106 protein-coding genes and 8 pseudogenes (2 of these 114 cut by a window edge) are annotated in these 112,595 nt (G+C 68.1%); 42 read left to right on the top strand and 72 right to left on the bottom strand.

What is annotated here, in order from left to right:
• The 3 genes in view from CFB35_RS29665 to CFB35_RS29675 are tightly spaced (at most 28 nt apart) and all read left to right on the top strand, a layout consistent with a single transcriptional unit that may run on beyond the window.
• A protein-coding gene (locus CFB35_RS29665) for a xanthine dehydrogenase family protein subunit M (RefSeq protein WP_089466022.1) crosses the window boundary here: on the top strand, positions 1-590 show its 3' portion. Its footprint begins 265 nt before the window's first position; only the last 590 of its 855 coding nucleotides appear in the window; its start codon lies off the left edge, out of view; it ends in the stop codon at positions 588-590.
• Positions 571-3,393 carry a molybdopterin cofactor-binding domain-containing protein gene (locus tag CFB35_RS29670; protein WP_089465949.1) on the top strand — a complete coding sequence of 941 codons (2,823 nt, stop codon included), beginning with the start codon at positions 571-573 and terminating at the stop codon, positions 3,391-3,393. The genes CFB35_RS29665 and CFB35_RS29670 overlap by 20 nt, the downstream gene beginning before the upstream one ends.
• A 28-nt stretch (positions 3,394-3,421) precedes the next feature.
• Positions 3,422-4,699, top strand: coding sequence for an MFS transporter (locus CFB35_RS29675; protein WP_089465950.1), 1,278 nt, complete (start codon positions 3,422-3,424; stop codon positions 4,697-4,699).
• Between the two features lie 15 nt (positions 4,700-4,714).
• On the opposite strand, the gene CFB35_RS29680 is transcribed toward CFB35_RS29675, so the two are convergent.
• From CFB35_RS29680 to CFB35_RS29700, 4 genes are all read right to left on the bottom strand, one after another.
• Complete coding sequence (locus tag CFB35_RS29680; protein WP_060009129.1) at positions 4,715-6,280, bottom strand: methyl-accepting chemotaxis protein; 1,566 nt, start codon at positions 6,278-6,280, stop codon at positions 4,715-4,717.
• A 312-nt stretch (positions 6,281-6,592) separates the two neighbouring features.
• Complete coding sequence (locus tag CFB35_RS29690) at positions 6,593-7,438, bottom strand: MBL fold metallo-hydrolase (RefSeq protein WP_089466023.1); 846 nt, start codon at positions 7,436-7,438, stop codon at positions 6,593-6,595.
• Between the two features lie 18 nt (positions 7,439-7,456).
• Complete coding sequence (locus CFB35_RS29695; RefSeq protein ID WP_059579280.1) at positions 7,457-7,783, bottom strand: hypothetical protein; 327 nt, start codon at positions 7,781-7,783, stop codon at positions 7,457-7,459.
• Positions 7,776-8,306, bottom strand: coding sequence for a hypothetical protein (locus tag CFB35_RS29700; protein WP_059579283.1), 531 nt, complete (start codon positions 8,304-8,306; stop codon positions 7,776-7,778). Before CFB35_RS29700 ends, CFB35_RS29695 begins: the two co-directional genes overlap by 8 nt.
• Before the next feature lie 169 nt (positions 8,307-8,475).
• Between CFB35_RS29700 and CFB35_RS29705 the strand changes: the two genes are divergently transcribed.
• The 3 genes from CFB35_RS29705 to CFB35_RS29715 are packed head-to-tail and all read left to right on the top strand — an operon-like array spanning position 8,476 to position 10,728.
• The gene (locus CFB35_RS29705; protein WP_059579623.1) at positions 8,476-9,369 is read left to right on the top strand and encodes a LysR substrate-binding domain-containing protein; all 894 of its coding nucleotides are present in this window, start codon (positions 8,476-8,478) and stop codon (positions 9,367-9,369) included.
• Between the two features lie 49 nt (positions 9,370-9,418).
• A complete protein-coding gene (locus CFB35_RS29710) occupies positions 9,419-10,366 on the top strand; it encodes an alpha/beta hydrolase (protein ID WP_089465951.1) in 948 nt (315 codons plus the stop codon).
• Complete coding sequence (locus CFB35_RS29715; protein WP_089465952.1) at positions 10,363-10,728, top strand: hypothetical protein; 366 nt, start codon at positions 10,363-10,365, stop codon at positions 10,726-10,728. The genes CFB35_RS29710 and CFB35_RS29715 overlap by 4 nt, the downstream gene beginning before the upstream one ends.
• A 48-nt stretch (positions 10,729-10,776) precedes the next feature.
• Here CFB35_RS29715 and CFB35_RS35505 read toward each other — a convergent pair.
• Positions 10,777-10,854: pseudogene (locus CFB35_RS35505) on the bottom strand (transcriptional regulator); the annotation flags it as partial.
• Here CFB35_RS35505 and CFB35_RS29720 point away from each other — a divergent pair.
• Positions 10,843-10,983, top strand: a pseudogene (locus tag CFB35_RS29720) (NADPH-dependent FMN reductase); the annotation flags it as partial. The pseudogenes CFB35_RS35505 and CFB35_RS29720 sit on opposite strands and share 12 nt — an antisense overlap.
• Before the next feature lie 505 nt (positions 10,984-11,488).
• Here the strand turns inward: CFB35_RS29720 and CFB35_RS29725 are convergent.
• Entirely contained in the window at positions 11,489-12,175 is a 687-nt protein-coding gene (locus tag CFB35_RS29725) for a TetR/AcrR family transcriptional regulator (protein ID WP_089465953.1), read from the bottom strand.
• A 52-nt stretch (positions 12,176-12,227) separates the two neighbouring features.
• Between CFB35_RS29725 and shc the strand changes: the two genes are divergently transcribed.
• Entirely contained in the window at positions 12,228-14,288 is a 2,061-nt protein-coding gene (gene shc / locus CFB35_RS29730; protein ID WP_089465954.1) for a squalene--hopene cyclase, read from the top strand.
• Positions 14,289-14,374: 86 nt separating this feature from the next.
• On the opposite strand, the gene CFB35_RS29735 is transcribed toward shc, so the two are convergent.
• Positions 14,375-15,289 (bottom strand): LysR substrate-binding domain-containing protein, encoded by a 915-nt coding sequence (locus tag CFB35_RS29735; RefSeq protein ID WP_059579298.1) that lies wholly within the window; start codon positions 15,287-15,289, stop codon positions 14,375-14,377.
• Between the two features lie 149 nt (positions 15,290-15,438).
• Between CFB35_RS29735 and CFB35_RS29740 the strand changes: the two genes are divergently transcribed.
• From CFB35_RS29740 to CFB35_RS29760, 5 genes are all read left to right on the top strand, one after another.
• Positions 15,439-16,563 (top strand): FAD-binding oxidoreductase, encoded by a 1,125-nt coding sequence (locus CFB35_RS29740; protein WP_089465955.1) that lies wholly within the window; start codon positions 15,439-15,441, stop codon positions 16,561-16,563.
• On the top strand, positions 16,556-16,855 hold the full coding sequence (locus CFB35_RS29745) for a (2Fe-2S)-binding protein (RefSeq protein ID WP_089465956.1): 300 nt from the start codon (positions 16,556-16,558) through the stop codon (positions 16,853-16,855). Before CFB35_RS29740 ends, CFB35_RS29745 begins: the two co-directional genes overlap by 8 nt.
• Entirely contained in the window at positions 16,852-18,288 is a 1,437-nt protein-coding gene (locus CFB35_RS29750) for an NAD(P)/FAD-dependent oxidoreductase (RefSeq protein ID WP_089465957.1), read from the top strand. The genes CFB35_RS29745 and CFB35_RS29750 overlap by 4 nt, the downstream gene beginning before the upstream one ends.
• Before the next feature lie 40 nt (positions 18,289-18,328).
• Positions 18,329-19,111 carry an ABC transporter substrate-binding protein gene (locus CFB35_RS29755; protein ID WP_059638980.1) on the top strand — a complete coding sequence of 261 codons (783 nt, stop codon included), beginning with the start codon at positions 18,329-18,331 and terminating at the stop codon, positions 19,109-19,111.
• Between the two features lie 112 nt (positions 19,112-19,223).
• Complete coding sequence (locus CFB35_RS29760; protein WP_089465958.1) at positions 19,224-20,135, top strand: LysR family transcriptional regulator; 912 nt, start codon at positions 19,224-19,226, stop codon at positions 20,133-20,135.
• A gap of 123 nt (positions 20,136-20,258) precedes the next feature.
• Here the strand turns inward: CFB35_RS29760 and CFB35_RS29765 are convergent, their stop codons facing one another.
• Positions 20,259-21,278 (bottom strand): aldo/keto reductase, encoded by a 1,020-nt coding sequence (locus CFB35_RS29765; RefSeq protein ID WP_089465959.1) that lies wholly within the window; start codon positions 21,276-21,278, stop codon positions 20,259-20,261.
• Between the two features lie 298 nt (positions 21,279-21,576).
• Between CFB35_RS29765 and CFB35_RS35645 the strand changes: the two are divergent.
• Positions 21,577-21,741, top strand: a pseudogene (locus CFB35_RS35645) (DUF4148 domain-containing protein); the annotation flags it as partial.
• A gap of 177 nt (positions 21,742-21,918) precedes the next feature.
• Here CFB35_RS35645 and CFB35_RS29775 read toward each other — a convergent pair.
• The 4 genes from CFB35_RS29775 to CFB35_RS29790 form a co-directional block, all read right to left on the bottom strand.
• Positions 21,919-22,821 carry a LysR substrate-binding domain-containing protein gene (locus CFB35_RS29775; protein ID WP_060009163.1) on the bottom strand — a complete coding sequence of 301 codons (903 nt, stop codon included), beginning with the start codon at positions 22,819-22,821 and terminating at the stop codon, positions 21,919-21,921.
• A 149-nt stretch (positions 22,822-22,970) separates the two neighbouring features.
• Positions 22,971-24,140 (bottom strand): class C beta-lactamase, encoded by a 1,170-nt coding sequence (gene ampC, locus CFB35_RS29780; RefSeq protein WP_089465960.1) that lies wholly within the window; start codon positions 24,138-24,140, stop codon positions 22,971-22,973.
• A 393-nt stretch (positions 24,141-24,533) separates the two neighbouring features.
• Positions 24,534-25,346 (bottom strand): alpha/beta fold hydrolase, encoded by an 813-nt coding sequence (locus CFB35_RS29785; protein WP_089465961.1) that lies wholly within the window; start codon positions 25,344-25,346, stop codon positions 24,534-24,536.
• A 70-nt stretch (positions 25,347-25,416) separates the two neighbouring features.
• Positions 25,417-25,902: a hypothetical protein gene (locus CFB35_RS29790; RefSeq protein ID WP_089466024.1), complete on the bottom strand. Its 486-nt coding sequence runs from the start codon at positions 25,900-25,902 to the stop codon at positions 25,417-25,419.
• Between the two features lie 406 nt (positions 25,903-26,308).
• Between CFB35_RS29790 and CFB35_RS35525 the strand changes: the two genes are divergently transcribed.
• Complete coding sequence (locus CFB35_RS35525; protein ID WP_006767081.1) at positions 26,309-26,443, top strand: hypothetical protein; 135 nt, start codon at positions 26,309-26,311, stop codon at positions 26,441-26,443.
• A 170-nt stretch (positions 26,444-26,613) separates the two neighbouring features.
• Here CFB35_RS35525 and CFB35_RS29800 read toward each other — a convergent pair whose 3' ends face one another.
• The 3 genes and pseudogenes from CFB35_RS29800 to CFB35_RS29805 form a co-directional block, all read right to left on the bottom strand.
• Positions 26,614-27,801 carry a beta-propeller fold lactonase family protein gene (locus CFB35_RS29800; protein WP_089465962.1) on the bottom strand — a complete coding sequence of 396 codons (1,188 nt, stop codon included), beginning with the start codon at positions 27,799-27,801 and terminating at the stop codon, positions 26,614-26,616.
• Positions 27,802-27,928: 127 nt separating this feature from the next.
• A pseudogene (locus tag CFB35_RS34725) lies at positions 27,929-28,096 on the bottom strand (microcystinase MlrC family protease); the annotation flags it as partial.
• Positions 28,097-28,178: 82 nt separating this feature from the next.
• Positions 28,179-28,556 (bottom strand): sugar ABC transporter ATPase, encoded by a 378-nt coding sequence (locus tag CFB35_RS29805; RefSeq protein WP_089465963.1) that lies wholly within the window; start codon positions 28,554-28,556, stop codon positions 28,179-28,181.
• Positions 28,557-28,835: 279 nt separating this feature from the next.
• Here CFB35_RS29805 and CFB35_RS29810 point away from each other — a divergent pair, with 279 nt between their 5' ends.
• The gene (locus CFB35_RS29810; protein ID WP_089465964.1) at positions 28,836-29,816 is read left to right on the top strand and encodes a helix-turn-helix domain-containing GNAT family N-acetyltransferase; all 981 of its coding nucleotides are present in this window, start codon (positions 28,836-28,838) and stop codon (positions 29,814-29,816) included.
• 283 nt (positions 29,817-30,099) lie between these two features.
• Here CFB35_RS29810 and CFB35_RS29815 read toward each other — a convergent pair whose 3' ends face one another.
• The 12 genes from CFB35_RS29815 to CFB35_RS29870 all read right to left on the bottom strand — a co-directional run bounded on the left by CFB35_RS29815 (position 30,100) and on the right by CFB35_RS29870 (position 42,244).
• Positions 30,100-30,651 (bottom strand): DNA-binding protein, encoded by a 552-nt coding sequence (locus tag CFB35_RS29815; RefSeq protein WP_373453026.1) that lies wholly within the window; start codon positions 30,649-30,651, stop codon positions 30,100-30,102.
• Between the two features lie 44 nt (positions 30,652-30,695).
• Positions 30,696-31,943 (bottom strand): MFS transporter, encoded by a 1,248-nt coding sequence (locus CFB35_RS29820; RefSeq protein WP_089465965.1) that lies wholly within the window; start codon positions 31,941-31,943, stop codon positions 30,696-30,698.
• 299 nt (positions 31,944-32,242) lie between these two features.
• On the bottom strand, positions 32,243-32,572 hold the full coding sequence (locus CFB35_RS29825; RefSeq protein ID WP_059579344.1) for an H-NS family nucleoid-associated regulatory protein: 330 nt from the start codon (positions 32,570-32,572) through the stop codon (positions 32,243-32,245).
• Positions 32,573-32,882: 310 nt separating this feature from the next.
• A complete protein-coding gene (locus CFB35_RS29830; protein ID WP_089465966.1) occupies positions 32,883-34,232 on the bottom strand; it encodes a reverse transcriptase family protein in 1,350 nt (449 codons plus the stop codon).
• Positions 34,233-34,504: 272 nt separating this feature from the next.
• Complete coding sequence (gene hutC, locus CFB35_RS29835) at positions 34,505-35,260, bottom strand: histidine utilization repressor (protein WP_089465967.1); 756 nt, start codon at positions 35,258-35,260, stop codon at positions 34,505-34,507.
• A gap of 50 nt (positions 35,261-35,310) precedes the next feature.
• Positions 35,311-36,804, bottom strand: coding sequence for a histidine ammonia-lyase (gene hutH / locus CFB35_RS29840; protein ID WP_089465968.1), 1,494 nt, complete (start codon positions 36,802-36,804; stop codon positions 35,311-35,313).
• A 7-nt stretch (positions 36,805-36,811) separates the two neighbouring features.
• Positions 36,812-37,603, bottom strand: coding sequence for an ABC transporter ATP-binding protein (locus tag CFB35_RS29845; RefSeq protein ID WP_059579354.1), 792 nt, complete (start codon positions 37,601-37,603; stop codon positions 36,812-36,814).
• Positions 37,604-37,631: 28 nt separating this feature from the next.
• Positions 37,632-38,378: an ABC transporter permease gene (locus CFB35_RS29850; RefSeq protein WP_089465969.1), complete on the bottom strand. Its 747-nt coding sequence runs from the start codon at positions 38,376-38,378 to the stop codon at positions 37,632-37,634.
• 12 nt (positions 38,379-38,390) lie between these two features.
• The gene (locus tag CFB35_RS29855) at positions 38,391-39,113 is read right to left on the bottom strand and encodes an ABC transporter permease (RefSeq protein ID WP_059638966.1); all 723 of its coding nucleotides are present in this window, start codon (positions 39,111-39,113) and stop codon (positions 38,391-38,393) included.
• 92 nt (positions 39,114-39,205) lie between these two features.
• Positions 39,206-40,066 carry a transporter substrate-binding domain-containing protein gene (locus tag CFB35_RS29860; RefSeq protein WP_059638965.1) on the bottom strand — a complete coding sequence of 287 codons (861 nt, stop codon included), beginning with the start codon at positions 40,064-40,066 and terminating at the stop codon, positions 39,206-39,208.
• 492 nt (positions 40,067-40,558) lie between these two features.
• A complete protein-coding gene (locus CFB35_RS29865) occupies positions 40,559-41,524 on the bottom strand; it encodes an SDR family oxidoreductase (protein ID WP_089465970.1) in 966 nt (321 codons plus the stop codon).
• A gap of 306 nt (positions 41,525-41,830) precedes the next feature.
• On the bottom strand, positions 41,831-42,244 hold the full coding sequence (locus CFB35_RS29870; RefSeq protein ID WP_059241206.1) for a DoxX family protein: 414 nt from the start codon (positions 42,242-42,244) through the stop codon (positions 41,831-41,833).
• 381 nt (positions 42,245-42,625) lie between these two features.
• Here CFB35_RS29870 and CFB35_RS35160 point away from each other — a divergent pair, with 381 nt between their 5' ends.
• The gene (locus CFB35_RS35160; protein WP_179231813.1) at positions 42,626-42,772 is read left to right on the top strand and encodes a hypothetical protein; all 147 of its coding nucleotides are present in this window, start codon (positions 42,626-42,628) and stop codon (positions 42,770-42,772) included.
• 195 nt (positions 42,773-42,967) lie between these two features.
• Here CFB35_RS35160 and CFB35_RS29875 read toward each other — a convergent pair whose 3' ends face one another.
• Genes CFB35_RS29875 through rbsK form a run of 3 tightly spaced genes read right to left on the bottom strand, consistent with a single transcriptional unit; the run spans position 42,968 to position 46,265 of the window.
• Entirely contained in the window at positions 42,968-43,915 is a 948-nt protein-coding gene (locus CFB35_RS29875; RefSeq protein ID WP_059638963.1) for a dihydrodipicolinate synthase family protein, read from the bottom strand.
• 43 nt (positions 43,916-43,958) lie between these two features.
• Positions 43,959-45,278: an MFS transporter gene (locus CFB35_RS29880; RefSeq protein ID WP_089466025.1), complete on the bottom strand. Its 1,320-nt coding sequence runs from the start codon at positions 45,276-45,278 to the stop codon at positions 43,959-43,961.
• Positions 45,279-45,338: 60 nt separating this feature from the next.
• Positions 45,339-46,265 (bottom strand): ribokinase, encoded by a 927-nt coding sequence (gene rbsK, locus CFB35_RS29885; RefSeq protein WP_089465971.1) that lies wholly within the window; start codon positions 46,263-46,265, stop codon positions 45,339-45,341.
• A gap of 242 nt (positions 46,266-46,507) precedes the next feature.
• On the opposite strand from rbsK, the gene CFB35_RS29890 reads away from it, so the two are divergent.
• On the top strand, positions 46,508-47,572 hold the full coding sequence (locus CFB35_RS29890) for a LacI family DNA-binding transcriptional regulator (protein ID WP_089465972.1): 1,065 nt from the start codon (positions 46,508-46,510) through the stop codon (positions 47,570-47,572).
• Positions 47,573-47,586: 14 nt separating this feature from the next.
• On the opposite strand, the pseudogene CFB35_RS29895 reads toward CFB35_RS29890, so the two are convergent.
• The 3 genes and pseudogenes from CFB35_RS29895 to CFB35_RS29905 all read right to left on the bottom strand — a co-directional run.
• Positions 47,587-47,787 (bottom strand): annotated as a pseudogene (locus CFB35_RS29895) (hypothetical protein); the annotation flags it as partial.
• A gap of 11 nt (positions 47,788-47,798) precedes the next feature.
• Positions 47,799-48,923: a Fic family protein gene (locus tag CFB35_RS29900; RefSeq protein WP_089465973.1), complete on the bottom strand. Its 1,125-nt coding sequence runs from the start codon at positions 48,921-48,923 to the stop codon at positions 47,799-47,801.
• Positions 48,924-49,013: 90 nt separating this feature from the next.
• Positions 49,014-49,931, bottom strand: a complete 918-nt coding sequence (locus CFB35_RS29905; RefSeq protein WP_089465974.1) for a LysR family transcriptional regulator — start codon at positions 49,929-49,931, stop codon at positions 49,014-49,016.
• 129 nt (positions 49,932-50,060) lie between these two features.
• Between CFB35_RS29905 and CFB35_RS29910 the strand changes: the two genes are divergently transcribed.
• Together CFB35_RS29910 and wrbA are read left to right on the top strand one after the other, a co-directional pair.
• Positions 50,061-50,786 (top strand): pirin family protein, encoded by a 726-nt coding sequence (locus CFB35_RS29910; RefSeq protein WP_059579385.1) that lies wholly within the window; start codon positions 50,061-50,063, stop codon positions 50,784-50,786.
• A gap of 62 nt (positions 50,787-50,848) precedes the next feature.
• Positions 50,849-51,451 carry an NAD(P)H:quinone oxidoreductase gene (wrbA, locus tag CFB35_RS29915; protein ID WP_059579387.1) on the top strand — a complete coding sequence of 201 codons (603 nt, stop codon included), beginning with the start codon at positions 50,849-50,851 and terminating at the stop codon, positions 51,449-51,451.
• A gap of 90 nt (positions 51,452-51,541) precedes the next feature.
• On the opposite strand, the gene CFB35_RS29920 is transcribed toward wrbA, so the two are convergent.
• From CFB35_RS29920 to CFB35_RS29945, 6 genes are all read right to left on the bottom strand, one after another.
• Positions 51,542-51,838 (bottom strand): hypothetical protein, encoded by a 297-nt coding sequence (locus CFB35_RS29920; protein ID WP_059579389.1) that lies wholly within the window; start codon positions 51,836-51,838, stop codon positions 51,542-51,544.
• 225 nt (positions 51,839-52,063) lie between these two features.
• Positions 52,064-52,798 carry an LrgB family protein gene (locus CFB35_RS29925; protein WP_089465975.1) on the bottom strand — a complete coding sequence of 245 codons (735 nt, stop codon included), beginning with the start codon at positions 52,796-52,798 and terminating at the stop codon, positions 52,064-52,066.
• Positions 52,795-53,166 carry a CidA/LrgA family protein gene (locus tag CFB35_RS29930; protein WP_060967232.1) on the bottom strand — a complete coding sequence of 124 codons (372 nt, stop codon included), beginning with the start codon at positions 53,164-53,166 and terminating at the stop codon, positions 52,795-52,797. Before CFB35_RS29930 ends, CFB35_RS29925 begins: the two co-directional genes overlap by 4 nt.
• 256 nt (positions 53,167-53,422) lie before the next feature.
• Positions 53,423-54,457 (bottom strand): alpha/beta hydrolase, encoded by a 1,035-nt coding sequence (locus CFB35_RS29935; RefSeq protein ID WP_089465976.1) that lies wholly within the window; start codon positions 54,455-54,457, stop codon positions 53,423-53,425.
• A 57-nt stretch (positions 54,458-54,514) separates the two neighbouring features.
• A complete protein-coding gene (locus CFB35_RS29940) occupies positions 54,515-54,940 on the bottom strand; it encodes an organic hydroperoxide resistance protein (RefSeq protein ID WP_059579400.1) in 426 nt (141 codons plus the stop codon).
• Between the two features lie 224 nt (positions 54,941-55,164).
• Positions 55,165-55,731 carry a TetR/AcrR family transcriptional regulator gene (locus tag CFB35_RS29945; protein ID WP_059579403.1) on the bottom strand — a complete coding sequence of 189 codons (567 nt, stop codon included), beginning with the start codon at positions 55,729-55,731 and terminating at the stop codon, positions 55,165-55,167.
• 284 nt (positions 55,732-56,015) lie between these two features.
• Between CFB35_RS29945 and CFB35_RS29950 the strand changes: the two genes are divergently transcribed.
• Positions 56,016-57,869, top strand: coding sequence for an ABC transporter ATP-binding protein (locus CFB35_RS29950; RefSeq protein ID WP_089465977.1), 1,854 nt, complete (start codon positions 56,016-56,018; stop codon positions 57,867-57,869).
• Between the two features lie 87 nt (positions 57,870-57,956).
• Here CFB35_RS29950 and CFB35_RS29955 read toward each other — a convergent pair whose 3' ends face one another.
• The 10 genes and pseudogenes from CFB35_RS29955 to CFB35_RS30000 all read right to left on the bottom strand — a co-directional run bounded on the left by CFB35_RS29955 (position 57,957) and on the right by CFB35_RS30000 (position 65,856).
• Positions 57,957-59,306, bottom strand: a complete 1,350-nt coding sequence (locus CFB35_RS29955) for an FAD-dependent oxidoreductase (RefSeq protein ID WP_089465978.1) — start codon at positions 59,304-59,306, stop codon at positions 57,957-57,959.
• Positions 59,307-59,365: 59 nt separating this feature from the next.
• A pseudogene (locus CFB35_RS35530) lies at positions 59,366-59,461 on the bottom strand (alpha/beta hydrolase); the annotation flags it as partial.
• Positions 59,462-59,477: 16 nt separating this feature from the next.
• The gene (locus CFB35_RS29965) at positions 59,478-60,485 is read right to left on the bottom strand and encodes a zinc-binding alcohol dehydrogenase family protein (RefSeq protein ID WP_059579634.1); all 1,008 of its coding nucleotides are present in this window, start codon (positions 60,483-60,485) and stop codon (positions 59,478-59,480) included.
• A gap of 32 nt (positions 60,486-60,517) precedes the next feature.
• Positions 60,518-61,372 carry an alpha/beta fold hydrolase gene (locus tag CFB35_RS29970; protein WP_059579412.1) on the bottom strand — a complete coding sequence of 285 codons (855 nt, stop codon included), beginning with the start codon at positions 61,370-61,372 and terminating at the stop codon, positions 60,518-60,520.
• Positions 61,373-61,417: 45 nt separating this feature from the next.
• Entirely contained in the window at positions 61,418-62,137 is a 720-nt protein-coding gene (locus CFB35_RS29975; RefSeq protein ID WP_059579415.1) for a hypothetical protein, read from the bottom strand.
• Positions 62,134-63,180 carry an alcohol dehydrogenase catalytic domain-containing protein gene (locus CFB35_RS29980; protein WP_059579417.1) on the bottom strand — a complete coding sequence of 349 codons (1,047 nt, stop codon included), beginning with the start codon at positions 63,178-63,180 and terminating at the stop codon, positions 62,134-62,136. Before CFB35_RS29980 ends, CFB35_RS29975 begins: the two co-directional genes overlap by 4 nt.
• A gap of 10 nt (positions 63,181-63,190) precedes the next feature.
• Complete coding sequence (locus tag CFB35_RS29985) at positions 63,191-63,910, bottom strand: hypothetical protein (RefSeq protein ID WP_059579419.1); 720 nt, start codon at positions 63,908-63,910, stop codon at positions 63,191-63,193.
• A 54-nt stretch (positions 63,911-63,964) separates the two neighbouring features.
• Positions 63,965-64,819 carry an alpha/beta fold hydrolase gene (locus CFB35_RS29990; protein WP_089465979.1) on the bottom strand — a complete coding sequence of 285 codons (855 nt, stop codon included), beginning with the start codon at positions 64,817-64,819 and terminating at the stop codon, positions 63,965-63,967.
• A gap of 104 nt (positions 64,820-64,923) precedes the next feature.
• Positions 64,924-65,250: a response regulator transcription factor gene (locus tag CFB35_RS29995; protein WP_230951164.1), complete on the bottom strand. Its 327-nt coding sequence runs from the start codon at positions 65,248-65,250 to the stop codon at positions 64,924-64,926.
• 180 nt (positions 65,251-65,430) lie between these two features.
• The gene (locus tag CFB35_RS30000) at positions 65,431-65,856 is read right to left on the bottom strand and encodes a DUF3331 domain-containing protein (protein ID WP_059579427.1); all 426 of its coding nucleotides are present in this window, start codon (positions 65,854-65,856) and stop codon (positions 65,431-65,433) included.
• A 256-nt stretch (positions 65,857-66,112) separates the two neighbouring features.
• Between CFB35_RS30000 and CFB35_RS30005 the strand changes: the two genes are divergently transcribed.
• Positions 66,113-67,462, top strand: coding sequence for a sensor histidine kinase (locus CFB35_RS30005; RefSeq protein ID WP_179231814.1), 1,350 nt, complete (start codon positions 66,113-66,115; stop codon positions 67,460-67,462).
• Positions 67,463-67,480: 18 nt separating this feature from the next.
• Here the strand turns inward: CFB35_RS30005 and CFB35_RS30010 are convergent, their stop codons facing one another.
• The 3 genes and pseudogenes from CFB35_RS30010 to CFB35_RS34735 all read right to left on the bottom strand — a co-directional run.
• Positions 67,481-68,116, bottom strand: coding sequence for a response regulator transcription factor (locus tag CFB35_RS30010; protein WP_089465981.1), 636 nt, complete (start codon positions 68,114-68,116; stop codon positions 67,481-67,483).
• A 481-nt stretch (positions 68,117-68,597) separates the two neighbouring features.
• Complete coding sequence (locus CFB35_RS30015; protein WP_060310008.1) at positions 68,598-69,551, bottom strand: GlxA family transcriptional regulator; 954 nt, start codon at positions 69,549-69,551, stop codon at positions 68,598-68,600.
• Positions 69,552-69,756: 205 nt separating this feature from the next.
• A pseudogene (locus tag CFB35_RS34735) lies at positions 69,757-69,849 on the bottom strand (aldehyde dehydrogenase family protein); the annotation flags it as partial.
• A gap of 14 nt (positions 69,850-69,863) precedes the next feature.
• On the opposite strand from CFB35_RS34735, the gene CFB35_RS30020 reads away from it, so the two are divergent.
• From CFB35_RS30020 to CFB35_RS35735, 3 genes and pseudogenes are all read left to right on the top strand, one after another.
• Positions 69,864-70,040 (top strand): LuxR C-terminal-related transcriptional regulator, encoded by a 177-nt coding sequence (locus tag CFB35_RS30020; RefSeq protein WP_185723038.1) that lies wholly within the window; start codon positions 69,864-69,866, stop codon positions 70,038-70,040.
• A 147-nt stretch (positions 70,041-70,187) separates the two neighbouring features.
• Positions 70,188-71,360: a porin gene (locus CFB35_RS30025; RefSeq protein WP_089465982.1), complete on the top strand. Its 1,173-nt coding sequence runs from the start codon at positions 70,188-70,190 to the stop codon at positions 71,358-71,360.
• 21 nt (positions 71,361-71,381) lie between these two features.
• A pseudogene (locus tag CFB35_RS35735) lies at positions 71,382-71,546 on the top strand (glutathione S-transferase); the annotation flags it as partial.
• Positions 71,547-71,639: 93 nt separating this feature from the next.
• Here the strand turns inward: CFB35_RS35735 and CFB35_RS30035 are convergent.
• Together CFB35_RS30035 and CFB35_RS30040 are read right to left on the bottom strand one after the other, a co-directional pair.
• A complete protein-coding gene (locus tag CFB35_RS30035; protein ID WP_089465983.1) occupies positions 71,640-72,104 on the bottom strand; it encodes a sodium:proline symporter in 465 nt (154 codons plus the stop codon).
• A gap of 61 nt (positions 72,105-72,165) precedes the next feature.
• Positions 72,166-72,828, bottom strand: a complete 663-nt coding sequence (locus CFB35_RS30040; RefSeq protein ID WP_059579449.1) for a hypothetical protein — start codon at positions 72,826-72,828, stop codon at positions 72,166-72,168.
• A gap of 397 nt (positions 72,829-73,225) precedes the next feature.
• Between CFB35_RS30040 and CFB35_RS30045 the strand changes: the two genes are divergently transcribed.
• The gene (locus tag CFB35_RS30045) at positions 73,226-73,828 is read left to right on the top strand and encodes a hypothetical protein (RefSeq protein ID WP_059608779.1); all 603 of its coding nucleotides are present in this window, start codon (positions 73,226-73,228) and stop codon (positions 73,826-73,828) included.
• 45 nt (positions 73,829-73,873) lie between these two features.
• Here the strand turns inward: CFB35_RS30045 and CFB35_RS30050 are convergent, their stop codons facing one another.
• Positions 73,874-74,836 (bottom strand): LysR substrate-binding domain-containing protein, encoded by a 963-nt coding sequence (locus CFB35_RS30050; protein WP_089465984.1) that lies wholly within the window; start codon positions 74,834-74,836, stop codon positions 73,874-73,876.
• Positions 74,837-74,893: 57 nt separating this feature from the next.
• Between CFB35_RS30050 and CFB35_RS30055 the strand changes: the two genes are divergently transcribed.
• The 3 genes from CFB35_RS30055 (at position 74,894) to CFB35_RS30065 (ending at position 77,979) form a co-directional block, all read left to right on the top strand.
• Positions 74,894-75,793, top strand: coding sequence for a DMT family transporter (locus CFB35_RS30055; protein ID WP_089466026.1), 900 nt, complete (start codon positions 74,894-74,896; stop codon positions 75,791-75,793).
• A 641-nt stretch (positions 75,794-76,434) separates the two neighbouring features.
• The gene (locus tag CFB35_RS30060; RefSeq protein WP_059579457.1) at positions 76,435-77,589 is read left to right on the top strand and encodes a branched-chain amino acid ABC transporter substrate-binding protein; all 1,155 of its coding nucleotides are present in this window, start codon (positions 76,435-76,437) and stop codon (positions 77,587-77,589) included.
• Positions 77,590-77,676: 87 nt separating this feature from the next.
• Positions 77,677-77,979, top strand: coding sequence for a hypothetical protein (locus CFB35_RS30065; protein WP_059579460.1), 303 nt, complete (start codon positions 77,677-77,679; stop codon positions 77,977-77,979).
• 91 nt (positions 77,980-78,070) lie between these two features.
• On the opposite strand, the gene CFB35_RS30070 is transcribed toward CFB35_RS30065, so the two are convergent.
• Positions 78,071-81,118, bottom strand: coding sequence for an FAD-binding and (Fe-S)-binding domain-containing protein (locus tag CFB35_RS30070; RefSeq protein ID WP_089465985.1), 3,048 nt, complete (start codon positions 81,116-81,118; stop codon positions 78,071-78,073).
• A 153-nt stretch (positions 81,119-81,271) separates the two neighbouring features.
• On the opposite strand from CFB35_RS30070, the gene CFB35_RS30075 reads away from it, so the two are divergent.
• Positions 81,272-82,162, top strand: coding sequence for a LysR substrate-binding domain-containing protein (locus CFB35_RS30075; protein WP_060310015.1), 891 nt, complete (start codon positions 81,272-81,274; stop codon positions 82,160-82,162).
• Between the two features lie 20 nt (positions 82,163-82,182).
• Here the strand turns inward: CFB35_RS30075 and CFB35_RS30080 are convergent, their stop codons facing one another.
• Positions 82,183-83,034 carry a LysR substrate-binding domain-containing protein gene (locus tag CFB35_RS30080; RefSeq protein ID WP_089465986.1) on the bottom strand — a complete coding sequence of 284 codons (852 nt, stop codon included), beginning with the start codon at positions 83,032-83,034 and terminating at the stop codon, positions 82,183-82,185.
• A gap of 111 nt (positions 83,035-83,145) precedes the next feature.
• Here CFB35_RS30080 and CFB35_RS30085 point away from each other — a divergent pair, with 111 nt between their 5' ends.
• Complete coding sequence (locus CFB35_RS30085) at positions 83,146-83,793, top strand: LysE family translocator (protein WP_089466027.1); 648 nt, start codon at positions 83,146-83,148, stop codon at positions 83,791-83,793.
• Between the two features lie 60 nt (positions 83,794-83,853).
• On the opposite strand, the gene sfnG is transcribed toward CFB35_RS30085, so the two are convergent.
• Entirely contained in the window at positions 83,854-84,957 is a 1,104-nt protein-coding gene (sfnG, locus tag CFB35_RS30090) for a dimethylsulfone monooxygenase SfnG (RefSeq protein ID WP_089465987.1), read from the bottom strand.
• A gap of 37 nt (positions 84,958-84,994) precedes the next feature.
• A complete protein-coding gene (gene msuE, locus CFB35_RS30095; RefSeq protein WP_089465988.1) occupies positions 84,995-85,555 on the bottom strand; it encodes an FMN reductase in 561 nt (186 codons plus the stop codon).
• A gap of 453 nt (positions 85,556-86,008) precedes the next feature.
• Here msuE and CFB35_RS30110 point away from each other — a divergent pair, with 453 nt between their 5' ends.
• Both CFB35_RS30110 and dhaL read left to right on the top strand, forming a co-directional pair.
• Positions 86,009-87,136 (top strand): sigma-54-dependent Fis family transcriptional regulator, encoded by a 1,128-nt coding sequence (locus CFB35_RS30110; protein ID WP_089465990.1) that lies wholly within the window; start codon positions 86,009-86,011, stop codon positions 87,134-87,136.
• A 244-nt stretch (positions 87,137-87,380) separates the two neighbouring features.
• Positions 87,381-89,081: a dihydroxyacetone kinase subunit DhaL gene (gene dhaL / locus CFB35_RS30115; RefSeq protein ID WP_059579476.1), complete on the top strand. Its 1,701-nt coding sequence runs from the start codon at positions 87,381-87,383 to the stop codon at positions 89,079-89,081.
• 19 nt (positions 89,082-89,100) lie between these two features.
• Here dhaL and CFB35_RS30120 read toward each other — a convergent pair whose 3' ends face one another.
• Positions 89,101-89,388, bottom strand: coding sequence for a DUF1330 domain-containing protein (locus tag CFB35_RS30120; RefSeq protein ID WP_059579480.1), 288 nt, complete (start codon positions 89,386-89,388; stop codon positions 89,101-89,103).
• A gap of 262 nt (positions 89,389-89,650) precedes the next feature.
• On the opposite strand from CFB35_RS30120, the gene CFB35_RS30125 reads away from it, so the two are divergent.
• Together CFB35_RS30125 and CFB35_RS30130 are read left to right on the top strand one after the other, a co-directional pair.
• The gene (locus tag CFB35_RS30125) at positions 89,651-91,036 is read left to right on the top strand and encodes an MFS transporter (protein WP_059579482.1); all 1,386 of its coding nucleotides are present in this window, start codon (positions 89,651-89,653) and stop codon (positions 91,034-91,036) included.
• 296 nt (positions 91,037-91,332) lie between these two features.
• Positions 91,333-92,265 carry an MBL fold metallo-hydrolase gene (locus CFB35_RS30130; protein ID WP_059579484.1) on the top strand — a complete coding sequence of 311 codons (933 nt, stop codon included), beginning with the start codon at positions 91,333-91,335 and terminating at the stop codon, positions 92,263-92,265.
• Between the two features lie 153 nt (positions 92,266-92,418).
• Here the strand turns inward: CFB35_RS30130 and CFB35_RS30135 are convergent, their stop codons facing one another.
• The 8 genes from CFB35_RS30135 to CFB35_RS30170 form a co-directional block, all read right to left on the bottom strand.
• On the bottom strand, positions 92,419-93,813 hold the full coding sequence (locus CFB35_RS30135; RefSeq protein WP_059579489.1) for an aspartate aminotransferase family protein: 1,395 nt from the start codon (positions 93,811-93,813) through the stop codon (positions 92,419-92,421).
• A 20-nt stretch (positions 93,814-93,833) separates the two neighbouring features.
• A complete protein-coding gene (locus CFB35_RS30140) occupies positions 93,834-95,312 on the bottom strand; it encodes an NAD-dependent succinate-semialdehyde dehydrogenase (RefSeq protein ID WP_059579492.1) in 1,479 nt (492 codons plus the stop codon).
• Positions 95,313-95,433: 121 nt separating this feature from the next.
• Positions 95,434-95,904: an Lrp/AsnC family transcriptional regulator gene (locus tag CFB35_RS30145; RefSeq protein ID WP_059579495.1), complete on the bottom strand. Its 471-nt coding sequence runs from the start codon at positions 95,902-95,904 to the stop codon at positions 95,434-95,436.
• 13 nt (positions 95,905-95,917) lie between these two features.
• Positions 95,918-96,943 carry a N(2)-acetyl-L-2,4-diaminobutanoate deacetylase DoeB gene (gene doeB / locus CFB35_RS30150; RefSeq protein WP_059579499.1) on the bottom strand — a complete coding sequence of 342 codons (1,026 nt, stop codon included), beginning with the start codon at positions 96,941-96,943 and terminating at the stop codon, positions 95,918-95,920.
• 4 nt (positions 96,944-96,947) lie between these two features.
• Positions 96,948-98,156, bottom strand: coding sequence for an ectoine hydrolase DoeA (gene doeA, locus CFB35_RS30155; protein WP_059579502.1), 1,209 nt, complete (start codon positions 98,154-98,156; stop codon positions 96,948-96,950).
• Between the two features lie 10 nt (positions 98,157-98,166).
• Positions 98,167-99,171: a cyclodeaminase gene (locus CFB35_RS30160; RefSeq protein WP_059579503.1), complete on the bottom strand. Its 1,005-nt coding sequence runs from the start codon at positions 99,169-99,171 to the stop codon at positions 98,167-98,169.
• 1 nt (position 99,172) lies between these two features.
• A complete protein-coding gene (eutB, locus tag CFB35_RS30165) occupies positions 99,173-100,144 on the bottom strand; it encodes a hydroxyectoine utilization dehydratase EutB (protein WP_059579506.1) in 972 nt (323 codons plus the stop codon).
• Between the two features lie 107 nt (positions 100,145-100,251).
• Positions 100,252-101,664, bottom strand: a complete 1,413-nt coding sequence (locus CFB35_RS30170) for a PLP-dependent aminotransferase family protein (protein ID WP_059579509.1) — start codon at positions 101,662-101,664, stop codon at positions 100,252-100,254.
• A gap of 415 nt (positions 101,665-102,079) precedes the next feature.
• On the opposite strand from CFB35_RS30170, the gene CFB35_RS30175 reads away from it, so the two are divergent.
• From CFB35_RS30175 to CFB35_RS30200, 6 genes are all read left to right on the top strand, one after another.
• A complete protein-coding gene (locus CFB35_RS30175; RefSeq protein WP_059579512.1) occupies positions 102,080-102,559 on the top strand; it encodes a MarR family winged helix-turn-helix transcriptional regulator in 480 nt (159 codons plus the stop codon).
• Complete coding sequence (locus CFB35_RS30180; protein ID WP_059579515.1) at positions 102,556-104,679, top strand: FUSC family protein; 2,124 nt, start codon at positions 102,556-102,558, stop codon at positions 104,677-104,679. The genes CFB35_RS30175 and CFB35_RS30180 overlap by 4 nt, the downstream gene beginning before the upstream one ends.
• A 34-nt stretch (positions 104,680-104,713) precedes the next feature.
• Positions 104,714-104,926, top strand: a complete 213-nt coding sequence (locus CFB35_RS30185) for a DUF1656 domain-containing protein (protein WP_006481008.1) — start codon at positions 104,714-104,716, stop codon at positions 104,924-104,926.
• A gap of 1 nt (position 104,927) precedes the next feature.
• Positions 104,928-105,878, top strand: a complete 951-nt coding sequence (locus tag CFB35_RS30190; protein ID WP_089465991.1) for an HlyD family secretion protein — start codon at positions 104,928-104,930, stop codon at positions 105,876-105,878.
• Positions 105,875-107,362 carry an efflux transporter outer membrane subunit gene (locus CFB35_RS30195; protein WP_059579520.1) on the top strand — a complete coding sequence of 496 codons (1,488 nt, stop codon included), beginning with the start codon at positions 105,875-105,877 and terminating at the stop codon, positions 107,360-107,362. The genes CFB35_RS30190 and CFB35_RS30195 overlap by 4 nt, the downstream gene beginning before the upstream one ends.
• A 184-nt stretch (positions 107,363-107,546) precedes the next feature.
• Positions 107,547-107,972: a molybdopterin-binding protein gene (locus CFB35_RS30200; protein WP_059579522.1), complete on the top strand. Its 426-nt coding sequence runs from the start codon at positions 107,547-107,549 to the stop codon at positions 107,970-107,972.
• Positions 107,973-108,215: 243 nt separating this feature from the next.
• Here the strand turns inward: CFB35_RS30200 and CFB35_RS30205 are convergent, their stop codons facing one another.
• Entirely contained in the window at positions 108,216-109,277 is a 1,062-nt protein-coding gene (locus CFB35_RS30205; RefSeq protein WP_059579523.1) for a DMT family transporter, read from the bottom strand.
• 480 nt (positions 109,278-109,757) lie between these two features.
• Positions 109,758-110,435, bottom strand: a complete 678-nt coding sequence (locus tag CFB35_RS30210; RefSeq protein WP_059579526.1) for a ProQ/FinO family protein — start codon at positions 110,433-110,435, stop codon at positions 109,758-109,760.
• 621 nt (positions 110,436-111,056) lie between these two features.
• Here CFB35_RS30210 and CFB35_RS30215 point away from each other — a divergent pair.
• Positions 111,057-111,641: a DUF2889 domain-containing protein gene (locus CFB35_RS30215; RefSeq protein ID WP_059898153.1), complete on the top strand. Its 585-nt coding sequence runs from the start codon at positions 111,057-111,059 to the stop codon at positions 111,639-111,641.
• Between the two features lie 107 nt (positions 111,642-111,748).
• Here CFB35_RS30215 and CFB35_RS30220 read toward each other — a convergent pair whose 3' ends face one another.
• Together CFB35_RS30220 and CFB35_RS30225 are read right to left on the bottom strand one after the other, a co-directional pair.
• Positions 111,749-112,240 (bottom strand): flavodoxin family protein, encoded by a 492-nt coding sequence (locus CFB35_RS30220; protein ID WP_059579532.1) that lies wholly within the window; start codon positions 112,238-112,240, stop codon positions 111,749-111,751.
• Positions 112,241-112,429: 189 nt separating this feature from the next.
• Positions 112,430-112,595 carry the final stretch of a TetR/AcrR family transcriptional regulator gene (locus CFB35_RS30225; RefSeq protein WP_059579536.1) on the bottom strand. Its footprint extends 488 nt past the window's final position, so the window shows 166 of its 654 coding nt (coding positions 489-654); its start codon lies beyond the right edge, outside the window; it ends in the stop codon at positions 112,430-112,432.

A 112,595-nucleotide genomic window follows, 5' to 3' on the forward strand; every position in this document is an offset into this window, starting at 1 on the left:
CCACCATCGGGCCGCGGCAGATTCGGGTGCAGGGAACGATCGGCGGAAACGTGTGCCACGCGTCGCCGGTCGCGGACGGCATCCCCGCGCTGCTCGCGCTCGACGCGCACGTCGAACTGGCGAGCGTGCGCGGCGTGCGGTGCTTGCCGTTGGCCGAATTCCTGCTCGGCAACCGCGTGGTCGCGCGCGATGCGGACGAACTGCTGGTTGCCGTGCTGTTCGTACAACCGCCCGTGCACGATCGCACGTCGTTCATCAAATACACGAATCGCGACGGCCCGGCGATCGCCGTCGTATCGGCTGCCGCGCGGCTGCGCGTCGATGCCGCCGGCACGATAGCGGCAGCGGCCGTCGCCGTGGGCGGCGCATCCGGCGTCGCGCGCCGGATGCGGGCGCTCGAGGCCGCGCTGGCCGGCCGCCGGTGCGACGACCTGGCCGACACGATCGCAGCGGCGCCGCTCGCGGAGCTGACGCCGGTCGACGACTGCCGCGCGACGGCAGTGCATCGCCTTCATCTCGCGCGGCTGGCCGTGTCGCGCGCCTTCACATGCTGCATCGAGGAGAACGCCCGTGGCCCACTCCCCGCCTGACCCGCTTGCCGACGTACGCGATACGACAGCGGACGACAGCGCTCCGGCTCGCCCCGAGCCGGACTGGTTCGAACTCAACGGTACGCGGCGCGGCCTGCCGGCAGACCGCGCGCAGCGGCTGATCGACCACCTGCGCGCGGACCTGCGCCAGTTCGGCACCAAGGAAGGGTGCCGCCAGGGCGATTGCGGCAGTTGCACGGTGATCGTCGACGGCGAGGCGCGCTACGCGTGCCTGATTCCCGTCGCGCAGGTCGCGGGGCGCCGCATCGTCACGGTCGAAGGCCTGGCCGACGGCACGCGGTGCGGCAGCCGCCTGCAGGACGCGTTGCTCGCCCATCAGGCGGTGCAATGCGGTTTTTGCACGCCGGGCATGCTCACCGCGGCGGCGGCCGCGATCGACGCCGGCGAAGTCACCGACCGTGCGAGCGCGCGGGCCGCGATCGACGGCGTGCTGTGCCGCTGCACGGGTTACCAGAAGATCGTCGATGCCGTGACCGAGGTCGGCTGCGGGGCGGCCGCGCGCGGCCGGACGCCCGCGCCGGCCGAAGGGCCGTCCGTCGGCGTCCCGCTCACGCGCCTCGACGGCCCCGGGAAAGTCGACGGCAGCCAGCGCTTCGGCGCGGATGCGTATCCGGCCGACAGCCTGTTCCTGCGCGCCGTGCGTTGTCCGCATCACCGCGCGCGTTTCACGTTCGGCGACCTCGCCGCATTCGTCGACGCGCATCCGGGCGTGCATCGCGTCCTCACGCACGCCGACGTGCCCGGCCTCAACGTGCACGGCGTCGCGACCCCGTATGCGGACCAGCCCGTGCTGGCGGAGCACGAGGCGCGCCACCATCTCGAAGCGGTCGCGCTGGTGGTCGGCGAGCGCGCGGCGATCGCCGCGCTCGACCTCGATCGCTTTCCGGTGCGGTGGGAACCGCTGCAGCCGGTTCTCGCGGTCGACGATGCGAGGCGTGACGACAGCCCGCAACTGCACGCCGATCGCCCCGGCAACGTGCTGATCGAGGGGCTCGTGCGCCGCGGCGATGCCGAGCGCGCGTTACGGGACGCCCGCCACGTCGTCACGGCCACGTTCGCATCGAGTTTCGTCGAGCATGCGTATCTCGAACCGGAGGCCGGCTGGGCGAGACGCGTGGGCGACACCGTCGAGATTCATTCGTCGACGCAAGCGCCGCATCCGCATCGCGCCGATCTCGCGCGCATTCTCGCGATCCCGCCCGAACAGGTGCGCGTCGTCGCGACGGCGGTCGGCGGCGGCTTCGGCGGCAAGCTGGACATGACGGTCCAGCCGCTGCTCGCGATCGCGGCGTGGCATCTCGGGCGGCCCGTCGCGATGGTGTTCTCGCGCGAGGAATCGATGGCCACGTCGACCAAGCGCCATCCGGCGCGCATCACGTCCAGCATGGCGGCCGATGCCGACGGCCGGCTGCGCGCGGTGACGTTCGACGGCGACTACAACACCGGCGCGTTCGCGTCGTGGGGAACGGCCGTCGCGAACCGCGTGCCCGTGCATGCCGGGGGGCCGTACGTGATTCCCCACTACACGGCGCGCTCGCGCACGATTCATACCCACGTCACGCCGGCCGGCGCCTTTCGCGGCTTCGGCGTGCCGCAGACGACGATGTCGCAGGAACAGCTGATCGACGAGCTCGCGTTCGCGACCGGCATCGATCCGCTCGAATTCCGCGCGATGAACGCGCTGCGGCCCGGCGACGCGCTGCCGACGGGCCAGGTGCTCGACGACAGCGTGGGGCTCGTCGCGTGCCTCGATGCGCTGCGCCCCGCGTGGCGCGACGCACACGCGCGGCTCGCGACGCTCAATGCGGCGTCGCCGGGGCATCTGCGCCACGGCGTGGGCGTGGCCGCCTTCTTCTACGGCTGCGGCAACACCGCGTTGCCGAACCCGTCGACCGTGCGCTTCGGCATCCGGCCCGACGGCACGATCGTCCTGCACCAGGGCGCGGTGGACGCCGGCCAGGGCGCGAACACCGTCATTCCGCAAATCGCCGCCGACGCACTCGGCGTGCCGGTCGACCGCCTGCACTTCGTCGGGCCGGACACCGCACTGTCGCCGGATTGCGGCCGCACGTCGGCGTCGCGCCAGACCCTCGTCACCGGTCGCGCCGCCTTTCTCGCCGGCACGATGCTGCGCCGCCGGCTGCTCGCGTTCGCCGGCGCGGCTTCCGATGCGCGCATTTCGGCCGATGCGTGCGGCATCGCCGTCGACGGCCGTCCGCTCGATCTGCGTGCGCTGCCGGTCGACGCGCACGGCTACGCGATCGCGGCCGAGGAAAGCTTCGATCCGCCCACCACGTCGCTCGATGCGGCGGGGCAAGGCACGCCGTACGCGACCTACGCGTTCGGCGCGCAAATGGCGGAAGTCGCGGTTGATTGCGACAGCGGGCGCGTGCGCGTGGTGAAGGTCGTGGCCGCGCACGACGTCGGCAGGATGGTGAATCCGACACTGCTCGAAGGCCAGATCGAAGGCGCGGTCGCGCAAGGCATCGGCATGGCGCTGATGGAGAAGTACCGCCCCGGCGAGGGCAACAATCTGCACGACTACGTGATTCCGACGGTGCACGACATGCCCGACGTGCAGTCGATCTTCATCGAGGCGCCGACGGCTATCGGCCCGTACGGCGCGAAAGGCATCGGCGAGCCGGCGCTGGTTCCGACGGCGGCGGCCATCCTGAATGCGATTCATCATGCAACCGGCGTGCGCATCCGCGAAGCCCCCGCCACGCCGGACGTCGTGCTGCGCGCGCTCGCCGCCCGCACCTCGGTTGCCGCGCTTCGATAGCGGCGTTCCTACCTGGCGAACAAGAACGATGACGACAACGAGACAAGCCGATCAAGCATCGCTGGGCGCCGCACGGCGCTCGTCCTGGTACGCGGAACTCGATCCGGCCGGCAAGCGCGCCTTCAAGGCCGCATTCGCCGGCTGGGCGACCGATGCGTTCGATTTCATGGTGTTCAGTTTCGTGCTGGCCTCGCTGATCGACCTGTGGGGTCTCGATCGCGGCAAGGCCGGGCTGTTGAGCACCGTGACGCTGATCTTCTCGTCGGTGGGCGGGTGGATCGCCGGCATCCTCGCGGACCGCTACGGGCGCGTCAAGGTATTGCAAGGCACGATCCTGTGGTTCTCGGTCTGCACGCTCGCGATCGGCTTCGCGCAGGACTTCGAACAGATTTTCGTGCTGCGCGCGCTGCAAGGACTCGGCTTCGGCGGCGAATGGGCGGTGGGCGCCGTGCTGATCGGCGAGACCGTCGCACCGGCCCATCGCGGCAAGGCGGTCGGCCTCGTGCAGAGCGGCTGGGCCGTCGGCTGGGGCTGCGCGGCGGTGCTCTACGGCATCGCGTTCTCGGTGCTGCCCGAGTCGCTCGCGTGGCGCAGCCTGTTCTGGGTCGGCATCGTGCCGGCGCTGCTCGTGCTGTATGTGCGCAAGCACGTGGCGGAGCCGGAAGCGTTCGTGCAGGCCGACGCCGCGCGCCGGCAAGGCGCGGGCCAGCCGTCGGTGTGGACGATCTTCTCGCGTTCGCACGCGCGCCGCACCGTGCTGGCCGCGCTGCTGTGCACCGGCATCCAGGGTGGTTTCTATGCGATGTCCACGTGGCTGCCGGCCTTCCTGAAGATCGAGCGGCACCTGTCCGTGCTCGACACCGGCGCGTACCTGTTCGTGATCGTCGTCGGGTCGTTCTGCGGCTATGTCGTCGGCGCGTATCTGTCCGACTGGTGGGGGCGCCGACGCAACTTCATGCTGTTCTCGGTGCTGTCGCTCGCGTCGGTGTGCCTGTACCTGACGCTTCCGCTTTCGAATGCGCAGATGCTGTGGCTTGGCTTTCCGCTGGGCTTCTCGTCCTGCGGGATCTTCAGCGGGGTCGGCGCATACCTGACGGAACTGTATCCGTCGACCGTACGCGGCAATGCGCAGAGCTTCACGTACAACTTCGGCCGCGGCATCGGCGCGCTGTTTCCGAGCCTCGTCGGCGTGCTGAGCCATTCGCTGGGGCTCGCGTCCGCGATCGCGATCTTCGCCGGCGCGGCCTATGGCGTGGTGCTGCTGGCGGTGCTGCTGCTGCCGGAGACGAAGGCCCGGTCGCTTTGAGTCCCGGGCGGCCCGTCACGCGAGCGCCGCTTCGCGCAGACGGAACTGCGCGACCGCCGCGCTCAGCCGCGCGCCCTGTTCGTCGAGCGACAGCGCCGCGGCCGCCGCCTCCTCGACCAGCGCGGCATTGCGCTGCATCGTCTGCTCCATCTGGATCACCGCGGCGTTCACCTGTTCGATGCCCGACGACTGCTCGTCGAATGCCTGGCTGGTTTCGCCCATGATCGCGTTGACGCGCTCGACCGCCGCGACGAGCTCGGCCATCGCCGAGCCGGCCAGCGCGACGAGGCCGCTGCCGTCTTCGACGCGTCGCGCGGAATGGCCGATCAGCTCGCGAATTTCCTTCGCCGCGGCGGCACAGCGCTGCGCGAGCCCGCGCACCTCGGTCGCGACGACCGCGAACCCGCGCCCCTGCTCGCCCGCGCGCGCGGCTTCGACGGCGGCGTTCAACGCGAGAATGTTCGTCTGAAACGCAATGCTCTCGATCACGCCGACGATGCCGGAGATGCGCGTGGAGCTCTGCGAGATTTCGGACATCGTCTCGACGACGCGCTGCATCGCTTCGCCGCCGCGCGACGCGATGCCGGCCGCGCCCTCGACGTACGTGCGCGCATCGCGCGCGTTGTCCGCGTTCTGGCGCACGGCCGCCGTCAGTTGCTCGACGCTCGCGGCCGCCTGCTGCAGCGATACGGCCTGCTGCTCGGTGCGCGCGGACAGGTCGACGTTGCCGCTCGCGATCGTGCGCACGTCGCCGACGATCGTCTCGGTGCTCGCGCGCACCTGGCTCACGGTATCGACGAGGCCGTCCTGCATCCGCTTCAGCGCGTTCAGCAGATACGCCATCTCGTTCTCGCCCGGCACGACGACCGCGCCGGTCAGGTCGCCTTTCGAGATTTTCTCGAACTGATCGACCGCGAGGTTGATCGGCTCGATGATCGCTTTCGCAAGCACGCGCTGCGCAACGAAGCCGACGACGAGCGCCAGCACCGCGACCACGCCCATCCCCCACACGATTCGGTGGAAATTGACGCCGGCCGCATCGTAGCGCGCCTTCTGGCGCGTGACCTGGAACGATTCGAGCGCGTCGATCGCCGCCTGGTAGGCCGCGAACAGCGCGGGCGGCGCGGTGCGCTGCGTGTCGAGAAAGTTGAATGCGTCGTCGCCGTCGAGCTGCGACAGCGCCTTCAGGAACACGCGGTCGAGCAGTGCGCGACGATGGGTCTGCAGCGTGTCGAACAGCGCCTGTTCGCCGGCGTCGCGCGCGTGCAGACGCGCGTACGCGTCCAGTTCGTCGTTGCTCTGCCTGAGCAGCGTGTGGAGCTGCGCGACTTCGGCCTTCGCGGGCTGGCCGGCGCTGATGATCTGCGCAACGTCGCTCATGCGTTCGCGCAGCACGAGCATGCGCTCGGAGCTGGTCTTCAGGTGCAGCAGCGACGCGGTATCGTCGCGATACATCGCCTCGAGCGAGCCGTTGCCCATGTAGAGGGCCGCGATGCAGGCGCCGACCACCAGCACGAGCAGCACGGTATAGCCGGCGATGGTCGCGAGGAGGCCACCACGGATAGTGAGTTGTTTTCGCATGACGTTCCCTTGAGCCGGCCCGGCACGGCCAGCGGCGGAGGTGAATTCCGGAACACGAACGACGCGCGCCATCGCGCAATGCGCGGCGCGGGGCTGCGAACACGTTAACGGCGCGGGAAACGGGCGGCTTTTATCCGCACGCGACGCGAATCTGGACGATTGCGACAGAGAGAGGCGGAAGCAGCGCGGCTACCGGCCGTCGCCGGACCTCGAACGAATCTCGTCGACCGACGCGTCGCGCGGGTGCGCGGCGGTCCGCCAAACGTTTTCCCACGCGTCCTTCACCATCGCCCGCCGGTCGCCGGCATCGCGTCACGCGTCGGTCTCGTAAAACAGGCCGTATTCGCCGTTCGTTCTCCTGATTCGCGCGAACCCCGCTTCTCCCAAATGCATGCCGGCGATCAGCAGCCGTTCCGAGCTGACCCGGTCGAGCAGCCGCGAACGCGTCGCCACCGCCTGCGACGCATCGTGGTCGAACGCAATCGACACGTCCGGCCGCTTGATCTGGATGTGCGGAAAATGCACGATATCGCCCCACACGAGCAGGCCCTGATCGCCGGATTCGAGCACGTATCCGGTATGTCCGTCGGTATGCCCCGGCAGCGGTAGGGCCGCGATCCCCGGCAGCACCTCGCCTGCATCGAAGACCCGAAGCGCGTCGCCGTAAGCGTCGAATACCTGACGCGCGATCCGGAAATTGCCGCGGGCGCGCTCGCTGGCGCGGCTCAGGTTGCCATCGTCCCGCCAGAATTCGACCTCGCGCCGATGCGCGACCAGCTCCGCATTCGGAAACGCAACCTGTCCGGCCCCATTCACGAGCCCGCCGACGTGATCGGGATGGGCGTGCGTGAGCAGGACGCTGTCGATCGCGGCAGGATCGATACCGGCGAGCCGCAAATTGTCCTTCAGGCGGCCGCCCCATTGTTTGATGCCGCCAGCCCCTGCGTCGACGAGAATCGTGCGGCCCGCGCCGCGCACCACGTAGCAATTGATATGCACGGCGGACGGCTGCTGCTGGCCGGCCGCACGCTGCATCCCGGCAGCATCGGCCACGTCGATATTCGACAGGACATCGAGGCTGGCCGTGAGGTAGCCGTCGCTGATCGCGGTGATCGTGAAATCCCCGACACGCCGGCCGGGAAACGTCATGTTGGACACCATGCTTCTCCGGAGTGGCTAGTTTCGGGCGTGAAGGTTCGGCTCGGCATGACCGAAACAACGGATGCGTGCCGTCAGGCCCGTGCGGCGCACGACGGCGCGATCCAGCGCCTCCATGAATGCATGCATGACCGCGGGCGAGCGAAGCGACGCCTCGCGATACCGGATTTCCGCGAAAACGGGATGCCCGCATCCGTGCCGAACCGCCACGTAGATGACGTGGACGTTCCGCGGCTCTGCCTGAAGAACATCCGTACAGAGTTCGATGCAGTCGCCGGAAAGTTCGTCAAGGCGTGCGTCAGGCGGCATGCGCCGTGCATCGATATGGAAAGTCACGTTAGGCATCGCGGGCCCCTTTTGCGAGTTGCTCCGTGATCGGCGCGTACAGGTCGAGGCCGGCCGGCACGTTCCCGGCGACAGGGGCATCGCTCCGCGGCAGGACCGCGAGCCAGCGGCGCGCCGGATACCGCTCCAGCGCCACGGCCTGCATGGCCAGCGGCTTCAGGCCCAATCCGATCAACGGGTCGGGTCCGCTGGCGCTCAGCGCGAGCAGTTCGTCGGCATTGACCGCCGGCGCACGACCGATATCGCTGTAGAGATTGCGGTGCCAGTCGGTGATGTGTTGCTGCCAGCGCGCGAAATTGCCGCCGCCTTTGCGCCGATACTCATCGCCGGTCAGCACGCCGAGACCATCGATCGTGTGAACGGCCAGATAAACGGGGCAGCCGGCGCCGATCGCCTTGAAACGCTGCGACGTGTGAAAGCCGCTGACCGAGATGAGGGCCGGCAGCTTTTCGAGGCTGTAGAAGTCGTTCCATTCGGCTTCGCCGGCAGGGTCGGCGAAGGTGCATTCCACGGTGTAGATCATCGGATTGTCCTGTGTGACGGATCGGCATCCTGCGCTTCGAATACGGGATATTCAGTGCAGTGACGTAATGCTAATCTGCTGTTTTCCGCGTAGATATCGACTTAAAGTCAGCCTTCAGTGATATTTGATCAAGCTGACGGTCGAACGCGCTCCGACCGGCGAGACTCCGATGCGACGCAAGATCCCGAGCAATTCCGCGCTCCTGGCCTTCGAGGCGGCGGCCCGACACGGCAGCTTCGCCCGCGCCGCCGACGAGCTGGCGCGCACCGAAGGCGCCGTCAGTCGCCAGATCGGCCGGCTGGAGGCATTCCTCGGCGTGACGCTGTTCGAACGCATCGGCAACCGGGTGCGGCTCGCGCCCAACGGCACGCGATACGCGGTACAGGTGCGCGAGATTCTGGATCGGCTCGAACGGGACAGCCTGTATCTGATGGGGCAGCCCGTCGAAGGCGCGAGCATCGACATCGCCGCGATTCCGACCTTCGCGACCCGCTGGCTGATCCCGCGGCTCAAGCGCTTTCAGGATCGCCATCCGAACGTCACCGTGCATATCGCCGAACGGATGGAGCCCTTCCTCCTGGCCGGCAGCGGATTCGACGCGGCCATTCATTTCGAACATCCGGCCTGGGCCGGCATGCATCTGCATCCGCTGCTGGAAGAGGTGCTGGTGCCCGTCTGCAGTCCGGCGCTTCTCGAAGGCGTCGGCGCGCACCCGTCGCTGGATGCGCTGCCGCGCCTTCACCGGCGGCAGAATCCCGACGCGTGGCAAATCTATGCGCAGGAGACCGGCATCGAGCTGACCAATTCGGCGGTCGGCCCGCGATACGATCTCCATTCGATGCTGATCGAGGCCGCGCTGGCCGGGCTGGGCGTCGCCCTGGTGCCGCGCCTTTACGTCGGGGCCGACCTTGAGCAAGGGCGGCTGGTCGCGCCCTGGCCCGACGGCAACGCGATTACCAAGCACTTCTGCCTCGTGCTGCCCGAGCCGATCGAATTGAGCGCGGCGCCGGTGCGGGCGTTTGCGGAGTGGGTGCTGGGCGAGGCGCGAGGGTTGGTGCGTTGATGCCGCGCCCGACGTTCATCGCGACACGGATCAGGAAAGCTCTTTACGGATGATGCAGACCGATATCGAAGCCCCGGGGCCCGCCGGCCCGCTGCGCGGCACGCTGTTGTCTCCTGCGACGGGCGATGTTCCGGTGGTGCTGATCGTGCCGGGATCGGGCCCGACTGACCGGAACGGCAACAATCCCTACGGCATTCGGGCATCGACCTACCGTTTGCTTGCCGAAGGATTGCTCGATCGAGGCATCGCGTCGGTTCGCATCGACAAGCGCGGCATGTACGGTAGCGCTTCGGCGATCGCGGATGCGGACGACGTCACGATCGACGACTACGCAGCAGACGTCCGCGCGTGGGTGGCCGCCATCCGGACGCGGACCGGTGCGCGCCGCGTATGGGTGCTCGGGCATAGCGAGGGAGGATGGGTCGCGTTGTTGGCGGCGCGGCAGACCGCCGATATTTGCGGTCTGATCCTCGTGTCAACACCGGGACGGCCGCTCGGACAGGTATTGGCGCAGCAGCTGCAGTCGAACCCTGCGAATGCCGGTGTACTGAGCAACGCGATGTCGATACTCGAATCGCTCGAAGCCGGGAAGACGGTCGACGCGGCCGACATCGGTCCCGCTCTGATGCCGTTGTTCAGGCCGCAGGTTCAGCGGTTCCTGATGAGCGAATTGGCCATCGATCCGGCCGCCCTTCTCACTGGCTATACGAAGCCGGTGCTGATCGTGCAGGGCGCGCGGGATATTCAGGTTGACGTGCAGGATGCGCAGCGGTTGAAGGACGCGAATCCACGCGCCCGGCTGACAATTGTCGCGAATGCCAATCACGTGCTCAAAACCGTCCACGCGGACGCGCGGGACGAAAACCTTGCCGCGTACTCGGATCCGGATCTTCCTTTGGCAAGCGGTGTCGTGGAAGCCATTTCGGCATTCGTTCGGGAGTCGAATGGCGGCGGCCTGGGTCATCCTGCGCTTTCGCAACGGAAAAACGCGCGATGACGCACCTGATTCGATTCCGGGTTCGGCCTGTTTATCACGGTAGCGATCTGCTGGTCGAAATACTCGATGACCACCGCGCAGCCGACTTTCCGGATATCGCCGCGATCCTCCGGGATGCGCTGCATGCCGTCCGGCTCGCGCATCCGGACGGCCTCGACGACCCGCACGTCGCCTTGTCGCAGGACCGCTATTTCAGCTATTGGACGTATGATCGCGGCGACTATGAAATCGACGACGATATCTGGGGCTGGTGTGCCACCGCGCCGGTGAACAACCGGGTCATCGTCGCGGACATCGAGCGGGCGCTGCTGGCGACCGGAAAATTCATCAAGGAACCCGTGGATTTCAGCAAGTTTGCGTGACGCAAAGCGATCGCATCCGCCGGTACTTCGAACCGCCGCTCCCCTCCGCTAATCCAGATAGGGCTCCAACACACCCGCGATCCAGTCCATGAAAGCCCGCACGCGCGGCGAAAGATTGCGCCGATGGCGCAGACGCCGGCCGATGCGTCGCCTGAAGAAATGTCGCCGGGCGATCTCGAAACGGCCCGCCGCTATGGCGCACGCGTCGCGACGATCGCCGCGCAGTTGCGGGCCGGCCAATCACGCGGCGACTGACGTTCCGACGTGCGTGCGGGGCGCCACCCGCCGACGCCCCGCATTGTGTCTGGCCGACTCTGCTTGCGCGTCTCGATGCGGCGAGCGCGTTGCCGCCCGCCTATCCCGGCTGGATGATCGCGCGTCAGGCGGCGGGCAGGCTGCTCCGGCCGTTCACGCGCGCCGCGTCGAAATGGGACCGGCGGTGTCACCTCATCGGCGGTTCGACGCGGGCGGTGGCGAAGCTGCTCGTGTCGAACCGGGCGGGCGTGCGACGTGTGCCTACATCCGATAAGCCGGCTTCTTGTACAGCGTCCCGGAACGCGGGTCGATATCCGGACGATAGACTTCTTCCCTCCACCGGTCCGACGGAATTTCGTCGAAACCGATTGAAACGGATTCCTCACCCTATCCGCGTATCACCATCACGTCGCGCGTGATGCGCGCCCGCCAGACGCTGCTTCCGTTCCCCGGCTTTCCCGCGCCAGGCTTCTCCGAATTCGACGAGCGATTCCCGCGTCGCGCATCACTTCGGAAACACGCCCTTGCTCATCGCATCGAGCTGTCGAACGATCTCCGCGCGCAATTCGGCCGACAGCTCGACGCTGTCGAGCAGTTCGGAAATCCACAACCCGTCGGCGGCGAGCCGGCAGATCATCAGCGTCGCGGCCCGCTCGAGCGGCACCGGGTCGGGCCGCGTCCATTCGCGCATCGGCACCGACCAGCGCGCGCGTGTGTCCTGCTCGGTGATCATCGACGCGACCAGCACGCGCAGCACGTCGATACTCGCAGCCGGATTGGCGGCATCGAGCACCGCGTGCAGATACGCGCGCGCCGCCGCGCCGTCGCCGCGGGAATCGGCCGCCATCCGCGCGGCCAGTTGCGCGCCGAACCGTTCGGTCGCCTGCCCGAACAGCGCATCCAGCAGCCCCTGCTTGTTCGCGAAGTGATATTGCAGCGCGCCTTTCGTCACGCCGGCACGCTCGGCCACCGCATCGAGGGTCAATGCGGCCACGCCGTGATGCGTCGCGATCTCCGACGCGGCCGCCAGCAATTGCGCGCGCACCTGGTCTGGCGCTTTTTTTCTCCGCACGCCCGCAACAGCGGTAGCCGGCGGCGCCGACGATCCTACAGGCGCGCGTGCACCGGGCGTTCCAGCCGGTTCGACAGGCGCGGACACGCCGCGCGGCGTGGGTTCGAGGCGTTTTTTCATGACGCGGATGGTAGCACCGCCCGTCTCGATATAAACATTCCGTCTGGATGGTATGATCCGCCGCATGAACAATACCGCCCCCTCTCCCTGGTCCGCGCTCGACACGGCCATCGCGCGCGGACGCGACGCACTCGTGCGTCTTCAGCAGCCCGACGGCAGCTGGTGTTTCGAACTCGAATCCGACGCGACGATCACCGCGGAATACATCCTGATGATGCATTTCATGGACAAGATCGACGACGTGCGCCAGGAGAAGATGGCGCGCTACCTGCGCGCGAACCAGCGGCTCGACACGCATGGCGCATGGGATCTGTACGTCGACGGCGCGCCGGACGTGTCGTGCAGCGTGAAGGCGTACTTCGCGCTGAAGGCGGCCGGCGACAGCGAACGGGCGCCGCACATGATCCGCGCGCGCGACGCGATCCTGAAGCTCGGCGGCGCGGCGCGCGCGAACGTGTTCACGCGCATCCTGCTCGCGACGTTCGGCCAGGTGCCGTGGCGGGCGACGCCGTTCATGCCGGTCGAGTTCGTGCTGTTCCCGAAGTGGGTGCCGATCTCGATGTACAAGGTCGCGTACTGGGCGCGCACGACGATGGTGCCGCTGCTGGTGCTGTGCTCGCTGAAGGCGCGTGCGCGCAATCCGCGCAACGTGTCGATCCGCGAGCTGTTCGTCACGCCGCCGGAGCAAGAGCGCCAGTACTTCCCGCCCGCGCGCGGCATGCGCCGGTTGTTCCTCGCGCTCGACCGCGCCGTCCGCCCTATCGAGCCACTGCTGCCGAAACGCTTGCGGCAGCGCGCGATCCGGCACGCGGAAGCGTGGTGCGCGCAACGGATGAACGGCGAGGACGGGCTCGGCGGCATCTTCCCGCCGATCGTCTACAGCTACCAAATGATGCAGGTGCTCGGCTACCCGGACGATCATCCGCTGCGGCGCGACTGCGAGAACGCGCTGGAGAAGCTGCTGGTCACGCGGCCGGACGGCAGCATGTATTGCCAGCCGTGCCTGTCGCCGGTGTGGGACACCGCGTGGAGCACGATGGCGCTCGAACAGGCGCGCGGCGTCGCGGCGCCGGAAGCCGGCGAGTCGGCCGGCGCGCTGCGCGAGCTCGATGCACGCATCGCTCGCGCGTACGACTGGCTGGCCGGGCGGCAGGTGAACGACCTGCGCGGCGACTGGATCGAGAACGCACCGGCCGGCGTCGAACCGGGCGGCTGGGCGTTCCAGTACGCGAACCCGTACTACCCGGACATCGACGATACGGCGGTCGTCACCGCGATGCTCGATCGCCGCGGCCGCACGCATCGCCACGCGGACGGCACGAATCCGTACGCGTCGCGCGTCGCGCGCGCGCTCGACTGGATGCGCGGGCTGCAATCGCGCAACGGCGGCTTCGCGGCGTTCGACGCCGACTGCGACCGCATGTATCTGAACGCGATCCCGTTCGCCGATCACGGCGCGCTGCTCGATCCGCCCACGGAAGACGTGTCGGGCCGCGTGCTGCTGTGCTTCGGCGTGACGAAGCGCGCGGCAGACCGCGCGTCGCTCGCGCGCTGCATCGACTACGTGAAGCGCACGCAACAACCCGACGGCAGCTGGTGGGGCCGCTGGGGCACGAACTACCTGTACGGCACGTGGAGCGTGCTGGCCGGCCTCGCGCTCGCCGGCGAGGACAAGTCACAGCCCTATATCGCGCGCGCGCTCGACTGGCTGCGCGCGCGACAGCATGCGGACGGCGGCTGGGGCGAGACGAACGACAGCTACGTCGACCCGACACTGGCCGGCACGAATGGCGACGAGAGCACGTCGAACTGCACCGCGTGGGCGCTGCTCGCGCAGATGGCGTTCGGCGACTGCGAATCCGATTCGGTGCGGCGCGGCATCGCGTATCTGCTGTCGGTGCAGCAGGAAGACGGCTTCTGGTGGCACCGCTCGCACAATGCGCCGGGCTTTCCGCGCATTTTCTATCTGAAGTATCACGGCTATACCGCGTACTTCCCGCTGTGGGCACTCGCGCGTTATCGGCGGCTGGCCGGCGCGAAGGATGCGGGCGCAACCATGTCGTCCGCGTCCGGCGCGCCCGCCCCACGCGCAACGGACAGCGCGCTCGCCTGAGCCGGAACCCCGGCCGACACGGCAACACGCCGGCACGCCCGCCGGCGTCCGGCGTGCTCGACACACGTTTCGTCCCCCTTCCCCGCTCACGCGTCGCGCGGCGTCCGCATCCGCGCGAACGCGTCGCGCAAATCCGCGCAGAACGCATCGCCGATCATCGACAGCGGCTGCGACGCGGACGTCACCAGGTAGAAGTGATCGGGCACGGCCGGCTCGAACGGCTTGACGGCCACGCGCTCGCCCGCATACGCGGCCGTCACCGGATCGATCAGCGCGACGCCCGCGCCGTTCGCGACGAACGCGACGATCGTCCGTGACAGTTGCGCCTCGATCGACAGCACGCGCGCCACGCCGGCTTCCACGAAAACGCGGTCGATCGCGCTGCGCGCCTCGAAACTCGGCGGAAACGAGATGAACGGTTCGCCGCGCAGATCGGCCGGCCGCACGACGCGCTTGCGCGCGAGCCGGTGCCCGCGCGGCACGATGCAGCGCATCGCGCTTTCCGCGAGCCGCTCTCCGCGCACGGCCGGATGCGGAACGGGCTCGGCGATCAGCCCGACATCGCACTGCCCCGACGCGACCTTGTCGACGACGGTCGACGCACTGTGCGCGAGCAGCGTGATGTCGACGCCCGGATGCGCGTGCGAAAACCGCGTGACGAGCTCCGGCAGCAGGTCGAGCGCGACGGCGGGCGAGCCGGCCACGCGCAGCGTGCCGCGCCGCATCGCGCGGATCTGCTCGGCGGCCTGCGCGACGCGATCGAGGCCGACGAACGCGCGCTCGACTTCCTCGTACAGCACGCGCGCCTGCGCGGTCGGCGTGAAGCGGCCCTGCTGCCGCTCGAACAGCACGAAGCCGATCCGCGCCTCGAGATCGGCGATCAGCCGGCTCACGGCCGGCTGCGAGATATGGAGCTCGCGCGCCGCGCGCGTGACGGTATGACGCTGCATCACCGCACGAAACGCTTCGATCTGGCGAATCCTGAGCGAGGGCGTGGTCATAACACTGGATTATGGATCGTTGATCAAGCTGTATTGGACAGCCCATTTTGCCTGTCCGAACATCGGTTCCGCAACGTACCGAAAGCAAGGAGACGCGCCGCCATGGGATATAACACGCAACCGCCTCACCCGCGACACGGGAGCCGCGCATGACCGCGCGCCGCTTCGACGTCGTCGTGGCCGGCGGCGGCCTCGTCGGCATGGCCATCGCGTGGGGCCTCGCGCGTCTCGGCCAACGCGTCGCGGTGTGCGACGGCGACGACATCGCGTTTCGCGCGGCGCGCGGCAATTTCGGGCTCGTGTGGGTGCAGGGCAAAGGCGGCCGCTGCCTGCCGTATGCGCGCTGGTCACGCGAATCGTCCGAGCGCTGGCATGCGTTCGCCGCGCAGTTGCAGCGCGAAACGGGCGTGGACTGCGCGTTCGAACGCCCGGGCGGCATCGAGCTGTTCGAACATCGCACGGAACTGGACAGCGCGACCGACCTGCTCGAATCGCTGCGCCGGCAGGAAGCCGCGCTGTCGTACGAAGTGCTCGATCCGGCGGCGCTGCGCCGTCTCGTTCCCGCGGCATCGCCGTCGCTCGCGGGCGCGCTCTGGTCGCCGAACGACGGTCACGCGAATCCGCTCACCACGCTGCGCGCGATGCTGCAGGCGTTCCAGCAGTGCGGCGGCATCTATCTGCCGCGCAGCGAAGTCGCCGAAATCCGCCCGCGCGCCGGGCGCTTCGAGATCGACACGCGCGACGCGCGGCTCGAAAGCGGGCGCGTGGTGCTCGCGGCCGGCCTCGACAACGCGCGGCTCGCGCCGATGGTCGACCTGCGCGCGCCGATCTCGCCGTTGCGCGGCCAGATCATGGTCACCGAGCGCGTCGCGCCGTTTCTCGACTATCCGACGCTCGTCGTCCGGCAGACCTCGGAAGGGTCGGTGTTGCTCGGCGACTCCGCCGAAGACGTCGGCTTCGACGACGGCCAGACGCGCCCGGCGATGGTCGACATCGCGCGCCGCGCCCGCACCGCGTTCCCGGCGCTGGCCCATGCGCGCATCGTGCGCGCGTGGGGTGCGCTGCGCATCATGACGCCCGACGGCTTGCCCGTCTACGAAGCGTCGGCCACGTATCCCGGCGCATTCATCGCGATCTGCCACAGCGGCGTGACGCTCGCGGCGGCCCACGCCGATCTCGTCGCGCCGTGGATCGCCGGCGGCGCCGCGCCGGCCGACCTGTCCGCCTTTACCACCGCGCGCTTCGCCGCGCCCACGGAAGCCCGGCATGTTTGAATCCCTCATTCCCCCCGCCGCGATGCTCGACCACGTGCGCATCCATATCGACGGCACGCCGCACGACGTGCCCGCACACGACAGCGTCGCGGCCGCGATGCTCGCCGCCGGTTCGGCCGCGTGCCGCACGAGCGCCGTGAGCGGCGCGCCGCGCGGCCCGTTCTGCATGATGGGCGTGTGCTTCGACTGCCTCGTCGAAATCGATGGCGTGCCGAATGTGCAAGGCTGCATGACGCTCGTCGCCGACGGCATGCAGGTGCGCACGATGCACGGCAAGGCGAGGTTCGCATGACGCGCCGCCAGTGCGATCTGCTGATCGTCGGCGCCGGGCCGGCCGGAATGGCGGCGGCGATTGCCGCGCGCGCGGCCGGCTTGTCGGTGGTCGTCGCGGACGAGGGCCGCGCGCCTGGCGGCCAGATCTACCGCAACGTGGCCGATGCGCCGGCGCCGCTCGCGCAATGGCTCGGCGCCGACTACACGGCCGGCCGCCCGCTCGTGGACGGCCTGCTTGCCAGCGGCGCGCATTACCTACCGCGCAGCGTCGTGTGGCAAATCGCGTTCGAGCCGGAACCCGTCGCGATGCTCACGCAAGGCGGCCCGTCGCGCGGCACGCTCGATATCGGCGCGCGCGCGGTGCTGATCGCGACCGGCGCGCAGGAGCGGCCGTGGCCGGTACCCGGCTGGACGTTGCCCGGCGTGATGGGCGTCGGCGCCGCGCAGACGCTGCTGAAAGCGTCGGGGCTCGCGCCGTCGACGGACGCCGTGCTCGCGGGCAGCGGCCCGCTTTTGTGGCTGTTCGCCACGCAATTGCTGAATGCCGGCCGGCGCGTGCGCGCGCTGGTCGATACGACACCGCGCGATGCGTGGCGCCGCGCGCTCCCGCATGCGCTGCCGGCACTGCGCGGCGCCGACTATCTGCTCAAGGGCTGGCGCATGCTGCGCGCGGTGCGCCACGCCGGAATTCCCGTCTATCGCGGCGCGACCGACGTCCGCATCGACGGCGACGAGCGCGCCGAACGCATCCGCTTTCGCGGCGCGCACGGCGTCGCGCAAGCGCTCGACACGTCGCTCGTGCTGCTGCATCAGGGCGTCGTTCCGTCGACGCAGCTCGCGCGCTCGCTCGGCTGTGCGCATGAATGGGACGAGTCGTCGGCATGCTGGCGGCCGCGGTGCGACGCGCGCGGCCGCAGCAGCGTACCGCACGTGTGGATCGCGGGCGACGGCGCCGGCATCGGCGGCGCGCGGGCGGCGGCACTGGCCGGCGAAATATCAGCGCTCGACATCGCCGTGCAACTCGGTGCGCTCGATGCGCAACGGCAGGCCGCACGCGAACGCCCGGCGTTGCACGCATTGCGCCGCCACCTCGCGGTGCGCCCGCTGCTCGATGCGCTGTACACGCCGCCCGCCGCGCTGCGCCGCCCCGACGACGACACGATCGTGTGCCGCTGCGAGGAAGTCACGGCCGGCGAGATCCGCCAGCTCGCGGCGCTCGGCTGCCAGGGGCCGAACCAGATGAAGGGGTTCACGCGCTGCGGGATGGGCCCGTGCCAGGGGCGCTGGTGCGGCACGACGGTCGGCGAGCTGATCGCCGACGTGCAGCAACGCGGCGTCGGCGACGTCGGGCACTACCGGATCCGCGCGCCGATCAAGCCCGTCACCGTCGGCGAGATGGCCGACGCCCTCGAACTGTCGAACGATTTTCAGCGCGGCGAATTCCCGAGCTGACGCGCATGCCCACTCTTCCCCACACGAACGGAGCCTGACCATGAAGACGCGCATCACGATTCTCCTTGCCGCCGCCGCGATGGCCGTCGCGTCGCCGGCATCGGCGAAGGAATGGACGACCATCCGCATCGGCGTCGATCCGACCTACCCGCCGTTCGAATCGACCGCGACCGACGGCAGCGTGAAGGGCTTCGACATCGATCTCGGCAACGCGCTGTGCGCGAAGCTGAAGGCGAAATGCGTGTGGGTGTCGAGCAGTTTCGACGGGCTGATTCCGGGGCTGCAAGCGCGCAAGTTCGACGTGATCCTGTCGTCGATGGCCGCGACCGAACAGCGGCGCCGGCAGATCGACTTCACCGACCGCCTGTACCGCAACCAGACGCGGCTGATCGCGCGTACCGGGTCGGGGCTGCTGCCGGACGCGGCGAAGCTCGCCGGCAAGCGCGTCGCGGTCGAGCAGGGCACGGTGCAGGAAACCTATGCGCGCGAGAAATGGGCGGCCGCGAAGGTCGAGGTGGTGCCGTATCCGAGCTACGACCAGGCGTACGCGGATCTCGTCACCGGGCGCGTCGACGGCGTGCTGATGGATGCGGTGCAAGGCCAGCTCGGATTCCTGGCGACGCCGCGCGGCAAGGGCTTCTCGTTCGCGGGCGGCGTGGTGTACGACGCGAAGATCATGGGCAACGGCGATGCGGCCGGCGTGCGCAAGGCCGACACCGACCTGCGCGACGCGCTGAACCGCGCGATCGCTGAGATTCGCGGCGACGGCACCTATGACACGATCCAGTCGAAGTATTTCGACTTCGACATGTACGGGAATTGACGACACGCGTGCGCGCGCCGCGTCGTGCGCAGGCAAGTGGATCCGGTCCGGATTGCATGAACAAGTTCCTTTAGGACACAATCTTCCAATCTTGAGTCCGATAAGGTCTGACATGCTCGACATCCCCCAGCTTCAATATTTCATCGCGGTCGCGGAAGAGGAACACGTCGGCCGCGCCGCCGAGCGCCTGCACATCTCGCAATCACCGCTCAGCCGCCAGATCGCGCAGCTCGAGGAAAAGCTCGGCCTCACGCTGTTCGAACGCAGCCAGCAGCGCATTCGTCTGACGCGCGACGGGCGCACGTTTCTCGGCGAAACGCGCGCGTTCCTGCGCCATGCGAACCGGCTCGAATCGCTCGCGCGCCGGCTCGGTCGCGGCGACGAAGGCGGCCTCTGCATCGGCTACCTCGAAACGGCCACGCACTCGGGCGTGCTACCGCGCGCGTTGAAAACGCTGCGCGCCGGGCGCCCGTCCGTTCACATCGCTTTGTACAACTATCAATCGGCCGCGCAGCTCGAAGGCTTGCGCGAGCGCAGCCTCGACATCGCGCTCGTCACCGAGCCGCCCGCGCCGGACGATCCCGAACTCGATTCGACGAAGGTGCTGGACGATCCGATGCTGCTCGCGATGCCCGACGGGCATCCGCTCGCGAAGAAGAAGACGCTCGTCGCCGACGATCTCGCCGCGCAGGCGTGGATCGGCGTCACGCAGCAGGACAGCGCGCCGCGTCACGGCGCGTTCGTCGCGGCCTGTGCGAAGGCCGGCTTTTCGCCGGACATTTCGGTGGAAGCGACCGAGCCGCTCGCCGCGCTCGGCCTCGTCGCGGCCGGGCTCGGCGTGACGATGATCCAGCAGAGCCTGCGTCACCAGGTGCCGGAAGGCGTCGTGCTGCGCGAGCTGCCGTGGTTCAGCTACCGCACGCCGCTGTGGGCCGCATGGCACAAGGTCAATCTGCGGCCGCTGGTCGGAATCTTCCGCGAGATCCTGACCGGCGAGGAAGTCGTCGAGACAGCGGCGAAATAAATGCGCGAACGCGCGGGGCGTCGTTGCATCACGGCGCCTTACGCGCCTGTCGCGAGTGTGGCGATCGCTTCGCGACTCTGACTGTCCTCGCGCCTCGCGGCTTCCGCTTCCGATCATCGCCTTTCAGGATCGACGATCGGCCGGCAGCGGCGCATTGGCCGCGATCAGACCTTGTTCGCGCATCTCGCGCCAGAAGTCGGCCGGAATCGCCGCGTTCAGCGCCGCCTGGTCTTCCGCGATCCGCTCCGGACGGCTCGCGCCCGGGATCACCGCGACGGTGGCCGGATGCGACATCGAGAACTGCAGCGCGGCGGCCTTGATCGGCACGTCGTAGCGCGCGGCGATCGCCTTGATCCGCTCCACCTTCGCGAGGATTTCCGGCGAAGCCTTCTGGTATTCGAAGTGCGTGCCGCCCGCGAGCACGCCCGAGCTGTACGGGCCGCCGACGACGATCCCGACGCCGCGCGCGGCCGCCGCCGGCATCACGCGCTGCAGCGCGCGCTCGTGATCGAGCAGCGTGTAGCGGCCGGCCAGCAGCATGCCGTCCGGTTGCGGCTCGGCGAGGTCGAGCACCAGCTCGATCGGTTCGACGCGGTTCACGCCGAGGCCCCATGCGTTGATCACGCCTTCTTCGCGCAGCTTGCTCAGCACGCGGAATGCGCCCTTGCGCGCCACTTCGAATTGCGCGAGCCATTCGTCGCCGTAGAAGTCCTGCGCGATGTCGTGCACCCACACGATATCGAGGCGGTCGGTGCGCAGGCGTTTCAAGCTGTCCTCGATCGAGCGCAGCGTCGCGTCGGCCGAGTAGTCGTTGACGATGCGGTTCGGCCTGCCGTGTTCGAACAGGCCGCCCTTTTCGCCGAGATCGCGCGCCGACACGTCTTCGATTTCGTCGAGAATCACGCGGCCGACCTTCGTGCTCAGCACGTATTCGTCGCGCGGATGGTTCGCCAGCGCGTCGCCGAGGCGGATTTCCGCGAGGCCGGCGCCGTAGAACGGGGCTGAATCGAAATAGCGGATGCCGTGTTGCCACGCGGCTTCGACGGTGGCCGCGGCTTCCGCGTCGGGGATGTTGCGGAACATGTTGCCGAGCGGGGCGGTACCGAAACCGAGGATCTTGTGGCCGGGCAGCGCGAGACTCATGATTTTCTCCAGGGAACGAGGGGAAAGCGGGTTCAGTCTAGGGAAGCGGGTTAAGTCTGTCCAAGACGGAATTCGACACAGTTGAGTCCCGCAAGGTCTGATAGGCCGATTCGCGGCGCGTTTCGATAGCGAGCCGCGGCGCCTGTTCGGGCGAGACGCCCGGCCGGCAACGCTGTCGACCGAATTCACGTTCGATTCGTGACTCGGGATCAAAAATGATTTAGCCCGACAGTCGTTTTTCCGCGACGCCGCCGTACCTATATTGGCTGCACACGCAACGACATCGACGTCGTCGACGTTGGTTGCGGTTCACTCGACCAGACAGGTACCCATGATGAAAACGCTCGTTACTTCCACGCTTGCCGCACTGATCCTTTCCGCACCGGCGCTGTCGTTCGCGCAACCGGCCGACCACCCGCTGACCCGCGCCGAAGTCAAGGCCGAGATGGCGCGCCTCGCGGCCGAGGATTCGCTCGCGCAGGCACGCACCGATGAAATGCTGAGCCAGGTCAGGCTGATGAGCGCGCTGGGAGAGTAGGCGCGCGGTTCGGGTTCGACCGATGCGCGAAGGGCGACGGGTTCGATGTCATTCGAACCCGTCGCCCTGTTCACTGCATGGCCGGTGACGTGCCGTGCCGGTTCAGTCGATGTCGCCGCCTGCCTTCAATTGCGCGCCCACATAGTCGAGAAAGCTGACGATGCGCGACGACAGCGTCGCATTGCGATAGAACACCGCGTGAATCGGCTGGCGGAACTCGACCGTGTCGTCGACGAGCAGTTCGACGAGGCTGCCGTCGCGGCGATGCGTGCCCGTCATGTAGTCGGCGAGGCACACGATGCCCGCGCCAGCGAGCGCGAGCGTCAACAGCGTCTCGCCGCTCGACGCCTGCAGCGCCGGATGAATGCGGTACACGCTACCGTCCGCGGCGCGCAGCGGCCATTGGTTCAGCGTTTCAGGCTGCACGAAACCGAGCAGCGTATGGTTCGCGAGATCGGCGACGCTCGCCGGCACGCCGGCTTTCTCCAGATAGGCCGGGCTCGCCAGAATTCGCAGCCGGCTGCTGCCGAGCCGGCGCGCATGCAGCGTCGAATCGCGCAGCTCGCCGATCCGGATCGCGACGTCGGTGCGCTGTTCGAGCAGGTCGATGATTTCATCGCTCGTATGGAGTTCGACCGCGATCGCCGGATACGCTTCGCGAAAGCCCGGCATCATCGGCGCGATCACGTGCTGCATGAACGGCATCGCCGCATTGATCCGCAACCGCCCGGCCGGTGCCTCGCGCTGGCTGACGATCTGTTCCTCGGCGAATTCGACCGACGCGATGATCTCGCGCACGTAGTCGAGAAAGAGCTTGCCCTCCTCGGTCAGTTCGAGGCGGCGCGTCGTGCGGCGAATCAGCGTGGTGTCGAGTTTTTCCTCGAGGCGCCGCAGGATCCGGCTCATCACCGAGGTCGGCTGGTGCAGTTTGTCGGCCGCCCCCGTCAACGAACCGGTATCGGCGATGGTCACGAACGCGAGCATCTCGTCGAGGGTCGTCTTCATGGTCGGCACTCGTCAGCGGTATCAGGGACCGTCACGATAGTGCCCACGCACCCGTTTGATAAGCGGGCGCACGCGCGAATGACAGTTGATTTCGATTCAATAATTCCCGCCGAATAGTGTCCGGACAATCGGCGTGGAGCGGGAGGCGGCTACCGCCCGTCGCCGAGCGACCCGAGGATCCGGTAGGCAACCTTCACGCGGTCCTCGATCGGCACGTTCCCGTTCGCGAGCATCACGATCGCGATCCGCTTCGCGGGAACGAACGCGACGTACGTGCTGAAGCCGGCGGTCGAGCCGGTCTTGTTGATCCACGTCGCGGCGCTCGGGGCGAGCGGCGGCTGGATCGCGCTGGCCGGCACCGCATCGAACAGCATCTTCGGCGCATTGCCCGCGAGCAGCGTCGGCAGCGCGACCGGGTACCGATACTGTTCCCAGATCAGATCCTGCGTCAGCGGCCCCGCGCGGAAATAGCCGGTGTGCGTGCGTTCGATCGCGCGCTGCAGGCGCGGCGCGGTCTGGATCATTCCCATGTTCGCCTGCACGAAACGCAGCAGGTCGGCCGCCGTGGTCCGCACGCCGTACGCCGGCTGCCACAGCATGCCCTCCGTCATCCGCACGGGCTTGCCGTCCTTCGTGTAGCCCTGCGCATAGTCGGCCATCCGCGCGGCCGGCACGTCGATGTACGTGTGCGTCATCCCGAGCGCCGGGAAGAGCCGCTGCTCCATCAGCGTCGCGAAATCCTGGTGCATCGCCTTCGCGGTGAGCCAGCCGAGCATGCCGATCGAGACGTTCGAATACTTGCGGTGCGTGCCCGGCGCATACTCGGGCCGCCATGCGCGGAGATAGCGGATCAGGCCCGCGTCGTCGCGAATGCCGTCCGGCACCTGCAGCGGCGTTCCGCCGGGCGTGTGCGTGCCGAGCTGAAGCAGCGTCACGACGCCGAACGGCTTGCCTTGCAGCTCGGGCAGATACCTGGCCGCGGGGTCCGCGAGCGACAGTTCGCCGCCCTCCTGCGCGTCCGCGGCGAGCGTCGCGGTCAGCGTCTTGCTGACCGAGCCGATCTCGAACAGCGTGTCGCCGGTCACCGGCTTGCCGGTCTGCTTCGACATCACGCCGTAGTCGAACACGTAGGGCTTGCCGTCGGCGACGACGCCGACCGCCATGCCGGAAATCGCGTACTGCTTCATCAGCGGCGCGATATGGCGGGTGACGGTGTCATGGAGGTCGTCCTGCGTGACGGCGGCCGCGCGACCAGCGGTGGCGGTCGCGCATGCGGCGACGAACAGGGTCGCGGCGAAGCGTGTCGCGTTGAATCGCATGAGTGCGGTTCCTTTCGATTTCCGATGGTTGCATGAGCAACGGATACGGCGGCGCCGCGCATAGAGGGCGGCGCCGCCGGCCTGTCGAAGCAGGACTATCCGCTATCGCCCAGCCGCCAACAATCGACGATATGTTGCGCGAGGCGAAAGAAAAACTTATGAGGTACGGCGAATGGCACCGCGTCAAAAAATCGACGAAAAAGAGATAAGCCTCGTCAGATCCACGCGCGCTGGCCTGCCGCGCAATTGATTCACCCGCCCGGATTGAAAGTCGAACTCGACCTGCGGGCCGACCTGCCCAAGTGGCACATCATGCAGCGCGTGCCGCGGATCCAGCCGACAGCTTGATGGTCAGAACGCGCCCGGCAGCGGGCCGCGCGCCGCGCCTGCAGATCACCCCGGCAGCCGGTCGAGAAACGCGAGCATCGCCGCATTGAACCGCGCGGGCCGCTGCAGCGGCGCGAAATGGCTCACGCCGGGCAGGATCGTCAGCGTCGCGCCCGGGATCGTGTGCGCCAAGTACGCCGCATGCTCGGGCCGGATGAATTCGTCGTGCTCGCCCTGCACGATCGCAACCGGCACGGCGATCGCCGCGAGATCCTGCGCGGTGTAATCCGGTTGCGTGCGCATCATTTCGCTGACGGCGGCGACGAACGCGTCGAACTGATCCGGTGTCGCGGACAATCGCACATAGTCCTTGCGATGCCGCGCGAAACAGCGGTCGATCAGCGGGCTCGGCGCCATCTCCTTCGTGCCGCCCGGATCCATGTTGCACGCGAAGAAGAACACGCCGGCGGCGCGTTCCGGTGCGCGAGCGGCCAGCACGAGCGCGATGCATGCGCCGTCGCTCCAGCCGACGAAGCGTGCACGGTCGACGTGCAGCGCGTCGAGGACGGCCAGCACGTCCGATGCCATGCGTTCGTACGAATAGGGGCCGTCGTCGCGCGTGCTGCGGCCGTGGCCGCGGCTGTCGATCACGATCGCGCGGTAGCCGGCCGCGAGCAGCGCCGGCACCTGGTTGCCCCAGTTGCCGCCGTGGCCGAGGCCGCCGTGCAGCAGCACGACCGCCGGCCCCTGGCCGTACGACGCGTGCCAGATGCGCGCGCCGTCGTGGTCGAGCCATCCTTCGGCATCGGCGGCCGGCAGCGGCGGGCCGCCGTGCGCGTCGAAGCGGACGAGTTCGTCGTCGTCGAGTTCCGCATTCATCGTTCAGCCGTCCTTGAGAAGGAGACGCGCTTGCGATTGTAATGCGTGCGGCCGATGCCGCCGTGGCCGCTCAGGCCTGCGTCGACACCAGCCCGCCCGCCTGCGAGCCGCCGGATTTCGCGAGCGCCGCGGCAAGTTGCGCGATCGCCGTCGCGAGCGCGGCCGAGATCGTGCTGGCTTCCGCGCTCAGCGACTGCTGTTCGACGGCCGCGGACGGGTCGTCCTTCGCCCGCTGCGCCGCGGCGGCCATCTGCCGCTCCAATGTCGCGAGTTGCTTCTGCAGCCGCTCGATCAGCGCCTTCAACTGGGCGACCGCCGGGTCTTCCGACGATGCACCGGCCGCGCCGGGCGTTTCGCCGGCGGCGCCGGTGGCATCCTTCGTCGCGGCGGTGCTCGACGTGTCACTCGCTGCGGCGGAACCTGTCGCGCCCGTTGCGCCCGTCGTACTCGCGGCATCCGTCGCGCCGCCGGTCAACGATCTCGCGGCGGGCGGGTTCGCGGTCATGGCGCTGTCCGCGAGCGGGGATCGCGCGGTCGTGGAGAAATCGATCTGCATCGTGTCGGTCCGTGTGTCGGTTGACGAAGTGACATGGCGGAAATCGCCTTCCAGTTCGTTTACGGCATTCGTCACACGAAACTTGAATATCGGGGGTCGGGTGGATTACTGCACGATGACCGAAATTGATCGCGAAAGGGCCAGATTCGCGGCATGGCGGCGCTGGTAAAATCGCCGCTTCGCCGGCTGGAGACGCACGTCGGACGCCTCGTTCGGGGCCGATCGCGCGATGCCGCCGGCTTCGACTCCGGCCTGTCGAGGCGCGGCATGCAACGTCTGCCGACGACGCCCTCGCGGCTTCCCGGGTCGCCTTTTCCGTCCGCCTGCACGTGTGCCCCGCTCACCGCCCGAGCGGCGAACACCGTGCGGCACGCATTCACCTCATCACGCATTCGAGGAACACACGATGGCCCGCATCGGCGCCTTCTGCATCACGACGTGGCTCGCCGCCGCGATTCTCTACTTCGGCCAGCACTCGGTCGCGATGATCGTGCTCAGCGGTGTCGTGGTATTCGGCGGGTTCGATCTGCTGCGTCCGTAACGGCACGGCCGTACCGTCCGGTGCAAGCGCATCGGGCGCTTCTTTCCGCACGCATCCTCGCATGCGCGTCGCCGGTTCGCCCGCTCCTTCATCCGTTGAAGGAGCGCGTGCCGTTCACGGCCGAACGGCCCGCTCAGGTTCCGTCGCCACGAGCCGTGAACAAAGCCCGTTCAGCGCGGCAGCGTCCTCAACGAAGACGGCCCGCCCGTCAGCGCGATCCGCTTGCCCGTATCGCGCAGCTTGCCGCCTTCGACCGCATACAGCGCAAGCTGCCGTTCAACGTTGAACTGCACGATCACGTGCCGGCTGTCGGCGGTAAACACGATGCCCTGCGCGGCTTCGCCGCCCGGCACCTCGCTCACCTTCACGGCCTGCCCGTCGCGGATCTCGAACAGCAGCACCTTGCCGAGCTTGCGGCGGCCGGGGTTGTCGGCCGTCAGGTTCGAGCCGTTCATCGCCTGCACGGCGATCCACCTCCCGTTCGGCGAAATCGCGACGCCTTCCGGCAGCGACGGCACCGTCAGGTACTGCACCGTGCGAAACGGCACGCGCGACACGTCGATCAGCGCGACCGAATCGGCGTCGCCCGCGAGCGTGCCGGTGTAACCGGGCAGCCCGGCGAGCCCGACGTTGCTGACGACGGCCCAGCGGTTGTCGCTCGACACGTCGATCGTGTAAGGCGCGACGCCCGTGCTCAGCCGCGTGCCGCTGTCGGTCACCTTGCCGTCGTCGACGTTCAGCACCGCGATGCCCTGCTCGTCGCGCAGCGACACGAGCGCATGCTTGCCGTCGTGCGTGAAGCTGATTCCGGCCAGCCGCTTCTTGCCGATTTTCAGGGTGCCGTCGAGCGTCACCTGCGTGCCGTCGATGCGCAGGATCGACACGCTGCCGTCGACGTTGGCGACGAGCGCGAGCCGGCCCGAGCGGTCGATCGCAATCCCTTGCGGATGCGTGCCGAGCTCGACGCGCGTGATCGCGGGCGGCGCGGTGTCGAGATTCACGACTTGCAGGAACGTGTCGAACACGAGCTGCTTCGCGGCCGTGTCGTAGCGCGTCGGCGCGCCGACCAGCGCGAGCTTCGCGTCCGGCGTGATCGCGACGGCCTGCGGCGGCCCCTGGATGCCGTTCTCGACATCGATCTGCGCCGCGACCTTCGGCGGGAACGTGCTCGCGTCGAGCAGCGTCAGCGTGTCGGCGGGCGGGGACGGCAGAAAGGTGTCGCGGCCCTCGACACGCTGGTACTTGCCGTCGTTGCCGGACACGATCCAGTCGGCGGCGTGCGCGGCGACGGCCGTCGTGGCGAGGGTCAGCGCGGCGAGCAGGCGCGCGCCGCGCGGGCGGAAAGGATTCGAATGCATGGCGGTCGGTTCTCCGGATCGGTTGCGGACGCACTGAATTGCCCGACCCTGCTGCCCGACGGGCCGGCGCTATCGGATGATGCCCGAAAGCACGCGCGCCCGGCGTCTCGTTCCCGGTTCCGTTCCGTCAATCCGTGCGTCGCGTGCCCGACGGCCACTCGACGATGTCGTCGTGCGGATACACCGGCCGCGCGAGCCGCTCGTAGCGGAACGGCCCGAAGTCCGAGCCGATCACGCCGCGGCTGTCGCATTCGAGCAGCGCGGACGAAATCGGCACGAACACCGGCCGGCAATGCCCGTCGCGCGAAACGGTTCGCGCCGCACGCTGATCGGGAACCCCATGCCCGCGGCGCGGCGGCGTACCGGGGCGGCACGCGTCAGCGCGGCGGCGTGCGGATTTTCCCGTCGACCTTCAACGTGCGCCGGTCGCGCGCGACCTCGTATTCGACCGTCTGCGCGGGCGCAACCGCGCCATAGGATCGGCCGTTGACGTAGACGACGCCGTCGTGCAACTCGACCCGGTCGCCGTTGACCGTCGCGGCGGCGCTGTCGCCCTGCAATACCGCGCCCGAACAACCGGCCGTCGAAAAGCTGCGGACCGACGCGTCCGCCATCGCGGCGTTTCCGCCGCCCCGATCCGCCGCATGCGCGGCGCTGCACGGCGGCGCGTCCATCGCGCCGGCGGCATGAAGCGGCGCCGCGCCGATGCCACTGCCGGCAAGCAACGCGATCGTCATCGGCAACAGCTTGTTCATCGTGATCTCCGTGGTCCGCGGTCGTCGATCGGGGGTCGGTCGACGCTCCGGCTCGCAAGTCGGCCCGCTCCGCCAGTATGCGGCCACTTCCGCACGCCGGGCCATCGGCTTCGGTACCCCGCCGTGCCGCGCTGGTCCTCGCGCGTCGATCCGCCTGACCGCCGGGCCGCACGGCGGCGGCGCCTGCGAAACAACCGATCCGCGTGAAAAATCCGCCTTGCACAAGTTGCGACTCGCAACTATTGTTGATTGCGATCCGCAACTTTCCGGGGACAAAGCATGGACCTCATCGACGTGCCGGCCAAGCCGCGCGACGCGACCATCCTCGAGCTGCGCGACTTCTCGCGCAAGCTGGTGCGCGAGCTCGGCTTCATGCGTGCGACGCTGGCCGACAGCGACTGGGCGCCGTCGGCCGTGCACGCGATCCTCGAGATCGGGATGACGCCCGGCATCAACGCGAAGGATCTCGGCGCGATCCTCCGGCTCGACAAGTCGAACACGAGCCGGCAACTCGCGCGGCTCGAAGCGGCCGGGGTCGTGGAGCGGCGCGTGTCGAGCGAGGACGCGCGCGCGATCGAGCTGTACCTGACCGCCGAAGGCAAGAAACTCCGCAAACGAATCGACACGTTCGCGACCGATCAAGTGTCGAACGCGCTGCGCCGGATGATGCCGGCCGACCAGCAGGCGCTGCTGCGTTCGCTCGCGCTGTACGCCGATGCGCTCGCCCAGGACAATGCGGCCAGGGCGCCCGTTGCACCCGCCGAGGCGCCGTCGATTCGCGACGGCTATCAGCCGGGCTGCATCGGCGACATCGCGAGCCTGCATGCGCGCTTCTACGCGGAACACTGGGGTTTCGGCGCCTTCTTCGAACAGCGCGTGGCGACCGAGCTGGCCGCCTTCGCGGGCGCGCTGCCTGCCGACGGCAAGGCGCTGTGGCTGTGCCAGGAAGACGGGCGCACGCTCGCGTCGCTCGCGATCGACGGCGACCCGGTGACGGGCGTCGCGCACCTGCGCTGGTTCATCGTCAGCGACGCGTTGCGCGGCTCGGGCATCGGGCGCCGGTTGATGACGCTCGCGATGCAATTCGTCGACGCACACCGGTTTCGCGAGACGTACCTGTGGACGTTCAAGGGGCTCGATGCCGCGCGCCATCTGTACGAGTCGTTCGGCTTCGTGCTGACGAGCGAATCCGCGGGCACGCAGTGGGGGACGGAGGTGGTCGAGCAGCGCTTCAGCCGGCCGGGGCCGGCGGGCGGCTGAGGTTCAATGGACCGTCGTCGATCCGGCGGGCTTCATGACGCCCGCTACAGAACGGGGACACGACACGGCGAACGCACGCGGTCCATCGGCGTATCCATCCGACGAGGCGTCGAGCAACGTGACGCTGCTGTAAGCCGATGCCGGCCGGGATTCGCCAATCGGAACCGGCTGTCGGCGCGGTGAAGACAGCGCATCGAACGGAGGGCGACGGAGCTGAACCGTGGCTGCGGCGGTTCGAGCCGACGTACGTAGCCGCAGACGGTCGCCGAATGGATCGATCGCCCTATCGCAGCGCGTGCTCCGCCGCGAACGCATCGTCGATGAACCGGATCACGTCGTCGAGCGACGACGTGCACGTGGCGTCCGGGGCAAGCGACCGAAACGCGCCATCCGGCCCGAAGCAGACGAGCGGCTTGCGCCAGCGCTGCGCGAGCGCGATCTCCTCGGCCGTCCCGTGCCCGCCCGGCAGCGCGACGATCAGGTCACTGCTCAGCACGTTCACATAGTTGCGATTGATCGCGTCCGGCGCGGCGCCCGGTTCGCGCCGCGGCAGCGGCGTGAGGATCGGAATGTCGACGAACGGATGCGGATAGCCGTCGAGCGGCACGAAGCCCGCGACCGGATCGGCCCGTGTCGGCAGGATGCCGATCGATCGGCCGGCCCGACCGGGCACGCCGGCGAACGCGCGCGCGACCGCCAGCATCACGCCCTGCCCGCCGCCCGTCAGCAGGTTGAACCCGGCCTGCGCGAGCCACGCGCCGAGCGGTTCCGAAAACGCGAGCCACGGCTCCTTGCCCGAGCCCATCACGCCGATCGTCCTGTTGTTCCGTTGCATCGTGGTTTCCGGTGAAATCGTGGCGGCATGCGCGCGTCCCGCGCTCATTCGAGCTCGACGCCCTTGAGCTCGGGAATCAGGAACACCGTCGCGACCATGTCGAGCACGTAGAGGCCGGCGAGCAGCGCGATGGCCGTCTGGAACGAGTAGTGCGCGGCGAGCGCGCCGACCGCGACCGGGCCGAAGCCGCCGACCGCGCGGCCGATGTTCCACAGCACGTTCTGCGCGGTCGCGCGTGCGGCCGTCGGATAGCCTTCCGACATCAGCGTCCCGTAGCCGCCGACCATCCCGTTGACGAACATCCCCATCAGCGCGCCGGCCCACAGCATCGCCGTCGGGTCCGACAGCCGCGCATACGCGATGACCGTCACGACCGAGCCGAGCTGGTACAGCAGGAACGTCGGCTTGCGACCGATGCGGTCGGCCAGTTGGCCGAACACCCAGACGCCGATCATCATCCCGACGACGGTCGCCGCCGTCCACACGCCCGATTTCGTCAGCGAGAAACCCATCTGCTTCGACAGGAAGGTCGGCAGCCAGATCATGATTCCGTAGTAGCCGAAATTCTGGACCGAACACAGGATCGCAATGCCGACGCTCGTGCGCGCGGTGCGGCCGTCGGCGACGAGCATGCGGAACGCGTTGGACTTCGGCTGCGTCGCGCGCCGCGCGAACGCTTGCGGCTCGTGCAGCGTGTTGCGCATCACCCAGGCGAGCAGCGCGGGCAGCACGCCGACCGCGAACATGCCGCGCCACCCGATGTGGAGCAGCAGCAACGGCGTCACGAGCGCGGCCAGCAGCACGCCGGCCTGCCAGCCGAGCGCGACGTAGCACGACACGCGGGCGCGCTTGGCTGCAGGCCACGCTTCGGCCGCGAGCGCCATGCCGATCCCGAACTCGCCGCCGAGGCCGATGCCCGCGATGGTGCGATAGACGAGCAGATCCTGGAAGCCGCGCGCGAATGCGCACAGGCCGGTGAAGATCGCGAACAGCAGGATCGTCCAGGTCAGCACGCGCACGCGCCCGTAGCGATCGCTCAGCGCGCCGAACACGATGCCGCCCGCGACCGCGCCGACCAGCGTCCATGTAACCAGCGCGCCGCCCTGCCCGGGCGTCAGGTGCAGCGCCGCCGTGATCGCCGGCAGCATGAAGCCGAGGATCAGCAGGTCGAAGCCGTCCATCGCATAGCCGATCGCCGATCCGGCCAGCGCCTTCCACGCGTATGCGCCGACCTGCTCCACGCCCGGGGCCGACGGCCCGCCGAGCGTCGAAGATTTCATGTTTGCCGCCATGGTGTCCTGTCACGAATGTCCGGCGACATTCTAAGGCCTGTGCCCGCGAACGACGCGGGCGGATGCGCACCGGCCCGCGCTGGCCGGACGGCTGGCGGGAAACGACGGACCACGGCGGCAACGAACGGGGAAGGAAAAAGGAAGGGGAAAGGGAAAACGTCGATCCGGTGCGGCGGCGAGGCCGGCGATGCGCGATCAGGCCGGACACCGGATGAAAGGCGGCAGGCGGGCGGAATATCGCCGTCCGGCCCGCCTGCGCGAACCGGACGACGCCGGATGGCCCGGCGGCGCGGCGGGCTTCAGCCCTGATCGTCGCCCGGCCACCAGGTTTTGGCTCCGCGGTCGACGGCAAGCGTTTCGAGATCCTTGCCTTCGAGCCATTTCGGCCGCGGGCCGCGCCCCGACCATGAGCGGCCGGTCGTCGGATCGTAGTACTTCGCGGGCGCCTTGCGCTTGCGCTGGACGATGTAGCCGAGCGCGCTCAGCACTTCCTGCTGCGAAATCCCCAGCAGCTCGACCTGTTCCTTGAAGGCCGCGAGCGCGGCTTGCTTCTCCTTCTGCTTCGCCTCCGACAGCTTGATGTTCAGGTCCCGAAGTTGTGCTTCGAGTTCCTGCAGGGCCTGGGTCATGTATTCATCCTCTTTGGGCATGTTTTTGCAAAAAGCTCCGATGGCCGAACCTACCACGAAGTTCCGCCGATCGGGGCTGTCAAATAGGTGAATCGTCCACCTGAGCCGGCATGATTTGCGCGATGAGCACGAAACGACGTCGTGCGTCACTGACAGGCAGCACCGGCCGGCAACGGGCGGCGCGCCGCGAGTGGACGGCGGCCGCAAGTGATTCGCCGCACCTGTCACGGGCGCGGCATGGCGCGAATGATAGCAGTGCGCGGGATCGTGTTGCAGAAGTCGCGGGCCGCGGCCGATGCGAGCCGGCGGTTCAGCAGTCTTCGCCGCCGGCCTCCCATGCGATCCGGTCGAACAGCGCGCGCAGCTTCGCGCCGCGCGCCGCGTTCAGCGCGCTCGCATGCGCGACGCGCCCGGCCAGATGCGCGCGGAAATCCGGATGCGCGTCGCGATTCTGCGACGCCGGGCCGTGCCGGATGCAATTGGTCAGGATGGCCTTCAGGCGATCGAACGCGTCGCGCGCCAGGTTCGGATGACGGTTGACCACCACGCCGGCCAGTTGCTGCCGCGTGCCGCGCCGCATCACGCGGGTCTTGCGCAGTTGCAGCGCGAAGCCTTCCTCGAGTGCGATCGCGGCGACCCGGATCTGCAGCCGCTCGACGTCGCGCGCGAGCGCGCCGCCGCCGGAAAACGCGAGATCGTCCGCATAGCGCGTATAGGTCGCATCGAGCGAACGCGCGAGCGCGGCGAGCCGCATGTCGAGCCGGAACGCGCAGAGGTTGGCGAGCGCCGGCGACGTCGGCGCACCCTGCGGCAGATGCCGTTCGCGATAGCGCTGGCGGCAGATCCAGTCGAACCGGTCGCGCAGGTCCGGCGCGAGCAGCCGCGCCGACGGCACGCGATTGGTGCACAGCCCGGTGAGCGTCCGCGCGACTTCGGCCGGATACCCGAGCGTCACGAACAGCGCGTGAACGCGCGCCGCGCGCACCGATACGAAGAAATCCGCGAGATCGAAGCGCACGACGACATCGCGATCCGCATGCGGCGCCGCGAACGACACGATCCCGTGCCCCTTGCGAAATCCGTGTACCGCGCCGTGCGGCGCAACGCGATCGAGCAGCGCGTGCAGGATGCGGCGCTGCGCTTCGCGCAGCCGCCCCTTCGGGATTTCGACGAGCCGGCACCCGCCGCTGCGCTTGTCGACCGCGACGTACGTGTAGTGATGCAGCGGCGTGGCGCTGCCGCGCGCGTCGACGCGCCAGTGATCGGACAGCCAGTCGAGTTCCGGCACGCTCACGCCGAGCCAGCCGGCGAGATCGCCGGGCGTCGGCCAGTGCGGCACGTCGCAGCCGGCGAGCGGCGCCGGCAGCGGCCGCTGCACCAGCGGCCGCCGCACGATGCGGATCACCGCTGGCCGACGGTCGCCATACCAGGCACGCACGAACGCGGGCGCCTCGGCCAGCACCGCCGCGAGCGCGTCGGTGTCGGTATCGGCCCACTCCGCGCCGAAGCGAACGAGCGCGAGGCCCGCGCATTCGTGCGCCCACGGCGGGGCTTCGCCGAGCACGGCGGCCATCCGCGCGACGACGCCGTCGCGCTCGGGCGAACCGGCGAGCATCGCCTCGGCAATCGTTCGGGTGGTGTCGCGCAGGGATGAGTGCATGGACGCAGAGGGGCGGGACGACGAGTCAACGTGACTGGTGCTGCGAGGGGTCATGTTGCGCGACGCGCAACGGATTCCCTTGCGGCGCATCGGCGTCTCGATCCGATCCACGGGGTAGCCCCGTAGTCCTGGAACATCGGCTGCCTGTTCCGGGCGTGTGCTTGACCCGCCGCCCCGCGTCGCGACTTTAATGGGCGGCGACGCCAGGTGTCAAATCGAGCCGGACGACGCACGATGCGCGGTGACGTCGCGACGCGATCGCCCCCGCTTCCCTACATGTTGCCGGCCAGATGAAACCGCGACGCCGGATGCCACAGCCTCACGGACGTGGCGACCTGCTCGCCGACCCACGTGCGGCGTCGCAGCAGCAGACACGGTTCACCGATTTCCATCACGAGATGCCGCCGCACCTGCGCATTGGGCTTCTCCGCGTAGATCTGGAACTCCGCGCGCTGGATCGGCGCCAGTCGCACCATGTAGTGATTCGGCGTCTCGAGCGTGAAGTCCTGCTCCAGATACGCGGGAAACAAGGCCGGATTGACGTAGCGATCCTCGAACTGGATCGGTTCGTCCTCCTCGTAATGCACGATACGCGAATGAAACACGGGCCCGGCGCGCAGCCCGAGCGCCTCGATCGCGTCCGGATCGACGCTGCGCTCGATCAGCAGCACGCGCGCACTGTGCCGATGGCCGCGCTCGGCAATTTCGTCCGCGATGTTGCGGATTTCCAGCACCGTCGACTCGTAATGCCGGCGCTCGACGAACGTGCCGGCCCCCTGGATGCGCGTCAGCACGCGCTCGGCCGTCAGTTCGCGCAGCGCGCGCGACACCGTCATCCGCGCCACGCCGAATTCCTTGACCAGTTCGGCCTCGGTCGGGATCGCGCCGCCGGGCTTCCAGTCGCCCTTCGCGATCCGCTCCACGACGTAGCGCTTGATCTGCTGATAGGCCGGCAATGCCCGCGCCGGCACGGTGTCGGCCGATGCCGACGCCTGCCGTGCGGAAAGTCTGCGTTCCGTTTCGCTCATGCGCCCTCGCCCGAATGAATGTGGGGTGATCGGCCCGTCGTTGGCCGTCGTCACTGCAACGAAGGCGGCACACCCGCGACGATGCCGGCCGCGATCGCGATATCGTCCGCGAGCGGGCGGTCGTCGCGATACGCCGGCACGCGTTCGCGCACATGCCGCCACAGCGCGTCGGTCGATGCGGCCCGCGCCGTTTCGCCCGGCTGCAGATCGTACGCCTGCGCGGCCGCAAGCAGTTCGATCGCGAGCACGCGCGTCGTATTCTCGATGATGTCGAGCGCCTTCAGCGCGGCCGGCGTCGCATGACACAGGTGATCTTCCTGCAGCCCCGACGTGATGCCGCCGTCGAGGCTCGCCGGCGCGGCAAGCCGCTGGTTCTGCGCGACCAGCGCGACCGCCGTGTACTGCGCGATCATGAACCCCGAACAACTGCCGCCCGGCGCGGCAAGAAACGCCGGCAGCCCGCTGACGAGCGGATTCACGAGCCGGTCGAGACGCCGCTCGGCGATCGCCGCGACCTGCGCCATCGCCGCCGCGAGGCTGTCCATCGCGAGCGCGATGCCCGCGCCGACCGCATGCGCCTGCGAATGTACGGCCGGCGCCTCGCGCGTGCCGGCCACGATCGGATTGTCGGTGACGGACGCGAGTTCGCGATCGACCACCTCGGCCGTGACGTCGAACACGTCGCGCGCCGCGCCATGCACGTGCGGAATCGTGCGCAGGCTGAGCGGATCCTGCGTATGCCGGCCGCTCGCCGCGGCAAGCATGCCGCTGTCCGCCAGCAGCGCACGCAGGCGGGCGCCGACCTGGCCGATACCGGGCGAAATCCGCAGCGCGAGCGAAGCCGGATCGAAGGCGGCGAGTTGCCCGCCGAGGTTCTCGAAACTCGTCGCCGCGATCCAGTCGGCCCAGTCGAGCAACCGTTCGGCGCGAGCCAGCGCGAGCGCCGCCAGCCCCGTGACGCACGGCGTGCCGTTGACGAGGCTCAGCCCTTCCTTCGCGCCGAGCACGAGCGGTTCGCGGCCGATGCGCCGCAGCGCGTCGGCGCCGCGCAGGCGTTCGCCGCGATGGCGCGCATGGCCGTGCCCGACGCAGACGAGCGCGACGTGCGCCATGTGGGTCAGGTACCCAACCGAGCCGTGCGCCGGCACTTCGGGCAGGCAATCGTGCTCGAGCAGCGCGACGAGCTGGTCGACGACGTCGGCACGCACGCCCGAATGCCCGTGCGCATAGTTGTTGATCGCGGCCGCGATGATCGCGCGCGTTTCGGCCGCGCCGAGCGGCATGCCGACGCCCACCGCGTGACTCATCAGGATGTTGTGCGACAGCATGCTCTGCTGCGCGGGCGACACGATCACGTCGCACAGCGCGCCGACGCCGGTATTGACGCCGTACGCGCGAATCCCGCGCGCGACGATCTCGTCGACGAGTTCGCGGGCGGCCGCGACACGCGCGCGCGTCTCGTCGGCCAACGCCAGCGGCTCGCCGGCCGCCACGGCCGCGACCTGTCGCCAGTCGAGCGGCTGCGCCGCACGGAATACGGTCATGGCAGCCTCAGTTCGTCGTGCGGTCGTGGTGGCTCGACACGAATTGCCGGAAGCGCTCGGAGGTCTGGCCGCCGAAGACTTCGTCGGGCGTCCCGTCCGCGTCGACCTCGCCCTGATGCAGGAACATCACGCGATTCGACACGTGGCGCGCAAAGCCCATTTCATGCGTGACGACCAGCATCGTGCGCCCCTCCTCCGCCAGCGAGCGCATCACGCGCAGCACCTCGCCCACCAGTTCCGGGTCGAGCGCCGACGTCGGTTCGTCGAACAGCATCACCTTCGGATGCATCGCCAGCGCGCGGGCAATCGCGACACGCTGCTGCTGGCCGCCGGACAGATGCGCGGGATAGTAGCCGCGCTTGTCCGCGAGGCCGACGCGCGCGAGCAGCGCCTCGGCCTCCTCCACCGCTTCCGCGCGACTGCGCTTCTGCACGCGCAGCGGTCCCTCGACGAGGTTGTCGAGCACCGTCATGTGCGACCACAGGTTGAAGTTCTGGAACACCATCCCGAGCTGCGAGCGGATCCGGTCGACCTGGCGCCGGTCGCTCGGATGCAGCTTGCCGTCGCGCGCACGCTTCATCGCCAGCTCCTCGCCCGCGAGCGCGACGGAGCCGTCGTCGGGTGTCTCGAGCAGGTTCAGGCAACGCAGGAACGTGCTCTTGCCCGACCCGCTCGCACCGAGGATCGAGATGACGTCACCCTCGTGCGCGTCGAGCGAAATGCCCTTCAGCACATGGTGATCGCCGAACGACTTGTGGATGTTTCTGACCGACAGCGCGACGGGGGCGGCGGTGTTCATCGGATTCTCCTGGAAAGAATGGGCGCGCTCAGGACGCGACGCGCCGGGCATTGCGGGTCGCCGCGGCTGGCGCACCGGACGGCTTCGGCGCACGCAGGTGCCCCGAGAGCCGCCATTCGAGCGCGCCGAGCAAGCGCACGACGATGAAGTTCAGGCCCAGATAGATCACGGCCGCGCAGACGAACACCTCGGTCGTCCGGTAGGTCTGCTGAATGATCTGCTGCGCGACGCCCGTCACTTCCCACACGGTGACGAGGCTCGCCAGCGCGGTCGACTTGACGAGCAGCACGGCTTCGGTCGAATACGCGGGCAGACACTGGCGCAGCGCGATCGGGCCGATCACGCGCCGCAGCAGCGCGAAACCCGACAGGCCGATCGAATAGCCGGCCTCGATCTGCCCGACCGGTACGGCCATCAACCCGCCGCGCAGGATTTCGGCCGTGTAGCCTGCCGTGCACAGCGCGAGCGACAGCACCGCGCAGACGTACGGCTCGCGCAGCAGCGGCCACATGAAGCTCTCGCGAATCACGCCGAACTGGCCGAGCCCGTAATACACGAGGAACATCTGGATCAGCAGCGGCGAGCCGCGAAACACGAGGATATAGGCCCGCGCGAAGCGGTTCGGCAGCCAGCGCGGCGACACGCGCATCGTGACGATCACGAGCGACAGCAGGCCGCCGAGCACGAGCGATGCGAAGAACATGCCGAGCGTGGTCGGCACGGCCGCCAGCAACTGGCGCAGCGTGTCGACGAGAAAAGCGAAATCGATGGACATGCCCGTTCTCCGTCAGTTGCGCGCGAAATTGCGGCGGAACGACCGGCCGACGATCGCCTCGGCCCGGTTGAACACGCGGTTCGACAAGCCCGTCATCAGCAGATACAGCGCACCGCCCGCGACGAAGAACACGAAGTACTGGTGAGTCGAATTGGCGGCGATCTGGCTCGTGCGGAGCAACTCGGCAAGCCCGGTGACCGAGATCAGTGCGGAATCCTTCAGGCTCAGTTGCCACACGTTGCCGATACCGGGCAGCGCGAAGCGAAGCACCTGCGGAACCAGGATGCGCCGCAGCACCATGCTACGCGGCATGCCGATCGAACGCGCCGCTTCGAGCTCGCCTTTCGACACCGCGAGCACCGCCGCGCGATAGACCTCGGCCTGATAGGCGCCCGAGATCATCCCGACCGCGAGCGCGCCGATCACGAACGGCGGCACGCCGATGAAGCCTTCCGCGCCGAACCACTGGCCGACGGCCGTCACGAGCGTCGAGCCGCCGAAGTAGAACAGATAGATGACGAGCAATTCGGGCACGCCGCGAAATACCGTCGTATACAGATCGCCGAGCAGGCGGGCGGTGCGGTAGCGCGACAGCTTCGCCGCCGCGATCGCCGCGCCGATCACGGCGCCGACCGCCAGCGCGGCGAGCGTCAGCGCGACCGTCATCAGTGCGGCGAGCAGCAGCACACCGCCCCAGCCTTCGGTGCCGAAGCCGAGCATTTCAAGAATCGCCATGCGTGCCTCCCGGCATGTGTTGAGTGAATCCGCTGGATGCGTGCCGCCGCGCGCCGTTCGACGAACTTACGCGACGGCGGCCGTACACGCGCTTACGGGGTGACGTCGGTCTTGAACCACTTGTCGGCGAGTTTCTTCACGGTGCCGTCCGCGAGCGCCGCGCCGATCGCCGTATCGAACTTCGTCTTCAGGTCGGCATCCTGCTTGCGGAACGCGAGCCCTTCGCCCGGCCCCCAGATCGGCCCGCCGAGCTTCGGCCCCGCGAGCACGATCGATGCGTTGTCCTTCTTCGCGTTGTTCGCCGCGTAGTACGTGACGTCGTCGAACGAGGCGTCGATGCGCCCGGCGACCAGATCGAGATCGCGTTCGGGCGACGTCTTGTACACGCGAATCGACGCAATGTCCTTGAAGCTGTCGTTGATGAATTTCGTGTAGACGGTGCCCGACTGGATACCGATCGTCTTGCCCTTCAACTGCTTGCGCAGCGTGTCGACGGTAGGCTTGTCCGCGTTGGCGTCGCCCGTCAGCTTGACGATCGGCGCGCCGGGCGCGGCCTTCGGCAGGATCTTCGTATCGGTGACGGCGAACGTCGCCGGCGTCGCCGCGTACGGACGCGAGAACAGCAGGATCTTTTCGCGCTCCGGCGTGATGGAAATCGCATCCATCAGGACATCGAACTTGCCGGCCTGCAGGCCCGGAATCATCCCGTCCCAGTCCTGCGCGACCATGTTGCACTGCACCTTGATCCGCTCGCACACGTTGGCGAGCAGTTCCGGTTCGAAACCGCCCAGCTTGCCGCCCGGCAGCGTGAGGTTCCACGGTGCGTAGCCGCCTTCGAGCGCGACCGTCACCGTCTTCCATTCCTTCGCCTGCACCGGTGCCGCGAGCGTGGCCGCCGCAGCCGCGATGACGCCGATCGTCCTGATTGCCCACTTGATGCGCTTGCCGTTCACGAGATTCTCCTTGCGTTGAAGTTCGCCATCCCTTCGGTGCAGCGAGCCGCCTCAGGAATTTGTCTATACAAGCATGCAAGAAGAAAAACAGCGAGACAAGCAGTGATCAATAAAAACGCGGGAAACGCGGGAAATCCCCTAATTTCAGGGCTCTGGCGTGCATCGTCGCGGGGAATTCCGGCACATGTTTGGTGCAATTCGAGCGAGCGAATCTCAAGGATGACTAGACAAATCCTGAATTCGATCGCGAGTGCGCTCAGACGTGAAACACGTCTGAGGATTCGGGCTCGTACGTGCCTGCGCGTTGCCGGATGCGTTGGCGACGCGCAATACGGCATCTGCATCGGGGTCGGGCAATCCGCCATCGCCAGCGGCGCGGGTGCTGCGTTCGTGCGATGAATATCGGGCGGCAAGTCGCCCGACTGACGCCCGGGAAGCGCGGCTGTACGCTTCGCGGCGGATTGGTACCGCGAGCCGCGAAGGACGCCGATCCTACCGCGCCTGCGGCGCGTCGCGCAGCACGGTCCGCAACGCCGTATCGAACGGCGTCGCGTAATCGATTCCGAGCGCGCGCACGCGCGCCGCATCGAGATGGCAGTCGTACGGGCGCGGCGTTGCGTCGGTCGGCTGCGTGATCGGCGCGAGCGACGCGTCGATGCCAAGCGCGGCCGCGATTCGCCGCGCGATGTCGTACTTCGTCATCGGCTCCTCGCTCGACCAATGGCGGATGCCCGTGACGGATTTCCCCGCGAGATGGCGCAGCGTCAGGTCGCGGATGACCTGCGCGACGTCGGGCGTCCAGGTCGGATAACGGATCGCCCATGCGTCCATGCCGACCGCGTGCGCGCCCGGTCGCGCGGACGCGACGACGGCCGGCACGAGGCTCGTGACGGCCGATTCGCTCCAGTCGGCGATCGGGCCGAAGAGCAACGGCAGGCGCAGCACGCACGACAGCGGCGAGGCCGCGAGGAGCGCGGCCTCGCCTTCCAGTTTGGTGCGACCGTAGATGTTCAGCGGGTTGGGAGTGGCGTCCTCGCCGTACGGGGCGGCGTTGCCGTCGAACACGTAGTCGGTCGAGATGCCGAGCGTCCATGCGCCGAATCGCGCGGCGAGCGCGCCGATGCGGGCCGGCGCCGCGACGTTGATGGCACGGGCCGCGGCCGGGTCGCGTTCGCAGACGTCGGGGCGGCGTTCGGCGGCGCAAATGACGACGGCAGCGGGCCGGCACGTTTCGAACAGGCGCTCGAGAGCCGGCTCGTCGAGGACGTCGAGTTCGGCGATGTTTTCCGGCGGCAATGCGAGCAGTTTTGCGCCGGCGCCTTGCGGGTGCCGGATGGTCGCGAGCAGCGTCAGCGACGGTTCGCGGAACAAGGACGCGGCAACCGCGCGGCCGAGCAGGCCGGACGCGCCGATGACGAGGACGGTGGGACGGTCGATCGGTGAAATCTGGTTTGGCATGGGTGGCGCTCGATCACGGAAACGAATGGATTATCGGGCCTATTGGACAGTATGAACGGCTCGCATCCGGTCGGAACACGATCGCCCGCTTCTTCGCCTCTTTCTTCATCCATTTCCCGCCGGCCAACGGCTGCGTGATCCGCGATGCGGATTCTGGCCGCGAGCGCATGCGCTGCCCGCGGTGCCTGGGCACGACTCCGGTTCCGTCGTCGGCACGCGCGCCGCCCCTGCGTCGCCCGCAAAAACGAAGCCCGGCACGCTTGCACGTACCGGGCTTGTGATACCGAACGGAAACTTCGTCCTGCCTTACTTCCGGTCGACCGAATACCGGCCCGGCCCGCTCAACGCGAGCAACAGCAACCCGCCGATGATGCTCACGTTCTTGTAGAAGTTGATCATCGCCATGTACTGCTCCATCCCCTGCAGCGCCCAGTAGCGATGGCCGATCAGCGCGGTCGCGAGCGTATAGGCGGCGAATGCCAGCGCGAGCGGACGCGTATAGAAGCCGATCGCGATCAGCACGCCGCCCACCAGTTCGACCGCCACCGCGATCGCGGCCGCGAGTTCGGGCGCCGGATTCCCCGTCGACGCCATGTACGCGACCGTGCCCGAAAAGCCGTTCAGCTTCTGCCAGCCGAACAGCACGAACAGGATCATCATCAGCACGCGAGCCGCCAGCAGCAGCTCGTCCTTCTTCGACTCCAGTGAAACGTAACGCATGGCAATCACCCTTGAATTGACGGTTTGATGCATCCGCTGCCGCTGCGCGTCGAATCGGCGCGCGATGCCGGCAACGGACCACTCTTCGCGCAGTCGCGCGGCAAGCCAGGTGGCCCGCCGCCGAAGAATCCATCCGGTGACGCCGCGACTGACGGCGCGCCGGATCGGTTCTGGCGAAGCACGGGTGCAGTCTACTGTCCCACGAAAATTCATCAATCCGTCGAAACACGATTCGCTGTCTCGAAATAGTGGACAATCGCGGGAGAGCGGCCCATCCGGTGACGGCCGGCCAGTGCGGATGGCGGACGATTCGCTCCAGTCCCCAGCCTTGCCAACTGATACCGGCAAGGAAGAACACCTCTCGCCGAGCGATACATTCGCTTGCTGCTTGGCCTGTTCAATCCCGAGAACGGGATAATCGACGTGCAGACGACCGCACTGGCCGACGATCTGAAGCGTGTCGCGCAGCAGCAGTCGAATCTGTCCGACTATGCCGCGCAACTGACCCGGCAGTTCGTGACGTCGTGAATGACTGCGAATGGCAGCCGCATCGCGAAGCGGCAGGCATTGCCGCCAGCGACGGGAAGGGAATCGCGATGATGGCGCCGCGACTGCGACGCCTCGCGCAAGACGGGTCGTTCGGGCACGCAGCGGATGTGCCGCATGCACGGCGCGGCATGCGATGCGATCACGCGCCGCGCTGCTGGCGGCGCGCGTCCTGCGTTATGACGCCGCGATCCGCCGGCGGAAATGTTCGGTGCCGGCCACGATCTTGTCGAGTACCGCGTCGAGCGCCCAGAAGCGTTCGCGCACGTCGTAGTCGATCGCACGGCATTTGATCGACCCGAACGTGCCGATCCGCTGGTGATAGAGCTTCGCGAGCGCCGGGTAGCCCAGCGCCTCCGATACCGCCGAGACGACCAGGAACGTCGAGAGTTCGTCGGCCAGCGCCGGATTCGATTCGCCTTGCGTGCGCAGCCACTGGTAGAGATCGGGATGGAAGTTCGTGAACACGCCGTTGAAACCGGCCGACCCGGCCTTCATCGCGTCCCACGCGATCGCGGCGTTCGCGTTCAGGATTTTCAGCGGCGACCCCGCGGCCAGCGCGACGCGCCGCTTCACCGTCGCGAGATCGCAGCTCACGTCCTTGAGCATCACGAATCGGCCCGTATCGATGCACGCGCGCAACTCGTCATCCGACAGAAGCCGCCGATAAGGCGCCGGACATTCGTACAGGCCGAGCGGAAGATCCGACGGCAGCCGCGCGAGCAGCCGGCGCAGATGGTCGAGCAACGCGGCGCTGCCCTTGCGTTGCGGATCGAGCCGGTTGGTCACGAGCACGACACCCTGCGCGCCCGATTCGGCCGCCGCGCACAGTTCGGCGACCTGCGCGTCGAGGTCGTCGCTGATGTGGCCCGACGCGACGACCGGCACGCGCCCGGCCACGCGATCGACCACGAAACGCGCGAGCGCCGCGCGTTCGGCCAGGCTCAGGAACTGCATCTCGCTCGATTGCGCGACCGCGAACAACGCATCCGAGCCGTGCGCCAGATACCATTCGATGAGCCGCTCGAGCCCGGCGTAGTCGATCGCGCCGGCGTCGTCGAACGGCGTCAGCATCACCGGCACGATCCCCTCGATCGTCACGTTCGATTGCTGCGGGTAGTGCATCTGTTTCTCCTTGCTTCAATGAATGCGGATGCCGGCTGCAAGCTCAAGCCGGCAATGGTCCGGGCGCGGCGTTCGCGGCCTGTTCGGGAATCGGCTTGCGCACCAGCAGCAGGTACGCCATCGCGCCGGCGAACGCGATCGCCGCCGCGGTGAGCAGCGCGGGCACGAACGACCACTTCTGCGCGATGATGCCGGTCAGGATCGGGGCCAGCGCGCCGCCGATGAAGCCGCCGAAATTCTGGATCGCGCCGAGCGACGCGATGCGGCTCGGCGGCGCGGCCGCCGTCGCGAGCGCCCACGAACACGCCGACGCCGCGTTGGCGAGAAAGATCACCACCGAAATGCATGCGAGCGCAACCGTATTGCTCTGCACGAGCGCGGCCGGAATCGTGAACGCGACCATCCCGAGCATCGCGGCCACCACCGCGTTGCGCCGGCTCACGACCGGCGACCGGCTGCGGCGCGTGACGAGATCCGACAGCCAGCCGGCGACCAGCGAACCGACGAACCCGCACAGGAACGGCACCGACGCGGCAAACCCCGTACGGATCAGGCTCATGTGCCGCTCCATCGTCAGGTAGCCCGGCAGCCAGGTCAGGTAGACCCAGTTCAGGTATACGGAGCCGAAGAAACCGATCAACATCCCCCACGTCGTGCCGTGCGAGAACAGGCTGCGCCATTCGACGAAGGTCAGTTTCGGCGCGGCGACCGCGCTCTGTGCATCGGCATCGAGATAACCGCGTTCGGCGGCGGACAGTTGCGCGCGCACCGGATCGCGATACAGCGCGAACCACACGACGGCGACGACGAGACCGAGCGCGCCGGTCACGATGAACGCCCAGCGCCAGTGAAACGATGCAACGAGCACCGACAGCAGCAACGGCGCAAGCGCGGTACCGAGCGGCGACGCGGCATTGAAAATGCCCGTCGGCGTGCCGCGCGCACGCAGCGGAAACCAGTTGCTCACCACGCGCGCGGCCGACGGGAATTGCGGCGCCTCGCCGATGCCGAGCACGATGCGCGCGACGATGAACCAGCCGAAGGTGGATACGATGCCGCCCGCCGCCTGCGCGAACGACCAGACGATCAGCCCGATGCCGAGCAGCCGGCGCGGGCCGATGCGGTCGACCAGCCCGCCGACCGGAAACTGGCACAGCGCATAGCTCCACGAGAAGGCCGACAGCAGCAGCCCCATCTGCGCGAGCGACAGGCCGAGATCGCCGCGGATCGCGGAACTCGCGACGGCCAGCGTGCCGCGATCGAGATAGTTGACGATCCCGCTCGCCATCAACAGCGCGAGCGCGATGCGTTGACCGCGCCGAATCCGTTGCGGCGCGTGCGGAACAGCTTGGTTGTCGTTCATGTCGAGTGTCTCCATGTCACTGGTAGGGGCCGGGTTCGGCCGTTCCGTCGCATGCGGAATTCAGGTCTCCAGACGGTCGACTTCGTCGCGCGTCGGAATCGATGTCTGCGCGCCGCGGCGCGTGACGCTGATCGCGGCCGCACGCTGGCCGAAGCCGATCGCGTCGTCCATCGATGCGCCGCCGGCCCGCGCGACCGCGAACCCGCCGACGAACGTGTCGCCGGCCGCGGTCGTGTCGACGGCCGCCACCGCGAGCGCACGATGGCGGCCGCTCCCTGCGCTGCCGCGCCAGCAGACACCGCGCGCGCCGAGCGTGACCAACACGTTGCCGACGCCCTTCGCGCGCAGCGCATCGGCGGCGCGCACGGCCGACGCGTCGTCGCCGACGGCGATGCCGGTCAGCGACTCGGCCTCGGTTTCGTTGACGACGAGATAGTCGACCCGCGCCAGCAACGCATCGAAGAGCGGCTGCGCGGGCGCCGGATTGAGCAGCACCGGCGTGTGGCGCGCGCTTGCGCACGCAATCGCGCGCGCCACGCTGGCGACCGGCACTTCGAGCTGGCACACGAGCAACGCGGCGGCGGCGATCGCGTCGCACGCCGCGTCGATCCGGTCGGCATCGACGCACGCATTCGCGCCGGGCACGACGACGATGCTGTTCGCGCCGCCGTCGTCGACGGTGATCGTCGCCACGCCGGTCGCCGTGTCGGCGATCCGGTGCAAGTGCGTCACGTCGATGCGCTCCGCCGCCAGCGCCCCGTGCAGGCGCGCACCGAACGCGTCGTCGCCGACGCAGCCGATCATCGCGACCGATCCGCCCAAGCGCGCGGCCGCCACCGCCTGGTTCGCGCCCTTGCCGCCGTGAACGGTCTCGAACGTCGTGCCGAGCAGCGTCTCGCCCGGCACCGGCAGGCGCGGCGCGCGCGTGACGAGATCGATGTTGACGCTGCCGACGACGGCGATACGTGGTGTCCGTCGGCCGCTCATTGCTGAATGTAATCGCTTACATTTGCGGTCGACAAAATGACCGGGATGGTCATCGTCTCGGAAAATTTCGCCATACGGATCGAACAAGTGTCTGACATAATAGGGAAGCAGCAGTACGATAGCGCTTACATTCTCGCAGGGTTGGTCGGGAATGCAAGCGGCAGCATCACGAATCGAGGGTAAACAATGACGCTTTTGACGGCACACGGCAGCGGCACGGCCGCCCTGCCCGGAGACGGCCGATGAGCACGCCCCGCGCACGCCGCGGCAGCGGCCGCTCGGTGCTCGGCGACGTCGCGAAACTGGCCGGCGTGTCGACCGCGACCGTCTCGCGCGTGTACAACGATCCGGGCAAGGTGTCGGCCGACGTGCAACAGCGCGTGCGCGACGCGGCGCTCGCACTCAACTGGATCCCGAACGCCGCCGGCCGCGCGCTGGCGTCCACGCGCACCCACATCACGGGCGCGATCATCCCGACCCTCGACGACCAGGTGTTCGCGTCGCAGGTTGCCGGCATGCAGACGGTCATGGCCGAGCACGGCATCACGCTGTTCCTCGGCTGCTCGAACTACGACCCCGCGCAGGCGCTCGAGCAGGTGCGCGCGATGCTGTCGCGCGGCGTGGAAGCCGTGTCGCTGGTTGGCGAAGCATATCCGCCGGAACTGTTCGAACTCCTTGCGATGCATCGCGTGCCGTACGTCGTCACGTACGCGTACCGCGACGACAGCCCGCACTGCTGCATCGGCTTCGACAACCGCGCGGCATTCGCGCGGCTCACCACGCATCTGCTCGACCTCGGCCATCGCGATTTCGCGATCATCATGCAGCCGTCGACGGACAACGACCGCGTGCAGGCCCGCCTGCGCGGCATTCACGACACGCTGGCCGCGCACGGGCTCGCGGTGCGCCCCATGCATCAGCACGAAGGCGCGGCAACGATCGCGTTCGGGCGGGCGAGCCTGCGCGCCATTGCCGGCAGCGAGGCGGCGACGCGGCCGACGGCTGTGATCTGCGGCAACGACGCGCTCGCGCTCGGCGCGTTGCTCGAGGCGCAGGCGCTCGGCATCGACGTGCCCGGGCAGTTGTCGATCACCGGATTCGACGACGTCGCGCTCGCGCGCGAGATCCAGCCGCCGCTGACGACGATGTGGGTGGATACCGACGCGATCGGGCGCCAGGCCGCGCGTGCATTGCTCGACGCGCTCGAGAACGGCGCGACGGGGCCCGGCCATGCGGTCCAGCCCGAGCTGCGCATACGAGAATCCGCGGCGGCGGCGGCGCGTGCGGCGCGCCGAAGCAAGAAATAGCGGGCAGCGCCGGCTTACTGCATCACGTCGATCGGCAGCGTCTTGTCGAGATTGTCGTGCCACGCGGTGATCGTCTTCGGCACGGTTTTCTTCCACGCCGGCACGTTCGAGTAGTAATGCATCCGGACGTTTTTCTTCGCGTCGAACACCAGCAGCCCGATCCACAGATCGGTGCCGCGGCGCATCACGATCGCCGCGTTCGTCGTCGCGATGCCGCCCGGCAACGTCAACCGTCGAACGGCACCAGTTCGTAACTCGTGCTCCGGCCGCCGGACGCCGAGCGACGCAGCATGCGCTGCTCGACGAGCTCCGTGATATCGCGCAGCGCCGTGTCTTGCGAGCATTTCGCGATGGCGGCCCACTTGGTGGTCGTCAGCTTGCCTTCGAAGCCGTCGAGCAGGCGATTCATGACCTTGACCTGGCGTTCGTTCATCGCGACGCCCGCGCATCGCTGCCAGAAGCGCGCCTTGATCAGCACCGCATCGAGCGTCGTGTGCGCGTGATCGATGGCCCGGCCCAGCGTGTTCAGAAACCACGCGAGCCACTCCGTGACGTCGAGCGAGCCGCGCTGCGTGCGCTCCAGCACGTCGTAATACGCGTTGCGCTCGCGCTGGATCTGCGCGGACAGGCTGTAGAAACGCTGCGGGCTTCGATCGGCGCGCGCCAGAACCAGATCCCCGAGCGCGCGCGCGATACGACCGTTGCCGTCGTCGAACGGGTGGAGCGTGACGAACCACAGGTGGGCCAGGCCGGCCCGGATCAGCAACGGCTCGGCCGGCGGCGCATTGAGCCACGCGAGAAAGCGCCCGATCTCGTGCGGCAGGCGTGCGGCCGGCGGCGCCTCGAAATGCACGCGCTGCCGACCGATCGGCCCGGAGACCACCTGCATCGGCCCGCTCGCATCCGAGCGCCAGCCGCCGACCGTGATCCGCGACAGCCCGGAATAGCCGGTCGGAAACAGCGCGGCATGCCACCCGAACAGCCGCGCTTCGGTGACCGGTGCGGCCGAATGAGTCGTCGCATCCAGCACCATGTCGACGACGCCTTCGACGTGGCGATCGACCGGCGCGAGCGCGCCGATGTCGACGCCGAGCCGGCGCGCAATCGACGACCGCACCGATGCGACATTCAGGTTCTCGCCCTCGATCGCGCTGGTCTTGACGACGTCCTCCGTCAGCGCGGCCAGGCTCGCCTCGTCGCGCAACGTCAGGCCGACGTCCGCCAGTCGGCCGACCAGCATGCCTTGCGCACGGCTGACGTCGGCGAGCGGCGCGGCGAGGGCCGGAAGGTCGAAGCGCCATGCCGGCCAGTCGGCCGATTCCCAGATAAAGGTGTAATCTCCGCTCATCATGCGGAGATTATCCACCCATTCGCCGCACGACTCAACAATCTCCGCAAATCATGCGGAGATTAATCGCCCCATTCACCGCAAGGCGGCCGGCTACCGTACCCGGCCCGCCCCGCTCGCCCCCGTCGGCGCCGGCTCCCCGAGCCGTTCCGCGAGAAACCCGATGAACGTACGCAGCGTGACGAACCCTTCCCGGTGCTGCGGAAACACCGCATTGAGGGTGATCGGCGACGGCGCATACGCGTCGAGCACCGGCACCAGCGCACCACTGTCGAGCGCCCCGCCGACGATGAAATCCGGCAGCAGCGCGATGCCGAGCCCGGCGATCGCCGCGTCGCGCACCACTTCGCCGTTGTTCGCGACGAGCGGACCCTGCACGTCGAATGTGCGCGCCGCGCCGTCGACGCGGAATTCCCAGCCGACCCGCCGCTCGCGCCCGTACAGCACGCATGTGTGGCCCGCCAGATCGGCCGGCGTCTGCGGTGTGCCCTGCCGCTTCAGGTAGGCGGGGCTCGCGCACGCGATCATCCGCCACGCGCCGAGCGGACGCGCGATCAGCGTCGAATCCTCGAGCGAGCCGATCCGCAGCACGAGGTCGAAGCCCTCGCCGATCAGGTCGACGCGCCGGTCGGTCAGGTCGATGTTCAGCCGCACGGCCGGGTGCGCGGCCAGGAATTCGGCGATCAGCGGCGACACGTGCGTGATCCCGAACGACAGCGGCGCGCTGATCTTCAGCGAACCGTGCAGCTCGGTGCTGCGTACCGACATCGCCTGCTCGGCGTCGGCGATCTCCGCGAGGATGCGCTGCGCGCGCGCGTAGAACTCCTGCCCCGATTCGGTCACCGCGAGATTGCGGGTATTGCGATGCAGCAGCCGCACGCCGAGCGACGCCTCCAGCGCTATCGTGCGCCGGCTGACGAACTGCTTGGACAGCATCAGCTGATCGGCCGCCGCCGTGAAGCTGCCTGCGTCCACCGTCGCGACGAAGATCCTCAGGTCGTTGAGTTCCATATTGTCCACTCCATAGCGACAGTCATTATCTCTACAGCGATTTATTTGTCAAATCGATTGACCTAAGATTCATCTCAACGAACAGCCGAGCCCACTTCCGAGGTCCGGCGACTTCAAGGACAAAAAATCATGATCGACATCCGTGCAGCAAACCAACGTGGCCGTGCGGAGCATGGCTGGCTCAGCTCCCGTCATACGTTTTCGTTCGCGAATTACTACGATCCGAAGCAAGTCGGCTTCTCCGATCTGCTCGTGATCAACGACGACCGCGTCGCCCCGGGCCGCGGCTTCGGCACGCACCCGCACCGCGACATGGAAATCCTGTCGTACGTGCTCGACGGCGCGCTCGAACACAAGGACTCGATGGGCACCGGCTCGGTGATCGTGCCGGGCGACGTGCAGCTGATGAGCGCGGGCACCGGCGTGCGCCACAGCGAGTTCAACCACTCGCAGGACACACCGGTCCACTTCCTGCAGATCTGGGTCGGGCCGGCCGAAAAGGGCGCCGAGCCGCGCTATCAGCAGACGAATGTCGCGGCCGACGACAAGCGCGGCAAGCTCGCGCTCGTCGTGTCGCCGAACGGCGACGCCGGTTCGCTGAAGATCCGGCAGGACACGCGGATTTACGCGGGCCTGTTCGACGGCGACGAAAGCGCGACGCTGGAACTTGATCCGAACCGCTTTGCTTACGTGCACGTGGCGCGCGGCAGCGTGACGGTCAACGGCGTGACGCTCGGCGAAGGCGACGGCGCGCGCATCCGCGGCGAACACGCGCTGACGATCGCCGATGGCAAGGATGCCGAAGTGCTCGTGTTCGACCTGCGTCCGGTCGAAGTGACGGCCGAATGGGCGTGACGCCCGTTCGGGAAACCGGGCCCCGCCGAAACGCGGGGCCCTTTTAATCGGAGATTCGCAACATGGCCAAGGTTCTCGTTCTTTACTACTCGTCCTACGGGCACGTCGAAACGATGGCGCAGCACGTCGTGGAGGGCGCGAAATCGGTGCCCGGCGTCGAGGTCACGCTCAAGCGCGTGCCGGAAACGATCCCGGCCGACCAGGCCCGCGCGATCGGCGTGAAGGTCGACCAGGCCGCGCCGGTCGCCACGGTGGACGAACTCGCCGACTACGACGCGATCATCTTCGGCACGCCGACCCGCTTCGGCAATATGGCCGGGCAGATGCGCACGTTCCTCGACCAGACGGGCGGCCTGTGGATGAAAGGCGCGCTCGTCGGCAAGATCGGCAGCGTGTTCGCGTCGACCGGCACGCAGCACGGCGGCCAGGAAACGACGATCACGTCGTTCCACACGACGCTGCTGCATCACGGGATGGTGATCGTGGGCGTGCCGTATGCGTGCAGCGGGCTCGTCAACATGAACGAAATCACCGGCGGCACACCGTACGGCGCGACGACGCTCGCCGGCGCGGACGGCAGCCGCCAGCCGAGCGCGAACGAACTCGACATCGCGCGCTACCAGGGCAAGCACGTGGCGGAACTCGCGAGCAAGCTCGCGTCGTAACGCGGCGGGCTCGCGCCTCCCGAGTCGCGCCCACGAACGAACGGCGCCGGTTCGACCGACGCCGTTCGTGCTGTGCGACGCTGTCGACCGTTACTGGCCCGAAGCCGGCGCGGCCGGCGCCGCGGGCGCCTTCTGCACCGCGTTCTGCGGATAGTTGCTCTGGTCGCCGGTCAACCGGTAGCCGCTGCCGGTGCCGATCGCCTTCAGGTCCGACGCGTGCCGCGCGCGGGCCGCCTTGCGCGCCGCCTTCTTCTGCGCCTTGTCGAGCTGCTTCTGCGTCGGCGCGGGCGCAGCGTCCTGCGCGTATGCCGCCGGCGCGGCGGTCAACAACAGACCGAACGACGCCGCTGCTGCTACTGCCACCGAAACCACGCGAGACTGCTTCATGACCGATCTCCTTGTCGATTGTTGAGTGTGGGTCGGACACCGGCGCGCACGCGACGGCCTGCGACAACGGCACCGATGCAACGTTAGCCGATCGCTGCGCAAATGTCCGTGTGCGTTCCTGAATTCTTCTGATAACGCCAACGATACATGCGTACCGAATGCGCCGCGCGTTCGGCCTGTCGTGCGCGCCATCGGGGAAACCGATAGCCCGTGGCCCGCCGGCGCTCAGATCCAGCGCGACAGCACCGGCAGCAGGATCGGCACGACGAATGCCGTCAGCACGCCGTTCAGCCCCATCCCGAGCCCGGCGAACGCGCCGGCTTCCTCGCTGACCTGGAACGCGCGCGCGGTGCCGATCCCGTGCGACGCGACGCCGAGCGCGAAACCGCGCACGGCCGGCTCGTCGACCTGCAGCAGATTGAGGATGCCGCGCGCGCACACCGCGCCGAAGATCCCGGTCGAGATCACGAGCACGGCGGTGAGCGACGGAATGCCGCCGATCTCGGCGGCGACGGCCATCGCGATCGGCGTCGTCGCCGATTTCGGCGCGAGCGACGCGATCGTCTGGTGCGACGCCCCGAACAGCGCAGCGATGCCGACCGCCGACACGATCGCGGTCAGCGAGCCCGCGAGCAGGCCGACGAGCAGCGGCAGCGCGGCGCGCCGCAGCTTCGACCACTGGCGGTACAGCGGCAGCGCGAGCGCGACGGTCGCGGGGCCGAGCAGGAAATGGACGAACTGCGCGCCTTCGAAATACGTGGAATACGGCGTATGCGTGAGCGTCAGCAGCACGACGATCATCGCGACCGCGATCAGCACCGGATTCGCGAGCGGATTGAAACGCGCCCGCGCATACATGGCCTGCGCGAACAGATACGCGACCAGCGTGATGGTCAGGCCGAGCAGCGGGCTCGCGGCGAGATAAACCCAGATCGCGCCGAGTTTCGGGAAGGCCGTCATTGCGCGCCCTCCGCGGTGCCGCCCGCGCGGCGCTGGCGCCGCAGCAGCGCGCGCGTGACGAGGGCCGTCACCGCGATCGCGAGCGTGGTGCTGACGGCCAGCGCGACGACGACCGCGACCGCGTCGCCGCGCACGCGGTCGGCCGACACCATGATGCCGACGCCGGCCGGCACGAACAGCAGCGACAGGTGACGCAGCAGCTCGAGCGCGGTCGGCTCGATCGCATCGGCCGCCTGCGGGCGCAGCATCACGAAGCCGAACAGCAGCAGCATGCCGATCACGGGGCCCGGCACCGGCAGGCCGAACAGATAGGACACGCCTTCCCCGAGACACTGGAAGATCAGCAAGACCGCGAACGCCTGCAACATGAACCGCTTCTCCCGAACGTGGCCGCGCTAGCGTACGGCTGCGCGGCCGATGAACCGGCGGCTGGCGACGCCGGCGTGAACGATACGCGCGATCGTACCAACAATGCCGGCGGCGCGGCGCGGTCGTGCGATGGCGCGCTCGCCATGCAGCCGTTTCGCACGACGCGCTGCCGGTATGGGCGACACCCCCCATGCAAAAAACGGCGGGCACCTGCCCGCCGTCCTGTCGCTCAGCTTCGAACGCCTGCCGATCGCGTTACTTCAGCCGCGTCGCGATTTCGTTGGCCATCGCCTTCGTCGCGGCTTTCGTCGGCGCATCGTCGGCCAGCGCGTTCAGCAAACCGAAGTCGTGAATCGTGCCGTCGTAGCGCGTGGTCGTCGCGTCCACGCCGGCCGCGTCGAGCTTGCGGCCGTACGCCTCGCCTTCGTCACGCAACACGTCGAACTGCGCGACCTGGATCAGCGCGGGCGGCAGCCCCCTCAACTGCGCGACGCTCGCGCGCAGCGGCGACGCGTAGATCTCGTTGCGTTGCGCTTCATTCTTCGTATAGGCGTCCCAGAACCACTTCATCATCGGCCGCGTCAGGAAGTGGCCCTGCTGGTACGCGTTGTACGAGCCCGTGTTGAAGTTGTGGTCCGTGACCGGCCACATCAGCCCCTGGAAGCGGATCGCGGGGCCGCCCTTGTCCTTCGCCATCAGCGCGACGACGGCCGACATGTTCCCGCCGACGCTGTTGCCGACCACCGCGAGGCGGCTGCCGTCGACGCCGATCTCCGCGCCGTGCGCGGCCACCCATTTCGTCGCCGCATACGCCTGGTTGATCGCGACCGGGTAACGCGCTTCCGGCGACGGCGTGTAGTTCACGAACACCGCGACGGCGCCCGACTGCACGACGAGATCGCGCACGAGGCGCTCGTGCGTCGGGAAATCCCCGAGCACCCAGCCGCCGCCGTGGATGAACACGAATACCGGCGGCGTGCCCGTCACGCCTTGCGGGCGCACGATCGTGACGGGCACCGACACGCCGTCCTGTTCGATCGTGCGGTTCGACACGTCGATGCCGGACAGATCGACCTTCACGCCGTTCTGCGCGTCGACCAGCACCTGGCGCGCCTTCGCGGGGCTCAGCGTCTCGAGGCCCGGGCCCTTCTGGCCGTTCAGCGCGGCGAGGAACGCGCTCGTCTTCGCATCGGGACCGACGGCATCGGCGCCCGCGGCGAACGCGGCAGGTGCGGTGGACAGTGCGGCTGCCACGGCGGCAGCGATCAACAGCGGCTTGACGATCTTCATGGTGCAACTCCTTGGTCGAATCTTCGAATGGCGATGGATGGTTGGCACTGCGATTGATCAGACGAGCGTGAGCGTGACGTCGATGTTGCCGCGCGTCGCGTTCGAGTACGGGCAGACGACGTGCGCGCGATCGATCAGCGTCTGCGCGACGTCGCGATCGAGGCCCGGCAGCGAGATCTTCAGTTCGACTTCGATGCCGAAGCCGTTCGGGATCGCGCCGATGCCGACGCTGCCTTCGATCGACGCGTCCGCGGGGATCGCGATCTTGTCGCGCGCCGCGACGAACTTCATCGCGCCGATGAAACACGCGCTGTAGCCGGCGGCGAACAGTTGCTCGGGGTTCGCGCCCGCACCGCCCGCGCCGCCGAGTTCGCGCGGCGTGGTCAGCTTCAGGTCGAGACCGCTTTCGGGCACCGTCGCACGGCCGTCGCGGCCGCCGGTGGCTTTTGCATGGGCGCGGTACAGCACTTTTTCGATCGACATGACAGACTCCTTTTCCATAAATGAATGAAACAGCCTTCGAACCGGGGGTCCGCGTGCCGGCGGCTTCTCCGCCGGCATCGCGCTTATTTATCTACTCATAGATAGATAAACATTCCCAAAAAATGCAGGCGGAAGATTCACCTGCGCCAATCATCTATCTACTACATGATAGATAACGTGATCCAATAAAAGGCGGCGAACCGCCCGACTGCTTGCGCCGTCCGTCAGGACCGCGTTTTCCAGACGGCCTCGACGTCCTCGAGACGCGCCCGCGTGTGAAACAGCCGGCTGGCCAGCACGCTGCCCTGGAACGCCGCGTACAGCGTGCGCGCCGCGGTTTCTGGCTCGCCGCTGAACTGCAGCGTGCCTTCCTTCGCGCCTTGCGCCAACAATGCCGCGAGCCAGCGCTCGTTGGCCGTGAAGAACGCCTGCACAGCCTGCCGCACGTTCTCCGGCAACGTTTCGATGTCGGACGCGAGCATCCCGCACAGGCAGATCAGGTTGCCGTCGCCGAGCGTGCGACCAAACATCTTCGTGTACAAGCTCAGCTTCACGTCGGCCGGCAATGCCGGATCGATCGCCCGCACGGCCGCGAGGACTTCGTCGCTGTAGGCCGCCACCGCTTCCAGCACGAGATCGTCCTTCGACGGGAAGTAGTAGTGGATGCTCGACGTCTTCACGCCCACCAGGTCGCACAGGTCTCGATAGCTGAAGCCGTTGTAACCGCGCTGCATCATCAGTGTGATCGCGTGGTCGAGAATCTGTTCGCGGACGGTCGGTTTCGTTTCCATGGGTCGAACTTTATCTACTCATAGATAGATAGTCAAGCATTTTTTTAAGGGCGTGATGGCCCCTCCTTCGAGCCCGACGCGCAAGGCCGGCGCCGTTCGCCTGGCCGGCGCGGCTTACAACCGGCCTGCAGCACGGTCGAATCGATGCGACACTTGAAACCGGGCCATGCGATCGCAACGTCCATCCCCGGGACGGACGTGCCGGCACACGATGACCGCATCGCATCCGGCCCCGCCATCATCGGCCCGCCCGCTGCGTCGGGCCGCACAAGGAGAACAAGTCGATGTATTCGTGGTTCGAACGGCGCCTGCCGACTTTCCCGCTCGAGGATCCCGTCACGCCGCCGAAGGGATTCTTCTCGTTCGTCTGGGCGTGCACGAAAGGCGCGCGCGGCTGGATCCTGCTGATCGCGCTGACGTCGGCCGCGCTGGCCGCTTACGAAGCCGCGCTGTTCGCGATGATGGGGCACGTCGTCGACTGGCTGTCGTCGTCGACACCAGCCGACTTCGGCGGCCGCCACTTCGGCACGCTCGCCGGTTTCGCGGCGATCCTCGCCGGCAGCGCGCTGCTGATCGCGCTGCATACGATGGTCAAGCACCAGGTGCTCGCGATCAACTTCCCGATGCGGCTGCGCTGGCTGTTTCACCGGCTGATGCTCGACCAGAGCCTGTCGTTCTACGCGAACGAATTCGCAGGCCGCGTGACGACCAAGATCATGCAGACCGCGCTCGCGGTACGCGACGCGCTGTTCATGTCGGTCGACGTCGTGATCGGCGTCACCGCCTACCTGATCGGCATCCTCGTGCTCGCCGCGAGCTTCGACTGGCGGCTGATGATTCCGCTCGCGCTGTGGGCGCTCGGCTACGGCGCGGCGTGCGCGTATTTCGTGCCGCGCCTCGGTGCGGTCGGCAGCCGGCAGGCCGACGCGCGCGCGCTGATGACGGGCCGCATCACCGACGCGTATTCGAACATCACGACCGTGAAGCTGTTCTCGCATACGCGGCGCGAAGCCGACCATGCGCGGCGCGCGATGGAAGCGTTCAAGGCGACCGGCGATGCGCAGATGCGGCTCGTCAGCGCATTCGAGATCGTCAACCACCTGCTGTCGACGCTGCTGCTGATCGGCTCGGCCGGGCTCGCGCTGTATCTGTGGCTGCACGGCGAGGCGAGCGCGGGCGTCGTCGCGGCCGTGATCGCGATGGCGCTGCGCCTGTCGAGCTATTCGCACTGGATCATGTGGGAAATGACCGAACTGTTCGAGAACGTCGGCACGATCCAGGACGGCATCAACACGCTGACGAAGGTGCGCAGCGTGGTCGACGCGCCCGATGCGAAGCCGCTTACGGTACCGCGCGGCGAGATCGTGTTCGACAACGTGCAGTTCGCGCACGAGGACAACGATCGCCCGGTATTCGACGGGCTGAACCTGACGATTCGGCCGGGTGAGCGGATCGGCCTGATCGGCCGCTCGGGCGCCGGCAAGTCGACGCTCGTGAACCTGCTGCTGCGCTTTTACGACGTGAACGGCGGCACGATCCGGATCGACGGGCAGGACATCGCGCATGTGACGCAGGACAGCCTGCGCGGCGCGATCGGCATGGTCACGCAGGATACGTCGCTGCTGCACCGGACGATGCGCGAGAACCTGCTATACGGCCGGCCCGACGCGACCGAGCAGGAGATGCACGACGCGGCCGTGCGGGCCGAAGCGTCCGAGTTCATCGAGCGGCTGCGCGATCGGCACGGACGCAGCGGCTACGACGTCGAAGTCGGCGAGCGCGGCGTGAAGCTGTCGGGCGGCCAGCGGCAGCGCGTCGCGATCGCGCGCGTGATGCTCAAGGACGCGCCGATCCTCGTACTCGACGAAGCGACCAGCGCACTCGACTCCGAGGTCGAAATCGCGATCCAGCGCAGCCTCGACAGCCTGATGAGCGGCAAGACGGTGATCGCGATCGCGCACCGGCTGTCGACGATCGCCGCGATGGACCGGCTGATCGTGCTCGACGAAGGGCGCATCGTCGAGGAAGGCACGCACCGGCAATTGCTGCAGGCGGGCGGCATCTATGCGGCGCTGTGGGCGCACCAGAGCGGCGGGTTTCTCGGGGAGACGGCGGACGCGGAAAGCGTCGCGCAGTAGGTCGGCCGCCCTGGCGACATGGCGGCGCTTCGATCATCGCTCGTCGGACGAACCGAGGGCACAATGCGTACCCCCGTCGCTCCAGGGTCAATGCAACGTCGCGAACAGCAGGTTCAGCCCTTCCGAAATAATCGGATGACCGATGATCGCATCGCGCACCGCCGTGTACGGCAGGCCGCCGAGCATCGCCATCTGGACTGCGGTCGTCACATCGCCGGCGCCCGTGCCGACCATCGTGAACCCGAGAATCGCGCCGGTGCCCGGATGCACGAGCGCCTTCATGAACCCGCGCGTGTTGCCGTCGGTGCGCGCCCGCGGCACGGAAGCCATCGGCAGCTTCGCGACCCGGACGTCGATCTTTCGGGCATTCGCGTCCGCTTCGTTCAAGCCGATTCGGCCGAGTTCCGGGTCGATGAACAATGCATAAGGGATGAGACGTTCCGCGGTGCTCGCCGGCCGGCCTTCGATACCGGCTTTCAGCACACGGTAGTCGTCGAACGACGCATGCGTGAACATCGGCGTGCCGGCGACTTCGCCGATCGCCCACGTGCGCTCCGCCGTCGTCGCGAGCCGATGGTCGACCTTGATGAACCCGCGCTCGTTCGTCTCGACGCCGGCCAGCTCGAGCCCGATGCCGGCCGTCTGCGGCGTGCGCCCGGTCGCCACGAGCACGTGCGTACCTTCGATGGCACGGCCGTCGGCCAGCCGCACCGTGACGCGCTCGCCGCTTTTGCCCTCGACGCCGACGAGCCGCGCGGCGAGTTCGAGGCGAATGCCATCGTCGGTCAGCGCCCGCTGAATGACCGTGCTGACGTCCTCGTCTTCGCGCATCGCAACGCGCGGCGTATCGCTGACGAGCGTGACCGCGCTGCCGAGCCGCCGAAACGCTTGCGCCATCTCGAGCCCGATATAACCGCCGCCGATGACGACCAGATGCCCGGGAAGCGTCGTCAACCGCAATGCCTCCACGTGCGTGAGCGGCTGCGCATCGCGCAGCCCCGGCACGTCCGGGCTCGACGCGACCGTACCCGTGTTGATGTAGACGTTCTCGCCCTCGTAGATCGTTTCGGCCCCGTCAGCGCCGCGCACCGCGATGGTTCGCGGCGCGACGAACCGCCCCGTCCCGATCACGAGTTCGAGACCCGACTGCTCGAATGCGCGGCGATTGACGTCGACCATCCCGTTCACGACCGAGGCGACATACGCGGAAACGCCCGCCATGTCGGCCGTCACGTCTTCCTGTTGCGCCGCATCCCGCCACGCATGCATCGCGCGTGCACGGTGTATCAGTGCCTTGCTCGGGATGCACGAGCCGCCGATCATCCCGCGCTCGATCACCGCGACGCGCTTGCCTTGCCGGGCCATCTCCATCGCAAGCGATTTTCCGCCCTTGCCGCCGCCCAGAAACAGGTATTCGACTCGTTTGACCTCTGCCATGCTGCTCTCCAGGTTCCGTTTGTCCCGCTCGAAGTGTGTGAGTCGCGCGCGTTTCCGCGTCACGACTGCAGAAAGGCGAGCAGATCCGCATTGACGCGATCGGCATCGACGACGCACATGCCATGCGATGCGCGTTCATACACCTTCTGCGTCGCATGTAGCGGTGCTCGCTCAGAAGCCTTCGAGCACGATCTTGCCCTTCGCGCGCCCGCCTTCCAGCAGCGCGTGCGCGCGCCGCAGGTTCGCCGCGTCGATCCTGCCGAGGTGCTCACCGACGGTGCTCTTGAGCACGCCGTCGTCGATCAGCGTCGCCACGCGGGCGAGCAGCGCGTGCTGACGGTCCATGTCGGGCGTGCGGAACATCGAGCGCGTGAACATGAATTCCCAATGCAGTGAGATGGCCTTGCGCTTGAGCGGCATCGCATCGAGCGTGTCCGGATCGTCGATCAGCGCGAGCTGGCCCTGCGGCTTCAGTACATCGACGATCTGCGCGTAGTACGTGTCGGTATGCGTGAGGCTGATCACGTGGTCCACGTGGTCGATGCCAAGCGACTTCAGTTGCGGTTGCAACGGCTGGCCGTGATCGATCACGTGGTGTGCGCCAAGCTCGGCGACCCACGCGTGCGTGGCCGGCCGCGATGCCGTGCCGATCACCGTCAGCGCGGTCAACCGGCGCGCGAGTTGCACGAGAATGGATCCGACGCCGCCGCCCGCGCCGATCACCAGCACGCTCTGCCCGGCGCCGCCGCGCTCGGCGATCTTCAGCCGGTCGAACAGCAGTTCCCACGCGGTAATCGCAGTCAACGGCAGGGCCGCAGCGTCGGCAGCGCCCAGTGTCGTCGGGCGGCGGCTTGCAATCCGCTCGTCGACGAGACCATATTCCGCGTAGCTGCCGGGCCGCGTGATGTCGCCCGCATACCAGACCTTGTCGCCCGGCGCGAACAGCTCGACGTCGCTGCCGACCGCCTCGACCGTTCCCGCCGCGTCCCAGCCGAGAACGCGCGGGCCGCTCGGCTGCACGCCGAGCCGCAGCTTCGAATCGACCGGGTTGACGGCGATCGCGTCGATCCGCACGAGCAGATCGCGCGCGCCGGGTGTCGGCACCGGCAGCTCCGCGTCGTACAGCGACGCCGGATCGTCGATCGGTACGCCGGCCTTTGCATAAACGATGGCTTTCATCATTGGCTCCTTGAAGAGGGTGAGCGACGCGGTCACGCGCCGCGCAGGAATTCCGCGACGTGCGCGACATACGCGCTCGCATGCTGGAACAGCGCGCCGTGGCCTGAATTCGGATAGACGATCAGCGTCGCATCCGGCAGCCCCTGCGCGAGCACGAAGCTGTTCGCGGTGGGGATCATGCGGTCGTCGTTGCCGTTGGTCACGAGGGCCGGCTGCTTGATCCGGCCCAGCTTGCCTGCCACGTCCCCGCTCCAGTTCGCCCACGCGATCATCGCCTGCAGCTGGGCGGACGCGACTTCGGGGCCCGCCGGCAAATCCGGCTCGGCGGTGCGCGCGGCGAGGCGGTCGACGAATGCGGCGGCGGCCGTCTGGCCGGCGGGCGTTGCCGGGAAAAACAGCCGCTTGAGCTTTTCGCTCATCGGCATCTCGCCGTCCGTGTAGATCGCGAGCAGTTCGGGCCGATCCATCCCCGCCCCTTCGCCGCCTTCGGGCGCGGTGCCGGACAGGATCATCCGCTCGACCTGCTCCGGTCGCGCGATCGCGATGTCCTGCGCGAGAAAGCCGCCGAGCGAAAATCCGAGGATATGCAGCCGGTCGATCGACAGGGCGTCGACGAAGTGCAGCACGTGCTGCGCCATGTGCGCGATCGACGTCGGAACCTGTCCGCCGGAGCGGCCGACGCCGGCGTTGTCGAACAGGATGATTTCGCGATCGCGCGCCAGCACGTCGACGATCGCCGGATCCCAGTTGTCCAGCGTGCCGGTGAAATGCTGAAGGCACAGCAGCGGCCGCCCGCCCTTTTCGTTGCCGAAGCGGCGATACGCGTAGCGCACGCCGGCTGCATCGATGTAGCGGGTCGTAGCGGCGGATGATGCAAATTGCGTCATGATGGGTTCCCTCGATGGGCGCGCGACGCGCGCCGTGGTTCACGCTCAGCTCAGCGCGATGTCATGCAGGTCGATCGATACGACGAGCGGTTCCGGCACGGCCTGCCCGTCGGCTGCACGCGGGTAGATGCGCCGCTTCGTCGGGAAGCGGATCCCTGAAACGGTCACATAGTCGCTGACGTAATGCGCGCCCGGTGTGTTGCCCGCGATTTCGACGTCGTAGTCGAGGCGGCGCACGAGGCCGTCCGGCCCGACGTAGATCGTCTGCGCCTTGCTGAACACTTCGAGCGTGTCCGGGTAGTGCACGCGAATCCGGCGCCACGCTTGCCCGTGTTCGTTCCAGATGCCGTCTTCTTCGCAGCGCACACCGTCCCATGCAAGCACGAACGGCGCGTTCAGGTACGTCCACATCGCGCATCCGGCGAAAAACGCCAGTTGAAGCTCGTCCCACGGCGTCTCGAGCGTATGCCCGTCGAACGACCGGCGCGGCTCTTCGCGCGCCGCGAGCACATGGCCGGCCGAATCGAGCAGCGCAATGCGCTCGCCGGTGAATTCGCTGCGCGCGGCTGACGCACCGAACGGCGCGTGCGACGCCCATTGGCGATCCGTCGCGACGGTGACCGTGGTGTCGTCGAGCACGCCGGCGTGACCTTTGAGGCCCCACAGCGCACCGCCTTGTACGAGGCGCGCGCGCACCTGCCGAAACTTGCGCCACTGCACAAGCCCGCCGTGGGCGTCGATGATGGATTGGGCGATCGCGTTCATGCGGAAGCTCCCGTGGGTGCGGAATTCATGGTCAGTACCGCGCGGAACCGGACGTCCGCGCGCATCATGCGGTCGTACGCCGCTTGCGCGTGCTCGAGCGGGAACGTTTCGATCATCGGCCGCACGTTCTGCAGCCGCGCGAACGCGAGCGTCTCTTCGTTGTCCGCCACCGTTCCCGTCAACGCGCCGACGACGGAGCGGCCACCGAACACGAGGTCGACCGCATTCACGGCGATCGGCTCGCCCGGCACGGCAACGACGATCAGCTTGCCGCGTGCGGACAGCCCCGCGACGGTGTCGGCCATGCCCGAGCCGGTCGGCGCCGTGCCGAGCACGACCTTCGCCCCGCCGAGCGCGCGCAGCGCGGCGGCGACGTCCTCGGTGCGCGCATCGATGTAGCGATGCGCGCCGAGCTGCGCAGCAAGCACGGCCTTGTCGGCTCCGCGCGCAATCGCGACGGTGTGAAAACCCATCTTGTTCGCGAATTGCACGGCGAGATGGCCGAGCCCGCCGAGGCCATGGATGGCGACCACGTCGCCGGCCCGCGCGCCGGCATTGCGCAGCGCGTTGAACGTCGTCAGCCCCGCGCACAACAGCGGCGCGGCCTCGGCCGCATCGAGATCGTCCGGCACGCGCACGAGCCCGCGGGCTTCGGCCAGCATGATTTCCGCGTAGCCGCCGTCCGTCGTCATCCCGGTGATGACCGGGTTCTCGCAGTTCACGATGTCGCCGTGCCGGCACGACGGGCACGTGCGGTCTTCGCCGGCGAGAAAGCCGACACCGACGCGCTCGCCGAGCCGCCAGCCGGACACCCCTTCGCCCAGCGCGTCGATTCGGCCGACGACTTCATGCCCCGGTACGCGCGGCGGCGCGCCATCCGGCGCTTCGCGCTCCACGGTTGCACTGTCGGAATGGCATACCCCGCAGGCTTCGACGCGAATGCGCACCTGCCCCTGTGCCGGCGCGGGAATCGGGCGCTCGACCAGTTCCAGTCGCCCGGGCGCCTTGACTACCGCCGCGCGGTAAGTCGCTTGATTCGTCATGATTGCCTCGTTATTCGAAACGGAAGTTCGACAGATCGACACCCACGATCAACGGAGCGGGCAGCGCTACGTTCGCGTCGGTACGCGGATAAATCCGGAAGCGCGTCGGCATCCGGATGCCTTGCACGTCGACGTAGTCGCTGATGTACCGCGCAGCCGCGTTGCGCCCCTGGATGTCGACCTCGTAGTCGTGCCGGCGCAGCAGCCCGTCCGCGTCGAAGTAGAACGTCTGCACGGCGCTATGCGTCGCGATCTCCGGCGCGAACTCGACACGCAGCCGCCGCCACGGCAGCCCGTCGACCGTCCACGGCGCGATTTCGCGGCTGCGAACGCCGTCGTGGCGCAGCAGGAACGGCGACGTCAGATACGTCCACATCGTGTAGCCGGCGAAGTACGCCAGCTGTGCGTTGGACCACGGCGTCTCCATTTCGTAGCCGTCGAACGATGCGCGAGGAGCGTCGAGCGTATCGACGACGGTCCCGTCGTCGCGCCGGATCTCGACGCGCGAAGGCGTGTAGACCGAGTGGTCCGTCGTCGGAGCGAACGGGGCATGCGATACACGCTGCTCGTGCAACTGCACCGTCACGCGCGAATCGGTGAGCACGCCGTCGCGCTGCTTCAGCGCCCAGATCGCGCCCGTGTGATGCAACTGCGCCGATACGCTGCGAAAGCGCTTGAAGCGCTCCATTCCACCTGCCGCGCGAATCGCCAAATCAATCAGATCTTCCATTTGTCATCCTAAACAATAAAAAACGACTTCTTCATTCCTTCATTGCGTGCGCGATCAGCCGGCGTGCACGCCGACGAACGCCGCGATGTGTCTGGCGCAAGACACCGGATACTCGAGTTGCGGCCCGTGCCCGGTGCGCGGCAGCGTCACGAGATGCAGCGTCGGAAGCTGGCCGTTGAGCGCATACCAGTTCTCCACCGGGAACACGATGTCGTGATCGCCGCCGACATGAAGCACCGGAATCGACGTCGAGCGCAGCGCATCGAGCACGGCATCGACCGGGAAGGCCGGGTTTCGCGGGCCGTCGCCGACCTGCTCGCCGGCCCACGCAACCGGCACCGCCGGGCTCAGGTCGACCTTGCGCCGCGCGACGCGCGCGGCCGCTTGTTCGGCCGCCGTGCGGCTCGCGGCGGAGGCCGGCTCGAAGAACAGCGTGACGAAATCCTCGAAGTCGTTTTCGCGCTTCGCCATCGTGTAGAACAACGGTTCGCCGGCCTTGACCAATTGGCCCGGCGGTGTGGTCGCGATCAGCACCGCGTGCGTGACGAGCTGCGGCGCTTTCGCGAGCACGATCTGCGCGGCCATCCCGCCGACCGACCAGCCGCCGATCACCGCCTTGCCGAGCTTGAGCGCGACGATCAGGTCGATCGCGTCCTTGGCGAGCGACGCGGGATGATAGGTTCGCTCACCGCTCGACTGCCCGAGGCCGCTGTAGTCGAAGATCGTGACCTGGAAGCCCTGCTCGGCGAGACTGTCGAGGAACAGCGGATCCCACGTGTCCATGGTTCCGCGAAAGCGCACGCACAGCACGAGCGGCGTGCCACTGCCGAACGTGCGATACGCGAGGCGTCGACCATCGACGTCGACGAACTGCGTTCTGGCGCCGAGGCTCGGACTATCGTTTTCCATCAGTTCTCCCGTCGTTCGAAACAAACCACGTAATGGACATGCCGGTCGCGATGACGCGGCCCGAACGCACCGCTGCCGCGCCCGTATGCCGCACTGCCGCCCATTCAGCCCCCTGCGAGCGCGCGCATCACCCACTGCACGAGTTCGCGCGGATCGAACGGCTTCTCCAGCACGCACAATGCGCCGAGCCGTCTCGCTTCGAGCGCCCGGCGCGCGCTCGGGTGCGCGGTCACGAAGATGATCGGCACGTCGCAACACCCTGCGCGCAGCACGGCGAGCAACTCGATGCCCGACATCCCGGCCATCTGGATATCGCACACGATGCAGTGCGACGTCCCGTTCGCGCCGTGTTCGAGAAACGCCTCGGCCGACGCGTACAGCCTCACGCGCACGCCCATCGAGCGCACGAGCGATTCCAGCGACTGTCTCATCGCCAATTCATCGTCGATGATGCAAACCGTCTTGTCGTGCACAGAGTGTCTCGCGTGACGCCACGCTCGCTGGCAGGGCCGGGAACGCAACCGGATTTCGGACAGCGTACCGACCGCCCCCTGTGCCGGCAATCATGCCGAGGTATGGTGCGGTCGATACCGACCGTACCCGCTCGCGCGTCACCAGCCGTCCGCGCTAGCGGACGACGCGGGTGCGACTGCCGCGGCATGGATCATCCTGTCCCAGTTGCACGGAACGGTGCGGCCGCGCCCCCTCGGCCGATACACGCGATCGCCCGGCTTGATCGGCGCACCGGTCAGCACGCAGCGTGACGCGGTTCTCGCGGTCACGCAATGCCACAGCTGTTCGCCGAAATGCCCGTACCTCGGGTCGCTCCAGCGCACGCTGACAGCGGTATCCGACAGAATCTCGACGATCCTGATCCGCGACGCCGCCGGCGCGGCGGCCTCGCGCGCGCCGTCATTGCGCTTGCCGCGCACGCGCCGCCGATGCGAGCCCGGCGCGCCCGCCGTTCTCGACGGATCCAGCAGGCCCATCAGCGCGCGTTCGAATACATCGTCGTATGCACACGTTGGCTGCGTCATCTCTACCGTTCCCCTCGCATTGAACGCGCATGCGCGGCTTGCGCAATCGGCCCGTCGCATCGACGCATCGCGAACATCGCCTCTTCGCTATCTCCGCGCCGCGCGCTTCACTCACGTTGGAATCGAGTCTAGAGGAACGGTTTTCTGCGATCCATCAGACCGTGGTCGATGCCCTCCCATACCAAAGTCTGACCGTCGCGCCGGCCTGCATGCGCCCGCGGTCACGGTCAGCAACACGCAGCGATCTGCTTTATAGTTGCAAGTACATCGAAGTCGGACGCGCACGTCGTTCGTCGTCCCGATGCTTCACTTCCGGTCATCCGGTTTCGCGCCGCGCGCGAGCCTCAGCGAGCACCACGTCCCCATGTCCACGTCCGCAGCCCCGACGATCGCCCCGCCTGCCGACCCTCATCCCGCGGAAAGCGAGCTCTTCCTGTCGGCGCCGATACCGATCCTGATCGAAGACTGGTCGCGCGTTTATCGCGCGGTGAAGGAACTCAAGATGGCCGGGGTCTCCGATATCGACCGCTATTTCGACGAGCATCCGCAGGCCGTCGCCCGGTTGCGCGCGCTGCATGCGTTCGTGGCGGCCAACGACGCGGTGGTGCAACTCTTCGACGCGGAGTCGAAGGAACATTTCCTGCAGCACGCGGAGATCCTGTTGCCGGCCGACCGGCTCAGCAACAGCGCGGTGCTGCGCGCGATCTACGAAAATCGGATCGCCTGCCAGGGCGAGCGCACGCTGGTGACGTTCAAGGGGCGCCGCGTACCGATCGTATGGCGCTGCTCGCTGCCGAAGCACGAGGACGGCTACCGGCGCCTGCATTTCTATGCGTTCGACGTGACCGAACAGAAGGAGAACAGCGACCGGCTCGCGGTATTGCGCGCGGAAGCCGCACGCGCGGCCCGCGTGTCGCTATTTGCGGAGATGTCGGCCTCGATCCTGCATGAGGTCAGCCAGCCGCTGTCGGCCGTCGGTTCGTCGGCCGAAGCGGCGTTGCGCTGGCTCGAGCGCGACGAGCCCGACGTCGCCGAAGCCGCTGCCGCGATCACGCAGGCCGCCCGGTGGGCACGCGACGCGACGGAGATCTGCCGCAAGATTCGCGGCTTCATCGGCAAGGCGCCGGCGAAGTGCGTCGACTTCGCGGCCGCCGACGCCGTGCACGCTGCCCTGTTCCTGATCGGGCCGGAAGCCGCTGCACGCAACGTTCGTGTCGACAGCGACATCGATGCCGACGCACACCTGTTCGCCGATCCCGTGCAGGTCCAGCAGGTGCTCGCGAACCTGATGATGAACGGCATCCAGGCGATCGAAAGCGGCCCGTCGCACGCGCGCACGCTGACGGTCTCGGCCAGGCTGAGCGGCGCCGAAGTCGTGTTCGACGTATGCGACACGGGGCCGGGTATCGAACAGCAGTCGATCGATCAGCTTTTCGAGCCGTTTTTCACGAGCAAATCCGACGGCATGGGAATGGGCCTCACGGTCGCACGCTCGATCGTCGACGCCCACCACGGGCGCATCTGGGCACGCGGCGAACCGGGCGCCGGCTGCTGCTTCTCGTTCGCGCTGCCGGCCCGCCCGCGCACGACCGACCCGGCCGCATGACGCTCGCCGCGCGCGGCGTCATGTCGCCAGTTGCACGCCGATCACCTCGGACTTGCGCACGAGATCCGCAAGCGACGATGCATTCATCTTGCGCATCACCGATGCGCGATGCTGCTTGATAGTGATCAGGCTCAATCCGAGATGCGACGCGATCTGCTTGTTCAGCGCGCCGCTGACGACGTACGCAAGCACTTCGCGCTCGCGGCGCGTGAGCAGCTCGAACGACTGCCGCAACTCGTCGTGCGTGTCGTTGCGGACTCGCCGTGCCGCATCCAGCGACAGTGCGAGGTTCACGGCGTCGATCAACTCGTGGTCGGTGAACGGCTTCACGAGAAAATCGACCGCACCGCCCTTCAGCGCCTTGCGACACACTTCGACGTCCGCGAACCCGGTTATGACGACGATCGGGATCGATGGCCGGTCCGACGCCTGCTGAAACATCAGCCCGCTCTCCCCGCGCAGCCGCACATCGAGCAACAGGCAGCTCGCGACATTCTCCCTGTGCGTCGCGCGCAGCTCGGCGGTACTCGCGAAGGTCACGACGCGCAGGCCCAGCGATCGCAACAACGTATCGAGCGATGCGCGTATGGCCGGATCGTCGTCGACGACGTATACAACAGCCGTCGAATCGTCTTTCATCGCTGCATCTGACATATCCTGCGCCCCAACCGTCCGTTCAGTTTCATCATCGCGAACCACGTGTCGCCCGATACGGTGCCGACGACGAGCGCCGACCCGGCCACCCGCTAGGCCGGTCGCGCCCCGCACAGCGCTTCGCTGATCCGCGCCACTTCGGCGGTTGCGACGTACGCGTCATGCGGCGCATCGGCACGGCGTGCCTACCCATGCCGGGCACGCTTCGCGCGTGCGGCAACGCAATCGGCGACCGGGCGCGTCCGTGCGGCACACACGGCCGGTTCCAGCCTGGCGACATGACGCGGGCTACCGAGGACGGTTCACAAAACCGTGGGCGGACGAGCGTGCGGTCCGCTGTTGACGAGTCGTCGGTTCGGCTTGCCCGAGCAGGTACCGCCCGAAGAACATTCTATTGACGATGGGCGCGCGTGGAGGGACGCAGTTCCCTCCTTTCGTGCCATGATGTTGCAGCGCGGGATCCGGTATCGGCCAGCCGCGCTCAGTCGGTGTCCGTGTGTTCCGGCTTGCGCTGCCGCCGCAAGGCCTGCGGCGGATGGCCGAACGCGCGCACGAACGACCGCCTCATCCGCTCGGTATCCGCATAACCGGTTTCCCGTGCGATCGTGTCGATGGTCCACGACGAACTCGTCACGAAATCCCGGGCCGTTTCGAGCCGAATGCGCTCGACTGCCTTTGCAGGCGTCAGGCCGGTTTCGTCCTTGAAGCGGCGCGTAAACTGCCGCTTGCTCATCCTCGCCACGTCGGCCAGCTTGTCGACCGTCAGTTCGGTGCCGAGATTCGCCCGGATGTGCGTGATGACGTCGTGGATCCGATTGCTGCGTGCCGGATGGTCGATCAGCACGGACGATTGCGGCTGCGACCCCGAGCGCCTCCAGCGCTCGAGCACCAGGTCTTTCGCAACCTGCAACGCGGCGTCCGGGCCGAGATCCTCTTCGAGCATCGCGAGCGCCATGTCCATGGCCGTGCTCATTCCGGCCGAACTCCACAGCGCGCCGTCGCGCACGAAGATGCAATCGCTCTCCACCGATACCGCAGGGTAGCGATCCCTGAACCGGTCGAGAAACGCCCAATGCGTCGTTGCACGGCGCCCGTCCAGCAGGCCCGCCTCGGCCAGCAGAAACGCACCGAGGCAAATCGACGCCATGCGTTCGACCTTGCCGGACAGATCGACCAGCAGTTCGCGCATGCGGTCCGTGAGCGGCGGCGTCGACAGCGAAGCGCCGACGAATACCGTGTGCAGCTCCGACAGCCGCGCTGGTTGAGTCGATGCGCACATCCCGAACGACGCCTCCACGGGACCGCCATCCTCCGAGATCACGCTCACTTCATAGAGCGAGCGGCCGGCGCGGAGATTGGCGATGTCGAACACGGACAACGCGAGCAGGCTCATCACCTGAAACTGAGGGACGACGACAAGCCCAATGCGACGCATACTGACCTCACGCGAATCGACCCCGCCGGCGCATACCGGCGGGGCCACAACAAACAGAAAATCGGGCATGCTGCGGGGATCGCGGCATGCCAACCGGCACTCCGGCGATGCTACAAGATTTTCGGGACAGAAAAGAATGGCCATGCAGCGCACATGGCCGAGCGTTCGGCCCGTCCCGTCGCACGACGACTGCCAGCAGGCGCGAGCCGGCCGCGAACGCGAGCCGCGCAACGCGCGGCGCGGTCAGCGGCGATTTCTCCGACGGCTCGAGCACCACGCTGTTGCCGGCCGCGAGCGCCACGCGAGATGCACGTGTGCGCGTCGTTCGTCCAGGGCACGACGTCGGCCGCGATCGCGCAGTCGATGGGGCGCAAGACGTCCACCGTCGATACGTACGCGAAGCGCGCGTTCGCCAAGCTCGGCGTCAATTCGCGCCGGCAACTGATGACGCTCGTCCTGAGAAACGCGTCGCGGCGCCACGACACGTAGGCCCCGCGCGAGACGCCAACCCGTTGCGCACGCATCCATCGCCGCGCGCCTCATAACGATCCGACAATTTATTGGTTCCCTCGACGATGCGCGGTCCGTATCGTTCACCGATTCGTCAGACCAATTGACCAACGGGGGAATCCAATCATGAAACAGATCCGGTCATTCGCGCTGCTCGCACTGCCGGCCGCGCTCGCCACCGCCGGCGCCCACGCACAAAGCAGCGTCACGCTGTACGGCATCGCCGACGCGGGCATCGCGTACGTCCACAACGCGCAGAACGCGAACGGCAGCAACGCGTCGAGCCTCGTGAAGTTCAGCAGCGGCAACCTGTCGGGCAGCCGCTGGGGGCTGCGCGGCATCGAGGATCTCGGCAGCGGCCTGTCCGCGCTGTTCCAGCTCGAGAACGGCTTCAACATCGGCACCGGCGCGCTCGGCCAGGGCCAGCGCGAATTCGGCCGCAAGGCCGTCGTCGGCCTCGCAAGCAGCACGTTCGGCACCGTGACGCTCGGCCGCCAGTACGATCCGGTCGTCGATCTCGTGCAGGGCCTCACGCAGGACAACTACTTCGGCGGCGTGTTCGCGACGCCGGGCGATCTCGACAACTACGACAACAGCCTGCGCGTCAGCAACTCGGTGAAATACACGAGCCCGCTGATCTCCGGCTTCCAGTTCGCGGCGCTGTACGGTTTCGGCGGCGTCGCGGGCGCGACCGGCAGCGGCCGCACGTACAGCTTTGGCGCGAGCTATGCGAACGGGCCGCTGTCGCTCGGCGCCGGCTACTTCTACGCGAACGGCGGCACGACGGTCGCGAACAGCGTGCGCACGTGGTCGAGCAGCTCGGACACGCTGTTCAACACCGTGATCAACCAGGGCTTCTCGAGCGCGAAGTCGATCCAGATCGTGCGCGTGGCCGGCCAGTACGTGGCCGGGCCGGCGACCTTCGGCCTCGCGTATTCGAACACGCAATACGGCGCGGACACGCTGTCGGCGTTCAGCCAGAACGCGAAGTTCAACAACGGCTCGGCGTTCTTCAACTGGCAGTTCTCGCCGGCGCTGCGCGCGGGCGTCGGCTACAACTACACGTCGCTGACGGGGCCGGCTTCCGCGCACTACAACCAGGTCAACCTCGGCGCGGACTATGCACTGTCGAAGCGCACCGATCTGTATACGCTGTTCGGCTATCAGAAGGCGAGCGGCAACACGCTCAACGCGAGCGGGGCGACCGTGAAAGCGGCCGCGTCGGTCGGCTCGTACGGCGTGAACTCGGGCACCGATACGCAGGAACTCGCGATCGTCGGCATTCGCCACAAGTTCTGATCGTCCCGTCGCACGACGCTCGCCGACATCGCGGCCGGCACGCACCTGTACCGGTATTTCGAACGCGATATCGCGCGGCCCGACGTGCCGCATGTCGCGGCGTGGTACGAACGATGGAAAGCGCGACCCGCATATCGCACTCGCGTGGTGATGCCGTTCGACGATTCGCGCGGCAAGCTTGCCTGAGCAGGCGACACACCGGCAGCATCGTCGCGTCACGCGCGCCCCGCTTGCCGGCTTCCCGCCGCGGCCAGGCATACCGCGGCGGGTTCGAAGCCATTACATCGATTCGCGCCGGGCGAGGTAGTGGACAGCCGCTGCCGTGATCCCGAATACCAGATGAGCGATCAGCGTGATCGCGCCGCGAACCGGGATGAACCACGGAAAGATCGCCGTGAACCCGTACAGGTTCACGCCATACAGGAGGAGCCCGAACGCGCCGCCCGCGAACAGCGCGGCCACGAGCGGCGAACTGCGGATCAGCCGTGCCAGCACGGCCGCATAGACGAGCGAAAGCGCCGCATGCACGAGCGTCGCCACGCCCATGACCAGCGGATCGAAGCCGCCGGACGCGGCGAGCACGCTTGGCCCCATCACGATCGCGGCCGTGAGCCGCGCATCGCGCAACAGGTTCCGGACGGCGTCATCGCCGGCGATGGCCCAGAGCAGCAACTCGATGACGGTCGATCCGACCGCCGCGCCGAACGCTGCCCAGAGAACCGGCACCACGCGCGCTTGTTTCAATGCTCGTCCTTATGGCGGGGAAATCGATGCATCGAGCGAAGCCGCCGTGCAAACCGGTCCGCTACGCCCCTTCGCAGTCCGACCAGTACGCAAACGGATCGCGATGTTTCGGATAGTGCTCATCGAGCCATTTCAGCAGCGTCGCCCGCGCATTGTCCATGTCGGCCTTCAACGACGACGTCGTCAGTTCGTGCAATTCGACGGATTTTTCCCGATCGATCACGAAGCAGTTCCAGTCGGGGCCGTCGAGATCCGGATCGTCGGACGCCTTCGACGACTTGCTCCAGCCGAAACGCTTGCGCGCATCGATGTAGTAGCGCGGATGCACCTTCAAATACGACATCTCGCCGCCCTGCAGGCTGCTCTCGGCGCGCAGCACGTCGCGCTCGTCGACGATCTGCGTGACTTCCGGAAGCCGGCGCGAACGCCATCCGGCAGGCAGCGTCGCCACCGCGCGGACGCTGTCGTACGTGCCCCACTCGAGGCCCCACGCTTCGGCCATGCGCTTCATGAACGCGTCGGCGCTCGGATAACCGCGCAACTGGATGCGGGTCGACAACGTGACTTCGACGCCGCGACCGCCGGATGCGCTCGACACCTCGTCGTCCGTTGCGAACGGATTGCCCGGACGCGGCGATTCGCGCTTCGCGTCCGTGGGCGCCAGGCCGGAAAAAAGTTGATCCAGCGCCGCACGCGCTTTCGACGATTTGTCTGGTCTATTCATCGGTTCCCTTTTGTGCAAATTTGAACCCGTATTGCAATAATTGGTGATCGCCCTGCCATCGGGCAAAGGCTCGATTCCGCTTCACTGTTCCGCTTCACCGCGGCGATCTCGCCGTTTTCCGCGGCTGCATTGTAACGATTCGGCGGCTGCGGCCGCGACCGAACCCCGCCGCATTCCATTCGTCCCGAAACGGTCGCCGACATAAAGCGGCATGACCACGCGAGTTTCCATGGCAAGCCAGCCGTCCGTGCCGTATACACTCGCCCCTTTCGTGGCGGCGGAAGTCCGACGGTACGCTCGACGACATCGACACAGGGCTTCATCCGAAAACCGGCTTCCCTGCCGGCCGTGATCGCACGCGTTGGTGGCCGCGAAACGAGGCAATGCTGGAGAAACCATGATCCGATTTTTCACGCGCTGGTTTGGCAACAAGACAAGCGACCGGAACGACACACCGGACGCGCCCGAGCCGGTTTCCGATGCCGATATCCTGCGCGATCACTTCTCGCCATCGCCAGACGCGTTGGCGGCGCTTGCGAAGCTGGTCGAGCTCATCGTAAAGCCGCTCGACACCGCGACCCGTCACCGTCTCGTCGCCTACGTCCTCGATGCCGAACCCGGAGAAGACACGTCGTCGATACTCGACTGGGTACTGACACGCGACATGAGCGCCCCGGAAACGCTCGACCCTTCCAACTGGTGCCTGTGCATTTCGGTCGACTGGCGCGCATCCGACCAAATCGAATGGCAGGCAAACCAGATGCTCGATACGCTGGGCATCGCCGAGCGCTGGACCTGGGACGGCGAAGGCGACGTACCGGCCGGGCTGCTCGTGCTGGGCGCCTGGCTGGCCGATAAAGGGTACGCGTTGCTTCATCTCGACACCGGACACGACGCCTATACGGCGTTCGCCGTCAGCCAAGACGACCTCGCCGAAGCACTCGCGCTTGCCCATGCCGCGGGTGCGGAAATCTCGATGTACGACGACCTTCGGCCGTGAAAGGCATGCGTCCCGCTCGCCATTCTACGCAATCCGCCGCGCCCCCTACCCCAGCGCCCTGACCATCCGCTCCATCAACGCGAGCACCTCCGGTCGATTCTCGCCCTTCGCATGCACGAAGTGATAGCTGAGCAGCGAATCGACTTCGTGGCGGCTCACGCGCACGAGTGCGCTGCGCCGCAGATACGCATCCGCAAGCGGTGTTCGCGCAAGCGCCACGCCCAGCCCCGCTTCGGCCGCCGCCAGCACGAGGTTGTAATCCTCGAACCGGCGATCCTGCGCACGCGGCTTGAACGGAATGCCGAGCGCATCGAACCACGTGCGCCAGCCGGTCACGTCGGAATCGTGCAGCAACGGCATGTCGAGCAGCGCGGCATCGCCCGTTGCGCGGCGCATCCTGGCCAGTTGCGCGGCGAGCCGCGGATGCGCGACCGGATACAGCCGTTCCGGCATGAACGGGCGGGTTTCAAGCTGACGCCAGTTGCCGCGCCCGTACCGGATCGACAGATCGGCTTCGCCGCCGGCGATATCCACGTTGCGCAGCTCGATGCCGAGCTCGATGCGCAGCGCGGGCGCTTCACGCTCGAGCGCAGGCTGCCGCTCCAGCAGCCACAGCTGCGCGAACGCGGGCACCACGCTCATCCGGACCAGCCGCGGCGTGCGCGGCGAGCGCCACTGATCGGCCGCGCTGTCGATGATCGCGAACGCCTGCTCGATCCGGCCGACGAAGCGCTGCCCGTCCGGCGTCAGGCGCACGCCGCGCGCATGCCGCTCGAACAGCGCCATCCCGAGCCAGTTTTCCACGGCGGCCACCCGCCGGCTGATCGCGCCGTGCGTGACGCCGGAGACGTCGGCGGCCGCGAGAAACGAACCCTCGCGCGCGACCGTGCAGACCGTCTCCAGGCTCGCGAGCGGCGGCCGCGGGCCCGGCATCGGGGTGGCGGCCACCGGGCGCGCATGCGCCGGACCGTCTGCCCGCCGCGCCGCCGAGCTGTGAGCCATATTCATATCCGGGTGTTGATCTGTGCGCTAGCTTAGCATCTCGCCATGCCGCACCATTACCGCATGAATACGCTTTCGTCACCGACGTCGCGCGGCGCGCGACAACCGCTCGTCGCGGCAGCGGCCGTCGCGTTCACGATCGTCTCGTGGGCGTCCGCCTTCCCGTTCATCCGGATCGGCCTGCACGGCCTCGCACCGCTGCAGCTCGCGGCCGCGCGCTTCGCGACCGCTGCGTTGCTCGTGATCGCGTGGCTCGCGTGGCGACGGCCGCCGCTGCCGACGAAAGGCGATGCGTGGCGCTTTCTCGCGTGCGGCCTGCTCGGCATCGCACTCTACAACGCGCTGCTCAATACCGGCGAGCAAACCGTGTCGGCCGGCGCGGCGAGTTTCATCGTGAACACGCTGCCGATCTTCACCGCGTTGCTGGCCGCCGTGTTTCTGCGCGAGCGCTTCGATCGCTGGGGCTGGCTCGGCTCGCTGATCAGCCTGGCCGGCATCGCGGTGATCGCGCAAGGGCAGCCGGGCGGCCTCGTCCTCGGCTCGGGAAGCACGCTGATTCTCGGCGCGGCGCTGTGTTCGGCCAGCTATTTCGTGTTGCAGCGGCGGCTGATTCCCGTGTACGGCGCGCTGCCGTGCACCGCATACACGCTGCTGGCGGGCGCGGCGCTGCTCGCGCCGTGGCTGCCCGGCGCGCTCGTGTCGCTCGGCGGCGGGTCGCGCGATACGGCGCTGGCCGTCGTGGTGCTCGGCGTCTTTCCCGCCGCGCTCGGTTACGCGACATGGACCTTCGCGCTCGGCTACTTCGGCGCCGCGCGCGCGGCCAGCTTTCTCTACCTGACGCCGGCGGTTGCGACACTGCTGTCGATGGCGCTGACGGGCGAGCGGCCCGGCATCGCGACGGCGTGCGGCGGCCTGCTGGCGATTGCAGGCGTGACCGTCGTCGCATGGCGCGGACGGTCGTAGGTCGAGATGGCGGCGATTGCGTGGCCAACGCGACGATCCGAAAGCCGAAGCGGGCCGGTCGGGAAAAGCCCCGGTTTCTGCCGAACTGGACGAATGGCGCGGTCAATGCAATCGGCACGCATTCGTTGATGCTGGCGAACCAGACCGTTAGTTGCATAACGACGGCTGTCGCTGCCGATGAAGCATGACCATGCAACCGGATACGCGATTCGCAATTGACCAAACTGTGCAGACAAATCGACCAAACAGTTCCGGATTGACCGCACGTCAGTGTCCATGGCTTCGCCGCGACGACCGGCCGAATAATGGATACGGCCGTAAGGCCGACGACAGCGAATCGCAATCCGCAGGCCACCGCGGCGCCCGATTTCCGGTATCCGGAACCTTCGACATTCGCGCGCCGGCAAGCGCCGCAACAGCCCGCCACTCGGGGCACGGCGGCACGCGGAAGCGGGTTCCGATATATTCATACGAATTGCATCGCGTCAGGCGCCGGTCCGCCCGCTCGCCCGGGCGGCAGGTCACCCGGCCGCACGCCATGCAAGCGAGCCCGTGACGGGTAGTGAAAATCGTCCGATCGCGCCGGCTGCGGCCGGCCGGTCGAGACGTCAATAGAAAGACATTCAATTCGGAGATGACAGATGGAACGAAGCACTGTCGGCATGCGCTGCAAACCCCTGATCACCGTTGCATTGGCTGCCGCCGCGTTCGCGGCCGCCTCGGGCGCGATGGCCGATCAAGTGGTGAAGATCGGCAGCGTCGAACCGACGACGGGTGGCATCTCGCACCTCGGCAAGGACAACGAGAACGGCGCGCGCCTCGCAGTCGAGGAAATCAACGCGAAGGGCCTGACGATCGGCGGCAAGAAGATCACGCTGCAGCTCGACGCGCAGGATGACGCGGCCGACCCGCGCCAGGCGACGCAGGTGGCGCAGAAGCTCGTCGACGACAAGGTCGTCGCCGTCATCGGCCACCTGAACTCGGGCACGTCGATCCCGGCGTCGAAGATCTACAGCGACGCGGGCATCGTGCAGATCTCGCCGTCTGCCACGAACCCGACCTACACGCAGCAAGGCTTCAAGACCACCTACCGCGTGGTCGCGACCGATGCGCAGCAGGGCCCGGCGCTCGCGAGCTATGCACAGTCGAAGGGCGTGAAGAGCGTCGCGGTGATCGACGATTCGACCGCGTACGGCCAGGGCCTCGCGAACGAGTTCGAGAAGAAGGCGAAGGCGCTCGGCCTGAAGGTGCTGTCGCACGACGCGACCAACGACAAGGCGGTGGACTTCCGCGCGATCCTGACCAAGATCAAGGGCGAGAACCCCGACGCGATCATGTACGGCGGCATGGACGCCACCGGCGGCCCGCTCGCGAAGCAGGCGAAGCAGCTCGGCCTGCGCGCGAAGATCCTGTCCGGCGACGGCGTGTGCACGGACTCGCTCGCGCAACTGGCCGGCCCGGCGGCCGACAACGTGCTGTGCTCGCAGGCAGGCGCTGCGCTCGAGAAGATGCCGGGCGGCGCGGACTTCCTCGCGAAATACCAGAAACGCTTCAACCAGGGCATCAAGTTCGACGCACCGTTCGCGTATGACGCGGTCTACATCGCGGTCGACGCGATGAAGCGCGCGAACTCGACCGATCCGGCGAAGATCCTCGCGGCGATGCCGGCGACGAAGTACGACGGCGTGATCGGCACGACGACGTTCGACTCGAAGGGCGACCTGACGCACGGGATCATCTCGATCTACGGCTACAAGAGCGGCAAGAAGACCTTCCTCGACCAGGTGAAGATGTAACCCCACGCGGCGCCGGCACGACGGGGACGCCACCCGTCGACGCCGGCGCCGCGCGGGCCGAATGCCGATTCACGGAGACGAAGCATCATGTGCGCAATGGCGTATGCGGAATTCCAGCAGGAGTTGAAGAAGGCGCAGTTGACGGCGCGCGAGTTCGCCCGCCTGATCCGGATGAACGAAAGTTCGATCACCAACTATTCGAGCAAGGGCACCGTCCCTTCCCACCTCGCGGTCATCGCGAAACTGATCGGCACGCTGGCCGCGCACGAGATCGACTTCCGGCGCGTGATCCGGCAAATGCGGATCGAGCCGAAACGGCCGCGCGGCGTCGGCGTGCTTCCCGCGGCGGAAAAACCGCGGGCGCGTAAAGCGGCGAAAGCCGACGCCTGACCCGCGCCGGCGGCAGTCGACAGCGGCACGGGGTTGCCGCTCGACGCGCGATCGACGCCGCCTAGGCGGCGCGCCCCGCACCGCCCTGTTGTCACCCCACGGCCCGCACATGGTCGAGCAGCGCCTGCAACGGATGGCGCATCTGCTTCGACGACAGGCGTTTCACCTGGCTGCGGCACGAATACCCGGTCGCCAGCGCCTCGCCTTCCTGCTCCGGCCCGTCAACGTGCGCGGCCCAAGACTGCGCATAGATCGTCTTCGACGTCGCGAGATTGCGCGCCTCGTGCCCGTACGTGCCCGACATCCCGCAACACCCGGCCGCCTGAACCTGCAAGCGCAGCCCGCGACGCGCGAACACCTGCACCCATTGCTTGCCGCTGTCCGGCGCATTGGTCTTCTCGGTGCAGTGCGGCAGCAGCCGATATGAAACCGTCGCCCCGCCCGCACCGGCTTCCGGCAGCACATCGAGCAGCCATTCCTGCGGCAGCGCGACCTTCGGCACGTCGGTGAGCCCCGTCACCTTCCGGTACTCCTGCCGATACGTCAGCGTCATCGCCGGATCGAGGCCGACCAGCGCGACGCCCGAGCGCGCGAGCGCGGCCAGTTGCGTCGCGTTGCGCACCGCCGCCTTTTCGAATGCGTGAAGAAACCCCTGCACGTGCAGCGCCTTGCCGTTCGGCGCGAGCGGCGCGAGCCACGCCTGGAAGCCCAGGCGCGCCGCCAGCTCGATCAGCGTCGCCAGTTGCTCGGTATCGAAGTAGCGCGTGAACGTGTCTTGCACGATGACGACGCTGCGCGCGCGCTGCGCATCGCTCAGCGCGGCGAGCGCATGCGGATCGGCCGGCTTCACGCGCCATGCGCGGATCACGGCCGCGAGATCGAAACGGCTCAGCAGCGGGCTGTCGACCATGCCGATCCGACGCTCGAGCAGCGTCCGCACCCAGCCGGCGCCCATCAGCCAGTTGTACAGCGCCGGCACGCGCGCCATCCACGGCATCGTGAATTCGAGCGAGCCGATCAGGTAGTCGCGCAGCGGCCGCAGGTACCGCTGGTGATACAGCTCGAGAAAGCGCGAGCGGAACTCGGGCACGTTCACCTTGACCGGACACTGTCCCGCGCACGACTTGCACGCGAGGCAACCGGCCATCGCGTCGTACACCTCGTGCGAGAAATCCGCGTCGCCATCGCGGGCGTTGCGGCCGTTGCGCCAGCGCGCGGCCAGACCGCGCAGGAACGGCTGCCGCGTGCGCGCCGCCGCGACGACGTCGACGCCCGCCTGCCCTTGCAGGCGCAACCATTCGCGCATCAGCGACGCGCGCCCCTTCGGCGACTGCACGCGTTCGCGCGTCGCCCTCCACGACGGGCACATCGCGTCGTCCGGATCGAAGTTGTAGCACGCGCCATTGCCGTTGCAATGCATCGCGGTGCCGTAGCTTTGCCACACGCGCTCGTCGATCTGCCGGTCGTGGTCGCCGCGCGTCGGCACCTCGTCGATCTTCAGCAGCCGCAGCGCGGAGTCCGGCGGCGTCGCGATCTTGCCCGGGTTGAACTGGTTGTGCGGATCGAACGCGGCCTTCAGTTGCTGCAGCGACGGATACAGCTCCCCGAAAAACGCCGGCGCGTATTCGGAGCGCACGCCCTTGCCGTGCTCGCCCCATAAAAGGCCACCATGGCGCCGCGTGAGTTCGGCCACCGCATCCGACACGGGCCGCACCAGCGCCGCCTGCTTCGGGTCCTTCATGTCGAGCGCCGGGCGCACGTGCAGCACGCCGGCATCGACGTGGCCGAACATCCCGTACTGCAGCCCGTGGCCGTCGAGCAGCGCGCGGAACTCGGCGATGTACGCGGCGAGGTTCTCGGGCGGCACCGCGGTGTCCTCGACGAACGGCTGCGGACGCGCCTCGCCCTGCACGTTGCCGAGCAGGCCGACCGCGCGCTTGCGCATCGCATACACGCGCTTCACCGCATCGTCGCCGACCGCCAGCGTGTGGCCGAGCCGCACCACGCTCGTATCGGTGCGCAGATGCTCGACGAATGCACGCACGCGCGCATCGACGTCGTGTTCATCGTCGCCGCTGAATTCGATCAGGTTGATGCCGAGCGTCGGACGCGCGTCGTCCTGCGGGAAATACTCGGCCACGCTGCTCCACACGAAGTCCTTCATCGCGAGCATCAGCACTTTCGAATCGACCGTCTCGATCGACAGCGGCCGGTGTTCGAGCAGCGCGCGCGCGTCGCGCAGCGCGTCCATGAAGCCCGCGTAGCGCACGTTGACCAGCACCGAAAACTTCGGGATCGGCAGCACGTTGAGCTTCGCCTCGACGACGAAGCCGAGCGAGCCTTCCGCGCCGCACAGCACGCTGTTCAGGTTGAAGCGGCCGTCCGCCTCGCGCAGGTGCGCGAGGTCGTAGCCGGTCAGGCAGCGGTTGAGTTTCGGAAATTTCGCGTCGATCAGCGCGGCCTTGTCGTCGCGGATGCGCCGCGCGGTGCGATACACCTTGCCGACACGGTCCTGCCGCGCGCAGCGGCGCTCCAGTTCTTCATTGTCGAGCGCGTCGCTGTGCAGCCGCTCGCCGCCCATCAGCACGAAATCGAGTTCGAGCACGTGATCGCGCGTCTTGCCGTACGTGCAGCTGCCCTGGCCGCTCGCGTCGGTGTTGATCATCCCGCCGACGGTCGCGCGGTTCGACGTCGACAGTTCCGGCGCGAAGAAGAGGCCGTGCGGCTTCAGCGCCGCATTGAGCTGATCCTTGACGACGCCGGCCTCCACGCGCACCCAGCGTTCTTCCGCGTTGATCTCGAGGATGCGGTTCATGTTCCGCGACAGATCGACGACGATGCCGTCGGTCAGCGACTGCCCGTTGGTGCCGGTGCCGCCGCCGCGCGCGGCCACCGCGACGTCGCGATGCGCGGGCTCGGCCAGCAGCCGGGCCAGCAACTGGACGTCGTCCGCATGCGCGGGGCAGACCACCGCCTGCGGCAGGCGCTGGTAGATCGAGTTGTCGGTGGCCTGCACGGTCCGGTTCGCGTGGTCCGCGCGGATTTCCCCGGCGAAGCCGGTCGCCCGCAACGCGACGAGAAAATCGCGGTAAACGTTCGCGGACGGATTGGCAGGACGGGGCAACGGGACGATCGACATGGGGCAAAAACGCAATGTGGGTGGAGCCGGCCGGTTCGCGTTCGCCGAAACATGAATTTTTGGCAAGTTTCCGCGCGACCGGGAATTCCAGTATCTTTGTATCTTCCGCCACAAACAAACGAATTCTCACGCGGCAAATCTTGCATAAAACTCATGAATTACCGTCGCCTCACCCCATCGATGTCGCTGCTGCTCGCATTCGAGGCCGCCGCGCGGCATGAAAGCTACACGCGCGCGGCCGACGAGCTGTCGCTGAGCCAGAGCGCGATCAGCCGGCAGGTGCAGACGCTCGAGGATCAGCTCGGCGTACCGCTGTTCCGGCGCGAGGGCCGCTCGGTCAAGCTGACCGAAGTCGGCCGCCGCTATTTCGCCGAGCTGAGCGGCGCGCTCGGGCGCATTCGCGGCGCGACGCTGCAGGCGATGTCGCATCAAGCCGGCGCCGGCTCGCTACGGCTGGCCACCCTGCCGACGTTCGGCTCGAAATGGCTGCTGCCGCACCTGCACGGCTTCTACGCCGCGCATCCGGGTGTGACCGTGCACCTTCATTCACGAATCGGCGCGATCGATTTTCTCAACGACGACCTCGACGCGGCGATCACCGTCGGCGCGGACGACTGGCCGGGCCTGCACGCGCACCGGCTGTACAACGAGTTCCTGATCGCGATCGCGCCGCCCGATACGGGGCGCGGCCGCAAGACCGACACGCGCACGCCGGCCTGGGCCGCGAAGCAGACGCTGCTGGGCGTGACGAGCAATCAGCAGGCCTGGGCCGAGTGGTTCTCGCACTATCGACTCGACCATCGCCAGATGCGCGTCGGCCCGAGCTTCGAGCTGACGTCGCACCTGATTCAGGCCGTGCGCGCGGGAATGGGGATCGGGCTGGTGCCGAAGGTGCTCGTCGAGGATGAATTGAGCCGCGGCGAACTCGTGTCGATCGGCGACGCGATTACCAGCCAGCGCAGCTATTACCTCGTCTACCCGCCGGGCAACGAAACGCTGCCGTCGCTCGTCGCCTTCCGCGAATGGCTGCTGGCGTCGTGCTGACACACGGCGCGTAGCGGCCCTCAGACACGCCATTCGCCGAGAATCTGCTCGGCGAGGTAGTCGCACGGCGGGCGCGCGGACTGCGCGCTGCGCGCGAGCACGACTTCCATTTCGCCGAGCGGCGGCAACCCGTGGCTTTCCGACAGTTGCACGAGATGATCGGGAATACAGCAGCGCGCGAGCGGCGCGACCGCGAGCCCGGCCTCCACCATGCTCAGCAGCCCGAGGTGGCTCGGGCTTTCGTACGACATCCGGTATGGGATCTTCCGTCGATTCAGCGCTCTCACCGCGTGATCGCGCGCCATGCTGCCGCCGTGCGGGAAAAACGCCACCGGCAGCGGCCGCTCTTCCCACACGTTGCGCTTCGGCGAGCCGACCCAGACGAGCGGCTCCATCCGGATCAGCTCGCCCGTCACGCCCTTGATCCGCGTGAGGCACGCGAGATCGACCGTGTTGTCCTTCAGCATCGGCACGAGCGCGCGGCTCGGCTGGCCGATCACGCGCACCTCCACGCGCGGATGCATCGCGGCGAACTTGCCGAGCACCTGCGGCAGCAGCGACGAGATGTAATCGTCGGGCACGCCGATCGTCACGCGGCCGCGAATCTCCGGACGCACGACCGACGCCCACGCCTCGTCGCGCATCGCGAGCATCCGCCGGCCGTAGTCGGCGAGCATCCTGCCGTCGTCGGTCGCCGTGACGTTGCGCGTGTCGCGGATGAACAGCGGCTTGCCGAGCGCGTCCTCCAGCGTCCTGATCTGCATGCTCACCGCCGACGGCGACCGATGCACGGCCTGCGCGCCCTGCGCGAACGATCCGGAATCCGCGACGGCGACCACCATCGCGAGCACATCGAGGTCGAGCTTTTTCATGTCGATTCAGAAAAACTGATCAATCGATTCAGTTTATCCCGTTTTACTGTTCGCCTCCATCGCCGGAGAATGACCTGCGTCGGCACTCACTCGATGCAGGAAGCGGAAAACATGCACACGTCCGGATCGCTCTACGGGTTCCTCGTCATCGGCGGCATGCTCGCGGTCACGCCGGGGCCGAACATGGTCTACGTGATGTCGCGCTCGATCGCGCAAGGGCGCGCGGCCGGCCTCGTTTCGCTCGCCGGCGTGATGATCGGCTACCTGTTCTACATGTTCGCCGCGGCGTTCGGCATCACGACGCTGTTCATGAGCGTGCCCTATGCGGGCAGCGTGCTGGGCGCGGTCGGGGCGGCCTATCTGCTGTATCTCGCATGGCAGGCGGTGCGGCCGGGCGGCCGCTCGCCGTTCGAGGTGAAAACGCTGCCGAACGAGCAGCCGTTGCGGCTGCTCGCGATGGGCGCGACGACCAGCGTGCTGAACCCGAAGCTCGCGATGCTGTTCGTGTCGCTGCTGCCGCAGTTCATCGACTACGGGCGAGGCAGCGTGTTCGGCCAGTCGTTGTTTCTCGGCTCGCTGCTGATTGCCGCGTTCGCGTCGGCCAACGGGCTGGTGGCGATCTGCTCGAGCAGCCTCGCGAGGTTCCTGCACGGCCGTCCCGCGCTGCTGCTCGCGCAGCGCTGGGCGATGGGCGCGGTGCTCGGCGGCCTCGGCGCGGAGATGGTGATCGAGGCATCGAAGATGGCGGGCATCACGTAAGCGTCGTGCCGCCGCGCGGGCCCGCACGATCGCGGGCCGCGCGCAGGCGACCGGTCGGCGTCACGCGGCCACTGCCTGCCGCTGCGCCTCGAGCTCGCGCACGAGCGGCAGCACGCGCTTGCCGAAGTACTCGACCTCCTCGATGAAATGCAGGAACCCGGCCAGCACGAGATCGACGCCGATCGCCTTCAGCGCGACGATCCGCTCGGCGATCTGCCGCGGCGTGCCGATCAGGTTCGTGCGAAAGCCGTCGTTGTACTGCACGAGATCCTCGAACGTCGATTTCGCCCAGTTGCCCTCGCCCTCGGGCGACGCCTTGCCGGCCTGCTTCACCGCATCGCCGAACGCGTGCACGGCCTCGACGTGCGCATGCCGGATGATGTCGTCGAGCACGGCTTTCGCCTCTTCCTCGGTGTCGCGCGCGATCACGAACGCATTGACGCCGATCCGCACGCGATGGTTGTTCGCGGCCGCCTTCGCGCGGATGTCGTCGATCTGCGCCTTCAGGTTCTCCGGCGTATTGCCGTTCGTGAAATACCAGTCCGACACGCTCGCCGCGTTGTCGCGCGCCGCGCGCGAGCTGCCGCCCTGGAAGATTTCCGGATGCGGCTTCTGCACCGGCTTCGGGCTCAGCGTGTAGTCGTTGAAGCGGTAGAAGTCGCCCTTGAACGTGAAATTGTCCTGCGTCCAGATGCCCTTGAGCGCCTGGATGAATTCCTTCGAGCGCCGATAGCGTTCGTCGTGCTCGAGCCACGGCTCGCCGATCGCGGTGAATTCGCCCTTGAACCAGCCGCTCACGACGTTGATCGCGATGCGCCCGTTCGAGATGTGGTCGATCGTCGCGAGCTGCTTCGCGACCACGGCCGGATGCCACGGCCCCGGCAGGATCGCGGCGAGCACCTTGAGCTTCGTCGTCGCATGCAGCAACGCCTGGCTGAACGACACCGACTCGTGCTGATATTCGGCGCCGTAGCCGGCCGTGAAGCGGATCTGGCTCAGCGCGTAGTCGAAGCCGGCTGTCTCGGCCGTGCGCGCGAGCTTCTGGTTGTATTCGAGGCTCCAGTCGGTGCGCTGCTCGATCGTGCTCACGACGAGGCCGCCGCTGACGTTCGGCACCCAGTACGCGAATTTGACGCCGTCGGCGGAAGGGTCGGGAAGGCTCATGAAGGTGTCCTGGTCGAAGGGGAAACGAAAAAGCGGCTTACGCGGCCGCGGCGGAAAGCACATGCGTGCGCAGTTGCGGCACCGCGCGATTCACCGCGAGCGCGATGCGCTCGCGCAACGCCGGGCTGGCGATCTGGTACGCGTTGAAATCGCTTTCGGACGCGTACACGCCGATCGGCAGCGTGCGTGCCTGGAAGAAGCTGAACAACGGACGCAGCTGATGGTCGATCACGAGCGCATGCCGCTCGCTGCCGCCGGTGGCCGCGAGCAGCACGGGCACGTCGACGAGCGCGTCGTGGCGCACGAGGTCGAACAGGTGCTTGAAAAGGCCCGTGTACGACGCGCGGTACACCGGACTCGCGACGACGAGCGCGTCTGCCGTCTCGATCGCGCGGATCAGCGCATCGAGATCGGCCGGCACCTGCGCACGCGTCAGCGCGCCGGCCAGCCGGCTGCCGATCTCGCCGAGTTCGATCAGCCGCGTATCGATCGGCAGCGCGGCGCCGAGCGCCGTGACGATCGCGTCGGTCAGCGCCAGCGTGCGCGACGGCCGCTGCAGGCTACCCGATATCGCGACGACGTTGAGGGTGTGGCTCATGCCATGTGTTCCCTTGGTGGAGCCGCGTGCAGTGCGGCGATACCGGTTCGGGGCAGCAAGGAGCGTGCCATCGGCTCGGGTTCGCGGCGGCAAGGTCGTCTGCACTCCGAAACTTTGCGCCATCGCCCGTCAGAACTGGCGCTCGACCAAATGCGCGACAGTGGCAAGCGTTTCGGTTCGTGCGTCACATCGATATTCCGCAACGTGATGAATCCGGCGCAGCGGGCCTGCTGATGCGCTGCTGATCAGGCAGCAGCGCATCACGCGCGACAACACCCGATTCGACGTTCGAGCGTCACGGCGCCGCCACGTTTCCGCGCCGTTGCGGGTTCCGCAGCAATCGCGCTTTGGTTATCAGAAATCGATGCTTTTCGCGCGCGGCGAAACGTTCAACACTCTGCTGATCACGCAGCAGCCGCCCCGCATCGCCTGGCCATCCAACGGTTCATCGCCATGACTTCCATTTCCCCATCGCCGCGCCCGCTCAATCTTCGTGTCGTCACCGCGCCCCGCGACCTCGCCGAGCTTCAGGCCGAGGCGCCCGTGCTCACGCGGCCCGAACGTCACGCGCAGCCCTGTGCGCAAGCGCAGGTGTTCGCCGATCCGCGTTCGCTCGCGCTGCTCGAACAGGTTCGCCGCGTCGCGCCGAGCGACGCGAACGTGCTGATCGTCGGCGAGACGGGCACCGGCAAGGAACTGATCGCGCGCCGCGTGCACGATCTCGGCGCCCGTCGCGACGGGCCGTTCGTCGCGGTGAACTGCGGCGCATTCTCCGAAACGCTCGTCGACAGCGAACTGTTCGGCCACGAGAAAGGCGCGTTTACGGGTGCGATCAACGCGAAGCCCGGCTGGTTCGAAGCCGCGCACGGCGGTACGCTGTTTCTCGACGAAATCGGCGACCTGCCGCTCGCGATGCAGGTCAAGCTGCTGCGCGTGCTGCAGGAACGCGAGGTCGTACGGCTCGGTTCGCGCACGGGGATTCCGGTCGACGTGCGCGTGGTCGCGGCGACCAACGTCGACTTGCAGCAGGCCGTCGCGGCCGGACATTTTCGCGGCGACCTGTTCTACCGGCTCAACGTCGTGCAGCTCGCGGTCCCGCCGCTGCGCGAGCGCCCGGGCGACATCCTGCCGCTCGCGCGGCACTTCTTCGACATGTACCGCGACCGGCTCGGCAGCGGCCCGCGCCGCATCGATCCGCGCGCCGAGCGTCGGCTCGAGGCGCACGGCTGGCCGGGCAATATCCGCGAACTGGAGAACGTGATCCATCACGCGCTGCTCGTGAGCCGCCACGACGCGCTGCAGGACACCGACCTGCACATCGCGCCGCCATGCCGCCCGACCGTTGCCGCGCCAGCAGCCGATTCGCCCGCCGACGCACAGGCGGCGCTCGAACACGCGCTGCGCGACCTGTTCGACGAAGGGCACGGCAATCTCTTCGAACACATCGAGGACACGGTCATGCGCGTCGCGTTCGAATTCAGCCATCGCAACCAGATCCGGGCCGCGCAGTTGCTCGGCATCAGCCGCAACGTGCTGCGTGCGCGGCTGATTCGCGCGAAGGCGATCGCCGCGCTCAAGTAGCGGCATCCGGCGCGCGCCGCCGTTCCGCTCCGGCGCGATCACGTCGCGATCCGTGTCGCGACGTCCGAACCTGATGTATCGTGGCGCCAGGCGTACGCTTCGTTGCCCGCCCCGCATCCGGTCGTCGGTTATGCGATCGCCTGCGACCGGCAACCGCTCACGCACGATCCTCCGCAACACGAAAGCCGTCCGGCGCCCGTGCGCGTCCGGCCGAGCCCCGTTCACCCGTCCGGAACCCGTCGCCATGAAAAAGCTAGTAAACCGCCCGTCCGACGTCGTGCGAGAGATGCTGGAAGGCATCGCGCGGCAATCGCCGCATCTCGCGATCCTCGGCGACGAGCACGTGCTCGTCCGCCAGCCGCTGCCCGAGCCGTCGCAGCGGCCGGTCGCGATCCTGTCCGGCGGCGGCAGCGGCCACGAGCCCGCGCACGGCGGCTATGTCGGCGAAGGGATGCTGAGCGCGGCCGTGTGCGGCGAAGTGTTCACGTCGCCGTCGACCGACGCCGTGCTCGCCGCGATTCGCGCGAGCGCCGGCCCGAACGGCGCGCTGCTGATCGTGAAGAACTACACCGGCGACCGGCTCAATTTCGGGCTCGCCGCCGAGCTCGCACGCGCGGAAGGCATTCCGGTCGAAACCGTGATCGTCGCCGACGACGTCGCGCTGCGCGGCCGCGTCGAGCGCGGCCAGCGGCGCGGGATCGCCGGCACCGTGCTGATCCACAAGCTCGCGGGCGCCGCCGCCGCGCGCGGGCTGCCGCTTGCCCGCGTCGCGGGTATCGCGCGCGACGCGGCAGCCGAGCTCGGCACGATGGGCGTCGCGCTCGACGGCTGCACGATCCCGGGCGCCGACAAATCGGGCTTCAGCCTCGCCGATCACGAGATCGAGCTGGGCCTCGGCATCCACGGCGAGAAAGGCGTCGAGCGCCGCGCGCCGCTGCCGGCCGACGCGCTGGCCGACACGCTGCTGTCGAGCATCGTCGCCGATCTCGTGCTCGAGCGCGACGAGCGCGTCGCGCTGTTCGTCAACGGCCTCGGCGCGACGCCGGACATGGAACTCGCGATCGTGCTGCGCGCCGCGTTCGACAACCTGAGCCGGCGCGGCATCGTCGTCGCGCGCGCATGGGCAGGCACGTTCCTGTCCGCGCTGAACATGCCGGGCTGCTCGATCTCGGTGCTGCGGCTGAACGACGAGCGCGCGGCGCTGCTCGATGCGCCGACGCAGGCGCGCGCATGGCCGGGCGGCGGCATCGTGAACACACGGATTCGCGTGGCCGCGGCCGCGTCGCAGGACGCGCCGCTGCCGCCGCTCGACGCAGCCGGCCGCGCGTGGGCCGCGCGCCTGCAACCGGCGCTGCACGCGGTGGCGCAAACATTGATCGACCACGAGCAGACGTTGACGGATCTCGATGCGGCAGCCGGCGACGGCGATCTCGGCGCGAGCATGCGGCGCGCCGCGCAGGCGATCCTCGAACTACCCGACACCGCGTACGGCACGCCGTCCGGTGCGCTCGCGGCGCTCGGCGCCGCGTTGCGTCGCGCGATCGCCGGCAGCTCCGGTCCGTTCTATGCGACCGCGCTGCTGCGCGCGTCGCGCCGGCTGGCCGATATCGCCGAGCCGTCGCCGCGCGACTGGGCCGCGGCATTGCGCGCGGCGGTGGATTCGATCAGCGAACTCGGCGGCGCGCAGGCCGGCGACCGGACGATGCTCGATGCGCTGGTGCCGGCCGTCGACGCATTCGGCCGCGCGCTCGATGGCGATCGCGATCCCGCGAGCGCATGGGCGGCGGCCGTCGACGCGGCCGAGCGAGGCGCGCGGGAAACGGCACGCATGACGCCGCGCGCGGGACGGGCCAGCTATCTCGGCGAACGCGCGATCGGTACGCCGGATGGCGGCGCGGTGGCCGTCGCGTACTGGCTGCGCGCGCTGCTGCCGCACGTGCGGTAACGGGCGCGCGCGGCCGCGCTCAGACGCCCTCGACCAGCACCGCGCGATAGCGCGCGCCCTTGAACCGGTGCTGGACGACCTTCTGGTATTCGGGGCCGTGATACCACGCGTGCGCGGCCTCCTTCGACGGGAACTCGACGATCACGACGCCTTCCGGGCCTTCACCCTCGAGGGTTTCCTGCGGCCCATAAGCGGCGAGCACCTTCACCGGATGGCCGGCGAGGGTCGCACCGACCTGGCTCGAGTAGAGGTCGAGCTCATGCTGGTCCTGCGTGCTTTCCCGTGTAAAGACGATGTAGGTCGCCACGATATGCGCTCCTGATGAAGGGTGAAAAAAGGGACGCCACGCGCCGCACACTCCGACGAATCCCGCATGGCTGCGCGCAGCTTACCGCCATTCGCCGGCCGGCGCCGCGGCGAGCCGGCCCCGGCCTCCGCCGGCCCCCCGCCACGGCGCGGGAAAACCCCGATCTCCACATCGTCCTATGACATCGGGCATCGCTAATTGGCGGGATTACTTTGATCCTCGTCGGCGCCCGCCCGGGCGCATGCTGATAGCGAGGACCCTCATGCGATACGTGCCATCGTGGACTTCCGTTTCCGCCGCGTCGTCGATTCCCGACGATACAACCACCCAGCGCGGCGACGAGCCGCACAGCCTGCCGCGGGTCGCGATCACGGCCGCCGCCCTCGGCAACGCGACCGAATGGTTCGATTACGGTATTTACGCGTACGGCCTCGCGTACATTTCCGCCGCGCTCTTTCCCGGCAACACGGCCAGCGCGACGCTGTTCGCGCTCGGCACGTTCGCGATCTCGTTCCTGATCCGCCCGCTCGGCGGCCTGTTCTGGGGGCCGCTCGGCGACCGGCTCGGCCGCAAGCGCGTGCTCGCGCTGACGGTCCTGACGATGTCGGGCGCAACCTTGCTCGTCGGCTTGCTGCCGAGCTACGCGACGGCCGGCTGGCTGGCGCCGGCCGCGCTGATCGTGCTGCGCATGGTGCAGGGCTTCTCGACCGGCGGCGAATACGGCGGTGCGGCGACCTTCATCGCCGAATACGCGCCCGATTCGCGGCGCGGCCTGTGCGGCAGCTTCCTCGAATTCGCGACGCTCGCCGGCTTCTCGCTCGGCGCGTTCCTGATGCTCGGCTTCGCGCTGCTGCTCGGCGATTCGGCGATGCATGCGTGGGGTTGGCGCCTGCCGTTCCTCGTCGCGGCGCCGCTCGGCCTGATCGGCTTCTACCTGCGCTCGCGCCTCGAGGAAACGCCGGTGTTCCGCGAACTCGAGGAGCAGGCGCACCGCCGCGAGAAAAGCGTCGCCGTCGCGCTGCCGATCCGGCTGCTGCTGGTGCGCTATGCGAAGCCGCTGCTGCTGCTCGGCGGGCTCGTCGTCGCATTGAACGTCGTCAACTACGTGCTGCTCGCGTACATGCCGACCTACATGCACAAGGAGCTCGGCGTCAGCGAAAACATGTCGCTGCTGATTCCGCTGATCGGCATGCTCGCGATGATGGTGCTGCTGCCGTTCGCCGGCTGGCTGTCGGATCGCGTCGGCCGCAAGACGATGTGGTGGATCTCGCTCGTCGGGCTGTTCGTCGCGGCCGTGCCGATGTTCACGCTGATGACGCACGGCCCGCTCGGCGCGTTCGTCGGCTTCGCGGTGCTCGGCGTGCTCTACGTGCCGCAGCTCGCCACCATTTCCGCGATGTTCCCGGCGATGTTCCCGACCCACGTCCGGTATGCGGGCATGGCGATCGCCTACAACGTGTCGACGTCGCTGTTCGGCGGCACCGCGCCGATCGTCAACGACTGGCTGATCGGCAAGACCGGCAACGCACTGATTCCCGCGTACTACATGATGGCCGCCTGCGCGGTCGGGCTGATCGCGCTGCTGGCGGTGATCGAGACGCGCGGATGTTCGCTGCGCGGCGACACGCTCCCCGGCCAGCCGGGCTGACCCGCGCGCCGGCCGCGCCCGGCTTCCCATAAACGGCAACCATTGCATCGCCCGCCGTCCGGCAACGGACGGCGGGCGACGTGCATTTCGGGCCACCGAAGCCGCGGCCCGATTGTTGTCGTCCGGACAACACGATGTGCCCCCGCGCGGCGCTGTCGGCGTGTGTCGGCCGTCACTACAATCGTTGACACGCTCGACCGGAATCCGGGCGAACCGAAGCGCGGCCTTCACGATCGCGCCAGCGAGCCGCGCCGTGCCGCGCGGCTTACCTCTCTCGACGAACAGGACTACTGAACATGAACGCACCCATCCGCAACGTCCGGCCGGTTACCGCCCGCCTGGGCAACGAATCTTCGGGCGAGCTCGTTTCGTCCCGCTACGCGGTGCGCATCGGCGACGTCGATGTCGTGCTGATCAGCGACGGCGTGCTGCCGCTGCCGACTTCCACCATGTCCACCAACGTGAGCGAAGCGGACCGCAACGCGTGGTTCGACGGCCGTTTCCTGCAACGCGACATGTTCGACTGGGCGCTCAACATCGCGCTCGTGCGCAGCGGCGATCGCCTGATCCTGATCGATTCGGGCGTGGGCGACGGTTTCGAATACTTCACGCGCGCCGGGCGCTCGGTGATGCGTCTGGAATCGGCCGGCATCGATCTGGCCGCGATCACCGATATCGTGATCACGCACATGCACATGGATCACGTCGGCGGGCTGAACGTCGACGGCGTCAAGGCGAAGCTGCGCCCCGACGTACGCATTCACGTGTCGGCCGCGGAAGTGGCGTTCTGGAAGCATCCGGACTTCAGCAAGACGGTGATGCCGGAAACCGTTCCGCCCGCGCTGCGCAAGGCGGCAGCGAGGTTCATGGAGCTCTACGGCGAACACGTCGTGCAGTTCGATCGCACCGTGGAAGTCGCCGCGGGCGTGTCGGCGCGGGTGACGGGCGGGCATACGCCGGGGCACTGCGTGGTCGACATCGCATCGAACGGAGAAAAGCTGACGTTCGCGGGCGATGCGATTTTCGAAGTCAACTTCGACAATCCCGACTGGCAAAACGGCTTCGAACACGATCCCGAAGCGGCGGTCGACGTGCGTCTCGCGCTGTTCAACGAAGCCGCGGACACCGGCTCGATGCTGGCTGCCGCGCACGTCGCGTTCCCGTCCATCGGCCATGTTGCCCGGGACGGCGACGGTTTCCGGTTCGTCCCGGTCGTGTGGGATTACTGAGTGACGGGCGATAGCCGACGCGCGCCGTAGGCGATGCGACGACGGTTTTGCTGAACCGGACCTGCACCCGGACCGGCAAGAAAACACGCCGCCGCACTTGCATGCGGCGGCGTCGCCTCGCGCGCCGGAACGCGCATCAGGATCGCTGACAACTCACGCGACGGCCGAAATATTCCGCTCCGCTACCTCGTCCACCGCATCCTTCACGATCGCGACGATCTCGTCGGCTTCCGCACGCGTCATCACGAGCGGCGGCGCAAAGCCGAGAATGTCGCCGTGCGGCATCGCCCGCGCGATCACGCCGCGCTGCAACGCCGCAGCCGACACCTGCGCGCCGATCTTCAGCGCGGGATCGAACGGCGTACGTGCGTCCTTGTCGGCCATGAACTCGAGCGCGGCCAGCATCCCGACGCTGCGCACTTCGCCGACGAGCGCATGCGCGCCGAATGCATCGCGCAGCTTCGCGCCGAAATACGCGCCGACCTCGGCCGCGTTGCCGACCAGGTTCTCACGCTCCAGAATCGCGAGATTCGCAAGCGCCGCGGCCGCGCATACCGGATGGCCCGAATACGTCCAGCCGTGCCCCATCGGCCCGTGTTCCTGCGAGCCGCGCGCGATCACGTCCCACACCTTCTCGCCGACGATCACGCCCGACAACGGCGCATACGCGCTCGTCAGCCCCTTCGCGACGGTAATCAGGTCGGGCTCGATCCCGAAGTGCTGCGCGCCCATCTTCGAGCCGAGACGCCCGAACCCGCACACGACTTCATCGGAAATCAGCAGGATGTCGTGCTTGCGCAGCACGGCCTGGATCGCGGGCCAGTAGCCGGCCGGCGGTTCGATGATGCCGCCCGTGCCCATCACCGGCTCCGCGATGAACGCGGCGACCGTGTCGGCGCCCTCGCGCGCGATCAGCTTCTCGAGTTCGTCGACGCAGTACGCGACGAACTGCGCTTCGTTCATGCCGGCCGGCGCCTTGCGGTACCAGTGCGGACACACCGTATGCTTCACGCGGTCGATCGGCAGGTCGAAATGCTGGTGGAAGCTCGGCAGGCCCGTGAGGCTGCCCGTCACGATGCCCGAGCCGTGATAGCCGCGCTCGCGCGAGATGATCTTCTTCTTGTTCGGGCGGCCGAGCACGTTGTTGTAATACCAGACGATCTTGACCTGCGTCTCGTTCGCGTCGGAACCCGACATCCCGTAGTAGACCTTCTTCATCCCCGCCGGCGACCAGTCGATGATGCGCGACGACAGCTCGATGATCGCGTCCGACGCGTGGCCGACGTACGTGTGGTAATAGGCGAGCTGCTTCGCCTGTTCGTGCATCGCGTCGGCCACTTCGGTGCGGCCGTAGCCGATGTTCACGCAGTAGAGGCCGGCGAACGCGTCGATATAGCGCTTGCCCTGGTGATCCTCGATGCGGATGCCTTCGCCGCCGCGCACGATCTTGCCCGGCAGCGCGCCGGTCTCGTGGTCGTACGCGTGCGTCGACGGGTGCATGAAGTGGGCGCGGTCCTCGCGCAGCAGTGCGTCGATCGATTGTTTCATGATGGGTTCCTTTGAATGGGTCAGGCCGTCGCCGTAACGGGCAGGCCGAGATTGCCGAGGCAGAAGTACTTGGTTTCAGTGAACGGTTCGAAGCCTTCGGCGCCGCCTTCGCGCCCGAGGCCCGACGCCTTCATCCCGCCGAACGGGATCGGCGCGCCGGTGAATTTCACGCCGTTGACTGACACCATCGCGAAATCGAGCCGCCGCACGAGCTGGAAGATCGTGTCGACGCGCGTCGCGCATACGTAGGCAGCGAGGCCGTATTCGGTGTCGTTGGCCGTTTCGATTGCCTCGTCGAGCGTGTCGAACGCGCCGACGGCCGAGATCGGCGCGAAGTTTTCCTCGTCGACCACGCGCATGCCGGGTGCGGCATCCGCGATCACGGTCGGCTCGTAGAACCAGCCGCCGAGCGCATGCGGCCGGCCGCCCGCGACGATGCGCGCACCGCGCGCCCGCGCATCCTCGACGCGCGCCACGGTCGCGTCGAACGCGGCCTGATGCATCAGCGGGCCGACGTCGACGCCCTGCTCGAACGCGGGCCCCGTCTTCAGCGCGCGCACCGCGTTCGCATACCGTTCGACGAACGCGTCGTACAGCGGGCGCGCGACGAGAATCCGGTTCGCCGCGCAGCAGTCCTGGCCGGAGGTCTGGAACTTCGCGCCGACGGCGATCGGCACCGCCTGGTCGAGATCCGCGTCCTCGGTCACGATGAACGGCGCGTTGCCGCCCAGTTCGAGCGCGATCTTGCGAATGCCGGCCTTCGCGGCGGCTTCGGTCACGAGCCGCCCGACGCGCGTCGAGCCGGTGAAGCTCACCGCACGCACGCGCGCGTCGCCGACCAGCGTTTCCATCGCCATCTGCGGCTCGCCTAGCACGACGTTGAACACGCCGGCCGGGAAGCCGGCCTCGTCGGCGAGCTGCGCGAGCGCGAGCGCCGAGAACGGCGTTTCGTGCGCGGGCTTCACGACCACGGTGCAACCGACCGCGATCGCGGCCGCCGCCTTGCGCGTGATCATCGCGGCCGGGAAATTCCACGGCGTGATCAGCGCCGCGACGCCGACCGGCTCCATCACGGTGCCGAGATGCGCACCGTCGATATGCGTCGGAATCGTGCGGCCCGCGACGCGTTTGGCCTCGTTCGCGAACCATTCGACGAAGCTCGCCGCATAGCGGATCTCGCCGCGCGCTTCGGCCAGCGGCTTGCCCTGTTCCAGCGACAGCAGCGCGGCCAGATCGTCGACGTGACGCAGGATCAGCGCATGCCAGCGCAGCAATGTCGCGCTGCGCGCCGCTTGCGATGTCCAGCGCCAGGTGCCGTACGCGCGCTGCGCGGCATCGACGGCCGCGACGATCTGCGCGCGTTCGAGCATCGGCACGTGACCGATCACGGCCTGATCGGCCGGATTCACGACGGCGACCGTCGCGGCACTGTCGCTGTGGATCCAGCGACCGTCGACGTAGCAGGTCGACTTGAACAGAACGGGGTGTCCGGGCAGCATGCTGCGTCTCCTCGTTGGTGGGCACGGACTTCATTGTGTCGCGCCGGCGCATGCGGAAATTTCGGTTTGCACGACTGGAAATGCCGGTTTTTTCCGTATTGCCGCGCGCCGGCGCGAACTTTCACAACCAGTCCGGCACGCCGCCGGAGGTGCACTTCACGACCTTCGTCACGATGTACGTGAAGTAGCGCTCGATGCCAAGATCTTCCATCAGCAACGCATCGATGAAGCGCTGGTAATGGTCGATGTCGCGCGCGACCACGTGCAGCACGTAGTCCACGCCGCCGCCGGTCGCGTAGCACTGCGCGACCTCGGGCGCCGCGGCCACGCGATCCTCGAAGCGTCGCATGTCGGGCGCGGTATGCCGCGACAGCGTGACCTCGACGACGATGCGGCTGCCGGAGCACGCGCCGATCCAGTCGACGTCCGCGCGATAGCCGCGGATCACGCCGCTTTCCTCGAGCTTGCGCACGCGCTCCCATGCCGGCGAAATCGACAGGTTCACGGCTTCCGCGAGTTTCGACTTCGTGATGCGCCCGTCGCGCTCGAGCAGGCGCAGGATCGCGAGGTCGTATCGGTCGAGCTTGATCACGTCGTGCGCGTCCTCATACGGCCACCGGAATGTTGCGCTCGACGATGTCGGCCACCACCGCGATCGTGTCGCCGGGCTGCACGATGCCGGGGAAGTGCCGGGCCGCGAGCAGCCCGCGCCGCCGTGCGACGTATTCGATCGGCGTGACGCCCGTGCGATCGATGTCGTGCACGCGCGCGAGCACGTCGCCGGCGTCGACCTCGGTGCCGAGATCGCGGCACATCTCGAGCAGCCCGCGATGCTCGCTCGTCGTGAAGCACGAACCGTCCGGCATGTCGAGCAGCGTCGTCGTACGCGGCGCGTTGCCGTCGATCACGTCCTTCGCGATCACGCCCGCATGCGCGAGGAACCCATACACGCCGCGCTCGGCGATCGCGACGCTCGCTGCCGTCGACGTGCCGCCGCCGCCCAGCTCGGTCGACACGAATACCTTGCCGGCCTCCTCGGCCGCGCTGTCGTAGAGGCCGACGCTGTCGAGTTCCAGCATGCGCATCGAATACGGCGCGCCGAACGCGCGCATCGCGCGCTCGCACCGCGCTTCCTGATCGCGGTCCGCCAGCACGTGAATCGCCGCGAACGGCACGAAGTCGAGCGTGCGGCCGCCCGCGTGAATGTCGAGCACGTGCGTCGCGAGCGGCAGCAGGTGACGCTGAAAGTAATCGGCGATCTTCTCGGTCGCGGTGCCGTCCGGCCGGCCGGGGAAGCTGCGGTTCAGGTTGCCCGCATCGATCGGCGACGTGCGGCAACCGGCGCGAAACGCCGGGTAGTTCATGAACGGCACGACGATCACGCGGCCGGTCACGTCGGCCGCCTTCAGCGAGCCGGCCAGCTTCGACAGCGCGACCGGCCCCTCGTATTCGTCGCCGTGATTGCCGCCGGTCAGCAACACCGTCGGCCCGTCGCCGCGCTTCACGACGGTCACCGGAATCATGATCGCGCCCCACGCGGAATCGTCGCGCGAGTAAGGCAGCTTCAGGAAGCCGTGCTGTTCGCCGTCCGCGTCGAAATCGACGGTCGGCGTAATCGGGGAAGCACGCATCGCCCTACTCCTTCACGAACAGCTTGCGCGGCACGTTGCAGAACGTCTCGACGCCGGTCTCGGTGATCAAGATGCTTTCCGTGATCTCCAGCCCCCAGTCGTCGAGCCACAGCCCCGGCATGAAATGGAACGTCATGCCGGGTTCGAGCACCGTCCGGTCGCCCGGACGCAGGCTCATCGTGCGCTCGCCCCAGTCGGGCGGATAGCTCGCGCCGATCGGATAGCCGCAGCGGCTGTCCTTCTCGATGCCCGCACGGCGCAGCACCGCGAAGAACGCATTCGCGACGTCCTCGCACACGTTGCCCGGCTTCGCGGCCGCGAGCCCGGCCTCGATCCCTTCGACCACCGCGCGCTCGCCTTCGATGAAGTGCGCGGGCGGCTTGCCGAGGTAGACCGTGCGCGACAGCGGGCAGTGATAGCGGCGGTAGCAACCGGCGATCTCGAAGAACGTGCCGGCACCGCGCGCGAACGTCGAATCGTCCCACGTCAGGTGCGGCGCGGCGGCATCCGCGCCGGTCGGCAGCAGCGGCACGATCGCCGGATAGTCGCCGCCGAAGCCCTCCGCGCCGCCGATGCCGGTCGCATAGATCTGCGCGACCAGGTCGCTTTTCTTCATGCCGGGCTCGATCGTCTCGACGATGTGCGCGTGCATCCGCTCGACGATGCGCGCGGCCACGCGCATGTACTCGATCTCGCGCGGCGACTTCACCGCGCGCTGCCAGTTCACGAGCGCGGTCGCATCGACCCAGCGCGCGGCCGGCAGATGCCGCTGCAGCGACGCGTACGCCGCCGCGCTGAAGTAGTAGTTGTCGAGCTCGACGCCGATGCGCAGCGTGCTCCAGCCGCGCGCAGCGATCACTTCGGCGGACAGGTAGTCCATCGGATGACGGGCCGTCGACTGCACGTAATGATCGGGATACCCGACGATGTTTTCGTGCGCCATGAACGCGGTGCGCTTCGCGCCGTTCGCGTCCTGGCCGCGGCCGAACCACACGGGTTCGCCGTCCAGCGCCAGGAGCACGCATTGGTGCACGTAGAACGACCAGCCGTCATAGCCGGTGAGCCAGCCCATGTTGGTCGGGTCGGTGACGATCAGCAGGTCGATGCCGGCCCGCTCCATCGCCGCGCGCGTCTTCGCGATCCGCGCAGCGTATTCGCTGCGATCGAACGCGAGACGCGGCGCGGCTTCGTAGGTTTCGATGACTGCGGCCATCTGTCTCCTCTCAGGTCGTGAGGTCGTTGTGGAAAATCGTGCCGACTTCCGCCGCGCGGGCGCGTTGCAGCGCAAGCACGGCAATGGCGGTGTCCTGCGCGCCGGTGCCGGTCAGATCGCAGATCGTGATGTCGTCGCGATGCGTGCGGCCGTCGCGGCGGCCGGCGATCACTTCGCCGAGTTCGGGGAACACGGCATCGGCCGGCACCACGCCGGCCGCGATCGCATGCGCGAGTTCGCCGGCCACGCGGGTCTGCTGCAACCGGTCGCAGAAGTAGTGCGCGGCGCCGAACACCGACGGCGCGAGTTCGGTCTTGTAGTCGGCGTCCGAACCCATCGCCGTCACGTGCAGCCCGGGATGCAGATCCTCCGCGTGCACGAGCGGCGCGCGGCTCGGCGTGGTCGTCACCGCGATGTCGGCGTCGGCGAGCGCCGCGTGCACCGAGCGCGCGACGATCGCGTCGATCCCGTATGCGGCGCGCACGTCGGCCGCGAATCGCGTGGCACGCTCGGCATCGCGCGCCCACACCGTCACATGCGTGATGTCGCGCACGAGCATCAGCGCGTCGAGCTGCAGCCGGGCCTGCTCGCCCGCGCCGACGATCGCCGCGCGGCGCGCATCGGCGCGCGCGAGCCGGCGCGCGGCCACGGCGCCGGCCGCCGCGGTGCGCACGGCCGTCAGGTAGCCGTTGTCGAGCAGCACGGCCTCGGTCAGGCCGGTGCGCGCGGACAGCACGAGCATCAACCCGTTCAGGCTCGGCAGCCCGAGCGACGGGTTGTCGAAGAAGCCGGGGCTGACCTTGATCGCGAAGCTGTCGAAGCGTGGCAGGTAAGCGGTCTTGACGTCCACTTCGGCATGGCGCTCCGGCAGCGGGAGATTCAGGATCGGCGGCATCACGACGGCGTCGGTCGCCAGCGACGCGAACGCGGCCTCGATCTGGTCAATCGCGGCCAGATCGAGCGGCACCAGCGCGCGCAGTTGCGCCTGGCCGAGCAACGTGACGGGACGGGTCATGTCAGTTCTCCGAAACGAGCCGGCGATGCGCGGCCATGTCGATGTTCGCGCCGCTCACGACGACCACGATCGGGCCGCCGCGATCGCGGCGCGCGATCCGTTCATCCAGCAACGCGGCGAGGCCGACCGCGCCGGCGCCTTCGACGACGAGCCGTTCTTCCCGATACGCATGCGCGATGCCGCGCGCGATCGACGGCTCGTCGAGCAGCACGACGTCGTCGGCCAGCGCGCGCGTCATGTCGAACGTGTAGCGGTTGTCGAGGCCGATGCCGCCGCCGAGCGAATCGGCCAGCGTCGGCTGCTCGGCGACGTCGACCGGGCGGCCGGCCGCGAGGCTCGCATGCATCGCGGCGCCGCGCGCCATCGATACGCCGATCGCCTCGACCGCCGGCCGGATCGCCTTCGCGGCAAACGCGACCCCGCTGAACAGGCCGCCGCCCGACAGCGGCACGACGAGCGTCGCCGTATCGGGCAGCGCCTCGAGAATCTCGACGCCGATCGTCGCCTGGCCCGCGATGATGCGCGGATCGTCGAACGGCGGCACGTACGCATAGCCTTCGTCGCATACCAGGCGCCTTGCTTCGGCCTGCGCGTCGTCCTGGCTGTCGCCGACGATCACCACGCGCGCGCCGAGCGCCGCGACCGCATCGACCTTGTTGGCCGGCACGAGCGACGACATGCAGACGGCCGCGTCGATGCCGAGCGCGCGCGCCGCGTACGCGAGCGCGCGACCGTGATTGCCCGTCGACGCGGTGACCACGCGCGTCACGCGCTGCGCCGCGAGTTCCGCGAGCACGTTGGTCGCGCCGCGCAGCTTGAAGCTGCCGGTCGGCTGCAGCGTTTCGAGCTTCAGGTAGACCGGTGCGCCAACGCGCGCGGACAGCGCGGCGGATGCAACGAGCGGCGTACCATCTGCGCGCCCGGCGAGGCGGCGGCGCGCGCGGTAGACGTCGGACAGCGACAGGAAGGACATGGAACGCACGCCTCGCGACGAATGTGATGCGATCCAGTCTAATGTTCCAAATCGCGCTTTCGAATGTCCTGATACATTGCGCGCGACGTTGCGGCGCCGCCGCCGGTTCAGTGGAAATCGTTCAGGTGCGGATACTGCTCGAACACGCCCGCGATCGTCTCGAGCGCAGCGTTGCACGCGGCATCGGTGGTTTCGGCGCCGATGCACACGCGCACCGCGTTCGGCCGCTCCGTGCCGCCAACCAGAAACGGATCGGGCGACGTCACCGCGATCTTGCGCGTGCGCAATTCGCGCACGATCCGCTCGGCCTGCCAGTAGTCGGGCACGCGCAGCCATGCCGAAACCGCATTGGGATGCGCGCCCAGCACATACGGCCCCAGCGCGGCCCTCACCATCGCCTGACGCACGGCGAGCCGCTGGCGCTGCAGTTCGACGAGCCGCCGCGCGGTGCCGTCGGCGATCCAGCGCGTCGCGATTTCCGCGATCGGCGACGTCGCCATCCAGCTGCTCACGCGCAGCACGCTCTCGACGCGCAACGCGAGCCGCCGCGGCATCGCGAGATAGCCGGTGCGTAAGCCCGTCAGCACCGATTTCGTCATGCTCGTGCAGTAGAAGCCGAGCTCCGGAATCAGGCTGGCGATCGGCGTGGCCGTCTTCTCGGGCAGCGGACCATACACGTCGTCCTCGATCACGTACACGCCGTAGCGCGTCGCGATGCGCGCGATCGACCGCCGCCGCGACTCGGTCATCATCGACACGGTCGGGTTATTGAGGGTCGGCGTGCAGACGAGCGCGCTGATCCGCTCGCCGTCGCACATCTCCTCGAAATGTTCGGGACGGATGCCGTGCTCGTCCATCTCGAGCCCTTTCAGCGTAAAGCCGAGCACGTTCGCGGAGCCGATCACGCCGTGATCGGTCAGGCTCTCGCACAACACGGTATCGCCCGGCCCGACGATCGACGCGAGCGCGAGAAAGATCCCGTGCGCCGCGCCGTTCGTAACCAGCAGCGATTCGCGGTGCACGGGCATGTTCAGCGACGCGAGCCACGCGGCGCCGGCGTCGCGATGCGCATCGAGGCCGGCGATCGGCCGGAACGACCGGATCCACGGCTGATCGTCGGCGCCCGCCAGCGCCGCGCACACGCTGCGCCACGCGGCATCGTGCTCCGGCGTGTGGACGATGCGGGCGATCGAGAAGTCGACCAGTTCGCGCTCGGTCGTATCGAGGATGTAGTTCGACATCGATTCGGTCACGCGCGCGGCCACGAAGCTGCCGCGGCCGACCTCGCAGCGGATCAGCCCCTGGCGCTCCAGCTCCTTGTACGCGTTGGTGACGGTCTGCACGCTGACGCCGAGGCTCGACGCGACGTCGCGCTGCGGCGCGAGCCGTGCGCCCGGCGCGAGCGCGCCGGTCTCGATGTCGCCGGCGATCGCCTTCACGAGCCGCTTGTATTTCGACTCGATGCCGTGCACGGCGCCGATCGCGTCGCGCCAGCCTGCCGATACCTCGGTCCGTCCCATCTCGATGTCTCCGTCATGGCTTCCGCATGGTCGCTCAGAAAGACACCCTGAAAATATTGTCCTAGTGCAATCGCGCGCGAAAGCAGGACGTTGCGGGTCGAAACGGGCCGCGCAAGCGGCGTGCCCGGCATGCGTACGCGCCCGGCTCTTCAATTGATCGGACGAATGTCGGGGCGGCGGCGCGGAATGCGGCACGCGCGGGCGTACTTCGTGTTGCCGGACAGTTCTCGTTCCGACTATTCGATATGGTCGCCGCGCCGGACATGCGGGTTCGCGGTCGCCAGCCTTGCTTGACCACGGCCGGCACGCCGCCTGGATTGCTTCAGGTAGGCCGGCCGTGCCGCCTGCGATGTGTCATCCGGTTGGCAAATACGATAGTTTGCTATCGAATCTTTTTGCCCCTATCATCTCGCCCATGACCAATCTGCACGATCTCCGCCTCGCCGTCAGCAGCCTGCTCGTGCTCACCGCGCGCAAGTGGCGCCGCACCAGCGACGGCGTGCTGACCGCGTACAACGTGTCCGAGGCCTGCGCGACGCCGCTCCTGATCGCCGGGCGCCTCGGCGAAGGCGTGCGGCAAGGTACGCTCGCCGAACACGTCGGCATCGAAGGGCCGTCGCTCGTGCGCCTGCTCGACCAGCTGTGCGCGGCCGGCCTCGCGCGCCGCGACGAGGATCCGCACGACCGCCGCGCGAAGACGATCTCGCTGACGGCCGCCGGCCGCGCAGTCACCGCGAAGATGGAGGAAGACCTGCGCGCGCTGCGTGCACAGGTGCTCAAAGGCGTGTCGCGCGCCGATCTCGAAGCCACGCTGCGCGTACTGAACGCATTCAACGCAGCCGACGCGCCCCCTGGGGCTTCGCCCCCGTCCCACTCCGCCGATTCCGCGTCATGACCTATCCGAGCCTCCGCGACTGGCTGTTCTCGGGCAAGACGTTCGCCGCATCGATGCTGGCGCTGTACCTCGGCCTGTATTTCCAGTTGCCGCGCCCGTACTGGGCGATGGCGAGCGTGTACATCGTGTCGAACCCATTCGTCGGCGCGACGCGCTCGAAAGCGCTGTACCGCGCGCTCGGCACCGCGCTCGGCGCGGCCGCCGCGATCTTCTTCGTGCCGCCGTTCGTCGAGACGCCGCTCCTGTTCAGCATCATCGTCGCGACCTGGTGCGGCACGCTGCTGTACCTGGCGATCTCCGATCGCACCGCGCGCAGCTACGTCTTCATGCTCGCCGGCTATACGATGCCGCTGGTCGCGCTGCCGACCGTCACCGACCCGTCCACGATATTCGACGTCGCGATCGCGCGCACCGAGGAAATCGTGCTCGGCATCGTCTGCGCGAGCGTGGTCGGCAGCACCGTGTTTCCGAACCGGCTCGCGCCGACGCTGATCGAGCGCACCGACGCGTGGTTCAAGGACGCCGCGTTCTACGGCCGCGAAACGCTGTCCGGGCATCTGGCCGGCAAGGCGCTGTCCGCGTGCCGGCAGCGGCTCGCCGCGACCATAACCGGCCTCGAGTTCCTGCTGAGCCAGCTGGGCTACGACCATGCGCATCCGCGCCTGCTCGCGCGGGCGCAGGCGCTCGCGGGCCGGATGCAGTTGTTCCTGCCGCTGATGTCGTCGCTCGCCGATCCGCTGGTCGCGCTGATGCGCGACCTGCACGTGCGCCCGCCCGCGCTCGACGCGCTGCTGGCCGACGCCGCGAAGTGGTTCGACGCGCCGCTGCCGGCCGTGAAGACCGGCACCGACGGCGACATGGCGCACGATCCGGTCGCGGACGACCTGCGCGCGCGCATCGCCGCGCTGCAGCCGCCCGCCAGCGCGCTGGCGAGCTGGGACGGCGCGCTGCTGTCGAATGCGCTGTGGCGGCTGCGCCAGGTCATCGACATCTGGCAGGACTGCCGCTCGCTGCGTGCGCTGATCGCGAACGAGTCGGGCGTGTGGCAGCCGCGCTACCGGCACTGGCGGCTCGGCGGCACCGAGCGCTTCTTCGATCGCGGGATGATGCTGTTCTCGACGCTGACCGTCGTGTTCGCGATCGTGTTCGCGTGCTGGCTGTGGATCTCGTCCGGCTGGCACGACGGCGCAGCCGCCGTCACGCTCGTGGCCGTGTCGTGCAGTTTCTTCGCCGCGCTCGACGAGCCGGCGCCGCTGGTGTTCAAGTTCTTCCTGTCGACCGCCGCGAGCGTCGTGTTCGCCGGCCTGTACCTGTTCGTCGTGCTGCCGCACGTGCACGATTTCGCGATGCTCGTGCTGATGTTCGCGGGCCCGTTCATCCTGATCGGCACGCTGCTGCCACGCCCGCAGTTCAACATGGTGACGATGCTCGTCGCCGTGAACACGGCTACCTTCATCAGCATCCAGAGCGCGTACGAAGCCGATTTCTTCGTGTTCCTGAACAGCAACCTCGCGGGCGTCGCCGGGCTGCTGTTCGCGTACGTGTGGACGCGCGCGACGCGCCCGTTCGGCGCGGAACTCGCGGTGCGGCGCCTGCTGCGCTCGGGCTGGGAGGACGTCGCGCGCTCCGCGTCGACGCAGCCGCTCGACGACCAGCGCAACCACGCGTCGCGGATGCTCGATCGCGTCACGCAACTGCTGCCGCGCCTCGGCGCGTCCGACGATCACCGCCACCCGTCGATCGAAAGCTTCCGCGACCTGCGCATCGCGCTGAACGCGCTCGACCTGCGCCGCTCGCGCCGCCGGCTGTCGGGCGACGTACCCGACGCGATCGATCGCGTGCTGGCCGGCGTCACCGATCACTACGCGCGCTGCGCGGCCGCGAACGCGCGCCAGCCCGTGCCGCCCGCGCTGCTCGCGACGATCGACGACGCGCTGCGGCGTGTGGCCGGCAGCACCCTGCCGGGCGCCGCGCCGGGCGACGGCGCCGCCTCGCCCGCCGTACCAGCCGCGCACCGCCGGCTGCGCGACACGCTGCACGCGCTCGTCGGGCTGCGCCTGTCGCTGTATCCGGCCGCGACCGCACAACCGCCGCAGGCGCCGGACGGAGCGCACGCATGAACCGGCTTTCCACCCTGTCCTTCCGAGCGCGATCATGATCGGCGAAATCGATATCTTCGGCGTGTTCGTGCCGGCCCCGCTCGTGCTGATGCTGATCGCCTACCTGATCAACATCGTCGTGCGCGCGGTGCTCGAGCGCGTCGGCTTCTACCGCCTCGTCTGGCACCGTTCGATCTTCGACCTCGGCATCTACGTGTTCGTGCTGGCCGCCGTCGTGATCGTGTCCCACCAACTCGTGGCTACCTAACGTGAAAAAATCCTGGCTCTCGGCAGGGCAAGTCCTGCTCACCCTGATCGTCGTCGTCGTGGCCGGCCTCGTGCTGTGGCGCATCATCAACTACTACATGTTCTCGCCGTGGACGCGCGACGGGCACGTGCGCGCCGACGTGATCCAGGTCGCGCCGGACGTGTCCGGTCTCATCACGTCGGTGCAGGTTGCCGACAACCAGGAGGTCAAGCGCGGCCAGGTGCTGTTCGTGATCGACCAGGCGCGCTACGCGCTCGCGGAGCGGCTCGCCGAAGCGACACTCGCGCAGCGCCGCGCGACGCTGGCGCAGGCGAAGCGCGAATACGCGCGCAACCTGCAGCTCGGCAACCTGGTCGCGAGCGAACAGGTCGAGGAAAGCCGCACGCGCGTCGAGCGGGGCGAAGCCGGCGTCGCCGATGCGCAGGTGTCGCTCGACACCGCGAAGCTGAACCTGCAGCGCACGACGATCGTCAGTCCCGTGGACGGCTACCTGAACGACCGCGCGCCGCGCGTCGGCGAATACGTGCCGGCCGGCCGCGCGGTGCTGTCGGTCGTCGATCGCCATTCGTTCCGCGTCGACGGCTACTTCGAGGAAACCAAGCTGCGCGGCATCCATATCGGCCAGCCGGTCGACATCATCGTGATGGGCGAGCCGCATGCGCTGCGCGGCCACGTGCAGAGCATCGTCGCCGCGATCGAGGATCGCGACCGCACGCAGGGCGCGAACCTGCTGCCGAACGTGAACCCGGCATTCAGCTGGGTGCGGCTCGCGCAGCGCGTGCCGGTGCGCGTCGTGCTCGACGAGGTGCCGGACGATTTCCGGATGATCGCGGGCCGCACCGCGACCGTATCGATGCGCGGCGCCGACGCGCGCCGCAACGCCGACGCGAAGCCGACGGCCGGTGCCGGCACGGCGCCCGCGGCATCCGGCGCGGCGGGAGCATCGCAATGAAGCGGCATGCCCTGCGCGTCGCGGCGACGCTCGCGCCCCTGGCGCTTGCACTCAGTGCATGCAAGTCGGTCGGCCCCGACTACACGCTGCCGCAGCAGGCGTACGTCAATGCGCCGCTCGCGAATCACGCGCTCGACGACGCGAACGGCGCGCTGGTGTCGCGCGACGCGGTGCCCGGCAACTGGTGGCAACTGTACGACGACCCGGTGCTCGACGGGCTCGTGCGCGATGCGCTGAAGTCGAACACCGACCTGCGCGTCGCCGCCGCGAACCTCGCGCGCTCGCGCGCGGCCCTGGTGGCCGCGAATGAACAGGGCGGATTCTCGGGCGGGGCGGAAGCGGCCGTGCAGCGCGCGCAGGAATCGGCCGAGCAGTACCTGCTCGAAAACAAGCTGCCGGTCGTCAACGAAGGTATGGTCGGCATCAACGTGTCGTACGAGCTCGACCTGTTCGGCAAGCTGCGGCGCGGTGTCGAAGCCGCGCGCGCGGACAGCGAGGCCGTCAAGGCGGCCGGCGACCTCGCGCGCATCACGGTCGTGGCCGACGTCGTGCGCGCCTACGTCGAAGCATGCTCGGCCGGCGACGAACTGGCGATCGCGAAGCGGTCGCTCGCGCTGCAGCAGCAACGCGTCGCGCTGTCGCAGCGGCTGCGAGATGCAGGACGCGGCAACCAGACCGACGTGACGCGCGGCGTGACGCAGGTACGCACGCTCGCCGCCGACATCCCGCGCTTCGAAGGCCGCCGCAAGATCGCGCAGTACCAGCTCGCCGCGCTGCTCGCGCGCGCGCCGGCCGACCTGCCGAAAGCCGTCACCGAATGCGAGCGCCTGCCGAAGCTGCGTCAGCCGATTCCGATCGGCGACGGCGCCGCGTTGCTGCGCCGCCGCCCCGACGTACGCGAAGCCGAGCGGCAACTCGCCGCCGCGACCGCCCGGATCGGCGTGGCGACCGCCGCGCTGTACCCGTCGGTCAGCATCGGTGCATCGGCCGGCTCCGTCGGCGTCGCCGCCGACCTGTTTTCATCCACCACGAATCGCTGGTCGTTCGGACCGCTGATCAGCTGGTCGTTCCCCGTCAACGGCCAGCGTGCGCGCGTGCGCGAAGCCGAAGCCGCGACGGGTGGCGCGCTCGCGCACTTCGACGGCGTCGTGCTGAATGCGCTGCGCGAAACGCAGTCGAGCCTCGCGACCTACGCGGCCGACGTGCAGCGCACCGATGCGCTGCGCACAGCGTACGAATCGGCCCGCAATTCCGCCGACGAAACCCATCGTCTCTATGCGGCGGGCCGCGAGTCGTTCATCTCCGATCTCGACGCGACGCGCACGTTGACGAGCGTGCGGGCGCAGGTCGCGGCGGCCGAAGGTCAGGTCGCGGCCGACCAGGTGCGGCTCTTCCTCGCGCTCGGCGGAGGTTGGGAGAGCGACGGCGCGACAGGCACCGGCTCCCGCGCCGCGACACCTGCGAGCGGCCCGTCAGCGCCGTAGCGCCAGCGCCGTCGGCCCCGTCACGCAGGTATGACGGTACACGCGGTGGCCGCGAGTTTTCGCCGGTTCGCGCCGTGGCATCCGCAGCGCGCCGCGCCCCGCGTTGACGGTACACTCGCCGATGCACTTCCATTCATCTGCCGCCGCTGCCGGCCCGGCCGCGGCACCCACCCGGAGAGTCATCATGCGAACCAGCGCCCGCAACCAGTTCGCCGGCCAGATCAGCGCCGTCAAACCCGGCGCCGTCAACGACGAAATCACGCTGCGCACGCAGGACGGCCTCGAGATCGTCGCCGTGATCACCCACGGCAGCGCGGCGTCGCTGGGCCTCGCGGTCGGCACGAACGCGTTCGCACTCGTCAAGGCGTCGTCGGTCATCGTGATGGTCGGCGTCGACAGCAGCAAGGTGTCGGCCCGCAACTGCGTCGCGGGCACCGTCGCGTCGGTCGCGAAGGGCGCGGTCAATTCGGAGGTCGTGATCAAGGTCACGAGCGGCGCGGAGATCATCGCGATCGTCACCAACGACAGCGTCGATCGTCTCGGCCTCGCGAGCGGCGCCGCCGCATCCGCGATCTTCAAGGCATCGAGCGTGATCGTCGGCGTCGAGTGATCGCGTGACGATCGCGATGGCGATTCATTGTGCGCCGCGCATGCCCGTCAAACCGCGGGCGGGTTGCCGGCGCGCGTTCCGCGCTTCCAACCTGATCCGGCCGCGCGCGGCTCGCGGCACGCGCATGCCGGCGCATGCTTCTGCAACATGCCGGCAACCGCCATGGCCGACCAATGACCGGCTTTCCGCGCTTCCCATAAACGGTCACCTTGCGCCCCCCGGCGCGCGTCGCTCACGACGCGGTCAATGCCGATGCCGGTGATGAATGTCCGGAAAATGCGCGTGGCTGTGCGCGATCGGCAGATGCACGTGCGGATGCGTGTGCGGTTCGTCGCCGTCATACGGGAAGTCGTGCGTGTGTTGGTGATGGTCGTCGTGCCGATGCCGATGCGTATGCTCGAGCCGCTCGTGCGCATGCGTGTGTTCGTGCCGTTCGCGCACATGCAGCCAGATGCCGAGCGCCATCAGCGCGGCCGCGATCCAGAACGTCGCGGGCGGCAGTGCCGGCCAGATCAGCAGCGACAGCACGACCCCGAACAGCGGTGCGATCGAAAAGTACGCGCCGGTGCGCGCGCTGCCGAGATGACGCAGCGCGACGACGAACAGCACGAGGCTGATCCCGTAGCCGCCGAGCCCCGTCAGCATCGCCGCCGCCGTGACCGGTATCGCGGGCAGCGTCGCGCCGGTCGCCAGCGCGATGCCGATGTTCACCGGCCCCGCGATCAGCCCTTTCAGGCACGCGATCACCATCGCGTCGTTCGCGGCCACCTTGCGGGTCAGGTTGTTGTCGATCGCCCAGCACAGGCATGCGCCGACGATCAGCAGCGCACCGACCGGCACACCGGCGCGGCCCGGTGTCCACGACAACAGCGCGCCGCCGGCGACGATCGCCACCATGCCGACGAACACCTGCGTATCCACGTTCTCGCGGAACACGACCCACGCGATCACAGCCGTCAGCACGCCTTCGAGATTGAGCAGCAACGCGCTCGTCGCCGCCGGCGTGGTCGACAGCCCGAGCATCAGCAAAGCCGGGCCGGCCACGCCGCCCGCCGCGATCGCGCCGGCCAGCCAACGCAGGTCCGCGCGCTGCAGCGGTGCGGCATCCGCGGTTGGCGCGCGACGGCCGTACCAGCCGTGCAACAGGATTCCGATGCCGAGCCCGACGCCACTGCCCAGATAGAAAAGGCCTGCGACCATGAACGGCGACATCGCGCCGATCAGCGCCTTGGCGAGCGGTGTCGCGGCGCCGAACAGCGTGGCGGCGGCGAGCGCGACGAAAATCGCGGAATGTCTCGGGTTCATGATCCGGTTTGAATTGACGTTGAAGAGCCCGGCTTCGCATCAGCCGGCATCGGTTATCTTTCGGGATGCAAGCCGCATGCACGCGCCGAGCGGCCGTAAACGGACGATCCAATCGCAATTATCGCGCGCCATCATGTCACGACGGCCGGATGGGACCGCACGCACGGAAATCGACGTTTCCCGTCTATCAATTCGGAAACCGAAATATATGACTGAAGCTGCAATTTGCTCGGCTGTGCAAACCGTCTACGCGGGGATATGAAAAAGGCGGTGCATCGCGCATGCGGCGACGTTCGACGGACGTTCGTTGTCCGGTCGTGTGGCTCGTTCAACGTGAGAGAGTTGCGTACCGGCAGATCGGACGCCGGTGGAGGGAGTCCCGGCCTGCCTCGGTCCAGGCAGGCCGGTCTGTCGTGTCATGCGCCGCATGCGACGGGCATGTTGGCATGTGCGGTGCAACGAGCCGCGGCGCGATGCCGATTAGTCGTTGCTGGCCGTTTGCTGTTCGACCTGCGGCGCGGCGTCGTTCTGCACCTTCGCTTCCGCTTCCACTTCGGCTTGCGCCGGCTGCGGCGCGGCAGCGCCCTCGGCCTGCTGCTCGGCCTTCGGCTGCTGCGGCGCACCCTTGGCCGATTGTGCCGCGCCCTTGCCCGGACGGCGAGCCTTCAGCCGGCGCGCCCGCGCCGCGTCGTCGTGCGTCACGCGCCCGGCTTCGTTGCCCTGCAGGTCGACGCGCACCGCGTCCTCGACAAGGCACGACCAGTAGCGGTTGCCGCGGCACCACGTCGACATCGCTTCGCGCAGTTCGGCTTCGTTGAGACCGATGGCCTGCGCCTCGCGTGCGAGATCGTCCCAGATGCCGACCTTGAGCGGTACTTTGGGGGCCGGATTCTTCGGGAATGCGCGCGGAAACTTCCGCTGCAGTTTGCCGATTGCGACGATGACCGGATCGACCGGGGCCGACGGCTTCGCCGAAGCAGGCTTCGCCCGATGCTGCGCCTGGGCGGCGGCGCCCGGCTTGGCGCCGCGAGACGGCCGGTCGCCGGACTTCGGCTTCGCGCCGGCGTCCGTCGGCGCTGTCGGCCGCTTCGCGTTGCGCTCCTGCTTGGCCTTCGCTGCGAGCTGCGCCCGCAATTCGGCAAGTTGTTCAAAACCCATAAATTCAATCCACCAGGAATATAAGGTGTGGTTCGTGCGGCCCTGCCGCGCGGCTTGCAAGCTTCGCCGCCATGCGTGCGGCCGGTCTGCCGCCGGTGCGGAACACTACGGGGCCGCATCGCGCACGTCACTCTGTTTTCAGGCACCCGGCCTCGATGCCGGACAAGGCAGGAGTGGAAGTATACCGGTACGCGGGACAGCCGGCTGACTCGCCGGTCCGCATTTGCCCGATCCAGGGTGCCGGAAATGCGTCCGCGCGGTCGTGTTGCGCATTATATGGATACGTTTCCGGATGTCACGCCATTAGAGGCCACTACCGGAAATCGGGGCCGGGGCGACATGCGATGAACGGTGTTCCGCGTGACGGATGTCGAACCGCGGCGCGTTGCGTCGCCTTCGGACATCGCGCCGCACGCCGCGCCTCGTTTGCGCCGGCATCGCTGTACGACTCGTTGCGTCCGCATCGATCGTGGCGCGGACGAAGATATCGGAAAGTGCGTAGTATGGCCAAGGCAACTTCGTTGGCGGCAGGGCGCGCGTGCTTTTCACCGCGCGCCCGATCGGCCGGGCGCGATCCCGTCGCCTGCGAAAAGGCCCGGCGACACGAGATGGAGCGAATGCATGGTTTCCCAAGACGACACGCCGCACGACGGCATCACGCGCGAGGAGATTCACCATCGGCAGATCGACATGCGCGGATATCGGCGCAGCGATGGCCTGTTCGAAGTGACGGCGTGCCTCGCGGACCGCAAGACCAGCGATTTCACGCCGCCTGGCGGCACACGGACGGTCGCGGCGCTGACGCCGCTCCATGATCTGGGCGTGACACTGGTCTTCGACATCGACATGGTCGTGCGCGCCGTATCGACGTTCATCCGTTCGCATCCGTATGCGCAGTGTCCGGGCGGCGGCGACTCGCTGCAGGCGCTCATCGGGTTGAACATCGGCGCCGGCTGGAACAGCGAGGTGCGCAAGCGCCTGCCGTCCTGCGACACGTGCACGCACCTGAAGGAATTGCTCGGGCCGATCGCCACGACGGCCTATCAGACGATGGTCGGCATGCGGCGCTCGTCGCTCGATTACCGTGACAGTGAAGGAAAGCCGCTCAAGATCGACAGTTGCTACGCATACGGCGCGTCGCGCGATCTCGTGAAACGTCTTTGGCCCGAATACCATCGATCCGCGGCAACCACAAAGGACAGTTGAAGCCTTGGCATTCGGCCGATTCGGCGTTGTTTGCGGAATCGGTATTGCGCGAATGGAGCCGATCCGACCTGTGCCGATACGGCAGATCTGCACCGCCGCATCCGTCGTCAGAAAACCCCCAGCACGAGCCCCGCGGCAAGCCCCGCACCCAGTTCGGCGCAGCGCGCAAGCTCGTCGCTGCCGATCGTCTTCGTCGCGAGAATACGCTCCGGCGTCTGCGCATGCGTGCAGACGATCAGGCCGGGCGCGACGCTCTTCAGCCGCCACCCGGTCGCGATCCGGTCGATCTGGCGCAATGCGTTCTGCCCATCGCTTCCGGCGCAGATCATCGCCGCATACGGACGGCCATTCACGCGATCGAGCGCCGCGTAATAGCAGCGATCGAAAAAGTCCTTCATCAGCCCGGACATCGCCGCAAGATTCTCGGGCGTCGCGAACAGGTACGCGTCGGCGGCCAGCACGTCGTCTGCGTTCGTCGCGTCCGCGCGCTGCAACCTGACGTCGACGCCAGGCTGCGCGCGAGCCGCATCGGCAGCCGCTTCGGCCATCTGCTGCGTGCCCCCGGTCATCGTGTGATAGACGATCAACAGCGTCTTCATGGATAGATGCTCACGTTCGGCTTCGGATGCGTCGACGATATCGCTGTTTCGGCCGGCCGCGCGGCCGTCACATGCGGGCGCCATGTTGCGTCGGTTGCCCGGATCGGCGGTTCGGCCGACGCCCCGTCGGCGCGTGCATCGGCCACGACGTCGATTTGACCGCGCCTGCGGATGCTTTCGGATGCGCGTTCAGTCTTGCGTGCGACGCGACACGGCGCCGTCGTCCGGGCGCGCGTAGTACGCGAGGAACATGTCGGCAGCCGACTCCGCGACTTTCTGTTGCTCCTGCGCCGTCAGCGGCGGCTGCCCCATCGTGATCTGCGGCCAGAACGCGAACGCCTTCACGGCGCCATGC

This window comes from Burkholderia sp. AU16482, from assembly GCF_002223285.1.
GTDB classification, from domain to species: Bacteria; Pseudomonadota; Gammaproteobacteria; order Burkholderiales; family Burkholderiaceae; genus Burkholderia; species Burkholderia semiarida.

Coding starts and splice junctions, on each gene's coding strand:
- CFB35_RS29675 (WP_089465950.1), top strand. CDS start 3,422: ATGACGACAACGAGACAAGCCGATCAAGCATCGCTGGGCGCCGCACGG.
- CFB35_RS29680 (WP_060009129.1), bottom strand. CDS start 6,280: ATGCGAAAACAACTCACTATCCGTGGTGGCCTCCTCGCGACCATCGCC.
- CFB35_RS29695 (WP_059579280.1), bottom strand. CDS start 7,783: ATGCCTAACGTGACTTTCCATATCGATGCACGGCGCATGCCGCCTGAC.
- CFB35_RS29700 (WP_059579283.1), bottom strand. CDS start 8,306: ATGATCTACACCGTGGAATGCACCTTCGCCGACCCTGCCGGCGAAGCC.
- CFB35_RS29705 (WP_059579623.1), top strand. CDS start 8,476: ATGCGACGCAAGATCCCGAGCAATTCCGCGCTCCTGGCCTTCGAGGCG.
- CFB35_RS29710 (WP_089465951.1), top strand. CDS start 9,419: ATGATGCAGACCGATATCGAAGCCCCGGGGCCCGCCGGCCCGCTGCGC.
- CFB35_RS29715 (WP_089465952.1), top strand. CDS start 10,363: ATGACGCACCTGATTCGATTCCGGGTTCGGCCTGTTTATCACGGTAGC.
- CFB35_RS29725 (WP_089465953.1), bottom strand. CDS start 12,175: ATGAAAAAACGCCTCGAACCCACGCCGCGCGGCGTGTCCGCGCCTGTC.
- shc (WP_089465954.1), top strand. CDS start 12,228: ATGATCCGCCGCATGAACAATACCGCCCCCTCTCCCTGGTCCGCGCTC.
- CFB35_RS29735 (WP_059579298.1), bottom strand. CDS start 15,289: ATGACCACGCCCTCGCTCAGGATTCGCCAGATCGAAGCGTTTCGTGCG.
- CFB35_RS29740 (WP_089465955.1), top strand. CDS start 15,439: ATGACCGCGCGCCGCTTCGACGTCGTCGTGGCCGGCGGCGGCCTCGTC.
- CFB35_RS29745 (WP_089465956.1), top strand. CDS start 16,556: ATGTTTGAATCCCTCATTCCCCCCGCCGCGATGCTCGACCACGTGCGC.
- CFB35_RS29750 (WP_089465957.1), top strand. CDS start 16,852: ATGACGCGCCGCCAGTGCGATCTGCTGATCGTCGGCGCCGGGCCGGCC.
- CFB35_RS29755 (WP_059638980.1), top strand. CDS start 18,329: ATGAAGACGCGCATCACGATTCTCCTTGCCGCCGCCGCGATGGCCGTC.
- CFB35_RS29760 (WP_089465958.1), top strand. CDS start 19,224: ATGCTCGACATCCCCCAGCTTCAATATTTCATCGCGGTCGCGGAAGAG.
- CFB35_RS29765 (WP_089465959.1), bottom strand. CDS start 21,278: ATGAGTCTCGCGCTGCCCGGCCACAAGATCCTCGGTTTCGGTACCGCC.
- CFB35_RS29775 (WP_060009163.1), bottom strand. CDS start 22,821: ATGAAGACGACCCTCGACGAGATGCTCGCGTTCGTGACCATCGCCGAT.
- ampC (WP_089465960.1), bottom strand. CDS start 24,140: ATGCGATTCAACGCGACACGCTTCGCCGCGACCCTGTTCGTCGCCGCA.
- CFB35_RS29785 (WP_089465961.1), bottom strand. CDS start 25,346: ATGAATGCGGAACTCGACGACGACGAACTCGTCCGCTTCGACGCGCAC.
- CFB35_RS29790 (WP_089466024.1), bottom strand. CDS start 25,902: ATGCAGATCGATTTCTCCACGACCGCGCGATCCCCGCTCGCGGACAGC.
- CFB35_RS35525 (WP_006767081.1), top strand. CDS start 26,309: ATGGCCCGCATCGGCGCCTTCTGCATCACGACGTGGCTCGCCGCCGCG.
- CFB35_RS29800 (WP_089465962.1), bottom strand. CDS start 27,801: ATGCATTCGAATCCTTTCCGCCCGCGCGGCGCGCGCCTGCTCGCCGCG.
- CFB35_RS29805 (WP_089465963.1), bottom strand. CDS start 28,556: ATGAACAAGCTGTTGCCGATGACGATCGCGTTGCTTGCCGGCAGTGGC.
- CFB35_RS29810 (WP_089465964.1), top strand. CDS start 28,836: ATGGACCTCATCGACGTGCCGGCCAAGCCGCGCGACGCGACCATCCTC.
- CFB35_RS29815 (WP_373453026.1), bottom strand. CDS start 30,651: ATGCAACGGAACAACAGGACGATCGGCGTGATGGGCTCGGGCAAGGAG.
- CFB35_RS29820 (WP_089465965.1), bottom strand. CDS start 31,943: ATGGCGGCAAACATGAAATCTTCGACGCTCGGCGGGCCGTCGGCCCCG.
- CFB35_RS29825 (WP_059579344.1), bottom strand. CDS start 32,572: ATGACCCAGGCCCTGCAGGAACTCGAAGCACAACTTCGGGACCTGAAC.
- CFB35_RS29830 (WP_089465966.1), bottom strand. CDS start 34,232: ATGCACTCATCCCTGCGCGACACCACCCGAACGATTGCCGAGGCGATG.
- hutC (WP_089465967.1), bottom strand. CDS start 35,260: ATGAGCGAAACGGAACGCAGACTTTCCGCACGGCAGGCGTCGGCATCG.
- hutH (WP_089465968.1), bottom strand. CDS start 36,804: ATGACCGTATTCCGTGCGGCGCAGCCGCTCGACTGGCGACAGGTCGCG.
- CFB35_RS29845 (WP_059579354.1), bottom strand. CDS start 37,603: ATGAACACCGCCGCCCCCGTCGCGCTGTCGGTCAGAAACATCCACAAG.
- CFB35_RS29850 (WP_089465969.1), bottom strand. CDS start 38,378: ATGTCCATCGATTTCGCTTTTCTCGTCGACACGCTGCGCCAGTTGCTG.
- CFB35_RS29855 (WP_059638966.1), bottom strand. CDS start 39,113: ATGGCGATTCTTGAAATGCTCGGCTTCGGCACCGAAGGCTGGGGCGGT.
- CFB35_RS29865 (WP_089465970.1), bottom strand. CDS start 41,524: ATGCCAAACCAGATTTCACCGATCGACCGTCCCACCGTCCTCGTCATC.
- CFB35_RS29870 (WP_059241206.1), bottom strand. CDS start 42,244: ATGCGTTACGTTTCACTGGAGTCGAAGAAGGACGAGCTGCTGCTGGCG.
- CFB35_RS29875 (WP_059638963.1), bottom strand. CDS start 43,915: ATGCACTACCCGCAGCAATCGAACGTGACGATCGAGGGGATCGTGCCG.
- CFB35_RS29880 (WP_089466025.1), bottom strand. CDS start 45,278: ATGAACGACAACCAAGCTGTTCCGCACGCGCCGCAACGGATTCGGCGC.
- rbsK (WP_089465971.1), bottom strand. CDS start 46,265: ATGAGCGGCCGACGGACACCACGTATCGCCGTCGTCGGCAGCGTCAAC.
- CFB35_RS29890 (WP_089465972.1), top strand. CDS start 46,508: ATGAGCACGCCCCGCGCACGCCGCGGCAGCGGCCGCTCGGTGCTCGGC.
- CFB35_RS29900 (WP_089465973.1), bottom strand. CDS start 48,923: ATGATGAGCGGAGATTACACCTTTATCTGGGAATCGGCCGACTGGCCG.
- CFB35_RS29905 (WP_089465974.1), bottom strand. CDS start 49,931: ATGGAACTCAACGACCTGAGGATCTTCGTCGCGACGGTGGACGCAGGC.
- CFB35_RS29910 (WP_059579385.1), top strand. CDS start 50,061: ATGATCGACATCCGTGCAGCAAACCAACGTGGCCGTGCGGAGCATGGC.
- wrbA (WP_059579387.1), top strand. CDS start 50,849: ATGGCCAAGGTTCTCGTTCTTTACTACTCGTCCTACGGGCACGTCGAA.
- CFB35_RS29920 (WP_059579389.1), bottom strand. CDS start 51,838: ATGAAGCAGTCTCGCGTGGTTTCGGTGGCAGTAGCAGCAGCGGCGTCG.
- CFB35_RS29925 (WP_089465975.1), bottom strand. CDS start 52,798: ATGACGGCCTTCCCGAAACTCGGCGCGATCTGGGTTTATCTCGCCGCG.
- CFB35_RS29930 (WP_060967232.1), bottom strand. CDS start 53,166: ATGTTGCAGGCGTTCGCGGTCTTGCTGATCTTCCAGTGTCTCGGGGAA.
- CFB35_RS29935 (WP_089465976.1), bottom strand. CDS start 54,457: ATGAAGATCGTCAAGCCGCTGTTGATCGCTGCCGCCGTGGCAGCCGCA.
- CFB35_RS29940 (WP_059579400.1), bottom strand. CDS start 54,940: ATGTCGATCGAAAAAGTGCTGTACCGCGCCCATGCAAAAGCCACCGGC.
- CFB35_RS29945 (WP_059579403.1), bottom strand. CDS start 55,731: ATGGAAACGAAACCGACCGTCCGCGAACAGATTCTCGACCACGCGATC.
- CFB35_RS29950 (WP_089465977.1), top strand. CDS start 56,016: ATGTATTCGTGGTTCGAACGGCGCCTGCCGACTTTCCCGCTCGAGGAT.
- CFB35_RS29955 (WP_089465978.1), bottom strand. CDS start 59,306: ATGGCAGAGGTCAAACGAGTCGAATACCTGTTTCTGGGCGGCGGCAAG.
- CFB35_RS29965 (WP_059579634.1), bottom strand. CDS start 60,485: ATGAAAGCCATCGTTTATGCAAAGGCCGGCGTACCGATCGACGATCCG.
- CFB35_RS29970 (WP_059579412.1), bottom strand. CDS start 61,372: ATGACGCAATTTGCATCATCCGCCGCTACGACCCGCTACATCGATGCA.
- CFB35_RS29975 (WP_059579415.1), bottom strand. CDS start 62,137: ATGAACGCGATCGCCCAATCCATCATCGACGCCCACGGCGGGCTTGTG.
- CFB35_RS29980 (WP_059579417.1), bottom strand. CDS start 63,180: ATGACGAATCAAGCGACTTACCGCGCGGCGGTAGTCAAGGCGCCCGGG.
- CFB35_RS29985 (WP_059579419.1), bottom strand. CDS start 63,910: ATGGAAGATCTGATTGATTTGGCGATTCGCGCGGCAGGTGGAATGGAG.
- CFB35_RS29990 (WP_089465979.1), bottom strand. CDS start 64,819: ATGGAAAACGATAGTCCGAGCCTCGGCGCCAGAACGCAGTTCGTCGAC.
- CFB35_RS29995 (WP_230951164.1), bottom strand. CDS start 65,250: ATGAGACAGTCGCTGGAATCGCTCGTGCGCTCGATGGGCGTGCGCGTG.
- CFB35_RS30000 (WP_059579427.1), bottom strand. CDS start 65,856: ATGACGCAGCCAACGTGTGCATACGACGATGTATTCGAACGCGCGCTG.
- CFB35_RS30010 (WP_089465981.1), bottom strand. CDS start 68,116: ATGTCAGATGCAGCGATGAAAGACGATTCGACGGCTGTTGTATACGTC.
- CFB35_RS30015 (WP_060310008.1), bottom strand. CDS start 69,551: ATGCGTCGCATTGGGCTTGTCGTCGTCCCTCAGTTTCAGGTGATGAGC.
- CFB35_RS30025 (WP_089465982.1), top strand. CDS start 70,188: ATGAAACAGATCCGGTCATTCGCGCTGCTCGCACTGCCGGCCGCGCTC.
- CFB35_RS30040 (WP_059579449.1), bottom strand. CDS start 72,828: ATGAATAGACCAGACAAATCGTCGAAAGCGCGTGCGGCGCTGGATCAA.
- CFB35_RS30045 (WP_059608779.1), top strand. CDS start 73,226: ATGATCCGATTTTTCACGCGCTGGTTTGGCAACAAGACAAGCGACCGG.
- CFB35_RS30050 (WP_089465984.1), bottom strand. CDS start 74,836: ATGAATATGGCTCACAGCTCGGCGGCGCGGCGGGCAGACGGTCCGGCG.
- CFB35_RS30055 (WP_089466026.1), top strand. CDS start 74,894: ATGAATACGCTTTCGTCACCGACGTCGCGCGGCGCGCGACAACCGCTC.
- CFB35_RS30060 (WP_059579457.1), top strand. CDS start 76,435: ATGGAACGAAGCACTGTCGGCATGCGCTGCAAACCCCTGATCACCGTT.
- CFB35_RS30065 (WP_059579460.1), top strand. CDS start 77,677: ATGTGCGCAATGGCGTATGCGGAATTCCAGCAGGAGTTGAAGAAGGCG.
- CFB35_RS30070 (WP_089465985.1), bottom strand. CDS start 81,118: ATGTCGATCGTCCCGTTGCCCCGTCCTGCCAATCCGTCCGCGAACGTT.
- CFB35_RS30075 (WP_060310015.1), top strand. CDS start 81,272: ATGAATTACCGTCGCCTCACCCCATCGATGTCGCTGCTGCTCGCATTC.
- CFB35_RS30080 (WP_089465986.1), bottom strand. CDS start 83,034: ATGAAAAAGCTCGACCTCGATGTGCTCGCGATGGTGGTCGCCGTCGCG.
- CFB35_RS30085 (WP_089466027.1), top strand. CDS start 83,146: ATGCACACGTCCGGATCGCTCTACGGGTTCCTCGTCATCGGCGGCATG.
- sfnG (WP_089465987.1), bottom strand. CDS start 84,957: ATGAGCCTTCCCGACCCTTCCGCCGACGGCGTCAAATTCGCGTACTGG.
- msuE (WP_089465988.1), bottom strand. CDS start 85,555: ATGAGCCACACCCTCAACGTCGTCGCGATATCGGGTAGCCTGCAGCGG.
- CFB35_RS30110 (WP_089465990.1), top strand. CDS start 86,009: ATGACTTCCATTTCCCCATCGCCGCGCCCGCTCAATCTTCGTGTCGTC.
- dhaL (WP_059579476.1), top strand. CDS start 87,381: ATGAAAAAGCTAGTAAACCGCCCGTCCGACGTCGTGCGAGAGATGCTG.
- CFB35_RS30125 (WP_059579482.1), top strand. CDS start 89,651: ATGCGATACGTGCCATCGTGGACTTCCGTTTCCGCCGCGTCGTCGATT.
- CFB35_RS30130 (WP_059579484.1), top strand. CDS start 91,333: ATGAACGCACCCATCCGCAACGTCCGGCCGGTTACCGCCCGCCTGGGC.
- CFB35_RS30135 (WP_059579489.1), bottom strand. CDS start 93,813: ATGAAACAATCGATCGACGCACTGCTGCGCGAGGACCGCGCCCACTTC.
- CFB35_RS30140 (WP_059579492.1), bottom strand. CDS start 95,312: ATGCTGCCCGGACACCCCGTTCTGTTCAAGTCGACCTGCTACGTCGAC.
- doeB (WP_059579499.1), bottom strand. CDS start 96,943: ATGCGTGCTTCCCCGATTACGCCGACCGTCGATTTCGACGCGGACGGC.
- doeA (WP_059579502.1), bottom strand. CDS start 98,156: ATGGCCGCAGTCATCGAAACCTACGAAGCCGCGCCGCGTCTCGCGTTC.
- CFB35_RS30160 (WP_059579503.1), bottom strand. CDS start 99,171: ATGACCCGTCCCGTCACGTTGCTCGGCCAGGCGCAACTGCGCGCGCTG.
- eutB (WP_059579506.1), bottom strand. CDS start 100,144: ATGTCCTTCCTGTCGCTGTCCGACGTCTACCGCGCGCGCCGCCGCCTC.
- CFB35_RS30170 (WP_059579509.1), bottom strand. CDS start 101,664: ATGGGACGGACCGAGGTATCGGCAGGCTGGCGCGACGCGATCGGCGCC.
- CFB35_RS30175 (WP_059579512.1), top strand. CDS start 102,080: ATGACCAATCTGCACGATCTCCGCCTCGCCGTCAGCAGCCTGCTCGTG.
- CFB35_RS30180 (WP_059579515.1), top strand. CDS start 102,556: ATGACCTATCCGAGCCTCCGCGACTGGCTGTTCTCGGGCAAGACGTTC.
- CFB35_RS30185 (WP_006481008.1), top strand. CDS start 104,714: ATGATCGGCGAAATCGATATCTTCGGCGTGTTCGTGCCGGCCCCGCTC.
- CFB35_RS30195 (WP_059579520.1), top strand. CDS start 105,875: ATGAAGCGGCATGCCCTGCGCGTCGCGGCGACGCTCGCGCCCCTGGCG.
- CFB35_RS30200 (WP_059579522.1), top strand. CDS start 107,547: ATGCGAACCAGCGCCCGCAACCAGTTCGCCGGCCAGATCAGCGCCGTC.
- CFB35_RS30205 (WP_059579523.1), bottom strand. CDS start 109,277: ATGAACCCGAGACATTCCGCGATTTTCGTCGCGCTCGCCGCCGCCACG.
- CFB35_RS30210 (WP_059579526.1), bottom strand. CDS start 110,435: ATGGGTTTTGAACAACTTGCCGAATTGCGGGCGCAGCTCGCAGCGAAG.
- CFB35_RS30215 (WP_059898153.1), top strand. CDS start 111,057: ATGGTTTCCCAAGACGACACGCCGCACGACGGCATCACGCGCGAGGAG.
- CFB35_RS30220 (WP_059579532.1), bottom strand. CDS start 112,240: ATGAAGACGCTGTTGATCGTCTATCACACGATGACCGGGGGCACGCAG.